The sequence below is a fragment of the Niallia sp. Marseille-Q9988 genome, assembly GCF_976954375.1.
On sequence record NZ_CDRJSZ010000004.1, the window covers coordinates 461,372 to 576,714 of the forward strand.

Annotated in this window: 112 protein-coding genes, 22 tRNA genes, 3 rRNA genes, 2 pseudogenes and 1 riboswitch (2 of these 140 running past the window's edge); of the genes and pseudogenes, 90 read left to right on the forward strand and 49 right to left on the reverse strand. The window is 35.7% G+C overall.

What is annotated here, in order from left to right; translation table 11 throughout:
- The 4 genes and pseudogenes from ACWNMZ_RS09145 to ACWNMZ_RS09160 form a co-directional block, all read right to left on the reverse strand.
- Nucleotides 1-258: the start of a tyrosine-type recombinase/integrase gene (locus ACWNMZ_RS09145; RefSeq protein WP_031536327.1), read on the reverse strand. The gene continues 900 nt to the left of window position 1, outside the view; the window shows 258 of its 1,158 coding nt (coding positions 1-258); its start codon is at nt 256-258; the stop codon falls past the left edge of the window.
- A 16-nt stretch (nt 259-274) separates the two neighbouring features.
- Nucleotides 275-505: a hypothetical protein gene (locus tag ACWNMZ_RS09150; protein ID WP_031536326.1), complete on the reverse strand. Its 231-nt coding sequence runs from the start codon at nt 503-505 to the stop codon at nt 275-277.
- Between the two features lie 35 nt (nt 506-540).
- Nucleotides 541-891 (reverse strand): annotated as a pseudogene (locus ACWNMZ_RS09155) (urocanate hydratase); the annotation flags it as partial.
- A 214-nt stretch (nt 892-1,105) separates the two neighbouring features.
- Entirely contained in the window at nt 1,106-1,993 is an 888-nt protein-coding gene (locus ACWNMZ_RS09160) for a LysR family transcriptional regulator (RefSeq protein ID WP_449598597.1), read from the reverse strand.
- A gap of 322 nt (nt 1,994-2,315) precedes the next feature.
- On the opposite strand from ACWNMZ_RS09160, the gene ACWNMZ_RS09165 reads away from it, so the two are divergent.
- The 5 genes from ACWNMZ_RS09165 to ACWNMZ_RS09185 all read left to right on the forward strand — a co-directional run bounded on the left by ACWNMZ_RS09165 (nt 2,316) and on the right by ACWNMZ_RS09185 (nt 5,544).
- Nucleotides 2,316-2,630 carry an arginase family protein gene (locus tag ACWNMZ_RS09165; protein ID WP_449598598.1) on the forward strand — a complete coding sequence of 105 codons (315 nt, stop codon included), beginning with the start codon at nt 2,316-2,318 and terminating at the stop codon, nt 2,628-2,630.
- A gap of 76 nt (nt 2,631-2,706) precedes the next feature.
- Nucleotides 2,707-3,093 carry an arginase family protein gene (locus ACWNMZ_RS09170; RefSeq protein WP_331280220.1) on the forward strand — a complete coding sequence of 129 codons (387 nt, stop codon included), beginning with the start codon at nt 2,707-2,709 and terminating at the stop codon, nt 3,091-3,093.
- A gap of 8 nt (nt 3,094-3,101) precedes the next feature.
- The gene (locus ACWNMZ_RS09175; RefSeq protein ID WP_331280221.1) at nt 3,102-3,170 is read left to right on the forward strand and encodes a hypothetical protein; all 69 of its coding nucleotides are present in this window, start codon (nt 3,102-3,104) and stop codon (nt 3,168-3,170) included.
- A gap of 159 nt (nt 3,171-3,329) precedes the next feature.
- Nucleotides 3,330-3,992: a flavin reductase family protein gene (locus ACWNMZ_RS09180; protein WP_031536322.1), complete on the forward strand. Its 663-nt coding sequence runs from the start codon at nt 3,330-3,332 to the stop codon at nt 3,990-3,992.
- A gap of 202 nt (nt 3,993-4,194) precedes the next feature.
- A complete protein-coding gene (locus tag ACWNMZ_RS09185) occupies nt 4,195-5,544 on the forward strand; it encodes a YjiH family protein (protein ID WP_449598599.1) in 1,350 nt (449 codons plus the stop codon).
- A 70-nt stretch (nt 5,545-5,614) separates the two neighbouring features.
- Here the strand turns inward: ACWNMZ_RS09185 and ACWNMZ_RS09190 are convergent, their stop codons facing one another.
- Nucleotides 5,615-6,037: a helix-turn-helix domain-containing protein gene (locus ACWNMZ_RS09190; protein ID WP_081836569.1), complete on the reverse strand. Its 423-nt coding sequence runs from the start codon at nt 6,035-6,037 to the stop codon at nt 5,615-5,617.
- A gap of 112 nt (nt 6,038-6,149) precedes the next feature.
- On the opposite strand from ACWNMZ_RS09190, the gene ACWNMZ_RS09195 reads away from it, so the two are divergent.
- The 9 genes from ACWNMZ_RS09195 (at nt 6,150) to ACWNMZ_RS09235 (ending at nt 14,725) form a co-directional block, all read left to right on the forward strand.
- On the forward strand, nt 6,150-6,908 hold the full coding sequence (locus tag ACWNMZ_RS09195) for an IclR family transcriptional regulator (RefSeq protein ID WP_031536319.1): 759 nt from the start codon (nt 6,150-6,152) through the stop codon (nt 6,906-6,908).
- 123 nt (nt 6,909-7,031) lie between these two features.
- The gene (locus ACWNMZ_RS09200) at nt 7,032-7,679 is read left to right on the forward strand and encodes a bifunctional 4-hydroxy-2-oxoglutarate aldolase/2-dehydro-3-deoxy-phosphogluconate aldolase (RefSeq protein WP_031536318.1); all 648 of its coding nucleotides are present in this window, start codon (nt 7,032-7,034) and stop codon (nt 7,677-7,679) included.
- A gap of 2 nt (nt 7,680-7,681) precedes the next feature.
- Nucleotides 7,682-8,686: a sugar kinase gene (locus tag ACWNMZ_RS09205; protein ID WP_031536317.1), complete on the forward strand. Its 1,005-nt coding sequence runs from the start codon at nt 7,682-7,684 to the stop codon at nt 8,684-8,686.
- Between the two features lie 22 nt (nt 8,687-8,708).
- Complete coding sequence (kduI, locus tag ACWNMZ_RS09210; RefSeq protein ID WP_449598613.1) at nt 8,709-9,539, forward strand: 5-dehydro-4-deoxy-D-glucuronate isomerase; 831 nt, start codon at nt 8,709-8,711, stop codon at nt 9,537-9,539.
- A gap of 16 nt (nt 9,540-9,555) precedes the next feature.
- Nucleotides 9,556-10,359 (forward strand): gluconate 5-dehydrogenase, encoded by an 804-nt coding sequence (locus tag ACWNMZ_RS09215; RefSeq protein WP_031536314.1) that lies wholly within the window; start codon nt 9,556-9,558, stop codon nt 10,357-10,359.
- 401 nt (nt 10,360-10,760) lie between these two features.
- Entirely contained in the window at nt 10,761-11,606 is an 846-nt protein-coding gene (locus tag ACWNMZ_RS09220) for a DUF72 domain-containing protein (protein ID WP_031536313.1), read from the forward strand.
- Nucleotides 11,607-11,695: 89 nt separating this feature from the next.
- Nucleotides 11,696-13,054: a bifunctional metallophosphatase/5'-nucleotidase gene (locus tag ACWNMZ_RS09225; protein ID WP_449598600.1), complete on the forward strand. Its 1,359-nt coding sequence runs from the start codon at nt 11,696-11,698 to the stop codon at nt 13,052-13,054.
- A 110-nt stretch (nt 13,055-13,164) separates the two neighbouring features.
- A complete protein-coding gene (locus tag ACWNMZ_RS09230) occupies nt 13,165-13,467 on the forward strand; it encodes a YunC family protein (protein WP_251628063.1) in 303 nt (100 codons plus the stop codon).
- A gap of 163 nt (nt 13,468-13,630) precedes the next feature.
- Complete coding sequence (locus ACWNMZ_RS09235; RefSeq protein WP_349205076.1) at nt 13,631-14,725, forward strand: HD-GYP domain-containing protein; 1,095 nt, start codon at nt 13,631-13,633, stop codon at nt 14,723-14,725.
- 66 nt (nt 14,726-14,791) lie between these two features.
- On the opposite strand, the gene ACWNMZ_RS09240 is transcribed toward ACWNMZ_RS09235, so the two are convergent.
- Entirely contained in the window at nt 14,792-15,772 is a 981-nt protein-coding gene (locus tag ACWNMZ_RS09240; RefSeq protein WP_435406675.1) for a peptidoglycan DD-metalloendopeptidase family protein, read from the reverse strand.
- Between the two features lie 256 nt (nt 15,773-16,028).
- Between ACWNMZ_RS09240 and lipA the strand changes: the two genes are divergently transcribed.
- The 5 genes from lipA (at nt 16,029) to ACWNMZ_RS09265 (ending at nt 20,423) form a co-directional block, all read left to right on the forward strand.
- The gene (lipA, locus tag ACWNMZ_RS09245) at nt 16,029-16,946 is read left to right on the forward strand and encodes a lipoyl synthase (protein ID WP_031536308.1); all 918 of its coding nucleotides are present in this window, start codon (nt 16,029-16,031) and stop codon (nt 16,944-16,946) included.
- A gap of 281 nt (nt 16,947-17,227) precedes the next feature.
- Entirely contained in the window at nt 17,228-17,500 is a 273-nt protein-coding gene (locus tag ACWNMZ_RS09250; protein WP_031536307.1) for a YutD family protein, read from the forward strand.
- A 346-nt stretch (nt 17,501-17,846) separates the two neighbouring features.
- Nucleotides 17,847-19,145 carry an EAL domain-containing protein gene (locus tag ACWNMZ_RS09255; RefSeq protein ID WP_449598601.1) on the forward strand — a complete coding sequence of 433 codons (1,299 nt, stop codon included), beginning with the start codon at nt 17,847-17,849 and terminating at the stop codon, nt 19,143-19,145.
- Between the two features lie 24 nt (nt 19,146-19,169).
- Nucleotides 19,170-19,607, forward strand: coding sequence for a DUF86 domain-containing protein (locus ACWNMZ_RS09260; protein ID WP_031536304.1), 438 nt, complete (start codon nt 19,170-19,172; stop codon nt 19,605-19,607).
- A gap of 39 nt (nt 19,608-19,646) precedes the next feature.
- The gene (locus tag ACWNMZ_RS09265; RefSeq protein ID WP_031536303.1) at nt 19,647-20,423 is read left to right on the forward strand and encodes a TIGR01457 family HAD-type hydrolase; all 777 of its coding nucleotides are present in this window, start codon (nt 19,647-19,649) and stop codon (nt 20,421-20,423) included.
- An 84-nt stretch (nt 20,424-20,507) separates the two neighbouring features.
- Here ACWNMZ_RS09265 and ACWNMZ_RS09270 read toward each other — a convergent pair whose 3' ends face one another.
- Nucleotides 20,508-20,999 carry a phosphatidylglycerophosphatase A family protein gene (locus tag ACWNMZ_RS09270; protein WP_031536302.1) on the reverse strand — a complete coding sequence of 164 codons (492 nt, stop codon included), beginning with the start codon at nt 20,997-20,999 and terminating at the stop codon, nt 20,508-20,510.
- A 191-nt stretch (nt 21,000-21,190) separates the two neighbouring features.
- On the opposite strand from ACWNMZ_RS09270, the gene yutH reads away from it, so the two are divergent.
- The 4 genes from yutH to thrB all read left to right on the forward strand — a co-directional run bounded on the left by yutH (nt 21,191) and on the right by thrB (nt 26,146).
- Nucleotides 21,191-22,192 (forward strand): spore coat putative kinase YutH, encoded by a 1,002-nt coding sequence (gene yutH / locus ACWNMZ_RS09275; protein WP_251628056.1) that lies wholly within the window; start codon nt 21,191-21,193, stop codon nt 22,190-22,192.
- A 683-nt stretch (nt 22,193-22,875) separates the two neighbouring features.
- A complete protein-coding gene (locus tag ACWNMZ_RS09280; protein WP_048718488.1) occupies nt 22,876-24,171 on the forward strand; it encodes a homoserine dehydrogenase in 1,296 nt (431 codons plus the stop codon).
- Nucleotides 24,171-25,232: a threonine synthase gene (gene thrC / locus ACWNMZ_RS09285; protein ID WP_048718486.1), complete on the forward strand. Its 1,062-nt coding sequence runs from the start codon at nt 24,171-24,173 to the stop codon at nt 25,230-25,232. Before ACWNMZ_RS09280 ends, thrC begins: the two co-directional genes overlap by 1 nt.
- Nucleotides 25,229-26,146, forward strand: a complete 918-nt coding sequence (thrB, locus tag ACWNMZ_RS09290; protein ID WP_048718484.1) for a homoserine kinase — start codon at nt 25,229-25,231, stop codon at nt 26,144-26,146. Before thrC ends, thrB begins: the two co-directional genes overlap by 4 nt.
- Before the next feature lie 73 nt (nt 26,147-26,219).
- Here the strand turns inward: thrB and ACWNMZ_RS09295 are convergent, their stop codons facing one another.
- Entirely contained in the window at nt 26,220-26,456 is a 237-nt protein-coding gene (locus ACWNMZ_RS09295; protein WP_048718482.1) for a NifU family protein, read from the reverse strand.
- A 151-nt stretch (nt 26,457-26,607) separates the two neighbouring features.
- Between ACWNMZ_RS09295 and ACWNMZ_RS09300 the strand changes: the two genes are divergently transcribed.
- Nucleotides 26,608-26,931: a DUF1462 family protein gene (locus ACWNMZ_RS09300; protein WP_048718480.1), complete on the forward strand. Its 324-nt coding sequence runs from the start codon at nt 26,608-26,610 to the stop codon at nt 26,929-26,931.
- 81 nt (nt 26,932-27,012) lie between these two features.
- On the opposite strand, the gene ACWNMZ_RS09305 is transcribed toward ACWNMZ_RS09300, so the two are convergent.
- Nucleotides 27,013-28,077, reverse strand: a complete 1,065-nt coding sequence (locus ACWNMZ_RS09305; RefSeq protein WP_031536913.1) for an NAD(P)/FAD-dependent oxidoreductase — start codon at nt 28,075-28,077, stop codon at nt 27,013-27,015.
- A gap of 254 nt (nt 28,078-28,331) precedes the next feature.
- Here ACWNMZ_RS09305 and ACWNMZ_RS09310 point away from each other — a divergent pair, with 254 nt between their 5' ends.
- Complete coding sequence (locus tag ACWNMZ_RS09310; RefSeq protein WP_441994027.1) at nt 28,332-28,571, forward strand: DUF1450 domain-containing protein; 240 nt, start codon at nt 28,332-28,334, stop codon at nt 28,569-28,571.
- A 50-nt stretch (nt 28,572-28,621) separates the two neighbouring features.
- Here ACWNMZ_RS09310 and ACWNMZ_RS09315 read toward each other — a convergent pair whose 3' ends face one another.
- Nucleotides 28,622-29,308, reverse strand: coding sequence for a DUF2225 domain-containing protein (locus ACWNMZ_RS09315; protein WP_449598602.1), 687 nt, complete (start codon nt 29,306-29,308; stop codon nt 28,622-28,624).
- Between the two features lie 245 nt (nt 29,309-29,553).
- On the opposite strand from ACWNMZ_RS09315, the gene ACWNMZ_RS09320 reads away from it, so the two are divergent.
- The gene (locus tag ACWNMZ_RS09320) at nt 29,554-29,919 is read left to right on the forward strand and encodes a HesB/IscA family protein (protein WP_031536916.1); all 366 of its coding nucleotides are present in this window, start codon (nt 29,554-29,556) and stop codon (nt 29,917-29,919) included.
- 171 nt (nt 29,920-30,090) lie between these two features.
- Here the strand turns inward: ACWNMZ_RS09320 and ACWNMZ_RS09325 are convergent, their stop codons facing one another.
- Nucleotides 30,091-31,083 carry an NAD(P)/FAD-dependent oxidoreductase gene (locus ACWNMZ_RS09325; RefSeq protein ID WP_031536917.1) on the reverse strand — a complete coding sequence of 331 codons (993 nt, stop codon included), beginning with the start codon at nt 31,081-31,083 and terminating at the stop codon, nt 30,091-30,093.
- 337 nt (nt 31,084-31,420) lie between these two features.
- On the opposite strand from ACWNMZ_RS09325, the gene ACWNMZ_RS09330 reads away from it, so the two are divergent.
- Nucleotides 31,421-32,134 (forward strand): 3D domain-containing protein, encoded by a 714-nt coding sequence (locus tag ACWNMZ_RS09330; RefSeq protein WP_031536918.1) that lies wholly within the window; start codon nt 31,421-31,423, stop codon nt 32,132-32,134.
- A 132-nt stretch (nt 32,135-32,266) separates the two neighbouring features.
- Here the strand turns inward: ACWNMZ_RS09330 and ACWNMZ_RS09335 are convergent, their stop codons facing one another.
- On the reverse strand, nt 32,267-32,743 hold the full coding sequence (locus tag ACWNMZ_RS09335; protein ID WP_031536919.1) for a divergent PAP2 family protein: 477 nt from the start codon (nt 32,741-32,743) through the stop codon (nt 32,267-32,269).
- 405 nt (nt 32,744-33,148) lie between these two features.
- On the opposite strand from ACWNMZ_RS09335, the gene ACWNMZ_RS09340 reads away from it, so the two are divergent.
- Nucleotides 33,149-34,651, forward strand: coding sequence for a leucyl aminopeptidase (locus tag ACWNMZ_RS09340; protein WP_449598603.1), 1,503 nt, complete (start codon nt 33,149-33,151; stop codon nt 34,649-34,651).
- 70 nt (nt 34,652-34,721) lie between these two features.
- On the opposite strand, the gene ACWNMZ_RS09345 is transcribed toward ACWNMZ_RS09340, so the two are convergent.
- The 3 genes from ACWNMZ_RS09345 to ACWNMZ_RS09355 are packed head-to-tail and all read right to left on the reverse strand — an operon-like array spanning nt 34,722 to nt 37,051.
- Nucleotides 34,722-35,735, reverse strand: a complete 1,014-nt coding sequence (locus ACWNMZ_RS09345) for an alpha/beta fold hydrolase (protein ID WP_031536921.1) — start codon at nt 35,733-35,735, stop codon at nt 34,722-34,724.
- Between the two features lie 2 nt (nt 35,736-35,737).
- Entirely contained in the window at nt 35,738-36,235 is a 498-nt protein-coding gene (locus tag ACWNMZ_RS09350) for a hypothetical protein (protein WP_031536922.1), read from the reverse strand.
- Nucleotides 36,236-36,283: 48 nt separating this feature from the next.
- On the reverse strand, nt 36,284-37,051 hold the full coding sequence (locus ACWNMZ_RS09355) for a glucose 1-dehydrogenase (protein ID WP_284561404.1): 768 nt from the start codon (nt 37,049-37,051) through the stop codon (nt 36,284-36,286).
- Between the two features lie 74 nt (nt 37,052-37,125).
- Between ACWNMZ_RS09355 and ACWNMZ_RS09360 the strand changes: the two genes are divergently transcribed.
- Nucleotides 37,126-37,317 (forward strand): hypothetical protein, encoded by a 192-nt coding sequence (locus tag ACWNMZ_RS09360; RefSeq protein ID WP_031536924.1) that lies wholly within the window; start codon nt 37,126-37,128, stop codon nt 37,315-37,317.
- Nucleotides 37,314-37,511: a hypothetical protein gene (locus tag ACWNMZ_RS09365; protein ID WP_031536925.1), complete on the forward strand. Its 198-nt coding sequence runs from the start codon at nt 37,314-37,316 to the stop codon at nt 37,509-37,511. Before ACWNMZ_RS09360 ends, ACWNMZ_RS09365 begins: the two co-directional genes overlap by 4 nt.
- A 115-nt stretch (nt 37,512-37,626) precedes the next feature.
- On the opposite strand, the gene ACWNMZ_RS09370 is transcribed toward ACWNMZ_RS09365, so the two are convergent.
- The 9 genes from ACWNMZ_RS09370 to ACWNMZ_RS09410 all read right to left on the reverse strand — a co-directional run bounded on the left by ACWNMZ_RS09370 (nt 37,627) and on the right by ACWNMZ_RS09410 (nt 44,295).
- Nucleotides 37,627-38,007 carry a hypothetical protein gene (locus ACWNMZ_RS09370; protein WP_048718477.1) on the reverse strand — a complete coding sequence of 127 codons (381 nt, stop codon included), beginning with the start codon at nt 38,005-38,007 and terminating at the stop codon, nt 37,627-37,629.
- 274 nt (nt 38,008-38,281) lie between these two features.
- On the reverse strand, nt 38,282-38,464 hold the full coding sequence (locus ACWNMZ_RS09375; protein ID WP_031536927.1) for a hypothetical protein: 183 nt from the start codon (nt 38,462-38,464) through the stop codon (nt 38,282-38,284).
- Nucleotides 38,465-38,577: 113 nt separating this feature from the next.
- Nucleotides 38,578-38,940 (reverse strand): monovalent cation/H(+) antiporter subunit G, encoded by a 363-nt coding sequence (gene mnhG / locus ACWNMZ_RS09380; RefSeq protein ID WP_031536928.1) that lies wholly within the window; start codon nt 38,938-38,940, stop codon nt 38,578-38,580.
- Complete coding sequence (locus tag ACWNMZ_RS09385; RefSeq protein ID WP_031536929.1) at nt 38,921-39,208, reverse strand: Na(+)/H(+) antiporter subunit F1; 288 nt, start codon at nt 39,206-39,208, stop codon at nt 38,921-38,923. Before ACWNMZ_RS09385 ends, mnhG begins: the two co-directional genes overlap by 20 nt.
- Nucleotides 39,208-39,684 (reverse strand): Na+/H+ antiporter subunit E, encoded by a 477-nt coding sequence (locus tag ACWNMZ_RS09390; RefSeq protein ID WP_031536930.1) that lies wholly within the window; start codon nt 39,682-39,684, stop codon nt 39,208-39,210. The genes ACWNMZ_RS09385 and ACWNMZ_RS09390 overlap by 1 nt, the downstream gene beginning before the upstream one ends.
- Before the next feature lie 5 nt (nt 39,685-39,689).
- Entirely contained in the window at nt 39,690-41,162 is a 1,473-nt protein-coding gene (locus tag ACWNMZ_RS09395) for a Na+/H+ antiporter subunit D (protein ID WP_031536931.1), read from the reverse strand.
- On the reverse strand, nt 41,155-41,493 hold the full coding sequence (locus tag ACWNMZ_RS09400; RefSeq protein ID WP_031536932.1) for a Na(+)/H(+) antiporter subunit C: 339 nt from the start codon (nt 41,491-41,493) through the stop codon (nt 41,155-41,157). Before ACWNMZ_RS09400 ends, ACWNMZ_RS09395 begins: the two co-directional genes overlap by 8 nt.
- A complete protein-coding gene (locus ACWNMZ_RS09405) occupies nt 41,493-41,918 on the reverse strand; it encodes a Na(+)/H(+) antiporter subunit B (RefSeq protein WP_031536933.1) in 426 nt (141 codons plus the stop codon). The genes ACWNMZ_RS09400 and ACWNMZ_RS09405 overlap by 1 nt, the downstream gene beginning before the upstream one ends.
- Nucleotides 41,905-44,295 (reverse strand): Na+/H+ antiporter subunit A, encoded by a 2,391-nt coding sequence (locus tag ACWNMZ_RS09410; protein ID WP_031536934.1) that lies wholly within the window; start codon nt 44,293-44,295, stop codon nt 41,905-41,907. The genes ACWNMZ_RS09405 and ACWNMZ_RS09410 overlap by 14 nt, the downstream gene beginning before the upstream one ends.
- Nucleotides 44,296-44,527: 232 nt before the next feature.
- Between ACWNMZ_RS09410 and ACWNMZ_RS09415 the strand changes: the two genes are divergently transcribed.
- A complete protein-coding gene (locus tag ACWNMZ_RS09415) occupies nt 44,528-44,734 on the forward strand; it encodes a hypothetical protein (protein ID WP_031536935.1) in 207 nt (68 codons plus the stop codon).
- 331 nt (nt 44,735-45,065) lie between these two features.
- On the forward strand, nt 45,066-45,683 hold the full coding sequence (gene kapD, locus ACWNMZ_RS09420; protein ID WP_031536936.1) for a 3'-5' exonuclease KapD: 618 nt from the start codon (nt 45,066-45,068) through the stop codon (nt 45,681-45,683).
- Nucleotides 45,684-45,738: 55 nt separating this feature from the next.
- Here kapD and ACWNMZ_RS09425 read toward each other — a convergent pair whose 3' ends face one another.
- Nucleotides 45,739-46,128 (reverse strand): kinase-associated lipoprotein B, encoded by a 390-nt coding sequence (locus ACWNMZ_RS09425; protein WP_031536937.1) that lies wholly within the window; start codon nt 46,126-46,128, stop codon nt 45,739-45,741.
- 129 nt (nt 46,129-46,257) lie between these two features.
- Between ACWNMZ_RS09425 and ACWNMZ_RS09430 the strand changes: the two genes are divergently transcribed.
- On the forward strand, nt 46,258-46,773 hold the full coding sequence (locus tag ACWNMZ_RS09430; RefSeq protein WP_031536939.1) for a superoxide dismutase family protein: 516 nt from the start codon (nt 46,258-46,260) through the stop codon (nt 46,771-46,773).
- A 779-nt stretch (nt 46,774-47,552) separates the two neighbouring features.
- On the opposite strand, the gene ACWNMZ_RS09435 is transcribed toward ACWNMZ_RS09430, so the two are convergent.
- The 5 genes from ACWNMZ_RS09435 to ACWNMZ_RS09455 all read right to left on the reverse strand — a co-directional run bounded on the left by ACWNMZ_RS09435 (nt 47,553) and on the right by ACWNMZ_RS09455 (nt 52,495).
- A complete protein-coding gene (locus tag ACWNMZ_RS09435) occupies nt 47,553-48,827 on the reverse strand; it encodes an Nramp family divalent metal transporter (RefSeq protein ID WP_031536940.1) in 1,275 nt (424 codons plus the stop codon).
- Between the two features lie 239 nt (nt 48,828-49,066).
- Complete coding sequence (locus tag ACWNMZ_RS09440; protein ID WP_031536941.1) at nt 49,067-49,606, reverse strand: polymer-forming cytoskeletal protein; 540 nt, start codon at nt 49,604-49,606, stop codon at nt 49,067-49,069.
- Nucleotides 49,607-49,965: 359 nt separating this feature from the next.
- The gene (locus ACWNMZ_RS09445; RefSeq protein ID WP_031536942.1) at nt 49,966-50,787 is read right to left on the reverse strand and encodes a MetQ/NlpA family ABC transporter substrate-binding protein; all 822 of its coding nucleotides are present in this window, start codon (nt 50,785-50,787) and stop codon (nt 49,966-49,968) included.
- A 27-nt stretch (nt 50,788-50,814) separates the two neighbouring features.
- Nucleotides 50,815-51,492 carry a methionine ABC transporter permease gene (locus tag ACWNMZ_RS09450; RefSeq protein WP_031536943.1) on the reverse strand — a complete coding sequence of 226 codons (678 nt, stop codon included), beginning with the start codon at nt 51,490-51,492 and terminating at the stop codon, nt 50,815-50,817.
- Entirely contained in the window at nt 51,482-52,495 is a 1,014-nt protein-coding gene (locus ACWNMZ_RS09455; RefSeq protein ID WP_031536944.1) for a methionine ABC transporter ATP-binding protein, read from the reverse strand. Before ACWNMZ_RS09455 ends, ACWNMZ_RS09450 begins: the two co-directional genes overlap by 11 nt.
- A gap of 117 nt (nt 52,496-52,612) precedes the next feature.
- Nucleotides 52,613-52,719, reverse strand: a riboswitch (SAM riboswitch).
- A 171-nt stretch (nt 52,720-52,890) separates the two neighbouring features.
- Between ACWNMZ_RS09455 and ACWNMZ_RS09460 the strand changes: the two genes are divergently transcribed.
- The 8 genes and pseudogenes from ACWNMZ_RS09460 to ACWNMZ_RS09495 all read left to right on the forward strand — a co-directional run bounded on the left by ACWNMZ_RS09460 (nt 52,891) and on the right by ACWNMZ_RS09495 (nt 60,688).
- Nucleotides 52,891-53,151, forward strand: coding sequence for a DUF1871 family protein (locus ACWNMZ_RS09460; RefSeq protein WP_031536945.1), 261 nt, complete (start codon nt 52,891-52,893; stop codon nt 53,149-53,151).
- Nucleotides 53,152-53,390: 239 nt separating this feature from the next.
- Complete coding sequence (locus ACWNMZ_RS09465) at nt 53,391-53,891, forward strand: Lrp/AsnC family transcriptional regulator (RefSeq protein WP_031536946.1); 501 nt, start codon at nt 53,391-53,393, stop codon at nt 53,889-53,891.
- Nucleotides 53,891-55,063 carry an aminotransferase gene (locus ACWNMZ_RS09470; protein ID WP_031536947.1) on the forward strand — a complete coding sequence of 391 codons (1,173 nt, stop codon included), beginning with the start codon at nt 53,891-53,893 and terminating at the stop codon, nt 55,061-55,063. The genes ACWNMZ_RS09465 and ACWNMZ_RS09470 overlap by 1 nt, the downstream gene beginning before the upstream one ends.
- Before the next feature lie 277 nt (nt 55,064-55,340).
- A complete protein-coding gene (yugI, locus tag ACWNMZ_RS09475) occupies nt 55,341-55,748 on the forward strand; it encodes a S1 domain-containing post-transcriptional regulator GSP13 (RefSeq protein WP_031536948.1) in 408 nt (135 codons plus the stop codon).
- Between the two features lie 243 nt (nt 55,749-55,991).
- Nucleotides 55,992-57,202: pseudogene (locus ACWNMZ_RS09480) on the forward strand (ornithine--oxo-acid transaminase).
- Nucleotides 57,203-57,455: 253 nt separating this feature from the next.
- The gene (locus tag ACWNMZ_RS09485) at nt 57,456-58,619 is read left to right on the forward strand and encodes an iron-containing alcohol dehydrogenase (RefSeq protein ID WP_031536950.1); all 1,164 of its coding nucleotides are present in this window, start codon (nt 57,456-57,458) and stop codon (nt 58,617-58,619) included.
- Between the two features lie 239 nt (nt 58,620-58,858).
- Nucleotides 58,859-60,205 (forward strand): glucose-6-phosphate isomerase, encoded by a 1,347-nt coding sequence (locus tag ACWNMZ_RS09490; protein WP_031536951.1) that lies wholly within the window; start codon nt 58,859-58,861, stop codon nt 60,203-60,205.
- 150 nt (nt 60,206-60,355) lie between these two features.
- On the forward strand, nt 60,356-60,688 hold the full coding sequence (locus ACWNMZ_RS09495) for a four-helix bundle copper-binding protein (RefSeq protein ID WP_031536952.1): 333 nt from the start codon (nt 60,356-60,358) through the stop codon (nt 60,686-60,688).
- Nucleotides 60,689-60,843: 155 nt separating this feature from the next.
- On the opposite strand, the gene ACWNMZ_RS09500 is transcribed toward ACWNMZ_RS09495, so the two are convergent.
- Both ACWNMZ_RS09500 and ACWNMZ_RS09505 read right to left on the reverse strand, forming a co-directional pair.
- On the reverse strand, nt 60,844-61,842 hold the full coding sequence (locus tag ACWNMZ_RS09500; RefSeq protein WP_331280225.1) for a potassium channel family protein: 999 nt from the start codon (nt 61,840-61,842) through the stop codon (nt 60,844-60,846).
- Nucleotides 61,843-61,923: 81 nt separating this feature from the next.
- The gene (locus ACWNMZ_RS09505) at nt 61,924-62,799 is read right to left on the reverse strand and encodes a TetR/AcrR family transcriptional regulator (RefSeq protein ID WP_031536954.1); all 876 of its coding nucleotides are present in this window, start codon (nt 62,797-62,799) and stop codon (nt 61,924-61,926) included.
- A gap of 437 nt (nt 62,800-63,236) precedes the next feature.
- On the opposite strand from ACWNMZ_RS09505, the gene ACWNMZ_RS09510 reads away from it, so the two are divergent.
- From ACWNMZ_RS09510 to ACWNMZ_RS09520, 3 genes are read left to right on the forward strand one after another with little or no spacing between them, the layout of a single operon-like run.
- The gene (locus tag ACWNMZ_RS09510; protein WP_031536955.1) at nt 63,237-63,974 is read left to right on the forward strand and encodes a GTP cyclohydrolase II; all 738 of its coding nucleotides are present in this window, start codon (nt 63,237-63,239) and stop codon (nt 63,972-63,974) included.
- Between the two features lie 11 nt (nt 63,975-63,985).
- The gene (ribD, locus tag ACWNMZ_RS09515; protein WP_031536956.1) at nt 63,986-65,086 is read left to right on the forward strand and encodes a bifunctional diaminohydroxyphosphoribosylaminopyrimidine deaminase/5-amino-6-(5-phosphoribosylamino)uracil reductase RibD; all 1,101 of its coding nucleotides are present in this window, start codon (nt 63,986-63,988) and stop codon (nt 65,084-65,086) included.
- Between the two features lie 20 nt (nt 65,087-65,106).
- Nucleotides 65,107-65,664: a 5' nucleotidase, NT5C type gene (locus ACWNMZ_RS09520; protein ID WP_031536957.1), complete on the forward strand. Its 558-nt coding sequence runs from the start codon at nt 65,107-65,109 to the stop codon at nt 65,662-65,664.
- Between the two features lie 126 nt (nt 65,665-65,790).
- On the opposite strand, the gene ACWNMZ_RS09525 is transcribed toward ACWNMZ_RS09520, so the two are convergent.
- From ACWNMZ_RS09525 to ACWNMZ_RS09535, 3 genes are read right to left on the reverse strand one after another with little or no spacing between them, the layout of a single operon-like run.
- A complete protein-coding gene (locus tag ACWNMZ_RS09525) occupies nt 65,791-66,267 on the reverse strand; it encodes an Lrp/AsnC family transcriptional regulator (RefSeq protein ID WP_031536958.1) in 477 nt (158 codons plus the stop codon).
- A 46-nt stretch (nt 66,268-66,313) separates the two neighbouring features.
- On the reverse strand, nt 66,314-66,853 hold the full coding sequence (locus ACWNMZ_RS09530) for a chromate transporter (protein WP_031536959.1): 540 nt from the start codon (nt 66,851-66,853) through the stop codon (nt 66,314-66,316).
- Between the two features lie 2 nt (nt 66,854-66,855).
- Complete coding sequence (locus ACWNMZ_RS09535; RefSeq protein ID WP_031536960.1) at nt 66,856-67,422, reverse strand: chromate transporter; 567 nt, start codon at nt 67,420-67,422, stop codon at nt 66,856-66,858.
- A 409-nt stretch (nt 67,423-67,831) separates the two neighbouring features.
- Between ACWNMZ_RS09535 and ade the strand changes: the two genes are divergently transcribed.
- On the forward strand, nt 67,832-69,565 hold the full coding sequence (ade, locus tag ACWNMZ_RS09540; RefSeq protein ID WP_031536961.1) for an adenine deaminase: 1,734 nt from the start codon (nt 67,832-67,834) through the stop codon (nt 69,563-69,565).
- A gap of 544 nt (nt 69,566-70,109) precedes the next feature.
- Here the strand turns inward: ade and ACWNMZ_RS09545 are convergent.
- From ACWNMZ_RS09545 to ACWNMZ_RS09555, 3 genes are all read right to left on the reverse strand, one after another.
- Entirely contained in the window at nt 70,110-70,430 is a 321-nt protein-coding gene (locus ACWNMZ_RS09545; protein WP_031536962.1) for a hypothetical protein, read from the reverse strand.
- The gene (locus ACWNMZ_RS09550) at nt 70,427-71,350 is read right to left on the reverse strand and encodes an HD domain-containing phosphohydrolase (RefSeq protein WP_031536963.1); all 924 of its coding nucleotides are present in this window, start codon (nt 71,348-71,350) and stop codon (nt 70,427-70,429) included. The genes ACWNMZ_RS09545 and ACWNMZ_RS09550 overlap by 4 nt, the downstream gene beginning before the upstream one ends.
- A gap of 505 nt (nt 71,351-71,855) precedes the next feature.
- Nucleotides 71,856-72,110, reverse strand: a complete 255-nt coding sequence (locus ACWNMZ_RS09555; RefSeq protein ID WP_031536964.1) for a con-10 family general stress protein — start codon at nt 72,108-72,110, stop codon at nt 71,856-71,858.
- Nucleotides 72,111-72,235: 125 nt separating this feature from the next.
- Between ACWNMZ_RS09555 and ACWNMZ_RS09560 the strand changes: the two genes are divergently transcribed.
- The 3 genes from ACWNMZ_RS09560 to ACWNMZ_RS09570 all read left to right on the forward strand — a co-directional run bounded on the left by ACWNMZ_RS09560 (nt 72,236) and on the right by ACWNMZ_RS09570 (nt 74,706).
- The gene (locus tag ACWNMZ_RS09560) at nt 72,236-72,604 is read left to right on the forward strand and encodes a hypothetical protein (protein WP_235251704.1); all 369 of its coding nucleotides are present in this window, start codon (nt 72,236-72,238) and stop codon (nt 72,602-72,604) included.
- A 190-nt stretch (nt 72,605-72,794) separates the two neighbouring features.
- A complete protein-coding gene (locus tag ACWNMZ_RS09565) occupies nt 72,795-73,466 on the forward strand; it encodes a response regulator transcription factor (protein WP_031536966.1) in 672 nt (223 codons plus the stop codon).
- Nucleotides 73,467-73,482: 16 nt separating this feature from the next.
- A complete protein-coding gene (locus tag ACWNMZ_RS09570) occupies nt 73,483-74,706 on the forward strand; it encodes a sensor histidine kinase (RefSeq protein ID WP_031536967.1) in 1,224 nt (407 codons plus the stop codon).
- 59 nt (nt 74,707-74,765) lie between these two features.
- On the opposite strand, the gene ACWNMZ_RS09575 is transcribed toward ACWNMZ_RS09570, so the two are convergent.
- On the reverse strand, nt 74,766-75,509 hold the full coding sequence (locus ACWNMZ_RS09575) for an NADPH-dependent oxidoreductase (protein WP_031536968.1): 744 nt from the start codon (nt 75,507-75,509) through the stop codon (nt 74,766-74,768).
- Nucleotides 75,510-75,992: 483 nt separating this feature from the next.
- The gene (locus ACWNMZ_RS09580) at nt 75,993-76,775 is read right to left on the reverse strand and encodes an SDR family oxidoreductase (RefSeq protein WP_031536969.1); all 783 of its coding nucleotides are present in this window, start codon (nt 76,773-76,775) and stop codon (nt 75,993-75,995) included.
- Between the two features lie 188 nt (nt 76,776-76,963).
- Here ACWNMZ_RS09580 and ACWNMZ_RS09585 point away from each other — a divergent pair, with 188 nt between their 5' ends.
- From ACWNMZ_RS09585 to ACWNMZ_RS09600, 4 genes are all read left to right on the forward strand, one after another.
- Nucleotides 76,964-77,959, forward strand: a complete 996-nt coding sequence (locus tag ACWNMZ_RS09585; RefSeq protein WP_031536970.1) for a zinc-dependent alcohol dehydrogenase family protein — start codon at nt 76,964-76,966, stop codon at nt 77,957-77,959.
- A gap of 76 nt (nt 77,960-78,035) precedes the next feature.
- The gene (tlp, locus tag ACWNMZ_RS09590) at nt 78,036-78,275 is read left to right on the forward strand and encodes a small acid-soluble spore protein Tlp (protein ID WP_192840957.1); all 240 of its coding nucleotides are present in this window, start codon (nt 78,036-78,038) and stop codon (nt 78,273-78,275) included.
- Between the two features lie 246 nt (nt 78,276-78,521).
- Nucleotides 78,522-79,694 (forward strand): beta-ketoacyl synthase N-terminal-like domain-containing protein, encoded by a 1,173-nt coding sequence (locus ACWNMZ_RS09595; RefSeq protein ID WP_449598604.1) that lies wholly within the window; start codon nt 78,522-78,524, stop codon nt 79,692-79,694.
- Nucleotide 79,695: 1 nt separating this feature from the next.
- On the forward strand, nt 79,696-81,417 hold the full coding sequence (locus tag ACWNMZ_RS09600; RefSeq protein ID WP_449598605.1) for an ATP-binding protein: 1,722 nt from the start codon (nt 79,696-79,698) through the stop codon (nt 81,415-81,417).
- 200 nt (nt 81,418-81,617) lie between these two features.
- Here ACWNMZ_RS09600 and nspC read toward each other — a convergent pair whose 3' ends face one another.
- The 4 genes from nspC to ACWNMZ_RS09620 form a co-directional block, all read right to left on the reverse strand.
- On the reverse strand, nt 81,618-82,757 hold the full coding sequence (nspC, locus tag ACWNMZ_RS09605) for a carboxynorspermidine decarboxylase (RefSeq protein WP_031536975.1): 1,140 nt from the start codon (nt 82,755-82,757) through the stop codon (nt 81,618-81,620).
- 10 nt (nt 82,758-82,767) lie between these two features.
- Entirely contained in the window at nt 82,768-83,967 is a 1,200-nt protein-coding gene (locus ACWNMZ_RS09610) for a saccharopine dehydrogenase family protein (RefSeq protein ID WP_031536976.1), read from the reverse strand.
- A gap of 282 nt (nt 83,968-84,249) precedes the next feature.
- Nucleotides 84,250-84,325 (reverse strand) — tRNA-Ala (locus ACWNMZ_RS09615).
- Between the two features lie 655 nt (nt 84,326-84,980).
- Complete coding sequence (locus ACWNMZ_RS09620; RefSeq protein WP_031536977.1) at nt 84,981-85,673, reverse strand: MgtC/SapB family protein; 693 nt, start codon at nt 85,671-85,673, stop codon at nt 84,981-84,983.
- Between the two features lie 565 nt (nt 85,674-86,238).
- Between ACWNMZ_RS09620 and ACWNMZ_RS09625 the strand changes: the two genes are divergently transcribed.
- The 24 genes from ACWNMZ_RS09625 (at nt 86,239) to ACWNMZ_RS09740 (ending at nt 93,400) form a co-directional block, all read left to right on the forward strand.
- Nucleotides 86,239-87,786: ribosomal RNA gene (locus ACWNMZ_RS09625) — 16S ribosomal RNA — on the forward strand.
- A gap of 474 nt (nt 87,787-88,260) precedes the next feature.
- A 23S ribosomal RNA gene (locus ACWNMZ_RS09630) occupies nt 88,261-91,195 on the forward strand.
- A gap of 161 nt (nt 91,196-91,356) precedes the next feature.
- Nucleotides 91,357-91,474: ribosomal RNA gene (gene rrf, locus ACWNMZ_RS09635) — 5S ribosomal RNA — on the forward strand.
- The 16S, 23S and 5S rRNA genes sit together here with 21 tRNA genes alongside, the layout of an rRNA operon.
- 9 nt (nt 91,475-91,483) lie before the next feature.
- Nucleotides 91,484-91,559 (forward strand) — tRNA-Val (locus ACWNMZ_RS09640).
- Between the two features lie 22 nt (nt 91,560-91,581).
- A tRNA-Thr gene (locus tag ACWNMZ_RS09645) sits at nt 91,582-91,657 on the forward strand.
- 8 nt (nt 91,658-91,665) lie between these two features.
- Nucleotides 91,666-91,741: transfer RNA gene (locus tag ACWNMZ_RS09650), tRNA-Lys, on the forward strand.
- 24 nt (nt 91,742-91,765) lie between these two features.
- Nucleotides 91,766-91,850, forward strand: a tRNA-Leu gene (locus tag ACWNMZ_RS09655).
- Nucleotides 91,851-91,866: 16 nt separating this feature from the next.
- Nucleotides 91,867-91,941: transfer RNA gene (locus ACWNMZ_RS09660), tRNA-Gly, on the forward strand.
- Nucleotides 91,942-91,949: 8 nt separating this feature from the next.
- Nucleotides 91,950-92,038 (forward strand) — tRNA-Leu (locus ACWNMZ_RS09665).
- A gap of 16 nt (nt 92,039-92,054) precedes the next feature.
- Nucleotides 92,055-92,131: transfer RNA gene (locus tag ACWNMZ_RS09670), tRNA-Arg, on the forward strand.
- Nucleotides 92,132-92,139: 8 nt separating this feature from the next.
- Nucleotides 92,140-92,216, forward strand: a tRNA-Pro gene (locus tag ACWNMZ_RS09675).
- Nucleotides 92,217-92,227: 11 nt separating this feature from the next.
- Nucleotides 92,228-92,303, forward strand: a tRNA-Ala gene (locus ACWNMZ_RS09680).
- 23 nt (nt 92,304-92,326) lie between these two features.
- Nucleotides 92,327-92,403: transfer RNA gene (locus ACWNMZ_RS09685), tRNA-Met, on the forward strand.
- Nucleotides 92,404-92,413: 10 nt separating this feature from the next.
- Nucleotides 92,414-92,490: transfer RNA gene (locus tag ACWNMZ_RS09690), tRNA-Ile, on the forward strand.
- Between the two features lie 9 nt (nt 92,491-92,499).
- Nucleotides 92,500-92,592, forward strand: a tRNA-Ser gene (locus ACWNMZ_RS09695).
- A 22-nt stretch (nt 92,593-92,614) separates the two neighbouring features.
- Nucleotides 92,615-92,688, forward strand: a tRNA-Met gene (locus tag ACWNMZ_RS09700).
- Nucleotides 92,689-92,691: 3 nt separating this feature from the next.
- Nucleotides 92,692-92,768 (forward strand) — tRNA-Asp (locus ACWNMZ_RS09705).
- Between the two features lie 8 nt (nt 92,769-92,776).
- Nucleotides 92,777-92,852, forward strand: a tRNA-Phe gene (locus ACWNMZ_RS09710).
- Between the two features lie 35 nt (nt 92,853-92,887).
- Nucleotides 92,888-92,963, forward strand: a tRNA-His gene (locus ACWNMZ_RS09715).
- Nucleotides 92,964-92,980: 17 nt separating this feature from the next.
- Nucleotides 92,981-93,054, forward strand: a tRNA-Gly gene (locus ACWNMZ_RS09720).
- Between the two features lie 6 nt (nt 93,055-93,060).
- Nucleotides 93,061-93,137: transfer RNA gene (locus ACWNMZ_RS09725), tRNA-Ile, on the forward strand.
- Between the two features lie 12 nt (nt 93,138-93,149).
- Nucleotides 93,150-93,224: transfer RNA gene (locus ACWNMZ_RS09730), tRNA-Asn, on the forward strand.
- Between the two features lie 8 nt (nt 93,225-93,232).
- Nucleotides 93,233-93,323 (forward strand) — tRNA-Ser (locus ACWNMZ_RS09735).
- Nucleotides 93,324-93,328: 5 nt separating this feature from the next.
- Nucleotides 93,329-93,400 (forward strand) — tRNA-Glu (locus ACWNMZ_RS09740).
- Between the two features lie 98 nt (nt 93,401-93,498).
- Here ACWNMZ_RS09740 and ACWNMZ_RS09745 read toward each other — a convergent pair.
- The gene (locus tag ACWNMZ_RS09745) at nt 93,499-93,711 is read right to left on the reverse strand and encodes a hypothetical protein (protein ID WP_235252696.1); all 213 of its coding nucleotides are present in this window, start codon (nt 93,709-93,711) and stop codon (nt 93,499-93,501) included.
- A 301-nt stretch (nt 93,712-94,012) separates the two neighbouring features.
- Here ACWNMZ_RS09745 and glgB point away from each other — a divergent pair, with 301 nt between their 5' ends.
- Genes glgB through ACWNMZ_RS09770 form a run of 5 tightly spaced genes read left to right on the forward strand, consistent with a single transcriptional unit; the run spans nt 94,013 to nt 101,940 of the window.
- Entirely contained in the window at nt 94,013-95,953 is a 1,941-nt protein-coding gene (gene glgB, locus ACWNMZ_RS09750; RefSeq protein WP_235252695.1) for a 1,4-alpha-glucan branching protein GlgB, read from the forward strand.
- Nucleotides 95,901-97,046, forward strand: a complete 1,146-nt coding sequence (locus tag ACWNMZ_RS09755; protein WP_031539012.1) for a glucose-1-phosphate adenylyltransferase — start codon at nt 95,901-95,903, stop codon at nt 97,044-97,046. The genes glgB and ACWNMZ_RS09755 overlap by 53 nt, the downstream gene beginning before the upstream one ends.
- A gap of 22 nt (nt 97,047-97,068) precedes the next feature.
- A complete protein-coding gene (locus tag ACWNMZ_RS09760; RefSeq protein ID WP_235252694.1) occupies nt 97,069-98,097 on the forward strand; it encodes a GlgC family sugar phosphate nucleotidyltransferase in 1,029 nt (342 codons plus the stop codon).
- On the forward strand, nt 98,094-99,548 hold the full coding sequence (gene glgA, locus ACWNMZ_RS09765) for a glycogen synthase GlgA (RefSeq protein WP_235252693.1): 1,455 nt from the start codon (nt 98,094-98,096) through the stop codon (nt 99,546-99,548). The genes ACWNMZ_RS09760 and glgA overlap by 4 nt, the downstream gene beginning before the upstream one ends.
- Nucleotides 99,538-101,940 carry a glycogen/starch/alpha-glucan phosphorylase gene (locus tag ACWNMZ_RS09770; protein ID WP_235252692.1) on the forward strand — a complete coding sequence of 801 codons (2,403 nt, stop codon included), beginning with the start codon at nt 99,538-99,540 and terminating at the stop codon, nt 101,938-101,940. Before glgA ends, ACWNMZ_RS09770 begins: the two co-directional genes overlap by 11 nt.
- Nucleotides 101,941-102,007: 67 nt before the next feature.
- On the opposite strand, the gene ACWNMZ_RS09775 is transcribed toward ACWNMZ_RS09770, so the two are convergent.
- A complete protein-coding gene (locus ACWNMZ_RS09775) occupies nt 102,008-102,760 on the reverse strand; it encodes a TraR/DksA C4-type zinc finger protein (RefSeq protein ID WP_449598614.1) in 753 nt (250 codons plus the stop codon).
- Nucleotides 102,761-103,067: 307 nt separating this feature from the next.
- Here ACWNMZ_RS09775 and ACWNMZ_RS09780 point away from each other — a divergent pair, with 307 nt between their 5' ends.
- The 6 genes from ACWNMZ_RS09780 (at nt 103,068) to ACWNMZ_RS09805 (ending at nt 110,731) form a co-directional block, all read left to right on the forward strand.
- Complete coding sequence (locus tag ACWNMZ_RS09780) at nt 103,068-104,447, forward strand: isochorismate synthase (RefSeq protein ID WP_449598606.1); 1,380 nt, start codon at nt 103,068-103,070, stop codon at nt 104,445-104,447.
- Between the two features lies 1 nt (nt 104,448).
- Complete coding sequence (gene menD / locus ACWNMZ_RS09785) at nt 104,449-106,182, forward strand: 2-succinyl-5-enolpyruvyl-6-hydroxy-3-cyclohexene-1-carboxylic-acid synthase (RefSeq protein WP_449598607.1); 1,734 nt, start codon at nt 104,449-104,451, stop codon at nt 106,180-106,182.
- A gap of 12 nt (nt 106,183-106,194) precedes the next feature.
- Nucleotides 106,195-107,001 carry a 2-succinyl-6-hydroxy-2,4-cyclohexadiene-1-carboxylate synthase gene (gene menH, locus ACWNMZ_RS09790; RefSeq protein WP_449598608.1) on the forward strand — a complete coding sequence of 269 codons (807 nt, stop codon included), beginning with the start codon at nt 106,195-106,197 and terminating at the stop codon, nt 106,999-107,001.
- Between the two features lie 37 nt (nt 107,002-107,038).
- Nucleotides 107,039-107,857 (forward strand): 1,4-dihydroxy-2-naphthoyl-CoA synthase, encoded by an 819-nt coding sequence (gene menB, locus ACWNMZ_RS09795; RefSeq protein ID WP_031539022.1) that lies wholly within the window; start codon nt 107,039-107,041, stop codon nt 107,855-107,857.
- A gap of 167 nt (nt 107,858-108,024) precedes the next feature.
- Complete coding sequence (locus ACWNMZ_RS09800; protein ID WP_449598609.1) at nt 108,025-109,497, forward strand: o-succinylbenzoate--CoA ligase; 1,473 nt, start codon at nt 108,025-108,027, stop codon at nt 109,495-109,497.
- A gap of 31 nt (nt 109,498-109,528) precedes the next feature.
- Nucleotides 109,529-110,731 (forward strand): NAD(P)/FAD-dependent oxidoreductase, encoded by a 1,203-nt coding sequence (locus ACWNMZ_RS09805; protein ID WP_031539024.1) that lies wholly within the window; start codon nt 109,529-109,531, stop codon nt 110,729-110,731.
- Nucleotides 110,732-110,792: 61 nt separating this feature from the next.
- Here ACWNMZ_RS09805 and ACWNMZ_RS09810 read toward each other — a convergent pair whose 3' ends face one another.
- Complete coding sequence (locus ACWNMZ_RS09810; RefSeq protein WP_065429131.1) at nt 110,793-110,957, reverse strand: DUF1540 domain-containing protein; 165 nt, start codon at nt 110,955-110,957, stop codon at nt 110,793-110,795.
- Between the two features lie 277 nt (nt 110,958-111,234).
- On the opposite strand from ACWNMZ_RS09810, the gene ACWNMZ_RS09815 reads away from it, so the two are divergent.
- A complete protein-coding gene (locus ACWNMZ_RS09815) occupies nt 111,235-111,792 on the forward strand; it encodes a beta-class carbonic anhydrase (RefSeq protein ID WP_031539025.1) in 558 nt (185 codons plus the stop codon).
- On the opposite strand, the gene yidD is transcribed toward ACWNMZ_RS09815, so the two are convergent.
- Nucleotides 111,789-112,046: a membrane protein insertion efficiency factor YidD gene (gene yidD / locus ACWNMZ_RS09820; RefSeq protein ID WP_031539026.1), complete on the reverse strand. Its 258-nt coding sequence runs from the start codon at nt 112,044-112,046 to the stop codon at nt 111,789-111,791. The two genes, ACWNMZ_RS09815 and yidD, sit on opposite strands and share 4 nt — an antisense overlap.
- A gap of 192 nt (nt 112,047-112,238) precedes the next feature.
- Here yidD and ACWNMZ_RS09825 point away from each other — a divergent pair, with 192 nt between their 5' ends.
- Complete coding sequence (locus tag ACWNMZ_RS09825) at nt 112,239-112,712, forward strand: S-ribosylhomocysteine lyase (RefSeq protein WP_031539027.1); 474 nt, start codon at nt 112,239-112,241, stop codon at nt 112,710-112,712.
- A 134-nt stretch (nt 112,713-112,846) separates the two neighbouring features.
- Here the strand turns inward: ACWNMZ_RS09825 and cls are convergent, their stop codons facing one another.
- Nucleotides 112,847-114,301: a cardiolipin synthase gene (gene cls, locus ACWNMZ_RS09830; protein ID WP_031539028.1), complete on the reverse strand. Its 1,455-nt coding sequence runs from the start codon at nt 114,299-114,301 to the stop codon at nt 112,847-112,849.
- 369 nt (nt 114,302-114,670) lie between these two features.
- On the opposite strand from cls, the gene ACWNMZ_RS09835 reads away from it, so the two are divergent.
- Nucleotides 114,671-115,343: the 5' portion of a sulfite exporter TauE/SafE family protein gene (locus tag ACWNMZ_RS09835; RefSeq protein ID WP_031539029.1), read on the forward strand. Its footprint extends 98 nt past the window's final position; 673 of the gene's 771 nt are visible here — the first part of the coding sequence; its start codon is at nt 114,671-114,673; the stop codon falls past the right edge of the window.

Sequence of the window (115,343 nt, forward strand, 5' to 3'; positions counted from 1 at the left end):
CCTTATAACTACTTCAATTTGTGTATATGTTGATTCCTTTACATTAGCTTTTTTATGTTCAAGCCAATCTTTCACAACCTCATCAAAAAGCATATTTCGATCATTTATTGTTTGCCCATAATATTTTCTTTCTTCAACTTTTGCTGCTTCAATTTCTGCTTCCTTTTTTGTTCTGAATGTGCCAAGGCTTACTAATTTTCCATCCTTGTGAACCCGTGCCTGCCATTTTCCACTAGGAAGCTTTCTAAAGTTTGCCATGCTGCTTTTTCCCCTTTCAATCCTTTAAAACAATTTCGATAAGGCTTTTTATTTTTGATTTTTCTTCTGTTGTCAGAAGCCTGTCCTGAAAAAATATATGAAGATCGGAAGTTAATAAAGAATCGAGTTCAAATTGTTCTTCATCATTTTCTTCATCATTTTTTCGTAATACACCATTTTCAAAGTATTCTTGTCTTATGTCTGAAAACCCATTTACTTTTATAGATATATATCCTGCAGCTTTCATTAAATCAATAGATGGAATATTTAGCCCTGCTGCAATTTTTTCAAACTATAAAAATGCTCCCAATTTGCCCAAGCAGGGACAAGATTTGAATTTGCTATTAACACTCGAGGGGCATTTTCGTGAGTACGAAAAACAGCCACTGGTTTAACAGATTGGACGAGTAAAGTCTCATCATTCTCCAATTCTTTTAAACTAGCAATAATTTGGTCATAGCTTTCCCATTTACGTGCTGCTTTTCCTATTCCTCCATATACAACTAACTCATCCGGATTTTCAGCTACCTCCGAATCAAGATTATTCATAAGCATGCGTAGCGCAGCTTCTTGTGTCCAGCCCTTACAAGTTAATTCATTTCCCCTAGGCGCTCTTATCATCGTTTTATTCATTGTTAATCTCCCCTTTTAGATGAAGTAAAGTAATAAAAAGGTATGCACCCATCCAAATGGCTTTCCCTCTTATCCATATTGTAATCTTCATAACCTATGTAAAATATAGAAAAATCAGGAATGAGATAGAAATTATATTTATAGTTTTGTTCAAATTTACTTGTGAAAAAGGAAAAATATATAAATCTTAATTTTTATTGATTAAAAATTTCATTCATCTTGTGTTGAAAAATGCTTGTACTTGATTGATAAATTTTATAACTAACGGTGGCAAATACCGGTTTTTATCATACGCCAAATATACAATTCTTGATATGTTTGGGGCATAGATATTTCTTATAATGCAATTATTTCTACTAGAATGCGTGACATAATTTTCCGGGACAACTGTTATTCCAAGACCTGCTTCAACTAAATTGTATGCAGTTTCGAAACGTTCAATTTCAAATTGTATGTTTGGCTTTATTGCTGATTTTTTAAAAGCAATTAAAATATCATTACGGGTTTGAAATCCTTCCTTACATACTATAAAGCTTTCCTCAGCCATGTCATCCATTTCTATTATTTCTTTTTGTACCAAATGATGATTTGGTGGTAAGAGAGCAACTAATTTCTCGTTATAAATAGGAACAGTTTCAATCGTTTCATGTTCAATAAATTGATTCGTAATGGCTAGGTGAATGTCTAAATTTTGAATGGCTTCTATTACATCGTTCAAACTTAATTTCTCCAATATTGTTACGCGTACATCCGTATGTTCTTTCTTATATGTCGCCAAAACCTTTGGTATCCAAAACATGGTTGATTCAATCAGACCAATTGATAATTCGAGTGGACCCTGAATCTTCATTCGAGTCATTTCGTTCGATATATGTTCAAAATGAAATAATAACTTTTTTGCCTCGTGATATAAAACTTTTCCTTCTTTCGTAATACACATATCCCTTGTATTTCTCTCGAATAATATTAATCCTAGTTGTTTTTCCAACTTTTTAATAGCCATACTTAATGATGGTTGAGAGACATGGAGCAATTCAGCTGCTCGAGTATAGCTTTTTTCATCGACTATGGTAACGAAATAGCGTAATTGACGTAAATCCACTTTTTAACACCCCATGATTAATAATAGGAAATAGGAAGATAGCAAAAAAATATTTTTTGACTTGTATAGTTCTTTTACAACCAAATCGAGTAAGATCATTTATAAACAGAACTTATAAAAACATAAGAAAAATATATTTGTAATTATATATTATGTTAATTAAACTAGTATTGTAAATGTTAGATAAAATATTTATTTTCTGAAATTACAAACATGAACAGACTGGAGGTGTTTCGCCATTTATAAATTAGTAGATAAAGAACTTTGGACTGGGCGTATTGACAGTGAATTAGACCAAGCAAGTTTTCGATTTCACTAGTGTGTGAATTATAAACATATTGACGATATCGAACAATATAACCAGGCTTTCGCGATTATTGGTTTCGCCTGTGATGAAGGGGTGCGGCGAAATAAGGGAAGACTCGGTGCAAGATTGGCACCTCCTGCAATTCGATCACTGTTAGCAAAATTGCCATATCATCTTCCAAAAGATGTAGAAACCATTGATATAGGCGATGTTTCTTGTGAAAGTGGTGATTTGGAGAAAGCCCATGAAGAATTAAGTCAAGTGGTAAGCATGCTCTATGAAAAAAATAAAACTCCAATTATTTTAGGAGCGGGGCATGAAACATTATAAGGTCATTATTTAGGAGCTAAACAATTTATTGGCCATGATAAAACATTAGGGATTATCAATTGATGCTCATTTTGATATGAGGGATGACGAAATACCATCTTCCGGCACTATGTTCCGGCAAAAATTGGAACAGGACGATAAAGCAAGTTATTTGTGTTTAGGAATTCAGGAATTTGGTAACACAAAATCACTGTTTCAAACAGCTGAGAAATTGGGATGTCACTATATCCTAGAGAAAGATTTAACAAAAGATGACTTTCAACACACATTCAAAACGATTGATGAATTTTTGAATAACAATGATCATGTCATTGTCACCTTGTGTACAGATTCCATTCAATCATCTGCAGCGCCAGGAGTCAGTGCTCCATCACCTTTTGGGATTGAGCCAAATACAGCAAGAACTATTCTAAACTATATTGTTTCGAAAGAAAATGTGCTTAGTTTGATATATCAGAGGTAAATCCGCTATTGGATGAGGATGAAAAAACGGTAAGATTAGCAGCTTACTTGGTTGCTGAGGTTATGAGTAGTTTTTAAATAATTGTAAACGATTTACCGAATTCGTGTATTATATTTCAATTGTACAAATGATGTTGAAAGTGTGGATGTAAGTCAGTAGAGTAAATTGTAATAAACTAGTTTACTATTTTAATTCATTTATAAAAATATATTGTTTACATATAGGGGGAATTAAACATGCATTATTCACCAAAGAAAGGTCAAAGTCACGGCTTACCATATGATCCTTTTAAAAGTAGTTGTATACCACGCCCAATTGGATGGCTTTCAACCAGATCTAAAGATGGAGTAGATAATCTTGCTCCATACAGCCAATATCAAAATCTAACTTGGGATCCACCTATGGTCATGTTTGCTGCCAACCAATCAGTACTAGATGGCGGTAGAAAAGACACAGTTCGAAATGTTGAGGAAACTGGTTGGTTTGTTTGGAACATGGCTACATGGGATTTACGTGAAGCCGTAAATATTTCAGCGAAGGCTTTAACTGCAGATGTCGATGAATTTGAGGCTGCGGGTGTAACGAAGAAGAGCTGTATCGAAGCTCCTGTATCACGTGTGGCTGAGTCACCGGTCCAATTCGAATGTGAGTATGTTCAGACTATTAGAATACCAACTGGTAATAAAACTTCCACTGTAGATTTAGTTATTGGACGGGTAGCTCATGTACATGTTTCAGATGACATCATTCTGCCGAGTGGAAAACTTGATATCTTGAAGATAAAACCTATTGCCCGCTTAGGTTATTATGATTATACAGTTGTCAACGAAATATTTGAGATGAAGGCACCAGCTGCTACAGCAGAAGAGCTGGCTGGCCTTGAAGGGAAAACCGTTTAACCTTTTCAAATATTCATCCTCTACTTAAATAAGTGGGAGATGAATGTAAAAATGATATGTTATAAAAAATTACTACATTTTGTGTAATGGAGTCAAGGGCCATCATCTAACTGAAGCTGGCTTAACGGTTTCTTTTTATTAAAACATTTTTCTGAATATTTTGTAAAAAAATAAAAGTGTTTATAAAAAAGGAGGTTTTTGTATGTTACATTCTCAACAAACGAATATGGAAGTAAATCCTACACCTCAAGGACAAACATTGACAAGTATCCCCAATATCTTAAAATTTGTATGTTTTAGTTTAATTGGTATTTTTGTGTTTTTTGTACCAATAACTGTTAACGGTACTTCATCTATCCCTCTTGATCATATCGTAACTTGGTTAAACACAACATTTCCATCTTTGACACCAATATACGCTTTGCTTATCATCTTAGGGGGAGCTATCTATCCATTTGTAACAAAAACTTGGAATCAAGGCCTTTTTAATATCGTTTTCTCCATATTAAAGATAATGGGGTTAGTGGTTGGGATTATAATCTATTTAAAAGCAGGTCCCGATTGGTTAATGAATGAACATGTAGGTCTATTTTTATTTGATACACTTGTCGTACCTGTTGGGATTATGGTGCCGCTGGGTGGTGTATTTTTATCATTACTGGTTGGCTATGGTTTATTTGAATTTATGGGAGTTTTTTGTCAGCGAATCATGAAGCCAATATTTAAAAGTCCTGGGCGTTCTGCAGTAAGCGCACTAGCGTCATTTGTTGCAAGTTTTGCTGTTGGATTGCTAATTACGAACAAAGAGTTTAAAGATGGTAAATATACCGTAAAACAGGCTGCTATTATCGCAACTGGTTTTTCAACTGTAACAGTTGCATTTATGATTATAGTTGCAAAGACATTAGATCTTATGAGTATGTGGAATTTGTATTTTTTCGTTACAGCATTTGTAACGTTTGTTGTAACAGCTATTACAGTAAGAATTTGGCCAATTAATAAAATGAGTGATGAATACTATAATGGAATGGAAGGCAAGCCTGAAGAAATCGTAAAAGAAAAGTATATACAGAATGCTTGGAAACAAGCAATGGAAGCTTCGAACAATGCGCCAAGCATAGGAAAGAATTTATGGGTTAATTTACGTGATGGTATGGTCATGACAATGAGTATTTTACCTAGTATTCTATCGGTTGGATTAATCGGTATTCTCCTTGCCGAATATACAAATCTTTTTGATATCTTAGGTTATATTTTCTATCCATTTACTACATTATTACAACTGCCAGATGCATTCTTAATAGCTAAGGCGGCAGCGCTTGGAATTACTGAAATGTTTCTACCAGCTTTATTAGTTGTTGAAGCGACACTTGTCACAAAATTTGTTATTGCAGTTGTTTGTGTTTCTTCTATCCTCTTTTTATCAGCAAGTATTCCAAGTGTATTAAGTACAGATATTCCAATTAGTTTTCCTAAACTTCTTGTCATTTGGTTAGAACGTACGATTCTAAGTTTAATTATTGTTACACCTATAGCTTATTTATTGTTATAGATATTTCATTAGAAAAAGAAGTAAACCTAGCAAATGCTATAGGTTTACTTCTTTTTTATAGATTAAAGATTCATAGGAACGGCTTTGCAGCTTCCTCGTTCCTATATAATTTTTGGTATCGGTATGGGGAGAGATTTGTGTGTAATTTAAAAACTTTAGAAAAGTAATTAGGGTCTTCAAAACCATTCATTTGCACAACCTCATTAATCGTGAAGTCTGTTTTTAACAACATTTTTTGAGCTTTTTGTATTCGATATTGTTGTAAATATTTATTTAAGGGTACACCATGATGCTTGCTAAAGATAATACTTAAATAGTTCGGAGTAATGCCAATGATATTGGCGACATCCGTAAGTGATAGTTTTGTATTACGATATTCCTGTCCGATTACATCGGCCGCTAATTCGGCATAGTTTGCCTTCAGTTCGTATTCCTTCAGTTCGTATTTTGTATCTGTCACATTCTTCATTAAAGTTTGGATAAAAAGAATCATTTCTTGTGCTAGGATGTTGAAGAGGCAACGGAATTATAAATATTTGGTTCAGACCACTTTAATTTTATCCTCTTTTCCTATATAATTTCTTTATTGGAAAAGAGGGTGTATGATGGAGAAAACAAAACCTTATGGGACAGTCCTATTAAGGGCTGCAAAAATTATGGATTATCTTTCAGAAAATCCAAATCAAACTTTGCAAAGTATTGCTCAAAACACAGAAATGACCACTTCTACTACTTTAAAAATATTGGACACTTTATTGTTAATTGGCTTTGTTAGCAGGGATAAAAATAAAAATTATCGATTAGGATCCAAACTTATTCGCTATGCCAATCAAGGTGTGGATCAACTGGATTTAGTAGAGTTAACTTTACCTTATTTAGAAAAACTGCAAAAGTTAATTGATGAAACCATTCATTTAGGTGTACTCGCAGACAATGAAATTTTATATGTAAACAAATTAGAGGCTAAACATCAGACAATAAGAATGTCATCAAGGGTAGGGATAACAAGACCTTTATACAGTTCAGCAATGGGAAAAGCCGTTCTGGCAGAATTTGATGAAGAGGATTATTCACAATATATAAAAGAAACTCCATTAGTTCCATTTACAGAGCATACAATAACGAACTCTTTAAAACTGGCTTCCGAGCTACAGAAAGTGAGAGAGACTGGTATTGCCTTTGATGATGAAGAAATGGAGAAGGATATTTTCTGTATTGGAGCTTCCTTAAAAAAAGATGGGGAAATCATTGGGGCTTTTAGTGTAAGTATGCCGAAATATAGGCTCACCGAAGACTTTAAAAGGCAAATAATTAAGGCAATCGTCGAAACGAAAAATGAGGTAATTCAAGCTGTGGCTCATTAAATCGTTTCGGCGATTTTTTATATTTTATGACTAGCGTTTACATTTTTCGAAAAAGTATGTATAATCAAATTGAGGTTTCTTAATAATAAATTTAAATTTCTAAATAAGAAAAGAGTGAGCGGAATGAAAAGAGTGGAAACATTACAACGCTTAAAAAATGCTGGGGTAATTGCGGTAGTTAGAGGTAATAGCAAGGAAGAGGCTGTGCAGGCAAGCAGCGCAGTAGTTCAGGGTGGCATGAAGGGAATCGAATTAACTTTTACTGTTCCTAATGCAGATAAAGCGATTAGTGAATTAGTAGAGTTGTATAAGGATAATTCTGACATTGTCATTGGTGCAGGGACTGTATTGGACTTAGTAACTGCTCGTTTAGCTATCATGGCTGGAGCAGAATATATTGTTAGCCCAAACTTTGATAAAGAAACTGCAGAATTATGTAATCTTTATCAAACACCATATCTTCCAGGGTGTTTAACCATTACAGAAATGAAAGAGGCATTAAAAGCAGGAGTAGATATTATCAAGCTATTCCCAGGTAGCGCTTACGGTCCAAGTATTGTATCCGCATTTAAAGCGCCGATGCCGCAAGTTAATATTATGCCAACAGGTGGAGTAAGCTTGGAAAACATGGAAGAGTGGTTTAAAGCAGGGGTAGTAGCAGTTGGAGTTGGAGGAAATCTATTAGCACCTGTGGCAAATGGAGAATTTGACAAAGTTACAGAGATTGCTAGTCAATATATGGATAAATTTCATCAAATTAAAGGAGCATAAAGATGGGAAAAGTAGTCACATTAGGTGAAATCATGCTTCGTCTTTCAACGAATTCTGGAGTTCGCATTGCTCAGGCTGATAGTCTTCATGCTCACTATGGCGGAGGAGAAGCAAATGTCGCAATTTCACTTGCCAATTTTGGTCACGATGTCTATTTTGCTAGTAAAACTCCAGAAAATGGCTTAGGAGAAGGAGTAGAAAAGCATTTAAATCGCTATAGAGTACATACTGATTTTCTTTTAAAAGGAGGATCTCGGTTAGGTACTTATTATGTAGAAGCTGGAATTGGTGAAAGAGCGGCAAATGTCATTTATGACCGCGCAGGGTCAAGTTTTGCTGAAATGACGGAAAGTGAGTGGCAAATGGAAGAGCTATTTAGCAATGTTGATATCTTTCATATCTCAGGAATTACCCCTGCATTATCCTCTGATTGGAAAAAAATAACAATAACCCTTATTAAAGCGGCAAAAGACGCTGGCTGCAAAATCAGCTTTGATATAAACTATCGTGGGAAATTATGGTCCCAAAAAGAAGCAGGAGAGACGATTTCAGAAATTTTGCCACATGTAGATTATTGTTCCGCAGGCAAGCTTGATGCAATCTATCTTTTGGGAATCACTGAATACACTGGCGATGAGAATGAATTAGCCTACTACTATCAAGAGATACAGAAGAAGTTTCCGAATATTTCTATTTTATATTCTACGAAAAGAAACGTGCTTTCCGCTAGTAGCAATGAATTAATAGGAACACTATGGAAGAACGATAGCTACTATGAATCTCAAAAACATCTAATTAATCCCATTGTTGATAGAGTAGGCGGAGGAGATGCTTTTGCGGGAGGCGTTCTTCATGGAATATTAGTCCAAAACGCTCCTCAGGAGATTATTAATTTTGCTACAGCTGCATCTGCTTTAAAACATACTATTTATGGTGATTGTAATCAATTTAGCGAACCAGAAGTCAACAGCTTTTTACTAGCTGACTCTGGAAAAATAAATCGATAGGAGCGACTTTAAAATGCAAAATATGGAAACGCGTTATACACATAGCCCAGAGGATATTCGTCATTACTCTACAGAACAATTGAGAAAAGAATTTTTAGTAGAAAAAGTATTTATACCTGGAGAAATCAGTTTAACTTATACACATAATGACCGCATGATTTTCGGTGGAGTTACGCCAACTGAAACGTCATTGGAAATTAGTTTAGATAAACAATTAGGTGTAGATTATTTCTTGGAACGCCGTGAATTAGGAGTCATTAATATTGTAGGCCCTGGTTATATCGAAATCGATGGTGAAAAAGAAGAAATGAAAAAACAGGATGGCTATTATATCGGCAAAGAAACACGTCATGTAGTCTTTTCTTCTGAAAATCCCAACAATCCAGCTAAATTTTATATTAGTTCCGTACCAGCACACCACAAATATCCAAATGTAAAAATTAGCATTGATAATATTAAACCGATGGAAACGGGTGAGCCATTAACATTAAATCAACGAAAAATCTATCAATACATACATCCAAATGTATGTGAAAGCTGTCAATTGCAAATGGGCTATACCATTTTAGAGCCAGGTAGTGCTTGGAATACAATGCCTTCCCATACACATGAAAGAAGAATGGAAGCATATGTGTATTTCGATATGGAAGAGGATACGCGTATTTTCCACATGATGGGCAAGCCAGATGAAACAAAGCATCTAGTTATGAGCAGTGAACAAGCAGCGATTTCGCCGAGCTGGTCCATTCATTCTGGAGTTGGTACAAGTAATTATTCCTTTATCTGGGCGATGTGTGGGGAAAATATTACCTATACAGATATGGATATGATTCCAATGGATAAATTGAAATAAGAGGAGGGAGAAAACGATGACATTCAGTATGGATAAATTCCGCATTGATGGGAAAGTAGCATTAGTGACGGGAGCGATTTATGGAATTGGCTTTGAAATTGCAAGCGCATTAGCAAAAGCAGGAGCGAAAATCGTATTTAACTCCTTAAATCAAGAATCCGTTGAAAAAGCGCTTGAAGCTTATGAAGAAGCTGGAATGGAAGCGAGAGGCTATGTTTTTGATGTAACGGATGAAGGCGCCGTACAAGCAGCGATTGCACAGATAAAAGAAGAGGTTGGTCCGATTGATATTCTAGTGAACAATGCTGGAATTATCAAACGTATTCCAATGATTGAAATGTCTGCTGAAGAGTTCCGTCAAGTTGTTGATGTAGATTTGAATGGACCGTTTATCGTTTCAAAAGCAGTTATTCCAGATATGATTCAAAATGGTGGCGGTAAAATTATTAACATTTGCTCCATGATGAGCGAGCTAGGTCGTGAAACGGTTAGTGCTTATGCTGCTGCTAAAGGCGGTCTTAAAATGCTCACAAAGAATATTGCTTCTGAATATGGAGAATACAATATTCAATGTAATGGTATTGGACCAGGTTATATTGCGACACCACAAACAGCGCCATTACGGGAAAAGCAAGCCGATGGGTCGCGGCATCCATTTGATCAGTTTATTATCGGTAAAACACCTGCAGCTCGCTGGGGGAACCCTGAGGATCTAGCTGGTTCAGCGGTGTTTTTAGCATCGGAAGCGTCAAACTTTGTTAATGGTCATATTCTCTATGTGGATGGGGGAATATTGGCGTATATCGGTAAACAGCCTTAAGGACAAAAAGAATAAATGGAGATTATAAGTTTAGAATTGAAGCATTGAAATATGCCATTACAAAATCCTGGTGAAAGGTATTCGCCAGGATTTTTTCACATATAACAGAATTCCTCTAATCAAGACATGTATTCGGATTGATATTCAAAAAGATGCTACCATGCAAAAATGATTATTTATAAATGATGATTAATGGTTAGATGTTCATTATACGTATGAAGTGAAACAGAGTTTTTCCTCCATTTCTTTTAACTTAGTTATTTATGGTGATTATGATATGATATCTAGTGTAGAGAAATAAAACATGTTAGAGTTATTGATTCATTTTTTGAAAGATGCACTTATTGTCTAATCGATGTGAATGCTATATCGAGTAAGACTATATTATAGAGGTGATTTAATTGATTCATATTGGTTTAACTGGCTGGGGAGACCATACTAGTCTTTATGGAAAAAATACTTCATCACAAAATAAATTAGTGGAGTATGCCGGTTATTTTCCAACTGTGGAAGTGGATGCTTCTTTTTATGCCGTACAACCAGTGCGAAATGCGGAAACTTGGGTAAGGAAAACTCCAGACTCGTTTCAATTCATAGTAAAGGCATATCAAGGCATGACAGGTCATAGCCGAGGCGAAATTCCATTTTCCTCCCATGAAGAAATGTTTTTTGCATTTATTGACTCGTTGGTTCCATATATTAAAGCAGGGAAGCTGGCAATGGTCTTATTCCAATTTCCGCCTTGGTTTGATTGTACAAAGGCAAATGTTGACTATTTAAGAGTATGTAGAAAAAGGATGGGAGTTATTCCCTGTGCCCTTGAGTTTCGCCATCAATCATGGTTTGAGCCAAAGTATCGGGAAAGTACGCTACAGTTTATGCGAGAAGAAAATTGGATTCATGGCATTTGTGATGAACCACAAGTGACGCCAGGATCTGTTCCTACTGTGCTTGATGCTGTGGATGAAAAAAAGGTGCTGATTCGTCTTCATGGAAGAAATTATTATGGTTGGCAACAAAATAACAATCCAAATTGGCGAGAAGTTCGCTATTTATACCGCTACAATACAGTTGAACTAAAAGAGTGGGTCGAAAATATCCGCCAGCTTGAAAAGGAATGTAAAAATATTTATGTCCTTTTTAATAATAATTCTGGTGGAGATGCTGCCGACAATGGGAAAGAGCTAATAGAATTACTAAATATAGAATATACGGATTTAGCTCCAAGACAATTAGATTTATTTTAAAATAGTTAAGAAATAAGAAGAAGGATAATATCCTTGGTAAATAATTACCTTTAAAATAGAGAAAATACAAACACAAGGAAGGCGAGAAGATGGAGGTCATCCACATATATCATACCAATGATTTACATAGCCATTTTGAAAATTGGCCAAGAATTTATGAATTGCTGCGTGAAAGGAAAAAATGGCATAACGAGGCTGGCGAAGCTGTTTATTTATTTGATATAGGCGACCATTTGGATCTGTCTCATCCTTATACAGAAGCGACTAAAGGTAGAATTAACACAAAGCTGTTAAATAAAGAACACTATGATGCAGTAACTATAGGGAACAATGAAGGAATAACCCTGCCATATGAAGCACTGGACCATCTGTATGATGATGCCTCATTCGATGTGATTGTTGCTAATCTTTATAAGAAAAATGGAGAACGTCCTACTTGGGCTATTCCTCATCAAACATATGAAACAGCAAAAGGAACAAAAATTGGTGTAATCGGCATCACCGCCTATTTTGCACAGTTATATGAGCTTTTAGGCTGGAAATTGACAGAGCCGATGCAAGAATTATCTAAGCAAATAGAAGAACTTCGTGGACAGGTAGATATTATTGTATTGTTATCCCATTTAGGAATAAATGATGATGAGATGATTGCAACTAACTATCCAGAAATAGATGTTATATTAGGGGCACATACGCATCATATTTTTCATCAAGGAAAAATAATCAATAATAATCTTCAAGGTGCTGCTGGAAAGTATGGCTATTATGTTGGACATATTGAATTAAAGGTTGATAATTTAAAGAACGTGATGGATAAAAAAGCGATATTATATGAAACAAGTAAATTGCCGATTGCGAATGAGGAAGAAGCAACGATAGAAAATTATTACTTGCAAGGTAAAGAGGCCTTATCAGAAAAAGCAGTTACCATTGATGAATACTATTCTCGAGAGGTTTTAGCACAATTGCTTTGTGAAAAATTAGTTTCTTGGTGTCATTCTGATTGTGCCATTCTTAATGAAGGATTAATACTAAATGGATTACAAGAAGGGGATGTCACTTTCTTTGACCTGTTATCAATTTGTCCACATCCGATTAATCCGTGCAATGTTACGCTGACAGGTGCTGAATTAAAGGAAATCTTACAAGATATGAAAGCCGAGAAGTGGGAGAAACTGCAGGTTAAGGGTCTTGGGTTCCGAGGAACTTTAATGGGGAAAATGATTTCAGCAGGCATCCTATTAGAGAAAAGTGGAGAAAGAGATAAATATTATATCCACTCGAAAGAAATACAACCAGATCAGAATTATGTGGTAACAGTACCTGATATGCTTACGTTCGGTAATTTTTTTCCATCTATTTACCGTGCAACAAAGAAAGAGTATTTTCTGCCTGAATTTATGCGGAATATTCTTGCAGACACTTTGCAAAATAGGATTAAAGCCTAAGTTCGTTTTTTCTTATTTTTGTACAGTAATACACAAGAAATAAACACAGTTTCCTCCTCCTCTGAATATAATTACCATGAAGGTAAAGAGAGGAGTGAGCACAAAGTATTATGATTGATGTGTATCCTGTTGATATCAATGGACATACTTTTATTGCGGTCTCAGTACTATTGCCTAAAACTACCTTGCTTGCAGTGAAAAATGATAAGGGGTATATCATGTGTGGTGCGCTAGATATAGGATTGTTAAATGATAAGCTAAAGGACAGAAAGATAATTGCTGGAAGAGCAGTTGGAGTTAGAACGATTGAGCAATTACTAGAGGCGCCTTTGGAATCAGTTACAGTAGAAGCGGAGACTTATGGAATTCATAAAGGCATGATAGGCAAAGAAGCATTACTGAAAATGGTTTAATAATATAAGTGTACAGAAAGCTTAACGAATGGGGAATTTTATTTTCGTTAAGCTTTCTTTCTATAAGGAATAATTTTCTTTTTATTTTCAATAGGTCTAAAGAAACAAGAGGAATTGTACGATATAATAATTATATACAAAAATAATTAGGAGCCATTAAAGCATGAAATTAGTTGGGACGAAAAATATACAAGAAGGTGCTATCTTAGCAAAGCCCATTTTAAATGATCGTGGAAAGGTGTTAGTAAATAGTGGGGTGCGACTAGAGGATAGAATTATTAAAAGGCTGGTTGATTTTGGCGTCAGCTACGTATATTTGGAGGATAAGCATACCAAGGATATAGAAGTAAATGCTGCAATTTCAGAGCAGGTTAAGATGGAAGCGATGAAAACGATTGAGAAAAGTTTTCATGCAATTAAACAGACAGATTCTTCCAATATATCAATGGTGATGAAAAAAAACACTCCTATTTTTAAAAAGCTAGTTGGAAAAGTACTAGCAGAGTTAAAGAATCATGATGATCTTTATTCTATTATGTCAGATGTATATTTGTATGATAATTATATTTTTTCACATAGCTTAAATGTTACCATTTATACATTGGCATTAGGTTTAGAATTAAAACTTTCTCCTAAGCAGATGGAAATTATCGGATTAGGGGCTATTTTGCATGATATTGGTAAAATGAGCATTCCTTTAGAGATTCTAATGAAACCAGGAAAATTGACAGAAGAAGAATATGAAATAGTAAAGAGCCATGCAGAAGCAGGATTTGAAATCCTAAGAAATGTCCAGTCTCTACCGTTATTAGTTGCTCATTGTGCTTATCAGCATCATGAGCGTTTGAATGGATCTGGTTATCCTAGGGGGTTGATAGAAGAAGACATACACTTATTCGGAAAAATAATTGCTGTTGCGGATGTATTTGATGCAATAACATCAAATCGTGTTTATCATGATGCCCTATTACCACATGAAGCACTAGAAATTTTATATACTGGCTCGAGTCAACTGTATGACGCGAAAATTGTCGAAGCTTTTAGAAGGGCAATTGTTCTTTATCCAAATGGATTAAGTGTAAAGCTAAGTAATGGAGAAAAAGGAATTGTCTGCAAACAAAATAAAGGAATGAATGAAAGACCGATTATTCGAATAATTGAACATGATGGTAAAGAAATCACTCCTTACGATTTAGATTTAAAAGAAGATTTTTCTATTCTCATAACGGAATGTGATACGATTCATCATCCATTATAGAATGCACCAATAATGGCGATAAGAATGAGCAAATTCATCTTATCGCCAGCGAACTTAATGAAATTTTTATTTTTTATTTCGTGCTCTTATCTGTTCTTGTCTTTCCCATAATCGTAAGTGAGCATACGGATCAAAAGACCATTCTGTATATCCATTATCTTTATAGATTCCATAATGCAGATGTGGCGGGAATTTTCCTGACGTTCCTGGTGGTCCATATCCTGAACTCCCAACCCCTCCGATGAGCATACCTGGTTCGACTATCATACCTGCTTTTATATCTTTAGAAAATCCACTTAAATGGGCAAAATAATGATAGTTATTGTTAATATCTCTTATGCCAATTCGCCATCCACCAAAATTATTCCAACCTTTCATTTCGACAATTCCATAGGAAGTCGCTTTCACAGGGACACCATAGTCTGCAAAAATGTCGGTTCCTTCATGGATGCGTTTTCCTCCCCAGCCGCGTGCATCCCCCCAAGTACTAATATAGCTATGATTACTTCTTAACGGAAGAGGGAAGGCGTGATCATCCAAATTTAATCTTCCAAAATGTTTATATATTGCAGCTTTTCCCATTATGATACTTACTGTTTTATCTCTTTTATAGTAATTCCATAGACCGATTCTAAAGTTTTCCTCATCCACTCCGTATTGGCTTATATAATTAGAGAATGCGGAGAGGATATCTTCATCATTAAATCGATCTGCCTTTCCATCTCCATTACCATCTGCTCCCAGTCCTCCAAATAAAGGAATGGTTAAAGGATTGGTATCATCGGAATTTGGATTGATAATGCCTGCCCATTTTTCTTTTGTAAAATAAATCCCAGTAAGACCTTCTGCTTTTGGGATATCTGTTCTTGCGGAGCGAATATTTCTCTCATATTGATCGACAGCCGCTATATAATACCAAGGTATTTGATACAATGCTTCGACTTTGTTATACAGTTCCATTCGTTTCGTGTAAGGATCATTCGTTTTTTCAGTCGCGTATGTGACAGTGTTAGGTAGTAAAAACATAAGTATAATGATTAAAAACATGAACCTGTGCAAAAGATAATCCCTCCCTTCATATTCTGTCGTTATATTTTGTGAAGTAATAGGAAAAAAATAATTATCAATTAATGGTAATCTTTTTAATCAATAACTTGTAGAGGTATTTGCATTATGTTAAAGTGACAAATGAAGTGGAGAATTCCTTCTATTGTGTGTAACATTACAAATTTTTCTGATTGGATATTGTTATACAATACTGTTTTTAGGTAAATGATGAAAATTATTTTACTAGGAGATGAATATGGTGTCAGAGAAAAAACAAGAATATTTACGCAAGCCTGAATGGTTGAAAATTAAGTTGAATACGAATGAAAATTATACAGGTTTGAAAAAAATGATGAAGGAAAAACAACTACATACAGTTTGTGAGGAAGCAAAATGTCCAAATATTCATGAATGTTGGGCTGTAAGAAGAACAGCGACATTTATGATTCTAGGAGATACTTGCACAAGAGCTTGTCGTTTTTGTGCAGTAAAAACAGGCTTACCGACAGAACTAGATTGGCAAGAGCCTGAAAGAGTTGCTGATTCTGTTTTTGCGATGAATTTAAAGCATGTCGTCATTACTGCTGTTGCAAGAGATGATTTAAAAGACGGCGGTGCAGCTGTTTTTGCAGAAACGGTTCGCGCCATTCGCAGAAAAAATCCATTCACCAGCATTGAAGTACTACCTTCCGATATGGGAGGCGTAGAAGAAAACCTACGTATGTTAATGGATGCTAAACCTGATATCTTGAACCATAATATTGAAACAGTAGAAAGATTAACCCCTAGAGTACGTGCAAGAGCAAAATACCATCGTTCCCTTGAATTTTTACGCAGAGCAAAGGAAATGCAGCCTACTATACCGACTAAATCTAGTATTATGATCGGTTTAGGAGAAACAAAAGAAGAAATTGTTGCAACGATGGATGATCTCAGAGAAAATAACGTTGATATTATGACAATAGGGCAGTATTTACAACCAACTTCCAAGCATTTAAAAGTGCAAAAATATTATCATCCAGATGAATTTAAAGAATTGAAAGAAATTGCATTAAGTAAAGGCTTTAGCCATTGTGAAGCAGGACCATTAGTTCGTTCTTCCTATCATGCAGATGAGCAAGTGAATGAAGCGAAAAAGAATCAACAAATGGCTGAACATGCAAAAGAAGCTTAAAAAGATCCCTTCTGGGGGTCTTTTTTTGTTGTCTAAGTGGAAAAAATTTTTGAGTTTTTCATGGATCCTAAGTGTTCCCCTATATGTTTAATGGAATTATATTACATAAATCACGATTCGCCAAAATGATTAAAACATAAAAAATAAAAAATTCTGTTTTTTAATAGGAAGAAATTATTGCTTTTGCTATGTAAATATCCTTCCTAAGGTTATAATGAAAGTGGGTAATATTATGATTAGACTATATATATGAAATCCATATAGGTTTTGAGGTGATACGATTGGTTTGTATTAATAACAATTGTTATGAACTGATTGAAGAAAGAAAATCAGGTTTTAATGAAGAAGCATTTAAAAATAGATTTAGTGATATATTATCAAAATACGACTATATTGTCGGAGATTGGGGCTATGGACAATTAAGACTACGTGGTTTCTTTGATGACAATAATCAAAAATCAAGCTTTGACACAAAAATAAGTACATTAACAGAGTATTTGTATGAATATTGTAATTTTGGCTGTGCATATTTTGTAGTGAAAAAAACGAAATAGTATTCAGCGATCCTTCCGATTATGCTTGAAGAAGGAGCTTCCATTCTGAAAAAAATGAGAAATGGGTCTGTTTTGAAGCGGTGTTTAAATAGGATATAGCTTTTATTTTGTAACTTGGCATAAGCTACTTGAATTTTTTAAATAAATCTATATCTATAAGCCGTTTCTTACAAGTAAGGTAAACCTTTAATGTTTTTCTACTCTACATTTAAAAAATTCCTAAGTGCTGCTTTTTGCAAGTAATTGCTTGAATTGCAAGCACAAAAAGTAAAGGAAAAGTCCATCGCAAGAGATGTAAAATGCTTATTTGTAACAGGAAAAGTTGGCTTTTGAGAGGAATGGAGCTATGAAATATCAAGAAAATATATATTCAAGGTTATTCAATTGGGGGAAATTATTGTTACCAGCAAAATGTATAAAGTATTTTCCACCCTCATTTGTTTTACGAGACCCTATTATTCATCAAGTAGAGAAAGCAATGAAGAATGGATATGAGGTGACCGTTGTTGTAATTGATATAATAAATTTACATAGAATCAAGCAACAATTAGAAGTGCGGGATTTTTTAGAGTATATTCGGTTTCTAAAAAAGTCTTTTCGTGCAACGATTCAATCATTGGATGTTTCAAATGAATTTATGGCTATTCATGATTTCAGCCCAAATAGCCTGACAATATTTATTAAATGGAAGCAAGGAACGGAATGCCTCCCACTCCTGGATGATCTAATAAAAAGTATTATACATAATGTTGAAAGAGTTTTTCGAGAAACAGGGAGGGTTCAACCTGTATTTAATTCTGGGTATATGTTTATCGAGAAAAAATATACTTATCTTCAGGATGCCATTCAAACGGCTTATGAATTAGCGCTTGCAATGGCACATAAAAGATCTGATACAGAATTCAATAAATTAGTCCATGAATTAAGCGATATTGTCGCCCATAAGCGTATTTGTTTATTAGCCCAGCCAATTATGGATGTAGAAACAAATAAAATTCATGCCTGTGAAATGCTGACAAGAGGACCAAAAGGAACCGCATTAGAAAATCCTCTTCAGTTGTTCTCCTTAGCAAGGCAAACAAAATTCTTGTATGATCTTGAAATGATTGTACTGGAAAAAGCTTTTGAACAAATTCAGCATACAAAATGGAAGCACAATATCTTTATTAACTTTACACCTGTTACAATAGGCAATCCAAGATTTATTAAAGATATTAAAAATGTTATCCGTCGATTTAAAGGGATTTCCCCCCAAAAAATAACGATTGAGATTACGGAGAGAGATTCATTTGAAGGTTTAGAGCATTTTTCTAATAATCTGAAAGTGTTAAGAATGATTGGTTTTTTAATCGCGGTAGATGATACAGGAGCAGGCTATGCAAGCCTTCATTCTATAAGTGAAATTATGCCAGATATTATAAAAATTGACCGGTCTGTTATCCAGAATATTGATAAAAATTCAGTGAAAGAATCAATGCTAAAAGGGCTGCTTCTCATCGCTAAAGAAGTAGGTTCAGTTGTTGTTGCAGAAGGCATCGAAAGTGCAGAAGAAGCCTCTGTTTTATCAAAGAATAAAGTTGATTTAGCTCAAGGATATTTCTATGCCAAGCCAACTAGCTTAAGTGATCACTTACAAATCTCATAAGGCACGGAAGGAGAAGTCGCAATTATGTATTTTGTGGACCGAGAAAAAATAGATGAACAATTACGCTATTATCAGGAACTTATCCGTCAATTTGAAAATCAGGATACTTGGAATACTTTTTTGGAAAAAGTGGCATTGGAAAGAATTACACATTTGATGATTGAAGTAATTTTGGATGTGGGAAATAGTATGATTGACGGTTTTATTATGAGAGACCCTGGAAGCTATGATGACATTGTAGATATATTAACAGATGAAAGAGTAATTACTACAGGAATAGCAGAAGACATGAAAGAGCTTATTCTGTGGAGAAAACAGCTTGTACATCATTATACAGATATCGATCATCAGAAATTGGCTTCTGCATTTGCACAAAATATGAATTCGATAAAATCACTTATCCCGTCTGTGAAGGATTACTTAATTCATGAACTCGGTCCTGTGTCTGCATTTAAAAATTAATGTATATGAAAATGTATCATTAGAAAGGATTTTGGATAAATGAAAGCTTATAAAGGATATTTAATCGATTTAGATGGCACGATGTATCGTGGTACAGAAGTGATTACAGAAGCTGCTGAATTTGTCAAACGATTAATTGCCGCAAGAATTCCTTATTTATATGTCACAAACAATTCAACAAAAACTCCAGAACAGGTAGCACAGAAGCTACGGGAATTCGATATACCTGCAAAAGCAAGTGAGGTATTTACCTCTGCAATGGCATCAGCAAATTATATCGCGGAAAGAGCTTCAGAAGCCAGCGTATTTATGATTGGTGAAGTAGGGCTTCAACAAGCTTTAATTGAAAAAGGCTTAAAGCTTGTTGAGACTTCTGAAAATGTCGATTATGTAGTTGCTGGACTTGACCAGAAGATTACCTATGAAAAACTGACGATAGCTTGTCTGGCTGTACGCAATGGAGCAAAATTTGTGTGCACAAATGGTGACACTGCTTTGCCAACTGAACGGGGATTATTGCCAGGTAATGGTGCTGTTACATCTGTAATTACAGTGAGTACACAACAACAGCCAATCGTGATAGGAAAGCCAGAATCCATTATAATTGACCAAGCAATCAAATTACTGAACATGCCTAAAGAAGATGTTTTGATGGTAGGAGATAATTATCAAACAGATATAATGGCAGGAATGAATGCAAATATGGATACACTTTTAGTCCATACAGGTGTAACTACCAAAGAACAATTGGGTGACTACTCCATCCAGCCAACTTATACGGTAGATAGCTTAATGGATTGGGATGTAAAAAAATAATTAAGTTAAAAAGAGGACGCTTCGCAAACAAAGTATACTTATTGTTTACTTGTTTCGAAATGTCCTTATTCAGCTGTTTTAGACTTATTCTTCCCCTTTTGCACGGTGAGCTAGTCTGCTGGAAGCTGCTGCTGCAATGGCACCTACAATGTCATCTAAGAAAGTATGACACTCTCCAGTGCTCTTATCATTAAGCCTTTGTAATATACCTGGCTTTAATTTATCGACATATCCATAATTCGTAAATCCGATCGAGCCATACACATTAACAATAGAAAATGCAAGTACCTCATCCACTCCATAAAGTCCTTCATCTGTTTCTACAATTTCTTGAAGTGGAGATTCTAATAGCTTTTTTTCTGCTAACACATCTAATTGTATCCCTGTAATTATAGCGTTTTGCACCTCGCGTTTTGACAGGACACGTTCCACATTATGAATACAGTCATCCATTTTTAAATCATTATGATATTTCTCTTGTAATATATATACAAGCTTCGCAATATCCTCTATGTTAACTCCACGTTCATGTAACCACTTTCTTGCTGTTTTTTCTGTTAGGTCTTTTAATGACATGAACTTCACCTTTTCTTTTGTTTATTCACTATGTAGTCACAGTGTTTATTATTATATGCATGAAAGTCGATAAATGTTCCTATACTCCCTTATTGTTTCCTTAAAGTGTGATATTCATTAATTTAATCGACTTAACAAGTTTTTACATACAACATCATATACTCCTAAAAGAGAGGATAGGAGGGGGAAGCATGATTCGTAATATTTTATCTGCAAAATATGGGATTGAAGTAGAAGAAGAAACGAGAATTGGGCATTATGAAGCCTGTATTAATGAAGGAAAGTTATTTACACTCGTTCCAGTTGGAAGGGTAGAGGAAGATGAGCTGGCAGAAAGAGACCAAATAGCGGCACATATATACCAAACTGGAGACCATCATGTTAGCATGATTTTAGAGTCAAAAGAAGGAGAGAAATATACAGAAATAGATGAACAGCATTATTGTGTGATAATGAATAATCGGTTGCGGCCTTTTCGTTCGCGTCAGTTGGGAAGAAAGCTCGGAAAGTTTCATTTTAGAGGAAGAACAGTGCAATTTGGTGTGCAAAAAATAAGCAGGATGGGCCAATGGAAGAGCATGTGGGAACAAAGAATGGATCAGATGGAAGGTTTTTGGAACGGTATGTTATATAAAGAACCGGAAAGTGAATTCGATAAGTTATTTCGAGAATCTTTTCCATATTATATGGGAATTGCTGAGAATGCAATTCAGTATCTTGTCGATACAGAGCTAGATGATGATCCCAATGCAGTGGATAGTGGAACGATTTGCTATAATCGTTTTACAAAGGATACGTGGGCAGGGGAGTATTATATTAAAAATCCATTTGATTGGGTTTTTGATCATTGTGGAAGAGATCTTGCGGAATGGACAAGAGACCGTTATTTTAGAAATATTAAAACATATCATAGAGAAGTAAAAACATTTTATGAGGAATATCAAAGTGTTATGCCGCTAAGCTCTTTTGCATGGAGACTAATTTATGCAAGATTGTTATTTCCCATTCATTATGTAGAATGTGTGGAAAATTACTATTCTGCTACACATGAAGCAGATCGATTGTTTCTAGAAGAAAGGCTAAAGAAAATGCTCAATCAATCAAGAGACTTAGAAATATTTCTCAAGGAATTTTATCAAAACACAGAAGTTCCTGTAAAAACAATGAAGATACCGATTGTTACTTGGTTATAAACAGACAATGTGATAATAAGACCTTGTTAACGTGGCTGTACACCACATTTTGGAGGGCACTGAAAAAGTATAGTATCTCCAAATTAAATAAGAATTTATTTATTTGAAAGCGAATATTAAGTTGGTTTGGAGAGGTGACCGCTTGACTCCTATGGGAACAGCGAGAAAGTCCGAGACCCTGCAGGAGCGTGAGCTGTGAAGCGGCTCGGCGCTCGCCCCAATGAGTCATGTGGGCACCTCGGAAAACAATTTACACATCTAAGTTTATAAGGCAGTTACGGCCAATCATCAATAGCTATCAGTTTTTCAGTGCCCTCACATTTAATGAGGTCTTTTTTTACTATCGAGAAAACAGTAGCTATGTGCAAACGTTGCCTGAATAGGAAGAGCAAACGTTACAGAGGAATACATCGAAAATGTAATCTTCTGCTGAAATCTAAAAATACACAAGATTTATAATTTTCCTTTTAGTATTACATAAAATTCCTTTATAATAGATTAAATAAGTAAACGAGCGGTTGTTTCCTTTTTAGGGAGAAAATTTAGTTAATCATTCTTATAAAAAAAAATAAATTTTCAAAAGAATGTTAAACACCCCTTGTAAAAAAAGGAATCAAACACTATAATGTCTACTATACAAAGACAGTTGTTCTCGTAAAAAGAACATCAACGGGAGGAAGCAGATGGAGACAATCTCAATTGGACTACTCGGATTAGGAACTGTTGGATCGGGCGTTGTGAAAATTATCGAAAATCATCAGGATAAAATTATGCATCAGGTTGGCTGTCCGGTGAAAGTAAAAAAAATTCTAGTCAAAAATATCAATAAGGAGAGAGATGTAGAGGTAAAAGACATCCTCCTAACAGTGGAAGCAAATGATATTTTGGATGATCCTGAAATAGATGTGGTAATTGAAGTAATGGGTGGGATAGAAGATACAAGGAACATCTTGCTCAAGGCACTAAAAAATAAAAAGCAAGTAGTCACAGCAAATAAAGATTTAATGGCTGTACATGGAGCAGCGCTTTTGCAGGCAGCTTCCCAGAATAATTGTGACTTATTTTATGAAGCCAGTGTTGCTGGGGGAATTCCTATACTAAGGGGATTAGTTGATGGATTAGCTTCTGATCGAATCATCAAAATGATGGGAATCGTGAACGGTACAACTAATTTTATTCTAACGAAAATGAGTCAACAGCAAAGACCATATAGTGATGTCTTATTAGAAGCACAAAAATTAGGTTTCGCAGAAAGTGATCCAACCTCAGATGTAGAAGGATTGGACGCTGCTAGAAAAATGACGATTTTAGCTACACTAGGCTTTTCCATGAATATAGGATTAGAAGATGTGAAGGTAGAAGGAATTACCAATGTAACAGATGAAGATATTCAGTATGGAAAGCAGCTGGGATACACAATGAAGCTCATTGGTATCGCTCAAAGGCAGGAAGAAAAAGTCGAGGTAAGTGTACAGCCGACCTTTATCGTAGACAGTCACCCATTAGCATCTGTTAATAATGAATATAACGCTGTATATGTTTATGGAGAAGCTGTAGGAGAAACGATGTTTTATGGTCCAGGTGCTGGAAGCTTACCTACTGCAACAGCAGTTGTGTCGGATTTAGTTAATGTCTTAAAAAATATGAGATTGGGTGTAAACGGAAAGGGAGCAATTGCTCCACAATTTAAAAAGAAGTTAAAAGATCCAGATGAAAGATTTTCAAAGTATTTCTTGCGTCTGCAAGTAGAGGATGAGGTTGGTGTATTTGCAGAAATTACCTCCATCTTCTCTCAACATGGAGTCAGTTTTGAGAAGATTCTCCAATTACCAGTGAAGGAAAAAGGGCTGGCGGAAATCGTCCTAGTTACACATCATGCTTCTTTATTAAACTATGAAAATATATTATTAGAATTAAGGGATTTAAGATCTGTCCGAACAGTCAAAAGTTCATACCGAGTTGAGGGAGGTACAAAGTAATGAGATGGAAAGGCCTTTTAGAAGAATATAAAGAATATTTGCCAATAAATGAATCAACACCGATGTTAACATTAAATGAAGGAAATACGCCATTAATTAAGCTAGATAAGTTGTCGGAAGAGTGGGGCGTAGAGCTTTATGTTAAAACAGAAGGAACGAATCCTACTGGGTCTTTTAAAGACAGAGGAATGGTAATGGCTGTTGCAAAGGCTAAAGAAGAAGGTAACTCAACAGTAATCTGTGCTTCTACTGGTAATACATCGGCAGCAGCTGCAGCATATGCTACTCGTGCAGGAATGCGTTGTATCGTAGTTATTCCTGAAGGGAAAATCGCGATGGGTAAACTTGCGCAAGCGGTAATGTATGGTGCAGAAATTATCGCTATTGAAGGGAATTTTGACCAAGCCTTACAAATGGTTCGAAAAATTAGTGAAACAGAGCCGGTTGCACTAGTGAATTCTGTTAATCCATATCGTTTAGAAGGTCAAAAAACGGCAGCCTTTGAAGTGTGTGATCAATTGGGAGGAGCTCCAGACATATTGGCAATCCCAGTTGGAAACGCAGGGAATATTAGTGCATATTGGAAAGGATTTAAAGAATATCATCAAGTAAAGCAAACAGGGCTTCCGAAAATTCATGGCTTCGAGGCAGCAGGAGCGGCCGCGATTGTTCATAACCGTGTTTTTGAAAATCCAGAAACAATTGCTACCGCGATTCGCATTGGTAATCCGGCAAGCTGGAAGTTAGCTGTTCAAGCACAGCAAGAATCAAAGGGGATTATTGATGAAGTAACAGATGAAGAAATAGTAGCTGCTTATCGTACAATAGCAGCTAAAGAAGGTGTGTTTGCTGAGCCAGGTTCCTGTGCATCCATTGCTGGTGTGTATAAGCATATTCAAAGTGGAAAAATTCCAAAAGGAAGTAAAATTGTCGCTATTCTTACAGGAAATGGCTTAAAGGATCCAAATACAGCTATTGATGTTAGTCCAATAAAACCAGTAGTTCTACCAAATGATGAGAAGGCTGTTGCGAACCATATCAAAGGAGTCGTTCATATATGAACGAAGGCGAAATGCTATTTATTAAAGTGCCAGCAAGTACGGCTAACTTAGGCCCAGGCTTTGATAGTATTGGCTTAGCGTTAAATTTATATCTAACATTAGAAGTAGTCCGAAGTGATTGTTGGGAGGTTATTCCGTTAACGGATGAACTAAAGGAATTTCCTCAAGATGAAAGAAATTTCATTGTTAAAACAGCTATCGAGGTTGCAGAATCATTTCAAACTATTCTTTCACCCTGCGAGATTAAAGTTGCTAGTAATATCCCTCTAGCAAGGGGCTTAGGATCGAGCGCATCGGCCATTGTAGCGGGAATTGAACTTGCGGATCAAGTTGGAGACTTACGCTTGACGAAACAAGAAAAGTTTGAAATTGCATCTAAAATGGAAGGACATCCAGATAATGTAGGAGCAAGCCTTTTTGGTGGTTTAGTAATAGGGTGTCAATTAGGGGAAGAAGTAGATGCAGAAACGATCCACTCCATCGATTTGGAAGTGTTGGCGGTTATTCCAGAGGAAGAACTGTTAACAAAATCTTCACGGGGCGTATTGCCGAGTACTCTATCTTTCGGCGAAGCTGTTTCTGCAGGTGCAATATCTAATTTACTAGTTGCAGCCCTGTTGTCAGGTAATCTAGAGCTTGCAGGGAAGATGATGAAGAAGGACAAGTACCATCAGCCTTATAGAAAAGAACTTGTTCCACATTTGCAAATATTGGAGGAGCAAGCCTATGAGCTTGGTGCTTATGGTGTTGCTCTAAGCGGTGCAGGGCCGACTGTGCTATGCTTTGTAAGACCTGGAGAAATGAATGCTTTAATTGAGGGTTTAACCCCGTTATTACCTGAAATGTGCTTTCTGCCATTGGAAATAGACAAGGAAGGCAGTCTTTGTACCGGGGCTATTGTAACAGATGCTTAATAAAATAATGTAAGCAAAAGAAAAGAGGATGCAGCTTACTGCATCCTCTTGCTACTTCTCCATATTGTAAAGATTAAAATACTTGCTCTACTTCATAAATTCCTGGAACTTCTTCTAATAAAGCACGTTCAATACCAGCCTTTAAAGTAATGGTAGAGCTTGGGCAGCTTCCGCATGCGCCAAGTAAGCGCAGTTTAACAATGCCGTCCTCTACATCAACTAATTCACAGTCTCCGCCATCTCTTAAAAGGAATGGACGTAATTTATCGAGTACTTCTTGTACTTGTTCTTTCATTTCTAATTCTTGCATACATATCGACTCCTTTCCTATTATTTATTATAATCACATTAGGATGAAAAATCTATAATCAAGAAACATGAATTGATAAACAAAAAATGGATTTATTTAAAACAATACGATAACAGTAAAAGAAGAAATAGACAGTTAGGGAGGGAATCTTTTGAAAAAAGAGATTGAAGTAAGTATTTATGGGGCAGATCAAATTTGTGCGAGCTGTGTTAATCTGCCATCTTCAAAAGACACGTATGAGTGGCTTCAAGCAGCATTGAGCAGAAAGTTTCCAGAACAAACCTTTCAAATTAATTATTATGATATATTTCAAGCAAATTATGAAGAAGAAAAAAATGAATTTTGTCGGAAGATAATAGAGGAAGACTTATTTTATCCAGTCGTCGTCGTCGAGGGAGAAATAGTTGGAGAAGGAAATCCTAAGTTAAAGATAATTTATGCAGAATTTGAGAAATATGGATATACGAGCATATAGACGAAAGGGAAGGAGAGTCGTTTTTGAAATGTGATAATGAATAGAGTGTATCAATCAAAAACAGCTCTCCTTTATAATCGGCTATTTTGCTTTTTTTATTTTATCCTTCCAAAGGACACCACGCTTTATTAAACGTGGAATTCTTCCAGTTAGTGCGGTTTTGGCGATAAGTCCAAAGCCGTCTTTTTTTCCTAAAGAGCCTAGTACACCTTTTAGCTTGATAGGAGGCATATGATACGGAAGCAATTTACCTTGCCATTTAGAAATGAGAACAAAGGCAATTTGCTCTGCCTGTCCTCGAGCAAGCTGTGCACTAGGAGGATGATTTAAACTAGCACAATCTCCTACAACAAATACATGTTCATTACTTGGAAGGTGATGATATTTGGAGAGAAAAATTCTTCCTTTCTTATCCTTTTCTACGTCTAACGCACGTACAATTTTATTTGGCTGGATTCCTGCAGTCCATACGATACAGTCAAAAGGCATGGGGCTTCCGTGATTATAAACAATATTCTCTTCGATGCGAGTAATTTCACTGTTTTTATAAACGCTAACTTTTTTTGTCTCAAACCATCGTTCAACATAATTTCTTACCTTTTTTGGATAGGCGGATAAAATGGCATTTCCTCGATCAAATAATGCTATTTGTAGCTTTTTGCTTTCTGCTAGCTCGGCAGCTAATTCAACACCACTTAGCCCACCGCCGATAATTGCCACTTTTCCATTATCGGGCAAGCCTTGAAGATGTTTATGTGTATGTTTAGACTTGCTAATTGTTTGAATACTATGTGTGTATTTATCTGCTCCCTCCACTTGATGATAATCGTCTTCACAGCCAAGCCCAATAATTAGATCATTATATGCAATTGGATTTCCATCAGATAACCATACCTTATTTTTTTCCAAATCAATTTTTTCAACTTCTGCTTGTATAATACTGACTTGAGGGTGTTTAGGAAAAGGAATTTGTAGGCTTTGATCTTGAACAGTTCCAGCAGCAATAGCGTAATATTCCGTTTTAAGAAAATGAAAAGGAACTTTATCTATTAATATGACCATTAGATTATATGGTAAATGGGGTATTATGGAGGATAAAAGTTGCATTCCACCATACCCACCGCCTAATATTACTAATTTTTTCATTCTTTCCCCCCTTAACCATTATCGGTATCTATTGTATGAAATAGTTCATTAAAGTCGGAGCTGTCTCCTTATATAGTATATTAAAGGGTTAGGACGGTTTATTCATATTTACAGAAGGAAAATGACTTTTCCCTTTGCAGTTCATCATGTTTGCAGCACTATATTTCAAAAATTTTTTTCTTATTGGATAATTGGACATTCTTTGCTTTAGCTACACGAAAACCTAGTATAATTGTAAGAAAGAGGTGAGCTAAATGTTTAAACCACTAATTGAATTCTGCCTCAGCAACCTTGCATCTGGGGCAATGGAAGCAAAGGAAATTCTTGAGCAGGATGATTCTTTAGATGTAATTAATTATGGCTGCTTAGGTTACTGTGGACATTGCGGGGAGTCATGCTTTGCTTTGGTAGATGGAGAAATAATAAAAGGGGAAGATTCACAAGATCTTGTGAAAAAGGTATATCAGTATTTAGCGGAGCACCCATTTGCATAAAAAATCTATCAGTGAGTAAGTGGTAACAGATTCCACTGATAGATATGATTTCATATGAAGGTTTTTTGGCTGTCACGCATTTCCTGCCAGCTCTCTTTAGCTAGCTTCACAATTTGTGTTTCAACGGTCCTATTCTGCTGTTCGATTACTTTCGAATAAAACTTAGTAGCTTTCTCTAAATTATTTGTACGCTTTGAAAGATCTGCTATTAAATAAATAGACCTTAGTTCAGATACTTTGGTACCTTGGTAATCACCAATGGAATAGGAAGTTTCATATTCTGATAATGCAAGGTTAATAAAACGGATTTCCTGTTCTGTATTATTTAGCATGCGATAATGCCATGCAATGCGGAGATATAGACCAGCGACGGTAATATGTTTTTCCTTTCGTACAGAAGCACAATAAGCAGCTAATTTATATGTTTTAATACTATCCTCTATACTCCGTTCCTTATCAAATGAATGTGGAATCCAGTGGGAACTAACTTTTTCAATAAGTGCCATCTTGCTTTCTTGTGCAAAATAACGACTGGAGTCATCACTGTAAGAGAAACCACAAGCTGGGCACACATTTATGTAATAAAGGAGTGGATTATGCTCATCATAGATAGGAAAGAAATCTGAATCCATTTTATTCAATTTAACAAATCTTGTACGCAATTTCTTTGTAGTAAACTTAGTTTGGCAAAGTAAACAAGTGCATTGTTTGTCAAATAATGGTTTGATCTTATTCAAGCGTCTCCCTCCTTTATTGATAGGTATAATTTCATGTTGTATATATCCTAATTATACATCTGTTTAAGTATTTTTTCCTATATAAATATTATAAATAGGTACATAGTCCCTGTTTGTGTGTGAAGGAAAGCAAATAAAGGAGAAAAGATATTATTACCAATCTTTTACTCCGTTTCATTCAGTTGAGTAGTTTTAAATGGAGGTATATAATAGAAAATAATAAAAGGACGAAAGGAGAATGTACAGTGACAGAAGAAATCGTACACATTACAGAAGCCGCTGCTCTTCAAATAAAAGAAATGATGAAGGAAAATGAGGAAGAAAATTCTTATTTAAGAGTAGCAGTAAAAGGTGGAGGCTGCAGTGGATTATCTTATGGAATGGGCTTCTCACCGGAAAAAGAAGAAAATGACCAATTGTTTGAGCAATTTGGTATTCGTGTATTAGTAGATCAAAATGATGGTCCAATCTTAAAGGGTACAAAAATCGATTACAAGCAATCCCTGATGGGTGGAGGCTTCACCATCGACAATCCTAATGCGATTGCCTCATGTGGTTGTGGGTCATCTTTCCGTACAGCGAAAGTGGCTGGGACACCTGAGGAATGCTAATATAAAATAAAAAAACATCACTATATCAGGATTGAAACCAACAGTTAGAGGGATCATGAATGATTAGTGGTGTTTTTTTAATTTCTAGATAGATAAATAAAAGACTGAGTGTAATCACATTCCTTTTCAGAAAGGGAACGATTATCATCAGTCTTTAAATAATTCTTCTTTTTACTTAAATAATGAAGTACTATGAAGCGGCTGTACTCGTGCCTTTGGATCCATATATGTTTTCGCATTATTGACAGCTGTAGGTGCTTCGCCAAATCCAGTAGCGATCAATTTAACTTTTCCATCATATGTGCAGATGTCACCAGCTGCATAAATCCCTGGAATATTTGTTTCCATTTTGCTGTTAACAACAATAGAGTTCTTTTGAATGTCAAAGCCCCATTCTTTAATTGGACCTAAAGAAGAAACAAATCCGTAGTTTACGATGACTGCATCTACATCAATAATTTCTTTTTCTTGTGTAGTTACATTCTCAAGAATAACTTGTTTAATCTCCTCATCTCCAACTAATTCAGACGGAATATAAGGTGTTTTAATGTTAACTTTTGAATTTTTAAGATTTTCTACACTATGCTCATGTGCACGGAATTTATCACGTCTATGTGCTAAATAAACTGTATCAGCAATGGGCTCTAGCATTAATGCCCAATCTACAGCAGAATCTCCACCGCCAAATACCATTACTTTTTTACCTGCAAATTGATTTAAGTCATTGATGAAGTAATAAAGGTTTTTTCCTTCAAAATCTTTCGCTTGCTCCAATTCTAATTTACGAGGCTGAAATGCTCCATTTCCAGCAGTAATAATAATGGTTTTGGAATAATGGACTTCCTTATCTGTAGTGATTTTGAATACACCATCCCCTTGCTTTTCAACCGTTTGAACAGCTTGTTCCAACACAATGGACTGCTCAAATTTTTTCATTTGCTCTTCTAAATTATCTACTAACTCTTGGGCGCGAATTTTTGGGAAGCCCGCAATATCGTATATATATTTTTCAGGATAGAGCGCTGTCAGCTGGCCGCCAAGTGTAGGGAGACTTTCGATAATCTTAACGGTTGCTTGTCTCATCCCTCCATAGAAAGCAGTGAACATTCCAACTGGCCCACCACCAATAACTGTTATATCATAAATGGTTTGGTTTTCTTCCAATTTTCTAAAACCCTCCTACAAAAAGATTCAATCTACAAGCTATCATATCATAATGATTATGATTTCTCACTTTTTTAAACTTAGATTTTTTAGTAATCTAGGTCCATACTTTTCCTTTTTATTAATAGAAAAATTACTATAATTTTTTTATTCCGTTATGCTCTATTCATTTTGATTAGTGGTACAAATATAAAAAATTTTAGTGTTTAAGAGAGTTAAGCACCTAGTTTTTTAGCTTTTTTTGGTATTTTACTAGGAGAAAAGTTACTCTTTTTAACTATTTATGAATAAATTCTTTGAATATGGGAAATGAATAGTTTTGGGAGGAGTGAAAAATATGAATTTTTATAAAAGGTTTTTTAGAAGAGTAGGAATGGTGCTACTTTTTATGGCAGCTCTACTAACTACATTTCAGTCAATATCAGGTGTTAAGGCAAGTGCGATAAATTTTAGTAATAATAATTATGAACAATCAGAGGCAAGCGAGACGAACGGTCAGTTTGATCATACAATTAAGCAAATTGGGGTAGCATTAAAGAGTTTTAAAAAAGCATTGGTGGAGAAAACACAAATCTCCTCCAGTAAAGAGGTTGCGGGGAAGCCACCATTGTTGGAAAATATGAAAGATTGGTCACAATATCCAACAAGGCGAGTTGTAGCGACTGGTTATACGGCTGGATATGAATCAACTGGGAAGAACCCAGGTCACCCCCAATTTGGGATTACGTATTCAGGTGTAAAAGTAAAAAGAGATTTATATAGTACCATTGCAGCAGATACAAGTGTATTTCCGATTGGGACAATTCTTTTCATCCCTGATTATGGATTTGGAGTAGTTGCTGATACTGGTTCAGCAATTAATGGAAATAAAGTAGATTTATACTATGAAACAGTACAAGATGTCTATAGCCAATGGGGAAAGAAAACACTAGATGTATACATAGTAGAAATGGGTAAAGGTAAATTAACAGAAGAGACATTAAGTGCATTGAATGAAGAAGAATCGATGCAAGTATTCCGTCAACAGTATACGAAGGCAGAAAATAAATAAGCAAAATACATCACACATAATCCAAAAGGATGTCCTAAAAAGACAGTATTCCAAGCAAATGTACATAACTTGTTTGGAATACTGCCTCTAAGGCATCCTTTTTTATATAATTACTTTTATAAGTAGGAGCTGTTAATAAATAAGCATATGTAATAGCAGCGTTAATAAGATGCCCGTTATTCCTCCGAAAAACACCTCTATAGGTTTATGTCCCAATAATTCTTTTAATTCTTTTCTTTTCTCTTGTTCTGGTTTGTTTTGCCATCCCTTTGCATCATTTAAAAATTTATTAAAATCGTTTACTAAGCGATTTAAAACGATTGCTTGTTCCCCTGCTTGCCTTCTTACACCAGTAGCATCAAACATGGTGATAATGGCAAAAATCGCTGCAACAGCAAAAATCGGTGAATCCAATCCTGTTTGAAGAGCAATAGCAGTTGAAAGGGCAGTTACAGCAGCTGAATGAGAGCTTGGCATGCCTCCAGTACTAGTTAACAGAGACCAATCAATTTTTTTGGTAACAAAAAAAGTAATCGGTACTTTGACAAATTGTGCGAAAAAAATTGCAATTAGGCTCGCAAATAAAGGGAAGTTAGCTAGTAATTCCATAAATAACACCTCATCATTTCTGTTGTAGAATCTGTACTTTTAGTATGTATACCTTATTTAACGCATTACTAATCTTTCATATAAGGAATATTAATGGAAATAAGGAGGTAGACAGTGGAGCATAGAAAATAGAGAGTGGAATGATTTTTTTCTGTTTTTTCTGAGCGATTGAGAGAAGAAAATGCAATTCCATTTTTAAAATTATTGAGGACAGCATTATCCTTGCTTCTAAGGAATGTTTCCACTTATCTTATTATAACATAACCAAATATCGTGCTTTCTACTTAAAATTGAAAAAAACCCGTTAATATTTTAAAGATTGGATGGAAGAAAAGTAATTAGGTATACGAAATGTTGTATAAATTCGTTATAATAAAGGAAGAAATAGAATGGAGGAATGGAAATATGTTTTCTTATCACAAAGAATGGGATTTTCAAAATAATCATGAAAGTATTATTGTCGGCCTGTTTGACAAATCTATTAAATTAGAAGGAAAGCTTCAGCAATTAGATGATTTTTTTGATGGAGAGTTAACCAATCTAGTAAAAGATGGAGATCTTTCAGCAAAGAAAAAATCCATTACTGTTATACATACTTTTGGAAAAATTGGAGCAAAACGAATTGTTTTTGTTGGATTAGGAAAAGAAAAAGAGCTTTCTTTTGACGAACTTAAAGAAATATTTGGGGCAACATTTAAACGTATTACAAAAGAAAAATGGGTGGAAACGGCCATTTATTTAGATTCCTTTGTTACGGAAGAAAATGAAGCAGAGGATGTTGCTCATGCATCTAGTGAGGCATTTGGTCTAGCAACCTATGAATTTGTCGGCTATAAGCAAAAGTCAAATGAGCCAGAAAAGAAGATAGAGGAAATAACGGTATATAGCAACGCGGAAGAAGAGGCGGTTTCGGCAGCACTTACAGTAGGGTATGTGTATGGACAGGCGACAAACTCAGCACGTACACTCGTTAATCTACCAGGCAATATGTTAAAAGCTACAGATTTAGCTAATTATGCATTAGAATTAGCAGGAAAATATGGATTTGAAGCAGAAATTTTAGAAAAAGAAGATATGCTAAAGCTTGGTATGGGTGCACTCCTTGCAGTTAACCAAGGTTCAACAGAGCCACCTAAAATGATTGTGCTGAAATACCAGGGAAAAGAAAAGTGGGAAGATGTAATAGGCTTAGTAGGAAAAGGAATCACTTTTGATACAGGCGGCTATTCTATCAAGACAAAAACAGGTATTGTCGGTATGAAAACAGATATGGGTGGAGCAGCAGCTGTCCTTGGTGCAATGGAAGTTATTGGTGAACTAAGACCAGAACAAAATGTTGTTGCAGTAATTCCATCGACTGATAATATGATAAGCGGCCATGCGTTTAAACCAGATGATGTCATTACATCGATGAGTGGAAAAACGATAGAAGTATTAAATACAGATGCAGAAGGACGCTTAGTTTTAGCAGATGCAGTAACCTATGCGAAACATCATGGCGCTAATTATCTTGTTGATGTTGCAACCCTCACTGGTGGTGTAATTACGGCACTAGGTATGGAAACAACAGGGGCAATGACGAACAATGAATCTTTATTTGAAAAAGTGTTAGAAGCTTCTTATGAAGCTGGAGAGCAAATGTGGAGACTACCTATATTTGAAAGCCATAAAAAATTGGTACGTAATAGTCCAATAGCTGATTTAAATAATTCACCAGGAGGTGCTGGCCATGCGATTATGGGTGGCGCATTTATTGGCGAATTTGCAGAAGAAACTCCATGGGTACATTTAGATATTGCTGGAACTTCTACACAAAGTAAAGCAACAGATTTAGGCCAGCCAGGTGCAACTGGTGCAATGACAAGAACCCTTGCGCTATTTGTAGAAAGATTTGAAAGTACGAAATAACAATAGCAAAATAAAAATAAGCAGCAAAAGAACCCCGTCCATTTTTAGTGAGGGGGTTCTTGGCTTATAATTAAATGGGAGTACTATGAATTCTAAGCCAATTTTCCATTGGTTCTGGCATATGTGAATGTGCAACGAGACCTGCATGACCTCCTTCAAATAAAACAAAGGATTTATCTTTGCTTGAGACAAGATTCATGATTGGTTCACAGAGGGAACTTGGAACAAGGGGATCATTCTTTGTTGAAAATACGAGAAGATTGGATTCGATTTTTGATAAATTAACTTCTTCTCCATGAATGGTTAATCCACCCTCAATCATTTTATTGTCCCTTACAAAGTCGTTCATAAGTTGCTTAAGTGTTGCTCCGGCAACTGGAATGTGATCCAGTGTCCATTTATTCATCCTTGCCCATTTTTCCGTGTAGTTTTTCTCCCCAGAGCGATTTAGAAGAGCTAAATAATGACTAAAGGACACAGGTGCCACAAGCAGCCTAGTCCCGTATTTTACCGATTCTGGAGGAATAACTCCCATTTTATCAATAAGTTTATCAAAGTGTAATTCCTCTTCGCGAAGTGCTTTTAGCCAATTATCGTAATCTGGAAAAGCAGAAAAATCGATTGGAGAAACGGCAAGGACGAGATTTTTTATATTAGCATTATCTAATGCGGAGAATATAGTAGCAAGTGTACCTCCTAGACAAAAGCCAATGACGGTGAAGGAATCTGAGTCTGCATGTCGCATTGCCCGATTGAATCCTGGTTGAATATACTTTGTTATATAATCATCAATTGTTAGATGGCGATCTTCATATGCTGGTATCCCAAAATCGATTAAATATGCATCATATCCTGCATTATTAAATGCCTCAATTAAACTCATGGAAGGGCCTAAGTCGAGAATATATGGTTTATTGACAATAGAATAAATAAGATAGATAGATTCTTTGAATTTTCTTTTTTTGGAAGGGTAGTACCATAATGTCGCTTTATTTTTTTTCCATATTGCATACCTTTCTGTTTGTCCAACAACTGGGTCATATGATAATGTATGAATAAAATTTGCTAGATTTTTTTTTGCCATAATTATATCGCCTGATTAGGAAAAGTGGAGTGGCTGATTTCATCTTTTTGTAATTCTAATTGTTGTTTTGCTTGTGATAATTCATATTGCAGTGTGGAAATTCTTTGTTCTTGTTCTGTCATTTTATTTGATAACTGTAAGGAATAATCATCGGATGGACTAAAGCTTAATTGCTCTATTAATTGCTTTACTTCTCTCATCATATTAGTCAATTCATACAATTGATCATCAAGATTATCAATTTTCTCTTCTGATTGAATAATTAATTGGGTAGCATTTGCTAAATCTGTTTTGGTAGGAAGATTGATATAATTACTTAATTGTTCTGAGTAGTTTTGAATCTGATCAAGCTTGTTTGTTAATGGGTTTGTTTTTGTACTTGTAAAATCAATGATAGACATTTGATTTAAACTATTTTTGATTCGGTTATTTATCCGATATTGCAGTAGGTTTCCACCTTTTTTTAATAACTCATAAAAGTCGATTGTAACATGAGCCATTTTCTTATCCCTCTTTCTTTTCTTTTTTTGAACATCTACAGAAGCTTTTTACAGTATGGAAGAAAGTCCACCATCAATAGCGATAATTTGTCCAGTGATATAATTAGATGCTTCTCCTGATAAAAGAAGAATGATTCCGTCTAAATCATTTAGTTTACCTAAACGTCCTGCTGGAATTTTTGCACTAATTTGCTTTTTATGATTTTCGAATACTGTCGTTATTTTTGTTGGAAAAAATCCTGGGGCAATCGCATTTACTTGAATATTGTATGGTGCTAATTTAATTGCTAATTCTTTTGTTAACGTAATAAGAGCCCCTTTACTAGTGTTATATGCTATCGCGTCTAATAGCTGTGGTGGTGTCCCGCTAAATGCCGTAACAGAGGAAATATTAATGATTTTTCCGTGGTTTTGTTCTGCCATTTTTTTAGCGACTGCCTGTGAAAATAAAAAAGTCCCTTTAACATTTACATCGAGTACATTGTCCCATTTGTCCTCAGGGTAATCTAAAAAAGGCGCAATCCAAGAAGTGCCACTGTTATTAACTAAGATATCAATTGTTCCGAATTTCTCGATTGTTTTACTAATAACCTGTTCAATATCCTCTTTTTGGGAAACATCGCAAGACAGGGCTAACACATTAATTCCTTTATCCTGTAATTTAGCAGCTGTTTTTGCACATTGCTCTACATTTCTAGAACAAATGACGATATTTGCCCCTGCATTTCCTAATGTGTCTGCCATTTGTTCTCCTAACCCACGACTACCTCCAGTAATGATTGCTGTTTGATTCATTAAATCAAATAGTGAATTCATTTTATTTACCATTCCTCCTGCTACATCTATTCCATATAGTATAGACAAGCAATGTCCTAAGGGTGAATAAATTGATGGATTTACCTATGCCTAACCTGTATCTCACTTTAAATGTTCGTCTACATGATTTAGTTAAATTAGAGAGAATTCATGTTAGAAGAAATTTAGCTGTTAAAGGCAATAGCCCAGTCCAAAAAGGGGACATTCGCATAGAAAATAGAGTAGAGAGAAAAAAGTATAAAGAGAGTGGAGGTAATTGCGAATGATGCACGGTTATCCATATCGATATCAATATCCGCAACAAGATTCAAGAGTTTGGTTTGCAGCACCATTTGTGGGTGGCTTATTAGGAGGAGTTCTAGGAGGAGCTTTAGTAAGACCTAGACCGTTCTATGGTCCAGTACCATATGGACCTGTTCCGTATGGACCAGTGCCTTATGGACCGTATCCTTATTACTAAAAAGCAAATTTGAAATTTTATACATGTTTGTAAAGACGATTTAGTGTGACCTGGTTTTTGATTCTTTCAGTCTGCACCTATAAGCAGTCTGAAAGAATCCATTAGCAAAAATTTTTTACCGCCATCTTAATTGAACAGATAAAAAGCAGCAATTGGGAGGATTATTTTTGTGATCAAAGTTTAATGTTAAGCCATCTGGATTATAGGAAATTTTAGGTGTTTCCTTCATACCAATAGATTTAAATAATTGTTCCATTGTATCTGTTTTAGATAATTGGGCTGCACTCATTATGTTTTTAGAGAATTCGTAGGAATTAGCTAACTGCTTTATACAGGCTTCGGCATCGGATAAAAGATTTAATGTGTCTTTAGCAGAATCAATAAACTTAGCAGGATTTACTTCAGGAAATTCACGAAAATAGATAGGATAATGAAGATATGGATGGAATGCTGCAGGAGTATACGTATTGCGGTGATAAAAAAGGGCTTGGTACATACTGGACATTCCTTTCGTACAGAATAATCAATCATTTCACTTCTTAAAGCCTATTCTTAATAGAAGTAAAATATGTATCGAGAGAAAAATAAAGACTTGAGATCATTTACAGGTTAAAATAACCGTTCATGATTTCAAGTCTTTATATAGTCTTTTCTTATATTCATGGGAATCATGGTATAATTAAATGCCTGTTCCCTATGGATAAGTCAATCATGGATTAAGCCTTGCTTCCTGTATCTTAGGAAAGCTAATTCCACGCCATACGTCTTACTTAAAAGTTGTGGCGGTGTTCGATTAGGTCAATTGTTCCGAGCACGATGTGGGCTAGTCCAAAACCGAACACTGTATTGGAGATCATCGAATCAATTTTTCGATTTTGCTTCATTACCATTCCGGCTGTTGTAACAGCTGTTCCAAGGACAGTAGGGATTAATCCTTCACGAATATGCGTCATTTTGTGGCACTCCTCTAATGGATTTGGTCCTAAGAAAGGACTTGATTATTATTCGCTATTAGTTCATTGTTTACCCTATCCTAAGCAACAGTTAGTAATGGGAAATGATGGACTCATTTTTCCCTTGCGGCTGCCTCTTTTGCCTGTTTTAAATCATCTCTAATTGTTACATCCGCCATTGGTATTTTACTATTATATGCAGCACGAATAATAAGCTGTCCTGCAACTGGAGAAGTTAAGAAAATAAAAGCAATCGCAAGAATTAAGCGAGAATTAAAAATTTGTTCTGCCTGAAAAAAATAAAGACATACACCAAGAAGGATACACATTACCCCTAGAGTTGCTGATTTGGACGCTGCATGGCTTCTTGTGTAAACATCTGGAAGGCGCAATACTCCAATGCTTGCAACAAGGCTTAACAGGGCTCCAAGGAGAATAAGAACAGCGATAATAATGTTAATGATTGTCTCGGTCATTTTCGATAATTTCTCCTTTCTCTAGATACTTAGAAAAAGCTACTGTCCCGATAAAAGCTAAAATACCTATGAGAAGAATAACTTCCAAAAAGGCTGACGTTTTTAATACTACTGATAAAATAGCAGTAATAGCTACTAGGTTTATTCCGATTGCATCAAGAGCAACCACTCTATCAGGAGTGGTTGGTCCCTTTACAACCCGATAAATAAATAAAATGGTTGAGATAGAGACGATAAATAAGGATATGTTCATGATAGTTTGGAACATTAAATACTCACCTCTTGTATGGCTTTTTCAAAGTTATGTTTGATACTACTAATCGTTGCCTCTTTATCACTAATATCCATGGCATGAATATAGAGAATTTTATTATCCTCTGAAATATCCACTACAAGTGTTCCAGGTGTTAGGGTAATTAGATTACAAAGTACAGTTATTTCCCAATCCTTCGTTAATTCCGTTTCCAATGCAAAAATTCCCGGTGTTACCTTCAGCTTTGGCTGTAGAATAACCTTTAATACTTCAATATTAGAAAGGATTAGCTCTCTCAAGAAGATACCTAAAAGCTTTAAAATGGAGACAACCCGGTATAAATAAAACTTATCTGAGAAAAATCTTCTTGTAATATAGATAAGAATCAAGCCAATTATGAACCCGATTAGAAACGTATCTGGAGCGAAGGAGCCTTTCAGAAACATCCAAATAAAACTGATAAGAAAATTTAATAATAATTGAAATGCCATCGTTATCACTCCTTTAATACAGCATGTATATAGTTTTCAGGCTGAAGCAGATTCTCAGCAGCTAAAGAAATATAGGGTGAAAGCACCTCTGCCCCAATTCCGATAAAGACAGAAAGAAGAACTAGTATACAGCCGGGTAATAAAAGTGTTCTTACAGGCTTTTTCATCACATTATCTGATTCTTCTCCCCAAAACCCTTTTACAAATATTTTAATGACAGAAAGTAATACAAAGAGACTTGATAGAACGACAATAAAGCTTCCAATATAATTACTTGCTTCAAATGCTCCTTGTATAATAAGTAATTTTCCGACAAAGCCACTTAGTGGTGGAATCCCTGCTAGACCTAGTGCTGCAAGGAAAAAGGTCCAAGCTAGGAGAGGATATTTTTTCATTAACCCGCCCATGTACTTTAAATTGCTAGTACCAGTAATATAAATCATGACGCCAATTAATAAGAAGAGAGCTCCTTTTATAATCATGTCATGTAAAAGATAAAAAATGGATCCGGTAAGGGAAACAGCATTAAAGGTGGAGAATCCAAACAAGATTACCCCAATTGCAGTAACGATATTATAGATAATTATTTTTTTTACGTCGTTATAAGCAATAGATCCAATAGCCCCTAAAATTATGGTTATAAGGGAAAGAATGCCTAATAGCGAAAAGACGTAAGAATCTTCGTAAAAGAATAAGGAGTAAGTTCGGACAATGGAATAGACTCCTACCTTTGTTAATAATGCTCCAAATAATGCAAGAATAGGAATTGGCGCTGCATTATAAGAGCCGGGAAGCCAGAAAAATAATGGAAAAATAGCTCCTTTTAATCCGAATACGATTAGAAAAAGGACAGCAATTACTGTTAATATTCCAGCTCCTCCTATTTCGCTAATGCGCTCTGAGATAAAAGCCATATTTAATGTACCCACGACAGAATAAAGGTAGGCAACAGCTATAACAAAGAGTGCAGATGCAACAACATTTACAATTATATATTTTACTGTTTCTCTTAACTGGACTTTTGTGTTTCCAAGAACGAGTAGTACATAGGAAGCCATTAACATTACTTCAAAGAATACAAATAGATTAAAGATATCGCCAGTTGAGAACGCACCAATAACGCCAACTAAAAGAAATTGAATAATGGAGTAATAAAAGTAAGATTCCCTTTCTCTCTCCATTCCTTTAAAGGAATAAATGATGCAACAAAATGCAATAATGTTTGTAGTTAGCACAAGTAGTGCAGATACCATATCTGAAACAATGGTTATTCCAAAAGGAGCATCCCAATTACTCAAATTTACTGTTTGAATTCCAGCATTTTTAATTTGTTCAATCATAGATAATGTAACAATAATGGAAACACTAATGCTTAATAAGGAAAAAATGCGTTGTAAAATGATTTTCTTATAGAAGAAAATCAAAATAATTCCCGTTAATAAAGGAATTAAAATTGGAAATAGAATTAAATTACTCATACTTTTTCCCTCTCAATTTCTCCATATTATCTGTCCCTAATTCTTGATAAGTTCTGTAAGCAAGCACTAATAAGAAAGAAGTAACACCAAAGCTAATAACTATGGCTGTTAATATTAACGCTTGAGGTAAGGGATCAGCATAACTTTCTGCGTGCTGTCCCAATAGAGGGGCAGCACCCTTTTTAAGTCCACCCATTGTTAATAATAATAAATGAACCCCATGACTAAGAAGTCCTGTTCCAATAATAATGCGCAATAGGCTCTTAGAAAGAATTAAATAAGTCGCACACATAAACAAAATTCCGATTATAAATGCCATTAAGAATTCCATTAGTCATCCTCTCCAATCGTTTGAATAATGGTCATTGTAACGCCTACTACTACTAAAAAAACACCGAGATCAAATAACGCAGCAGTATGAAGAGACGTTTCTCCTAATAAAGGCAAATGCGCATGTTTATTAAAAAAATGCGTTAAAAATGGTTTGTTAAATAATACGGCAATCATACCTGTTAAGGTACTTATTAACAGGCCAATTGCAGTAACATAGATAAAATTTATCGGGAAGATTTTCTTCACAAATTTTATATCATAAGTAATAAGTAATAGAACGATTGCTCCACTTGCCATTAATCCACCTATAAATCCTCCACCTGGTGTATAATGCCCAGCAAAAAAGAGATCAACAGAGTATAGGAGTATCAGAAAAACAATGACTTTTGTGATGGTTTGTAAAACTAAATTATTTATTTTCATTTTTCTTTCCCCCCATTCTCAAGGTTATCATGGAATAAATACCAATTGCAGCAATGGAAAGCACCGCTATTTCAAAGAGCGTATCAAATCCCCTGAAATCAACTAAGATTACATTTACCATATTTTCTCCTGCCGCTTTTAAATACGTATTTTCCACATAATATTGAGAAATGGAATCGAATAGTTTTGTGCTATAGGAAGCAATTGCAATAAGCATAATAACGAGTCCTACTAACACAGAAATTACTGCATTGGACAATTTAAAAGGAATACTTTCTTTTTTTCGTGCGTTCCGTGGTAAATGATAAAAACATAGTAAAAATAAGGCGACTGATACTGTTTCAATTACCAATTGTGTCAATGCAAGATCTGGTGCCCGAAATACTACATAGAATAAAGAAACCGTATATCCGACTGCACCTAAAAGAATAATGGAAGTTAACCGTGATTTAGAGAACAAAATAGAAATAGCTGAAACAACAAGAACAAGTGACAAAACTACTTCATAGCCTCCAATTGGCGCAAGTCGAAGCGTATCAATTGTAAATCCATCCTTTGCAAATAAAGTATAGGATAGGATAAGGATAAAAAAGGTGAAGATATAAAATAAATAGGTTCGAAGGGAACCAGTCATATATCTGTTTGTCATCCTACTAAATAGATTTTCTGTTTCCCCAAATAATTTATCATATATCGAATTCCATATAACAGGAATAGATTGATAAATAACAGCCCATTTTCTAACAGTTAAATAAAGGATTGTCCCAAATACAATGACACCAATCGTCATAAATAGTTCTGGTTCGAAACCATGCCAATGATAGATATGAAGATCATATACGCCTCCGCCATAAATGGAAGTTATAGCAGGAGATAGAATGGTATTTGCTAGTAACCCTGGGAACAGTCCGAATACTAGAACAAGAGATACTAATACAATTGGTGAAATTAGCATACCCATTGGTGCTTCATGTGGCTTAGTAGATAATTTTTCCGGTTGATATCTCCCTGTAAAGGTTTTAAAGACTAGAATCATACTATACACGAATGTAAAGATGCTACCGATCCATGCGATAATGGGTAACAGAACTCCCCAAGTATCTAATTGAAACATATTGAATTCACGAATGTTCAACATGCTCGCAAAAAACATCTCCTTGCTTAGAAATCCGTTAAATGGAGGAATTCCAGCCATGGATAACGAGCCAATCAAAGCAATGGCAAATGTGATTGGCATTATTTTCATTAGTCCACCTAAACGACGAATATCTCTTGTCCCGGTTTCATGATCAACAATACCAACCATCATAAACAAACTACCTTTAAATGTGGCATGGTTGACAAGATGGAAGACTGCCGCTGCCGTTGCAACATAATAAACACTATCATTATTATAATGTGCTCCAGCAGCACCAATTCCTAATAAAGACATAATCATACCAAGCTGACTAATTGTTGAATAGGCAAGAAGTCCTTTTAAGTCCACTTGCTTTACAGCAAAGAATGAACCGTACAAAAGGGTGATAATCCCGACAAGTGATACAATCCAAATCCAATAACCAGAAACTGCAAATACAGGGCTTAAGCGTGCTACAAGATATATCCCAGCCTTTACCATCGTAGCGGAGTGCAAGTAGCTGCTGACTGGAGTTGGAGCTTCCATGGCGTCTGGTAGCCAAATGTGGAATGGGAATTGTGCAGATTTTGTAAAAGCACCAAGTAAGATACAAATCATAGCCAATATGAATAACGGATGGGAAATGATAGATTCTTGTTGGACGATAGTAATAATTTCTGAAATGGTAAATGACCCGGTCATAATATAAAGCAGGATTATTCCAGCTAATAAAGAAAGTCCTCCAAATACCGTAATTGCCATTGATTTAATAGCCCCATAACGAGAATTACTTCGATTATTCCAAAAACCGATTAGAAGAAAAGAAGAAATACTTGTAATTTCCCAGAACATATACAGAGCAATTAAATTATCTGATAATACAACTCCAAGCATAGCCCCCATAAATAAGAGAAGATACACGTAGAATTGATTAATCTTTTCTTTGTTTTTATCCAAATAATAGATGGAATAAAGAATGACAAGTGCGCCAATTCCAGATATTAAAAGAGAAAATAGCATTCCAAGACCATCTAATTTTACTGAAAAGTCAATACCTAATGATGGAATCCATGCAATCGATTCTGTTTTTGCCTGTAAATTGGACGTCGCTCCAATATTGCTACAGAAATAAATAAACAGTAGAATGGGCAGTGGTAATATAAACCATCCCGTATGTACTTTTTTCATCAATTTATATGCAATAGGAATCAATAGAGTGTATAAAAATGGTGAAAGTACAACCCAGTGAAGAATAGACAAATTAAACCCTCCTTAAACAAAATCTAAATAAAATGACTTTGAAAATGAATGAACATGATAAAGTATAACGCAAAAAAAACCGCTATGCACATAGGAAACTTGAAAATTATTGGACAATTAACTTTGCTATTAAATAGGAAGAAACAGGTCTAAAACTGCAAAAAAATTTTTTTGTTTTTTTGTGTAAAACACCCACCTTTTTGCTCAAACTAATGGAGAGGTGGTTAAATAGATGAATATAAAACCAAAAATATGTATTTCCATTTGTATATTTTCTTTTTGCCTCTTAGTAGGGATTTTCTTGAATAGCTTTCAAAAAAGAGAATTTTATTCATTAGATGAGCTCTTACTTCTAGAAGATGAAGACTCCCTTTTTCTAGAAGAAACGATGGTTCCCTTTCAACCAAGAGAATATATACGCAAAATAGCAGTAGAATAAAGCTTTAAATAAGAGGGACAGCCTTAATATCAGGGGTGTCCCTCTTTTATGTTTTACATTGCCTAAAAAAATATGTGTAGGAAGAAGATTTTTTAATGGGTCATTCGCGAGGAAATAATTGCTGAGTGAACTGGTATAAAAAGTCTTGAAAAAAACTCCCGAAAAAATACAGAAAATTAAAAAGGTTAAGTGATATTCTGTTATAATAATAAGTAGATAAATATCGGAATCAGCTTAAGGATAAACAAAAAATGGAGATATTCTTCAAAAAGGAAGAACTGCTAAAGACGCACGATTCATGTGAAATATCGATGAAAAAGAAGGTGAAAGAATGGAAAAGCAACAGTATTTATTTATTGACTTTGAATTCACCATGCCAGAGAAAAGTATTAAGTTTAAGGGGTTTTATCCTGAAATTATTGAGGTTGGTATCGTAGCCGTTGTAGATGATTCAATAAGGGAACAGTTTTCTTCTTATGTAGCACCCCGTAAGTTTTCAACACTCTCAAGGAGATGCAAATCTTTTCTACATATTTCACAAGAACAAGTAAATAATGGGATGTCATTCAATGGTTTAATGAAAAAACTGGAGAAAGTTTGCGCAGGATATCAAAATACCATTGTTACATGGGGAAATATGGATATGAAAGTGCTGAAGGATAATTGTCAGAAAGCACACATTCCATTTACGCTTCATTGTAAGGAAGTAGATTTGTCCATGGAATATAAGCGCTTTTTTGGAGATAAAAACCAAACGGGCTTATGGAAAGCAGTTAGGGAGTATGGGAGGGAAGGAACAGGAAAACATCATCGTGCGCTAGATGATGCATTAACCACATACCATATTTTCAAACTTGTGGAACAAGATAAAAAATATATGGGGAAGTCCAATCCACCAACAATAGGAGATTTAATTGACATGTCCAAATTACTTAATAAGTTTGCTTAAAAAAGACGAAGATATCATTCCTCGTCTTTTTTTATTTGAACTTCTATTGTAATGCTTAAGATAACTTATAAAATTCTGCATTAAGTATTTCTAAGTTTTTCAAGCTTAGCGCAGCAAATTCTGAATCGTCTTTTTGAAGCTCTTGACGCATTTTTTCTAAAGCTACTTGCAAGGATTGGTTATAAGCGGGGATTGTTTCCTCCGAATATAGCTTAACCATCTTTTTGGGAGCATTCATTTGTTCCCGATAGGAAAGTGCTTTTCGTTCATGAAAAATCTCTACCATTGCTTCTTTCGGATGATGTAAATCTCCCTGCATTGGATGTTTTAATACAGCAAGTACACGCACTAAATAACTTTGTGGTCGTATATCTGTTATTTCCCCTATATATTTTCCCGTTTTATAAAAGGCGGTCACGATAGAACCGATAGGTAGTTCTGACAAGAAAATCCCTCCATCTGCTATTTCCTTTTATAGTATCATAAATAATCTTTTTTTGATAAACGAGAATAAACTGCATATTAGTGAAGTTTTTTCAAATACTAATACCAAACCGTCTATGGAGGAAGAAAGATGAAAAAACTGTGTTTATTGGCGATTATTCCCCTTTTCCTATCCGGTTGTGCGGCAGGTGAAGTTACAAAAGTAAAAGTAGTCATGTATAATGATGTGGGCGATTCTTTAGGAACAATCGAGCTACAAGAACAATCGGCAGGAGTGAAGTTAGCACTTGATTTAAAAGGCCTAACTCCAGGGATTCATGGTATTCATATTCATGAGACAAATAAATGTGATGCCCCTGATTTTAAATCTGCAGGAAATCATTTTAATCCAGACAATAAAGAGCATGGATTGCTACATCCAGAAGGTGCCCATGCAGGTGATTTACCTAATATTTTGGTGAAAGAAGATGGCACAGTAAAAGCAGAGCTTATGGCGCCACAAGTAACACTTAGAGATGGTAAAACATCATTGTTTTCAAAGGAAGGAACTTCTATTGTTATTACAGAACAACAGGATGATGGAATGACACAACCAGCCGGTGATTCTGGTGAAAGAATTGCATGTGGTGCTATAAAGAAGAAATAGAAAAAAGACGAGGCTGAGACAAAACTAAATAACTAATCTTTAAAGACGAACAATCTCTAATTCAGCTCTTAAATATAGTCAAGTGTAAAACTAAGTCGTTCCATTGCGCTACAGACACTCGATGCGCCGGGGAGGAAGCTGAGCCTCCTCGCTGCGAGGGCACTGAAAAAGTCTGGTTCTCCACATAAAATGAGGTTTTATTTATTTGAAAGCGAATAATAAGTTGGTTTGGAGAGGCGTCCGCTCGACTCCTACGGGAGATGTGAGAAAGTCCGAGACCCTACAGGAGCGTGAGCTGTGAAGCGGCTCGGCGCTCGCCCCAATGAGTCATGTGGGCACCTCGGAAAACAATTTACACATCTAAGTTTAAAAGGCAGTTACGGCCAATCATCAATAGCTATCAGTTTTTCAGTGCCCTCCCTTGCTGCACTGCGGGGTCTCAGCCTTTCCTCTATTTCCCGCAGGAGTCGAGTGTCTTCCGCTCCATTCCACTTCATTTTTTAAACTTTATTCCAAACCAACAAACACGAACTTTTATGTATATTAACTACATGAAAGTTCGTGTTTTTTATTAGTTGAAATGCTTATGTCACAGCTTCGTCTTTTTACTTGGAATAAGCTTTTTATCCCAATCTTAAACTTCAGTAAGACTAGCCCCTCTCGACTTAGAAGAACTCGAGATAGTGTTAGTCTTACGTCCGTAAAGTAAGGATGGTTCAACTAACCAACAGCAGGGAAATGTAGACAACTCACTGATGGAAGTTTGAGTTTATCCTTACCTATTGAAATGTTTGTATAAGAATAAAGATATTTAATGAAACAATTAAAATAGCCATTATCCACGATATTACCGTAATCCATTTTGTGTTTACTAGACTTCCCATAATGCGTTTTGTACTAGTAAACATTATTAACGGAATAAGAGCAAAGCCGATTCCGAAAGATAAGATTACTTGGCTTGCAACAAGTGCAGTAGTTGGATTAATGCCAAGTGCAATGATGGCAATAGGTGGGACCATCGTAATGACCCTTCTTACATAAAGCGGAATACGAAAATGGATGAATCCCTGCATAATGACATCTCCGGACATTGTACCAACAGATGAGCTAGATAGTCCTGCGATTAATAATCCTAAACCAAATAAAGTGGCTGAAATAGGACTAACTAATTCTCCAAAATAATGAAAGGCTATATCTAAATCTTCCACAAATAATCCATTTTTATGGAACAATGCACTGGAGACGATGAGCATTGCCCCATTAATAAACCCTGCAATCAACATGGCAATAAGAATATCGATGAATTCAAAACGAAAAATTTGTTTTTTCTCTCTATCTGTTTCACCAACAATCCTTTTCTGTGTTAATGCAGAATGTAAATAAATAGCATGTGGCATCACGGTTGCACCTAGTATCCCTGCTGCTAAAATAACGCTATCTATCCCATCGAATTGAGGGGTAAATAACCCGTGGAATAAAGATGAAACATCTGGCTTTGCGAAGAACATTTGAACGATAAAAGAAAGGACCACAATGAATAGCATGGCGGTAATGCCTGCTTCTAAGGAACGATACCCCCGTCGTTGTAATTCAAGAATAGCAAAAGAGCCGACTGCAGCAATAAGACTTGCTTCTAATAAAGGGATACCAAAAAGAAGATATATACCGAGTGCTGCACCGATAAACTCTGCTAAATCAGTTGCCATAATGACAAGTTCGCCCTGTATCCATAATCCGATAGAAACTGGTTTTGGAAACTCTTCTCTTGCGACTTCAGCTAAGTTTTTTCCTGTAGCAATCCCCAATTTTGCTGACAATGATTGAATAATTAATGCCATGATGTTGGAGAAAAGAATAACCCATAATAATAGATACCCATATTTCGAGCCTGCAGCAATATTTGTTGCAAAATTTCCAGGATCAATATAGGCAATCGCAGCAATAAAAGCTGGACCTAAAAACGGGAGTATTCTTTTTAAGCCTTTAACATCTTCGCCTAATATACTTTTGGCAGATTTAGAATGAATATTTTCTATTGATTGATATTTTCGCATTTTTTCACCTGATTTTACTTTGGTTTAAAAAGTTTCATCAACGCAACTTTTATATAAAAGATATTCTTAAATTAGAAAATTGTCAATCTATTTATATAATTTATTATAGGTAATTTTTTGGAAATAATGAGAGGGGATTATTGGAAGCCTTTGTAAAGCGCTTTTTCTTTCATAGCGGTTAGATAGGAAGGATAAAAAAATCCTAGCTGAATAGTCAGCTAGGATACCTAAAAAGCATATTATTGTACTTCTTGAGCACCGGTTACTTCTCCATCAATTACAGCAGATGCTTTGAATTCATCACTCTTGTAATAAACATTACCATCTACTTTTGCAGTAGCATCAACAGTGAAACCATTAGCTTCTACATAAACATCTCCTGCAAATGTACCACCTTGAATTTTGAAGTTTTCACTTTGCACTGTCATTTTAGGAGCAGTTAATGTGAAAGAATCAATGATGTTATGATCGTCATCTTGTGTATAAAGGGCAAGTTTACGGTAAATGTCTTTAGCAGCATCCCCTTTATCGTGGAATTCTCCTGCTACAACAATGTCACTGTCTACTGTTAAATCTTGAAGTGTTGCAACAATCCAAGTTCCATTTTCACTTAATGCACTTGTTAATGCATCGGCTTCATTTACGATAGATGCAGTTGTAACTACATCAGCTGACTCTTCAGCCTTTTCTTCTTTTGGTTCTGACTCTGTATTCCCACAAGCTGTTAAAAGTGCTCCTGCTAAAATAGAAGCAAGTAAAACTTTTGGTGTAATTTTCATGATTGGTTCCCCCTATATTGTCTTGGTTTATGTGAATGGATTCACAATACAACATTATATTAACACATACACTGTAGTTATAGAGAGGGGAGGTGTGTCCAATTTGTGAAAGAAATAAGGTGAAAATGTGACTTTATTTTAATAGTCTGAAAATTACATCACCACTTAAACGGCAACAAAACGCAGCCACAAACTTAGGAGAATATGAGTAATATTTGTGTGTGTTCAACTGTCTGTATAGATATGCATGGTTCGTTTCTTAAAATCTGTTTGGAAAGAACAAAAAAATCAAGCGAGCTACGATATAATGGAAAATATCCAGTGTAGCCCGCTTGATCTTTATTTATTTATTTATTTATTTATTTCATCCATTCAGGCTTTCCGAAGCCTTCAAATTCTTCATCAATAACTTTTTCGAATTCAGGTGATTCAACAGCTGCTTTAATATCTTTAGCAAATGTAGCATCTAAATCTTTTGTATTAACAACTACACGGTTACGATATTGATCCAGCATATTTTCTAGTTGTAGTGCATTCAATAAATCCATTTTAGCTGCTAGTGCGAAGTTACCAGGAACAGCTGATAAGTCTACACTGTCAACAGCGCGAGGTAGCTGTGCTGCTTCAATCGTTTCGAATTTCAGATTTTTAACATTATTTGTCACATCTTTATCAGACACAGTTAATGGGTCTGCATCTTCATCAATTTCAATTAGACCAGCATCTTTTAAAATTAAGAAAGCACGAGCTGCGTTGGTAGGATCATTTGGAATAGCAATTGTTGCACCATCTGTAATGTCTTCCAAACTGTCAAATTTATTCGAATAAATGCCCATTGGAGCAGTTGGCACAGAAATTAACTCAGATATCTCTATGTTATTTTGTTCGGCAAAAGATTCCATGTAAATTTTATGTTGAAACAGATTTGCATCAATGCTTCCTTCTGCTAACGCATTATTAGGCTGTACATAGTCTGTGAATTCTGTAACTTCTACTTTATACCCTTTATCTTCTAGAATTGGTTTTATTGCTTTTTCCACCATATCTGCATAAGGACCAGATGTTGCACCTATATTAATCTCTTTTTTATCACCACTGTCGGCATTGTCTTTCTCTTCTCCACATGCACTTAGTACACTAAATGATAATAGTAATAGAATTCCTAAAAGTAATTTTTTCATTGTCTTTTCCTCCTAAGGTATATATGTTTAACGCTTATCCAGTGCTTTTGACAGTTTATCTCCGAAAAATTGGATGATTTGGACTAAGCAGATGAGAACAACAACAGTTGTAATCATTACAGTATTATCATAACGATAATAGCCATACTGAATGGCAAGGTCACCAACTCCGCCGCCGCCGACAATTCCTGCCATGGCTGAATAAGCAATTAAATTTATAATCGTAATGGTAATACCTTGAATGATTCCTGGTCTTGCTTCAGGTATCAATACTTGCCAAATAATCATCCAGGGCGATGCCCCAATAGCTACAGAAGCTTCAATTACCCCTTTATCAATCTCTCGAAAAGCTTGTTCCACTATTCTTGCAAAAAAAGGAATGGCAGCAACGGATAAAGAAACCGAAGCAGCAGTAGGTCCAATGGTTGTGTTTGTAATCCATTTTGCTAAAGGTAATAGTGCAATTAATAGGATGATAAATGGAATGGAGCGGACCATATTTACAACAAACCCTACAATATTTTTAATAATGGGATTTTCTAGAAATAATCCTTTATCTGTAACAAATAGAAGAATTCCTATCGGTAAACCCACAATAATAGCCACAACAATAGAAATACCAACCATATATAATGTTTCAAAAAAAGCAGAATTTAAATCAGGAAGTAATTCTATAATATAATGCCAATCAATACTAAGAGGCATGGTGGATCACCTCCACGTTTTTAGTACGACCTTTAATATACGCAATCGCTTTTGTAATTTCATCATCAGCACCTGTTAATTCCATAATAAAAATTCCAAGTGGGTTGTTTTGAATGTATTCAATCTTTCCATGAAGAATATTTCCTTTAACTGAATATTGTTGGAAAGCATCCGATATAATTCCTTCTTCTGCAATAACTCCTTGGAAGGTAACCTTAATAATTTTTCCTGTTCGTTCTTCTAATAGATGGCTTGGTAATTCAAATTGAAGAATGCTATTTACAAAACTTTTTGTAAGTTCTTGTCTTGGGTTAGCGAACATATCGTATACAGGCCCTTCTTCAATTACCTTTCCAGCTTCCATAACAGCCATGCGATCACAAATATCTTTTACAACTTCCATTTCATGGGTGATTAAAACGATGGTTAAGCCAAGTTCCTTATTAATTTTTTTTAACAATGCTAGAATTGATTTCGTTGTACTTGGATCCAGAGCAGAAGTTGCCTCATCACAAAGGAGAACGGTTGGGTTATTGGCAAGTGCCCTTGCAATCCCTACCCTTTGTTTTTGCCCACCACTTAATTGGGCAGGAAAGACGTCTTTTTTATCGGTTAATCCTACCATATCGAGTAGCTCTAAAACCCGGGTATGGATTTTTTTTGATGGTAAATTTGCCGCTTTAAGAGCGAAAGCGATATTTTCATATACGGTTTTACTACTAACAAGATAGAAGTGTTGGAAGATCATTCCTATTTTTAATCGAGCAGCTCTTAATTGTCTTTGATTCAATTTTGTTAAAGATATATTATCGATAATGATTTCGCCACTAGTAGGCTTTTCCAATAGATTAAGACAACGAAGAAGCGAGCTTTTTCCAGCACCGCTATAGCCTACGATTCCAAAGATTTCTCCTTTTTGTATGGATAAGGAAACATGGTCTACACCTATAACTTGTTCTTTCTTTGTGTTATATACCTTCACCAAATCGTTAATTTGTATCATTAGAAACTTCAAATCCCCCTTTACATGAACATTTTTCGACTATACTAGAATGTTAAAACCTCCTATAACATAAAAAAACTTCTTTCATTTGAAAGAAGTATCGTATGCATATAGCCGATCTTATCTTTCAGAATAAGTAATTCTGCAGGAGTTAGCACCTTCCTTTAGGAAAGGAGGTTGCTGGATGTCATCGGGCCTGTTCCCTCAATCTCTCTTGATAAGTAAATATGAAATTTTCACTAAATGAATAATAAAACTAAAATACTGAATTGTCAATATAAATTTACAATTTGCAACACACTAAAAGCTTGATTGGATCCCACTTTTTGAACTATGTTCTTTAAGTAGATATATGATAGAATGGTTTTTAGCAAAATGGAACAAAGGGTGACAGAATGAATAGTCAAGAAATGAATTTAGAATTTGTGCGTCTGTTAAATGAATGGGATCCCTTTTCAATAGGGGAAGGGAATTATGATACCGAAATTGCTGATATTCTACAAGCAATCCACGATTTAGATAAGGAAGAAGAGTTAGCAAATGCTATCCAAGCAATTTATGAATTTTCTTTTGAAGAAACGATTCCTTTGGAGAAGTGCTTCACAATCTCGAAAAAACTTATGACCATAAAACGTAGCGGCATCTGTTCACTATAAGGACAGGAAGATGTGTTTAAACAATCTTTATCTGGTCTGAATTCATTCTGTTGGCAAAGTTTAAACTTCGCCTTCGGGTGGATTCCTATCATTAATCCAATGGAAAATGTTCTTTACGCTACCTCTTTTAGAAGCAATGGAGATTAACTAAAAACGAAAGCCCAAAATTAAAAATGTACGAAAAGTTTAGGGATAATTTGATATAATGAGAATATTTCAAGGCGAGCAGGAGGATGAACATGAAATTAACAGAAAAAGAAATTGAGATTGCTGAAATTCTGGAAAAAGATGCAAGGGTATCGGACGAAGATATAGCAAAAATGATAGGTGTAGAGTTAGAAAAAACAAAAGAAATGATTACTAAATTAGAGACAGAAAGTATAGTTGTGCGCTATACGTCCATTGTTGATTGGTCAAAAGTGGAAGGTCATGAAGGGGTTACCGCCATGATTGACGTCAAGGTTACTCCTAAAAGAGGTGTTGGCTTTGATGATGTTGCACAAAGAATTTATCGATTCAAGGAAGTTAAGTCTCTCTATTTAATGTCTGGGGCATATGATTTATCGGTAATTATTGAAGGGAAATCCATGAATGAAGTGGCAAGATTTGTTTCCGAAAAGCTATCAACTCTTGATTCTGTAATTTCGACCACTACTCACTTTATTTTGAAACAATATAAGCATGATGGAACAATATTTGAACCTTCAGATGATGATAAAAGAATTGTGGTGTCACCATAATGAAGCAAACAAAAAGCTATATTGCACAGAAAGTAGAGGAAATGAAGCCATCTGGAATACGCAGATTTTTTGATCTAGCATCCAGTATGGAAGGAGTTGTTTCTCTCGGTGTAGGAGAACCAGACTTTGTTACTTCTTGGTCAACAAGAGAGGCAGCAATTTTATCACTGGAACAAGGATATACCTCTTATACTGCCAATCCAGGGCTATTAGAGCTTCGCGAGGAAATTAGTCATTATATGAAAAAAAGATTTTTGGTTTCCTATGAACCGACTTCTGAAATAATCGTTACTGTTGGTGCTAGTCAGGCAATAGACATCGCTTTACGGGCTATACTTAACCAGGGAGAAGAAGTTATTGTTGTAGAACCGTGCTTTGTTTCTTATGCACCATTAGTAACCCTAGCTGGGGGAGTGCCAATTCCTGTTCAAAGCTTAAAAGAGAATGATTTCAAAATCAAGCCACATCAGTTAGAAGAGGTAATAACCGACCGTACAAAAGCAATAATGATTTGTTCGCCGAATAATCCTACAGGAACAACCCTTTCAAAAGCTGAGTTAGTAAACATCGTGGAAGTTGCAGAAAAACATGATTTGCTTATTCTTTCTGATGAAATATATGCAGAGCTTTGCTATGATGAAGAATATACAAGTACAGCAGCAATAAATAGCGCGTGGGAGCGTACCATTCTTCTATCTGGTTTTTCGAAGGGGTTTGCAATGACTGGTTGGAGATTAGGGTTTGTGTGTGGACCAGAGGAATTAATCCAAGCGATGCTGAAAATCCATCAGTACAGTTTAATGTGCGCGCCGACAATGGCACAATATGCTGGACTTGAAGCATTAAGAAGTGGTCAAAATGATGTCGAAGAAATGAAGAAAAGTTATCGACGCAGAAGGAATTTTATTGTGCAATCTTTAAATGACATGGGGCTAAATTGCCATTTGCCTGGAGGAGCTTTTTATGCGTTTCCTGATATAACCGCAACAAAGATGACATCTGAAACATTTGCTGAAAAGCTATTGATAGAAGAGAAGGTAGCGGTTGTACCAGGTAGTGTTTTCGGAGAAAGTGGAGAAGGGCATGTTCGGTGTTCATATGCTTCCTCGTTACAACAATTGCAGGAAGCAATGAAAAGAATGAATCGTTTTGTAGAGAAACATACGCATTAAGCTAAAAAGAGGTGTTTTAAAAGAAAATCTTCACCATACATTATGTTGTGGATTTTCTTTTATGACACCTTTTTTTATATGAAACGTGTAGTTCAGTCATCATTGATAGTATGACCTAATGGGGTTTACTCGTACATTCAAGACAATAGATTACACAAATTATATAAGGGAATTATATTAGTGAAAATAAATCCTTTTGTATAAATGTCAGATATGTGATATAATCTTATAATGCGTATAAAAGGAAATATTAATATAAACAATTAGGAGTGTTCTCATGTCAGATAAAATCGAAGTTGGAAGTGTTATTAAAGGAAAGGTTACAGGTATTCAGCCTTACGGAGCGTTTGTTTCTTTGGATGAAAATACACAAGGTTTAGTTCATATCTCTGAAGTAACACATGGTTACGTAAAAGATATCAATGAGTTTTTAAAAGTTGGAGATGAAGTGAACGTTAAAGTTCTTTCCATTGATGAAAATGCTGGTAAAATTGGTCTTTCTATCCGCGCTACAGAAGAAGCACCTGCACAACCAGAAGCTGCTAAAGCAAAAAAACCTCGTCCTAAACGTCAAACAGCTGCTTCTGTAGCTGAAACAGAAAACGTACAAGGCTTCAATACATTAAAAGATAAATTACAAGAATGGATTGAACAATCTAATCGTAATGATTTAATTAAAAAATAATTAGTTTTATAAAAAAAGACTGTTGAAAAGGCTAATGCTTCATTTGATTTCATTTGAGGGCTGCTGCTTTGGGGCAGTCTTTTTTTTGTCGTTTTTGCTATTATTAAGCAGGTTATTGACACATAATAAAAGCATAAAATGAATTTTTAGAAAATAGCGCTAATAAAATCTATCCTTCTTTAATAAAATCAGCTAAAGTTAATGTAAAGGTCTTTACATATATAAATGGGGAAGGATGATTGGATGGTTCAAGAATTTAAATCTACTTCATTAATAGAACAGTCAGAGAAATATGGAGCGAAAAATTATAATCCATTGCCAATAGTGATTTCCGAAGCAGAAGGTGTTTGGATAACTGATCCAGAAGGAAATAAATATATGGATATGTTAAGTGCTTATTCTGCTTTAAATCAAGGTCATCGTCATCCGAAAATAATTGAAGCCTTGAAGAGACAGGCAGATCGTGTTACTTTAACATCACGGGCTTTTCACCATGATCAATTAGGTCCTTGGTATGAAAAAATAAGTACACTAACGAACAAAGAAATGGTTCTACCGATGAATACTGGAGCAGAAGCGGTAGAAACGGCTATTAAAGCTGCAAGAAGATGGGCTTATGATTGTAAAGGTGTAGAAAAAGATAAAGCAGAATTAATTGTGTGTGAGGGGAATTTTCACGGAAGAACAATGGGAGCTGTATCCCTTTCCTCTGATGAGGAGTATAAGCGGGGATTTGGACCGATGCTACCAGGTATAAAGATAATCCCCTATGGTGATATAAATCGATTGAAAGAAGCTATTACAGAGCATACGGCGGCATTCATTGTTGAACCAATTCAAGGAGAAGCTGGAATCATCATTCCTCCCGAAGGTTTCATGGAAGCGGCATATCAATTATGTAAGGAAAACAATGTCCTCTTTATTGCCGATGAAATTCAACAGGTCTATCGAGAACAGGTAAATTATTTGCAAGTGAATGGTATGGGATTGAACCAGATATGTATATATTAGGTAAAGCACTGGGAGCTGGTGGATTTCCTAACTCATGTGTGGTTGCAGATAAGAACATATTAGGAGTATTTAATCCAGGTTCCCACGGATCAACATTTGGAGGCAATCCAATGGCATGCGCTGTATCCATTGCTGCATTAGATGTAATCGTAGAAGAGAATTTAACAGACCGTTCTGCAAACTTAGGAAATTATTTCCTGGAAAAATTAGCTGAAATTAACAATCCGATTATTAAAGATATTAGAGGAAGAGGATTATTTATAGGGGTAGAATTAACGGTTGAAGCTAGACCCTATTGTGAAAAGCTAAAAGAAGTAGGTTTATTATGTAAAGAAACACATGAAACGGTCATCCGTTTTGCACCTCCATTAACGATTACCATTGAAGAGTTAGATTGGGCTTTAGAGCGAATTAAGCAAGTATTAAATGTAAACAATCAATAAAATAAAAATATATAGTTAAAAGCTGGCTGGAAGGTCAGCTTTATTAAGTTAGATGGATAAAGTGATAGATACCTAATAAAGAAACTTCTCCTTACTTGGGGCTTACTATAGGATAAGTGATCAAGAGGATACATATACTATTTGTCGGCTGCATAAGCTTAATCTTTTGATTTTCATAGAAGTTTGTTTAATAATAAGTCATACACTAGGTTTTACATTATTAATTCTTAAAAAATGGAATGGAGGCATTTATTTGGAAAACTTTATTTTTTATAATCCGACAAAACTTATTTTTGGTAAAGGTCAATTAGAACAATTAAAAGATCAATTAGCCTCATATGGGAAGAAGATTCTCTTCGTTTACGGTGGGGGAAGTATTAAGAAAAATGGTCTATACGATAAAGTAATGACTATTTTAAATGAAAATGGCAAAGAAGTATTTGAATTATCTGGTGTAGAGCCAAATCCCCGATTAACTACTGTACAGCGTGGAGTTGATATTTGTAAAACAGAAGGAATCGATTTTATATTAGCCGTCGGTGGAGGAAGTGTTATTGACTGTACAAAGGCCATTGCTGCAGGTGCAAAATTTGATGGCAACCCATGGGAGTTTATTACAAAAAAAGCAGCTCCAAAAGCAGCTTTACCGTTTGGAACAGTTCTAACACTAGCTGCAACTGGGTCAGAAATGAATGCAGGCTCTGTTATTACAAATTGGGAAACGCAAGAAAAAGTTGGCTGGGGAAGTCCATTTACATTCCCTGTGTTTTCTATTCTAGATCCGGAAAATACTTATACAGTTCCTAAAGATCAAACGATTTATGGAATCGTGGATATGATGTCACATGTTTTTGAACATTATTTCCACCTAGAAGAGCATACAGAACTTCAAGATTATATGTGCGAATCTGTATTGAAAACGGTCATAGAGTTTGGTCCGAAGCTTGTTAATGACTTAGACAATTATGAATATCGAGCTGCAATTTTATATTGTGGAACGATGGCTCTTAATGGAATGCTTAATATGGGGTACCGTGGAGACTGGGCTTCACATAACATTGAGCATGCTGTTTCTGCCGTATATGATATACCTCATGGTGGTGGCCTTGCAATCCTATTTCCTAATTGGATGAAACATAACTTATCTGTAAAACCGGAACGCTTTAAACAATTAGCTGTTAGAGTGTTTGGGGTGGATCCTGAAGGGAAAACAGCGGAAGAAGCTGGACTTGAGGGAATTGAGAAGCTTCGTGCTTTTTGGAATGACTTAGGGGCACCTTCTCGTTTGGCTGATTACGATATTGATGATAGTAAGCTTGATTTAATGGTCCAAAAAGCAATGGTAAATGGTGGATTTGGTAATTTTAAAGTGTTGAACGACAAAGATGTTTTAGCGATTTATAAAGCATCTTTATAAAAGAATAAATGAAAAAACATACAAACAATTTATGCTAATTGTTTGTATGTTTTTTCGCTGGAATAATCGTATTCCCTTTCTTATGGGGATAATAGAGAATTAAAAATGAAAAATTGGTGAAAAATGAAAAAAAAAGAAGTTGTATCCGTTTTCATAATGAGTTCTATCTTGATTCCTTTTTCTACTTCCGATAAAGTGGAAGAGGAGTATAAATAAATATTATAATTGGAGGATCATTTATGACACACGTTCGTTTTGATTACTCAAAGGCATTAAGTTTCTTTGGAGAGCACGAAATTACATATTTAGAAGATGCAGTGAAAGTTGCCCATCATTCCTTACATGAAAAAACTGGACAAGGAAGCGATTTTCTTGGATGGATAGATCTTCCTGTTGATTATGATAAAGAAGAATTTGCTCGCATTCAAAAAGCGGCAGAAAAAATTAAAAGTGACTCAGAAGTTTTGCTTGTAATTGGTATCGGCGGTTCTTACCTTGGAGCTCGCGCTGCGATTGAAATGCTAAATCACAGTTTCTATAATTCTTTATCAAAAGAAAAAAGAAACACACCACAAATTATCTTTATTGGAAAAGATATTAGCTCTACATATATGAGTGATGTCATTGATTTCCTTGGGGATAAAGATTTCTCTATTAATGTTATTTCTAAATCTGGAACAACTACAGAACCAGCTATTGCATTCCGTATTTTCCGTAAATTATTAGAACAAAAATATGGAGTAGAAGAAGCAAGAACAAGAATTTATGCTACTACTGATAAAGCAAGAGGTGCATTAAAAACGCTTGCTACAGAAGAAGGATATGAATCATTTATTATTCCTGATGATGTTGGTGGACGTTATTCTGTTTTAACACCAGTTGGTTTATTACCAATCGCTGTTAGTGGCGCTGATATTACAGCAATGATGGAAGGTGCAGCAGCAGCTAGAACTGATTTCGGTACATCAGAATTGAAAAACAACATTGCCTATCAATACGCAGCAGTTCGTAATGTTCTTTATAACAAAGGAAAAACAATTGAAATGTTGATTAACTACGAACCAGGATTACAATATTTCTCCGAATGGTGGAAGCAATTGTTTGGCGAAAGTGAAGGAAAAGACCAAAAAGGTATTTATCCTTCTTCTGCAAACTTCTCAACTGACCTACATTCATTAGGACAATATGTTCAAGAAGGTCGTCGTGATATTTTTGAAACAATTGTAAAAGTGGACAAGCCTCGTCATGAGCTTGTTATTGAAGCAGAAGAAAATGATTTAGATGGATTAAATTATCTTGCTGGTCAAACTATTGACTTTGTTAACAATAAAGCGTTTGAAGGAACACTTCTAGCACATACAGATGGAGGAGTACCAAACCTAATTGTTAGCATTCCGGAAATGAATGAGTATACGTTTGGATATCTAGTATACTTCTTTGAAAAAGCTTGTGCGATTAGTGGTTATTTATTAGGTGTGAACCCATTTGATCAACCAGGAGTTGAAGCATACAAAGTTAATATGTTTGCTTTACTTGGTAAACCAGGATTTGAAGAGAAAAAGGCTGAACTAGAAAGTCGTTTATAAGTCATATTAAAAGAGCTATCGATAACTCAGAAATTCTAAGTTATCGATAGCTTTTTTTATTCCATTACCTTCTATTTGTGGTCCCATATGTTTAAAGAATTCTTATAAGGTTAAATAAATAGAAATGGTTAATAGAAGGAGGAATTAGAAATGCTAGTTGAAAAAGAACAGGTAGTTATTAAATCATTACAGGAATGTATGATTGTATGTAATCATTGCTTAAATGAATGTTTAGCTGAAGATAATGTGTCGGCAATGGTTGATTGTATTCATTTAAATAGAGAATGTATCCAGTTCTGCAGTTATCTTGAACAAGCTATTATTAGAAAGTCACCGTATGCCAAAGAGTTCGCAGAAATTTGTCTATCTGTTTGTGAGGATTGTGCTACTGAATGCAAAAAACATGATCATCGTCATTGCCAATATTGTGCGCAAATTTGTATGGAGTGTGTAGATGCTTGTAAATCATTTCTAGAATCTTAAAATATTGTATGGAAGGAATGCTACGAGCTAATGAAAGCAAAGCCCTAGTTTCTTCATGCAGTGAGTTATAGAATACATTCAATTTTTTCATATTCTGATGCATACTGCTTTTTGTTGGCAAAGCAGTATGCATTGGAAAACTGACATCTCTGGCACTAAGTAATAATAATTAATTCATCCTTTTCTTCCAATACAAAGGAAGAGTTGGGATTTAGATAACTAGTTCCCCCTCTTTTCACTCCTAACAATAACTTCCCATTTGCTAATAAATAATGATTTAATGTCAAATAATCCACTAATTCTTCATTAATATTTTTTAGAGGAATAAATTGAAGTTTTTTATCTTTTAGTTGATTTAAAAGCTCTAGAAATGCAATCATCGTGTCTTGTGAATTTAAGCTATTATGCATAACGAAACTTGTTAGACTATTTGTTTCAATAATTTCATCTGCTCCAGCTCTTTTAGCATTCTGTACTTGTTCTGTAGTAAGTATTTCAACAATACATGGTAAATTTGCATTCAGCCCTTTTATCGCGAGTAAGGTTAAAATCGAATGCATATCTGCTTGCAGTTCTTCTTTGTTTTGGTCTGCAGTTATTATAACCTTATGAGCAGTCAGTATATTAGCCTTTAGTAAAACATAATCTAAATTAGAATTTCCTTTTACAAAATGTATTTTTTCAGGTACTGGATTAGTAGCTAAGGACTCGTCGATTAATGTAACAGGAATATTTTCTCGATCTTTAATAATGGAATGAATCATTAGCTTTGACCGCTCATTCCAACCAATGATAATCAAATGATTTTGTCCTCTATAGGTTGATTTTCCTTCTAAATAGGCATTTTGTTTAGCTACAGCTGCAGTAGCCAATGTCACTAAATAGGTAGAAAGGAACCCTACGCCTGTTAATATTAATGCAATGCCCGTTAATCTTCCAAGAATCGTTATAGGAGCATAGTCACCATAGCCAACTGTGGAGGTTGTTATAATTGCCCACCAAATTCCTTCAAATAAAGTGGGAAATGTTTCTGGCTCAATCCAGGTGATAAAGAACCCAAATAGGATAATAATAGTTAAAGAAATCGTTAATACACGTATACTCAACGGCAATCTTAAAAATCTTGAGAGCATGGAATTAGGCAAAGTAGACACCTCTTAAAGTTGTTATCCTTTGCATTATTGACCAATAAAAAAGCTTTCATAATCATATGAAAGCTTTTTTATCCAGTATTCTTAAAGTGCTATATGATAAAAATTAGCAATTGTTTGTTGTTCTTCTCTCAGAATTTCATAATTATTCAAGTTAGACAGCATTCCTTTGATAATAGGAATCCTTGGCTTATCGGCATCAATTTCTGTCATTAACACTTCCATTGTTACTTCGATCTCTTGTTTAGTTGAAAGGTGCTCGACTTTACTTAGAATCGAGTTAACAGCATTGATAATTTGCTGGTGGCTATCTTCTAGAAAGTTTATCTTAGGTTTCTTTATAATATATTTTATAAAATCATTAGATATTAGTGGTGGCTCGTTATTTGCATCCATATCCGATATAATAGAATCTAATCTTTTCAAAAGATAATTGGAAATATCTTTTGTTGAAACATTGCTTGATTCTAGAATTACAATTTTTAAAAAAGAATGGACAAGGCCTTCCTGAATTATTAGAAGGTCTAGAAGGTATTTTTTCTTCTCTTCACCATAAATAGCATGGAGACCTTTGAGATGATAATTTTGCATTTCTGATTGCATGCGTAATAATAAATCTTTAATAGAGCTATTTAATGGGATTGCCTGTTCTTTTGACTGCATGATGATAAATTCTTTATGCTTTAAGGCGTGGCTAAACATAAAAGTAAGCTGATCCATGTATTTTTCTCTAGCAGGGATTGATTTTAGGCTGATTTCTTCAAAAATATTAATTAGTTCATCATAATAATATTGCAAAATTTTATAAAGAAGAGATTCCTTTGATTTAAAATATAAATAAAAGGCGCCTTTTGATATCCCACAATCACTTGCAATTTCTTGTACAGATGTTGAAGAAAATCCCTTTTGTGCAAAAAATTTTATTGCTGAATCAATAATTATTTTTTCTTTTTCTTTCACGTATTTTCCTCCTACGCTTATAGGAAATAATTAAATGACTAGTTGGTCAAATTGTCCCGAATTCATGACTAAGTAGTCAAATTATATAGTATATAACAAAAGAAAGCAAATGAATAGGATTTTCTAAGTCATGCTTGTATGAATATAAAGGAGCTTTTTACATTGTACGAATGAAGGATTTGCTATATGATAATAGTTATCACTAGGCTGACGAGTGGAAACGTCGAGTAATCCAATTGGTTAAATTAATTATTTATATGCTATTTACTTGACGCTCTATCCTTATGATTATAAACTTACTTACATATAGTAAGTATCATGAGGCTTACTGATTTTCACGTCCAATACGGATGATTAGTGGAAGAAAATTCTACATGATATATTTATATTGCTAATACAAAATAAAGAATACAACAGACAATAAAGGAGATTTTCGGATGGATCAAAATATTATCGATCTTCTTCAAAATAAAATGGAAATAATCGCATTTAATGAAGAGCAGAATTTAAGTTTAGTTGGACCAGTAAAACTGCCAGTACAACTGGGCGACCAAGTAGAAGTTTTTCAATGGTATACATGGTTACCAATCAATAAAAACCAAACGAAAGAAGAAGTCTTACGTTCATTACCGAATTTAAGCTTAGCTGAATATCAGCAATCATCTGTTTTAGTATATGGTGACTTCGCTAATGATGAAAATGCTTTAATACGTATGCATAGTATTTGTCATACTGGTGATATTTTTGGAAGTAAGAGATGTGATTGTGGATATCAATTAAAAGAATCAATGCGCATGATAGTGGAGAATGGGAATGGTGCCCTTTTCTATTTGGCAAATCATGAAGGCAGGGGGATTGGTTTATTTACAAAATCTCTCGCTTATATTTTACAAGAAAATGGGTTAGATACCGTTGAGGCAAATCTTGCACTTGATTTTCCAGATGATATGAGAAGTTATGAAGCACCGATAAAAGTACTTCAAGCTCTTCGACAAAAACCAGTGAAGTTAATTACAAATAACCCCAAAAAATTAGAGGCTCTAAAGAAACTTGGGCTTACAGCAGAGGAAAATGTTCCGTTATGGGGGGATGTTTCACCCTTTAATGAGAATTATTTAAAGACGAAAGTAAATAAATCTGGTCATATTCCTTTGAAAAATACAGTTACCATTTAAGGAGCATAGGTATGAAGCATGATCAAGAGTATATGAAGTTAGCATTGGAGCTTGCAGAATCTGCATTAGGTAAGACAAATCCCAATCCAGTAGTAGGTGCTGTGATTGTAAAGGATGGGGTAATTGTCGGCACAGGTCTTCATCGTAAAGCTGGGGAACCACATGCTGAGGTTCACGCTTTTAATATGGCAGGAGACCATGCAATGGATGCAACACTATATGTAACCTTGGAGCCTTGCTCGCATTATGGAAAAACACCTCCATGTGCATTGCTGGTTAAAAATTCAGGGGTAAAGAGAGTGGTTGTTGCAACAGAAGATCCTAATCCTCAAGTTGCTGGTCGAGGTATTAGCATCATAAGAGAAGCAGGAATTGAAGTGGAAGTTGGGATTTTAAAAAAAGAGGCACAGCAATTAAATGAGCGTTTTATTCATAATATGATACACGAAATGCCCTTTGTTATTTCAAAAGTTGCCATGACCTTGGATGGTAAAATTGCCACACATACTGGACATAGTCAATGGATTACTGGAGAAACAGCAAGAAAAGAAGTGCATCTTTTAAGAAACAAAGTAGATGGTATATTAATTGGTGTTGGGACAGTATTAGCAGATAATCCAAAATTGACAACCCGATTAGATGGACCTTCAAAGAACCCGATTCGAATTATCTTGGACACGAATTTACGAACACCCTTAAATGCTAATATAACAGATTGTAAAGAGGCACAAACGATCATTGTTACGGCTGCAAATATTGATTCAGAGAAAGCAATGGCATTGAAAGGAAAGGGAGTTGATTTGCTAGCTGTCTCTTCTATTAATGGAAAATTAGATTTAAAAAATGCATTACAACAATTATACAAAATCGGAATAACGGATATCCTTCTTGAAGGTGGAAGTGAAGTAAATGCAAGCTTTATGCGCGAGGGACTAATTCAAAAGTATTTAGTATATATTGCTCCTAAAATAGCAGGGGGGGCTAATTCCTATACGCCATTTAGAGGGGAAGATATCGAAAAAGTCGATGAGGCGGTTCCATTACGTTTTGAAAAGACGGAATGGATAGGAGAAGATATTAAAATAACTGCTTATCCGATAAGGAATGCATAGAATCTATGTGGAGGAAATAAATGAAGTTCGGATTTGATATAGATGATACGCTGATCAATTTAAGACAGCATGCCTTTAATATTTATAATAAAAAGCTTAAAAAGAATATTCCATTAGCAAGCTTTCATGCATTGAAAACGGTAGAAATTCACGAACCATTTGGATTGAATGCTATCGAAGGAAAGCAACTATGGGATTCACTTCGAGAAGAAATATATTTTACAGATTGTTCGCCTTTTCCTGGAGCTGTTGAAGCTTTAAATGAACTTGTTCATAATGGCCATCAAGTTTATTATATTACAGCGCGAAATAAACAATTTGCAACAAAAACAAAGGAGTGGATGAAGGAGATAGGTTTTCCTGTTGTGGATCATCACTTTTATTGCGGAATGGAAGATCATGAGAAAATAACGATTATTCAAAATCTCAAATTAGATTATTATTTTGACGATAAGCCAGCTGTTCTGGAAACGCTCATAGATCATTCTACACAGCTTTATGTGAAAGACCATCTTTATAATGAGCATCTTGAATGGAATCGAATAAAGGATTGGAAAGAGCTAAAGCAATTATATTAGTTTCTTACTCCAAAAATAAATGAGGCTGGGGTATAAGCATCTCAACTAATAATAAACACGAACTATAATGTGATTAATGTTATTTAGTTTTGTCCCAGCCCCATTTATTCTTATTTTATCGGAGTCTTATAGCTTCATTCCGATTCTGCTTTTATATCGTTTGATAAGGATTTGGCAGTCTACACTTGCAACGCCTTTTGTTGCATAAAGCTTATTTGTTAAAAATGTCTCCATCTCTTGGTTATCGTAAAATATGCCGTGCATATGTAATTTACTTGGACCAGTCATATGATATAGGCTGGTGACAGCAGGATCCTCTGCCAGTGTTCTTGCAACTTCCTCTAAATAGGATGGTTCCACATCTACATTAAAAAAAGCTGACACTGTTTTCCCAACTTTAGCAGGATTAATGACCGTTGTGAATTGCTCAATAATTCCTTTTTCAAAAAGCGTATTCACTCTTGTTTGAACAGCTACTCGTGAAATACCGATTTCTTTGCCGATATCAGTATAAGAAATGCGGCTGTTCTCGTGTAGTAGCGACAATATCTGTCTATCTATTTTATCTAGCTTGATATTAGGCACATAAAAATTTTTATCCATAAAAAAATCCTCCAACAAAAGATTCATCTACTTTCCAAATCTAAGTTTAGCTCAAGTGAGGAACAACAAGCCCTCCATAAAGAAAGGCAAGAACAATAACTATTGCTGGGTGTACTTTCCATTTTTGTAACAATAAAAAAGCGATTAATGCAATCGCTGCAGATTGAATGATCCCGATGGAATGGTAGGAATCTTGAAACATCTCAAACGTCAATACAAGCATTAAAGCAGTAATAACTGGTTGTACAAGCAGGGTCATCCCTTTTACAATCATTGAGTCCTTATGTTTCCTCATTAGTTTTAATAAAAAGATAAGCCCTATAGCAGAAGGTAGAATCGTTGCTATTAACGCAACAGCAAATCCTCCCCATCCACCTACTCCATAGCCTACATAGGCAGCGATCTTTGTAGCAACTGGTCCTGGTAACGCATTAGCAAAAGCCAACATATTGGAGAATTCGGTGTTAGATAGCCAATTGTATCGATTAACTATTTCTTCATACATTAAGGGGATAGAAGCTGGGCCACCACCATATCCTAATAAATTAGCTACTAGGAAACTGAGAAAAATACTCACAAAAATCATATTTACATTCCTCTTTCTTTTTTATGTAAGAATTTCTGTTTTAATTTAAAATGGAAGGCTCCATAGGTTAGAAAAATGAGTACGACAATACCAGGGTGTATCGAAAATGTTTGTAATAAGAGGAGACAGACAATTGTTAAGCCGATACCAACATAGATTCCTAGTCCTTTCACTGCTTTTTCTCCAAATTCATATGCCATTAAGCCAAGCATTACCGAAATTACAGGTACAACTGCCGAGACCATACTTGTTATTATTGGCGAATGACTAAGAATAGATATAAATGAAAATAAGAATACCATAGCTAAACAAGTCGGCAAGATGTGAGCGAAGACGCTAACAATTGCTCCAACGGTCCCTTTTTGACGATAGCCTAAATAGGCGGCAATTTTCGTTGCAATTGGTCCAGGAAGAGTGTTCGCAATGGCTAACACATCCCCAAACTCCTCATTATCCATCCACTTATACTTAGTCACCGCTTCGTGACGAAATAATGGGATTACGGAAGGGCCTCCACCAAATCCAAAAATACCTGAACGTAGCATCGCTAGAATTAAATCTTTATACATATAATTATTTCTCCTTTCTTTACAATTGAAACGACAGAGGGGAATCATCATTACGATACGTAATTATAATATCACTTATTTCGATAATATGTTTAAATAATATGTAAAAACAATACTAATGGGAAGTAAAGTTGCAGTAGTATGTGCGTTGAAAAATAAATCAACATATAATAAAATGATAAAAATATATTTAAAATTAGAGTTATCTTTCTCTAGCTTTCGTAAATAACCATTCATTATACCATTCCTATGCACGATGAATTAAATATTAGTATAGTTGGTGTTGATTTTATTGCAGAATGATCTGTTTACAAGAAACAATTTATACGAAAGTAGCCTTCCTTAAGTAGGTTTGTTGTAGCACTTTGTAAAATGTGAATATTCGGAATTAACGAGGAGGGATTTGTTCTTGAGAGATAAATTGGAAAAAAGAATTAGAGTTTCTGCGAAAAAAGAACTTGCTGATTTAGTAATTACCAATGCAAAAATTGTCAATGTTTTTACTGGTGAAATAATGACAGGAGACGTTGCGATCGCGGATGATACAATCGCTGGAATTGGTAGTTATAAAGGCAAAAGTATGGTTGATGCGAAAGGAAAGTATTTAATTCCTGGTCTTATTGATGGTCATGTACATATTGAAAGTAGTATGCTCACACCTCAGGAATTTGCGAAAATACTATTGTTGCATGGTGTAACCACAGTAATAACGGATCCACATGAAATTGCAAATGTTGCAGGTGCAGATGGCATTCAGTATATGTTAGATAAATCCGAAAATCTTCCATTGGATATTCGTGTGATGCTGCCATCTTGTGTACCTGCTGTTCCAGAAGATTCCAATGGTGCAACCTTATATGCAAAAGATTTAGAGGCTTTTTATTCCCACGAAAGAGTATTGGGATTGGCAGAAGTAATGGATTTTCCATCTGTATATGAGACGAACTTGAATATGATTGATAAGTTGGTGCTGACCAAAAAAAATAATCGCTTAATCGATGGTCACGCGGCAGGTATTGAAAGAGAAAAATTAAATGTTTATAGTGCTGCAGAAATCAGGAATGATCATGAAGCGACAACGTTACAAGAAGCAAAAGATCGTTTAGATTTAGGAATGTATCTAATGATAAGAGAGGGTACTGTTGCCAAAGATTTGAAAGCTTTATTGCCTGCTGTAACAACGAGAAATTCACGAAGATGTTTATTGGTAACAGACGATAAATTAGTAGATGATTTAATAGAAGAAGGTAGTGTAGATCATAGTGTGCGCATAGCGATAGAGCAAGGGCTAGACCCTATTATTGCCATTCAAATGGTGACAATTAATGCGGCTGAATGTTTTCGTTTAGAATCAATTGGAGCAGTATCTCCAGGCTATCAAGCTGATTTTCTGCTTGTCGATAATCTTGAAGAATTAACCATTCACAGTGTATTTAAAAAGGGTGAATGTGTGGTAGAAGATGGGAAACTACTAGAAGAGAAGCTAATTGAACATTCCTATTTGGCTACTAATTTACCGCCGATAAATTGTGCAAAAGTAACCTTAGATGATTTAAAACTTCCCTTAGCATCTGATTTATGTCATATTATCGAAATTATTCCGAATAGTATTGTTACAAATGAAGTAATTGAAAAAGTAGAAGTGGAGAATGGGAATTTTAAATCTTCTTTGAAGAAAGATCAACTGAAACTAGTTGTTGCTGAGCGACATCGCGAAACTGGAAATGTGGGAAAAGCAATAGTAAAAGGATTTGGATTTAAAAATGGTGCAATCGCCACAACTATTTCTCATGATTCCCATAATATCGTAGCAGTTGGAACAAGTGATGAAGACATATTGTTGGCAATTAATGAGTTGCAAAATATAAATGGGGGAATAGTGGTAGTATCTGAAGGATTAGTAGTTGCCACGCTCCCGTTACCGATTGCTGGGTTGATTTCAGATCAAGATTATTTAACCCTGTATGAACAGCTAAAGTCATTAAATCAAAAAGTAAAAATTCTGCAAGGAAATGATACGTTTAATCCTTTTCTAACCTTATCTTTTCTATCATTAACTGTAATTCCTACCTTAAAGCTTACAGACAAAGGATTATTTGACTTTCATTCTTTTACTTATAAAGATGTAGCAGTTACTAAATAATAGATTTTTTTCTTTTTTAATCTTTTGTTCGTTATTTGTTCATAATTATTCGATATTCTATAAATAGGTTAAGAGTTTCCCCTCTTAAAATATATTTGACCCGAAAGAGATTTCGGGTTTTTTCTTTTTTAGCCCATGATTATCTTGATAATGTAGAGTTCTATATTGAATAATGGAAATTGAATGTTTAAAGTCGCCAAAAAAAGTGAATACTTTTATAAGAGTATACAAATTAATCCATATAGACATATAATTTATCATTAATTTAGTAATAATGAAAGCGTTTTCTGATATAATGAATGTATAGATCATCTACTTACTAATGAGGAGTGGATAATGATGGAAGAACAAGCAAATTTTTTTAATGGGCTAAAATGGGGAGTAATTATTAGTATACCTTTGTGGATTTCGTTTTTTGGCTGGATAAAGCTAATTATTAATATGGCATAGAGAATTCTTTAAAAGATTAAAATAATGACATAAAAAAAGTGCATGCCCAAGAATATTACTTAGTCATGCACTTTTTTTAGTTACTCTGACGTACTTACATTTGTGGAAGTGGGGGATCAATTCCAAGCACTTTTTCACCGTCAACTGTTAACCAAATATAGTAATGATCAATTTCTTTACCTATAATCTTTTCAATTTTTGCAATTAATTTTTCTTGAACATCAAAAGACAGATTTGCAGTTTGTTCACCTAATGGCACATTTTTAAGACCAAGACTATCTGCAATTTGTCTTGCTTGATCATAAGATACCTCAATGTATTTGTCATACTCTGGTAAGTAAGCAGCTTCTGCTGGCTTTACTTGAAATGACACTATTAATACTACTGCTAATAAACTCCATACTAATTTTTTCATAAGTTCTCTCCCTTTTCATAATTTAATATTTCTTCTTTTAGTGCTATAAAAGTATCGACCACTAAGGGGTGATACATAGTACCCCGGTTATTTAGAATATCTTCAAATGCTTCTTCTTTTGATTTTCCTTTTTTATAGACTCTATCTGTTGTCATAGCATCGAATGAATCAACTACTGAGATAATTGCAGCTTCTATAGATATTTCATCTTCTTTAAGGGCTTTTGGATATCCTTTCCCATCGTATCTCTCGTGATGTTGTTCAACTATTAATCCAACTTCACATAAAACAGGTATTTTTGTTTCTTCCAATAAGTCCCTACCGAATGTAGTATGTTTTTTCATAACTTCAAACTCTGATTCTGTTAATTTACTTGGTTTTAATAGAATTTCAAGCGGAACTTTAACTTTTCCTAGATCATGAAAAAATGAAGCGAGGTTTAATCGAGTTATTTGCTTTCTATTTAAATTTAAAGCTTCTCCTACTAACAGAGAATATTTTTTAATTCTTTCACAATGATCAACTGTATAGCCATCTTTTTCTTCAATAGCAATTGCAAGATCCATTAAATCTTTTGAACATTTACTATAATAATGGAATACTGGTTGACTTGTTACGTAAATAAATTCAGTAATTTCATCTGAATGGAATATACTATATTTTTTTATAGGATTTTCAAAAAAAGATTGTCCAGCATTTAATTCGATAACTTCATCATCGGTGTGGTAATGCATTTTTCCTTTAAGGATATAAAAGTATTCAAAGCCATCCCACCCCTCTTCAGGAGTCATTGCCCAACTAGATCCAGGCATCATCTTATGATATATAATTTCTGTTCCATCGCCAGCAGCTATTAGTGAAAGTTGTAAGCCTCTAATATTTACTGTTTCTATAAATTCTCCCGTATTAATAATGGCCACAATTTACTCCCTCTCTTTATACAATAAAAATAGATTAGTATAATCTATATAATTTCAATTATAGTTATTTTAAATCATTAATAATTTAATTTTAATAGGTATTATTGATTATATTATACTATATTCTTAAAAGGGAGGATATTATCGAAATATGTAAAACTTAACAAAAATATTGTATCAAAAGTTGGATGGAAATAATAGCTCTAATTGTAAATACTGTTAATTAAGAAAAAATTACTAGATAATAGAATGATAGACAAGTAACTCCCAATCATTATAAATATTGGTAATCAAAATCAAACCTTTGAATAACGTCTGCTGATATTGTATGATAGAAAGTAACTATTAATAGGTAAAAAGGGACTAACCGTTGCAAAGTGTCACTTTTTGCAACGGTTAGTCCCTTAATCGCTATAGTTTTTAATTTTTTTTGTTCCTTTTTGGTGGAATATCTACCGGGATATTTAACATAAGTTAAATTAGATAATGGATATGTCGGTATCCATTAATCATTGTCGTTACGAGAATTTCCGCCTTTTCGGCCAATTTCTTGGTAGAATTCTTTATCGTGGTTATCAGAAGTTGCCTGTCCACCTTTTTTACCGATTTCTTGGTAAAATTCCTTGTCGTGGTTGTCAGAGGTAGCTTCTCCACCTTTTTGTCCAATTTCTTGGTAAAAATCCTTATCGTGATTTTTAGAAGTAGCTTCTCCGCCTTTTCTTCCTGCTTCTTCTCTGCTCATTTTGTTGTTGTCTGCCATTTCTATCACTCCCATAAAAGATTTTTAATTAACGTTACATAGGTTATATAGCCGATTCTGAAGAGTATAAACGTAAACATATTGTTTTTAAGTATAGTAAATATTGGTAAAGGGGGAATTAAGGTATGATGATTTCAAGAGAAAGATTTATGAAAGTAGTTAGTTTTGCTGAGGAATTAGGATGTAAAGTTGTATATGATTCAACGAAAAAAATAAGTTTTAATACGAAAATGTATATTACCATTCCTTATCATTTTTCTTTAGAAAACACTTATGCACTAGCACATGAAATTGGTCATGTTATTGATTTTGTGAATGGAGAATTAAATCATGATAAATGGTTACATGACTGGTCATATCGTGTAAATGCGGAGATGAGTGCATGGGTCCACGCATATAAATTATTGGAGAACCTCGACATTCCATTACATAATTGGCAAACACATGTTAATGCGAAGCTAGCTAATTATTTTATTCTTCCAGAAGTAATATAAGGGATGCAAGCTAGCTCCTAAAGCGTTTATAATAATAGGCAGTGATTCATTTGTTAAAAATGGATTACTGCCTATTTTGATAAGTAAATAAAAAATATAGATATTAAGGATAAGTTAAGACGTTGCTATTAAAATAGAAAGAAGGTAAGTTTTAGATACAGACTGGGATAAAAGGTAAGGAGAACATTAAATGAAAATATTAATCGTAGAAGATAACAAACTGTTACTCGATTCTTTAAAAACAATTCTGGAAACAGAATACACCGTAGATATTGCAGATAACGGCGAAGATGGTATGTTCTTTGCAGGGCAGAATATATATGACCTGATTATCTTGGATGTGATGCTTCCACATGTGAATGGTTTTGATATTGTTAAACATATTAGAAAAGAGAAAATTAAAACACCAGTATTATTTTTAACTGCGAAGGATTCACTTGAAGATAGAGTAAAAGGCTTGGAATTTGGAGGAGATGATTATCTCGTTAAGCCATTTCAAACACCGGAACTTCAAGCAAGAATTAAAGCATTGTTAAGAAGAAGTGGAGCTCTTGATTTAGATGAGGGCATCAAGTATAAGGGAATCATACTAACAGGGAAAGAAAATGATATTTTAGTAAACGATAATCCAATCAAGTTAACCATAAAGCAGTATGAATTATTGGAATATCTTATTCAAAATAATGGAAAAATAGTAACGAAGGAACAAATTTTTGATCGGATTTGGGGGTTTGATTCAGATACAACGATTGCCATTGTGGAAGTCTTTATTCATCAGATTCGAAAGAAATTAGAACCATTTGATTATCATAAAGATATTCAAACTGTCCGAGGTGTCGGTTATATTTTGAAGGATTACTAAGGGGTAAAGTATATACATGTTTCGTAAAACAAGAATTAATCTAACCATTTTAAATTCGATTGTCTTTATTCTGCTAATGGCTATTATAGGTTATACCATATATCTATTTACGGAAAAGCAAACCTATCGTGAGGTCAATATGTCTCTTTATAATGGTATTGAAGATCTGAAGCGAATGGGTGAAAGAGATGGACGTGGTCCTATTCCAATGGTAGGTCCTAAATTAATGCTTATCCAGTGGAATAGTACCGGAGAAATTGAAGGAATCTCGGAAAACTCAATTATAGATTATACGGAGGAAGAGAAATATTTAAAACCGAATTCCATCAATATTTTAGAAAAGAAAACGTCGTCAGAAGGATTACAGTTTCAAACTATTTCTACTAATATAGAGATTAATGGAGAAACAAAGACAATTCAAATAATCAGGAATATTGATTCTGAGGAGAGTATGTTAGAACAGCTAATAATCATCATGACTGTTGGCATAAGTATTGGTAGCATATTTGCTGTAATTGCTGGTTATTTTTTGGCAGGGAGAGCTTTAATCCCTATCCAGCGATCATGGGAGGCCCAGCAACAATTTGTGTCTGATGCTTCACATGAATTAAGGACACCTTTAGCTGTTATCCAGTCACGTGCAGATGTGCTTTTTCAAAAACCGGAAGCAACTATTCAGGAAAGAGCATTGGATATCTCTGTTATTTCAAAAGAAACAAGAAGATTGAGTAAACTTGTAACAAATTTACTCACTTTGGCTCGATCGGATTCAAATCAAGTAGAAATAGTGAAAACGCAATTTGCTTTAGAGGAAGTAATCCATGATGTTGTTAATCAATATGCAGATATCGCTGATTTTCAAGGAAAAAAAATTTATGCCACTGTAAAAAACAAGATTTCGTTTATTGGTGATAAGGAACGAATACATCAATTGCTTGTTATTCTTGTGGATAATAGTATGAAGTATACGATGGAAGGTGGAGAGATTCAACTACTTGCGATGGAAAAGGCTAATTCGGTTATAATTCAAGTAAAGGATACGGGGATTGGTATTCCTAAAGAAGAAACTTCGAAAATCTTTAACCGTTTTTATCAAGTAGAACAATCAAGAACGAATCGAGAAGGGACAGGTTTAGGTCTTTCCATTGCAAAATGGATTGTTGAAAAACATGATGGTACGATAAAGGTAGATAGTACATTAGAAGTTGGGACGACGTTTGAAATTAATTTTCCTAAATAAAACTGGCTTGTTTCAAAGCATCTTTGGAACAAGCCAGTTTTTATGTTGCGTTATTATTTTCATTCTTTCATATCTTTAGAAAGAAAGCCCTGTTGTTTGATCATTTTTGCGTTACTAGGGTAATAGGGTTTGTCGTAGAAATTAGCAATTCGATTTGTCCATCCTACTGGTGCTTCTCCTCTATCTTTTAAATATTCTTTATAAGTAGCATTATATTCTTCAATAATAGCTTGTTGCTTTTTATTGTATTTTTCTTCATGAAGAACACTTTGTAATGGTAATCTAGGTTTTAGGCCTGGATCACCATCTGGATAACCGACGCAAAGTCCTGCGATGGGAATGACATAGGTAGGAAGCTCTAAAAATTCAATTACCTCTAAAGCGTTTCGACGAATACCGCCTATTGGAACAGTGCCTAAGCCAAGTGATTCAGCAGCCGTAATGGCATTTTGCATGGCAAGCCCCACATCAGTAGCACCAATTAAAATGGTGTCCACATCTTCAATTGCTTTAAATTCCTTTCCCTCCATTTCACTTGCTAATTTAGCTCGGTAGAAATCGGCACAAAAAACAAGGAAGGCAGGAGCATTTTCTACATGTTTTTGATTCCCGCATAACGCTGCTAATTTTTTCTTTCTCTCTACATCACGAACAAGGATAGCTGTAACATGCTGTCCATTTGTCCAAGAAGGAGCACTTTGAGCTGTTTCCATGATCAATTGTAGTGTTTCTAAAGTCACTTCCTTATCTTGATACGTACGATAAGAACGATGATTTTTTAAAAGTTGTATAGTTTCATTCATTTCTTGATACTCCTTTTGCAATATTTTCTTCCTATTTTAGCATAGGATAAAGAAGGAATCTCTTCTAGACAACTCTATGATAATAAAAGAGAAAAGGGTGAAGCCAAATTACCTATTATACGAAGAGACTGGGAAATAAGCATTTCAACCAACAACAAACACAAATTTTTATGCAAATAATTCGCATAAAAATTTGTGTTTGTTGTTTTAAAAAAAGGTTTAAGAAACGAAGTGTATGGAGCGAAGGACGCTCGACTCCGGCGGGAAATAGAGGCGCTTTAGACCCCGCAGCGTATGCGAGTAGACTCAGCTTCCTCCCCGGCGCATCAGCGTCTGTAGCGCAATGGAACGACTTAGTTTTTACACTTGACTATATATAAAAACATGGATACCATCATGAGAAAGTAGCTATTATTTAATAGCTGAATTAGAGATTGTTCATCTTTAAAGATTAGTTATTTAGTTTTGTCCCAGCCTCATTTCCTATAAAAGAGACTCTGCACCATCAATATAAATTTCTGTGCCTGTAATATGGTTAGATAAATCAGAGCTTAAAAAATATACTAAATCGGCCACTTGCTGTGCACTGCCTGATTCATTGGATAGTGGTTGATTCCCTTCAGGATATTCAACAGGTATCGTTATTTCTGTTAAGTGTTTCTCATCTTTAAATGTATTTTTTTCAATATTTGTATCTATTGCGCCAGGGCAAATCATATTTACTCGAATTTTAAATTGTGCTAATTCAAGTGCAGCCATTTTTCCGAATGCGACTTGGCCAGCTTTTGAGGTACTGTAAGCAGACATTCCAAAGTTCTTAAAAATACGATTTCCATTTATACTACTTGTAATAATAATACTTCCGCCATTTGTTTTCATATAAGGAATACTATATTTAACCGTTAAAAAGGTGCTTTTCAGATTTGTGTCTATCGTGTTATCCCATTCGGATGGTGTAAGATCTTCGATGGATGAAACGGCGCCATTAATACCAGCATTAATAAAAACGGTATCTAATTTATCCCATTTCTTAACCGTTTCATCAATAGCTCGTTGAATAGAAGTAGGATCAGCCACATTTGCTTCGATGGATATAGCTTCTTGCCCTTTATCATTAATGGAATTTTTCACTTCTTCTAAATCGTCAGCATTTAAGTCAACTAAAGCTACTTTCATCCCTTTATTTGCAAGTGAGAGTGCTGCTGCTTTTCCAATGCCTGAAGCTGCTCCCGTAATAAGTGCTACTTTATTTTTGAGGTCTGTCATTTTTGTATCCTCCTTGATAAATATCAATTACGATATTGTTTAGTATGATAGCGATAAGATACTAATATCCATTTTTTCCAAAGTAGAAACTTTTTTACTGCCAGTAGTAGAAAAAAGTGGATGGCAATCCTATATTTTCGAATTAATGCAACAAATTAGGTAATATGGATATAAAGGAGATGATTTTGATGAAGGCAATGGTAATAGAAAAATTTGGGGAGTCATCAGTATTTAAATTAAAGGAAATAGATACAAAAAGACTATTTCCTGGCCAAGTACGAATAAAAGTAAAGGCAACAAGTGTGAATCCCATTGATATTAAAGTTCGAATTGGTGCTGTACCAGGCGTTTCTCCATCCTTTCCAGCAGTATTGCATGGGGATGTTGCTGGGGTCATTGAGGAAGTAGGAGAGGGAGTAGAGTCCTTTCAAGTAGGGGACGAAGTATATGGATGTGCAGGTGGCTTCAAGGGGCTAGATGGAGCATTGGTAGAGTATATGATTGCTGATTCATCCGTTTTAGCACATAAACCACAAAATATTACTATGGAAGAAGCTGCAGCACTCCCTCTTGTTGGAATTACGGCATGGGAGTCATTATTTACAAAAGGTGATTTAAAAAAAGGAGATACTATCCTTATCCATGGTGGTGCAGGAGGCGTTGGCCATATTGCAATCCAGTTAGCTAAGTGGATGGGAGCAACTGTTTTTACAACTGCTTCATCCATTGAAAAACAAACAGTCGCAAAAGAATTAGGAGCTGATTATATCATTCCTTATCGAGAAGTGTCTGTAAAAGAGTATGTTGAAAAGTACACAGATGGGAAAGGATTTTCATTAGTTTTTGATACAGTAGGTGGTGATAATCTCGATCGTTCTTTTGAGGCAGCTTCCTTAAATGGTACAGTATTAACTATCGCTGCCAGGTCTACACATGATTTGACTCCTTTACATTCGAAATCACTTTCCCTACATGTTATCTTTATGCTTCTGAAACTCCTTGATGAGGAGAAGCGTTTTGAACATGGAGATATCCTGCGAAATATCACTAAAGTGATAGAAGAAAATCGTTTAAAGCCACTACTTGATAAAAAGACCTTTTCTTTCGAGGAAGTAGGAGAAGCACATGAATATTTAGAGTCGGGGAAGGCAGTAGGAAAAGTAGTTCTTGTAAATAAATGGTAGTGTGTATTGAGGGGTAGCTTCGTATAAAAAACCAGATAGACATCCAAAATACAAACGAAGCATATAGGAAGGAGGAATAAAGGTGAGCTTTCAAAAGCCAAACCCCGATAATCGTTCTGATAATGTAGAAAAATTGCAGGACATGGTACAAAACACAATGGATAATATTAATAAAGCGGAAGAAACAATGGTTAATGCAAGTCCAGACGAGAAAGAAATGATTCAACAGAAAAATAAACGAAGAGAAGCTGCTGTAGAATCCTTCAAAGAAGAGATACAAGATGAAGCATCAAATAGAGAAAATGGCTATCAGTAAGTAAAACAATATGTTTTGTTAAAAGCAGGCTACACAAGGTTCTGACGATAAAAGCAAAGTGTTAGAAAAATTCTTGTTAATAAATGGGGATTGCTAATCATTAGCTTTGTTAGTTAGAAATACTTTGATGTAGCCATTTTTATTTGTATTTGTGGCAATTTGTACATTTTCGTTTATTTTACTGATGTAAATCGATTTTCATAGTAAAATACAAATGTAAGGAATATTATTTAGGAGAACATGAAGATGAAATCGGTTATTACTGGGATGGGGATAATAGGAGCGGGTTTTTCCAATATAAAAGAGTATACCACTGTACTTAAAAATAATAAAAGTATGTTAAAGCAGGAAGAATATGAAGGGAAATACATATATACTGGTAGGGTGCATGAAGAACAATTAATTAAGTTAAGTAGAAAGCAAGAAAAAATGTCTAAACCTGTACGTATGCTTCTACAAGCATGTAACGAAGCAATAGAGCAATCAAAAATTAATGTTAGGGATTATCGAACAGCAGTAATCGTTGGTTCTTCAGCAGGGGGCTTAGCAGATATTAGTAAAGCTGCTATTTCTTCAGAAAAAGGAAAAAGGCTTTCTCCTTATACAATTGGAAACATGAATGCTAATTCTTTATCCTCAAGCATTAGTGCTTATTTGGAAATAAACGGTTTATCATTATCGTTGGCAAATAGTTGTACATCGGGTATAGATGCTTTAAATTTAGCGAGAATATTAATTGAATCCAATCAAATAGATGTTTTTATAGTTGGTGCTAGTGATGAGTCTGTTTGTGACACTGTTATAAAAGGGTTTCTACCCCAGCGTGTTTTACAATCTGAAGAACATCCTCAACCCCTATTTGGACCATTTTCAGGAGGAAAAGGATTTTCAATCTCAGAAGGTGCTGGCGTGTTAATTGTGGAAAATGAACAAATTGCCATACAAAGAAATGCCTCTATATTAGGGAAAGTAGATGCTACTTGTGTAACACAGGATGCCGTTTCGCCCTATCAATCAGATTCAACAGGTTTGCTCATGCAAAAGGCAGTTGCTGAATGTCTTCAAGAGAATATGCCAACGTATATAAATAGTCAAGCTTTAGGTATATTGGAAAATGACCATATTGAAATAGGAGTTTATCAACGTTTTTTTGAAACGAATCAGATTCCGATTACATCTATTAAAGGAACAGTTGGCCATGCAATGGGAGCTTCTCCACTCTTTCAAATAATTGCATCATTAATAAGCATAAGTAATCGGTTTATACCAGCAACTATTAGCGCAGAAATAGATGCATATTATTGGAATTACCCAATAAATACAATGTTATTAGAACAAGAGATTGATCGGGTTTTAATAACAGCACACGGTTACGGAGGTAATAATGGGTGCGCTATGATAGCGAAAGGAGGAGCATAGTGTGGAAGCTATATTATTATTGATGGTTTCGTTAGTTCCACTCATTATTTCTGTGACGATAATTTTTTATTCACAGTCTCAGTTAACAAAGGCCTTATCGCTATTTTTATGTATGTTAGCTTTCTGGCAAATGGATATTGCTGTATTATATGCAGTAGATTTTTTGAAGCAGGAAACAATTGAACTTTTATTTAAAATATTTAGACTTGGAACTATCTGCATAATGCCAGTCATGTATTATTTTTCTTATTATTTAGTAAGCGAAAATAAAGAATTTAAACGATTTAGATTTGTGTTTAATAAGCCGTTTTTATACGTAATAATCATCTACAGTTTATTTGCATATTTTATTAATTTTACCAGCCTTGGCATTAAAGATTTTGTAGTAATAGAGGGTAATTGGCTTTCCTCCGAATATGTTCTTCCGATTTATGGGGAATGGAATATACTATTTATAATTAATATTGTCTTATTATATTTAAATACGATTATTTTATTGATCATTTCTTTTAAAATTAGAGATCCAATCTATAAAAGTTTTTATATAAAGTTTGTGATTGCTGTATTAATTATCTATATAAATGGTGTTTTTAGTGGTTATATTTTTATACCGCTGTTTTTTTCTAGTTTTAACTCATTAATTGCAGCAGTTATTTTATTCTTAAGTTTTTTCCGGATGCAATCAACACATATGAATATTATGAATATGGAGCTGTCGAGGCAAAGTGAATTATTAGAAGCGATTATGGATATAAACCCTAATTATCTATTAGTTAAGAATGGGAAAGATCAGATAGTCAAAATGAATCCTTCTTTCTTACATCTACTTTCATTAGAAAACAAGGTTTGGTTAGGTCAACCATTTTCTTATATTACAGATCGCATTAACATGGAAACAGAGAAACCTTATCGCTTTGTAGACAGTAGAGGGAAAAACTACTTTCTGATTTGGGGAAAAAAAGAACTTATACATAGTACTGGGGAAGAATATCATATTTATTTTGGTAATGACATTACGGATCAAAAGCATAATGAACAACTGATGATCTCTTCTGAGAAATTAAAAGTGGTAGGCGAGATGGCAGCAAGTGTCGCGCATGAAATCCGAAATCCTTTGACGACCATCAGAGGTTTTATTCAGCTACTCAAGGAGAAGAATGATGCTTCTGGTTATGAAACGATTTTAATTGAAGAAATTGATCGAATTAATGAAGTCTTAAAGGAATTGCTTATACTAAGTAAGCCAGAGGCGAAAGAAAATGAAAATAATATTCTGCCATTAACGAAAGTCTTTATGGAATTGAAAAATATTAAAGTTTTATTTCAAGCCCTGGCTAATGAACAAAATAAAGAGATTATTGTAGAAACTAGGAAGGATCAAGAATTAATAGCATCAATTGATAATTCCCAGTTTAAACAAGTAATGCTGAATATATTGAAAAATAGTATGGAGGCGATTTCGCCACAAACAGGTAAAGTAAAAGTTATTCTTGATCAGAAAAAGGATAATTGTCGAATTAGAATAATTGATAATGGTGATGGAATAAGTAAAGAAAGGCTAGCAAGAATAGGAGAACCTTACTATACAAGTAAAGAAAAAGGAACTGGTATAGGTTTAACAATTTGTTTAAAACTTCTTAAACAAAATAATGGAGATATGGTAGTGAAGAGTAAAGAGGGATGGGGTACAGTCGTAACCATTATGTTACCGTGTCATCATTAAACGATTATCCAGGGAAGGCAAGAAGTGAAAATGGGTTTTTTCTTTAATATTGTTTCTTTTCAAATTATTGATTACAAGATGGAATGATGCTTCAGACTGCAGTATTTCAAAACTCGTTAGCTTTACTAGAAGAATAAATAGCATAAAAAAGAGGATATTTGAAGGGGAAAGCCCCTTTAAATATCCTCTTTTACAATTATTTAAGATAATCGATTACTATAATCTTCAAAGACAAATTGGCGAACAACTTTTATTCCTTCTTCTTCATTATAGGAAGCTATAGAAGGTAAATTAACACCGTTAAACATATGGTTTTTTACCATAGTGTAGTGAGCCATGTCGCAGAAGACAATTTTATCGCCAGGCTTTAATGGCTTTTTGAAAGAATAATCGCCAATGACATCTCCAGCTAAACACGTCATTCCGCCGAGTCTATAGGTATATTCATTTTCACCAGGCGTTCCAGCATCAATAATATTCGGTCGATATGGCATTTCAAGCACATCTGGCATATGACATGTTGCTGATGTATCAAGAATAGCAATATCCATTCCATTATGAACAATATCAAGGACAGTGGATACTAAGTAACCTGTATTCAAAGCAATAGCTTCACCTGGTTCTAAATAAACATCTACATTATATTTTTCTTTTATAAATAATATAGATTCTACTAAGGTTTCAATATCATAATCTGGTCGTGTAATATGATGTCCTCCGCCAAAGTTGATCCATTTCATTTTCTTTATATGTTCACCGAACTTCTCATCAACTACTTTTATCGTACGCTTTAAAGTGTCAGAATTTTGTTCACACATTGTATGAAAATGAAGCCCGTCTATTCCATCTAATTCTTCTGGATTAAAGTTATCCATAGTTATGCCAAAGCGAGAGTAAGGAGCACAAGGATTATAAAGCTGTGTTTCTATCTCTGAGTATTCAGGATTAATTCGAAGACCTACATCAATTTTCTTTCCAGCGTTTTGAACCTTATCTTTAAATCGATTCCATTGGCTGTGTGAATTAAAAACGATATGGTCTGTATATTGAAGTAATTCATCGAACTCACTCTCAGCATATGCAGGTGCATACGCATGCACTTCTTTGCCCATTTTTTCATACCCAAGTCTAGCTTCAAATAATGAACTTGATGTTACCCCTGCTAAGTATTTTCCTACTAGAGGAAATACAGAGTGCATGGAAAAACCTTTTAATGCAAGCAGAATTTTTGCACCTGTTCGCTCTTGTACAGACTGTAAAATTTCTAAATTTCTCGTTAAAAGACGCTCGTCCACTACATAACTTGGGGATGGAGCTTGTGTAAAGTCAATCTTTTTCATTTCATTCCTCTCAATCTATAAGAGTTGGAGAGAAGTTCTCCTGCCATGGTAATCCATATTTATTTAATGCATCCATGAATGGATCTGGATCAAATTCCTCAACATTGTATACTCCTGGGCGCTTCCATTGGCCTTTCATAATCAGCATTGCCCCAATCATTGCTGGAACACCAGTAGTATAAGAAATTGCTTGAGATCCTACTTCACGATAACACTCTTGGTGATCGCAAATATTATATACATAATAAGTTTTTGGCTTTCCATCTTTTGTACCTTGAATGATACAGCCGATATTTGTTTTCCCTTTTGTTCTAGGTCCAAGAGAAGCTGGATCTGGAAGGATTTCTTTTAAGAACTGAAGCGGGATAATTTCTTTACCTTCATAATTAATTGGTTCAATAGATGTCATTCCAACATTTTCAAGAACCTTTAAGTGGTTTAGATAATTATCAGAGAAAGTCATCCAGAAACGGATTCTCTTAAGTCCCTTAATGTTTACAGCTAATGATTCTAATTCTTCATGATATAAAAGATAAATGTTTTTTGGACCAATTTGATCTAAATCATATTCTCTTTTTTCAGAAAGAGGTGGTGTCTCAACCCACTTGCCTTTTTCCCAATATCTTCCGTTCGCTGTGATTTCGCGAATGTTGATTTCTGGATTAAAGTTGGTAGCGAATGGATAGCCGTGATCTCCACCATTCGCATCGACAATATCAATATAATTAATCTCATCGAAATGATGCTTTTGTGCATAAGCAGTGAAAACACCTGTTACCCCTGGATCAAATCCACTTCCAAGTAAGGCAGTTAGACCAGCTTCTTCAAACTTTTGTTTATATTCCCATTGCCATTTATATTCAAATTTAGCTGTTTCAGGTGGTTCATAGTTTGCAGTATCTAAGTAATGTACACCAGTAGCAAGACAAGCATCCATTATAGTCAAGTCTTGATATGGTAATGCAACATTGATTACTATTTCTGGATTAAAGCTATTGATTAACTCAATCACTTCTTGTGTATTATCAGCATCGACTTGAGCAACTGAAACCTTTGTTTTGCCACCGTCAATTTTATCTTTAATTGCTTCACACTTAGAAAGTGTTCTGCTTGCAATACAAATTTCTTCGAATACATCCGGTACTTGACAGCATTTATGTGCAACAACACTAGCTACTCCACCAGCACCAATAATTAATGCTTTTCCCAACATGAATTACCTCCTTTAATACTACCTAAAAAAATTCAATAAGGCTGATTATACATAATGTGCGTAAAATAATCTATATAATCCAGTAAAATATAAAAAAATTTTAATGAAATTTAATTGATAGGAAATACAATTGTAAAAATAGGGAAGATTAGGAGGTTGAAATCTTAAATCAATTGATCAATTTGGAGGAAGAAGAGAAAGTGAAATTCAATTAATTAAGCTAACTATTGATAATAGACACAAAAAAACGACTATGATAGTCGTGTGTTTAAAACAGAATGGTGGAGACTATCGGGATCGAACCGACGACCTCTTGCATGCCATGCAAGCGCTCTCCCAGCTGAGCTAAGCCCCCAATTATAATGTTAATCTACATATATTATACAAAAATAGGCAGAAACTTCAAGTCTAAAAATTGAACTTAATCTATCTTTTTGATAAAGCTACACACTTCGGTAGATGGAATAAACAAAAACGGTAGGAATTACTAAAATAAGTGAATTCTTGTAAATTTAATTAAAAAGGGCAAATGCTGCAAATCTAAAAGGAACATATTATAGATAATACATGGGTTAAAACTATAAATGAAAATATAGATATTTGTTTTAATAGCTCACTTGGCATCCCCTTTTTCTGACTTTAGAGTAGGATAATATAACATTTAGTTAATTCCTTTAAATAAATAGCATTCATTTAAAGAAAAAAATTCCGAGAAAACAACAAATTTTTTTCACTCGAAGAATAAATAAGTCTTATAGCTTAGTACTAGATGCCGAGTATCTTGTTTTATCTTCACATTATAGCCTCCTATTAGATTTATTACCGTAAGGCTCTTCTGTGAATTTCACCGTACATTTCCTAATAAAAGGTTTTGAACATCTTTAAAAAATCCCAAACAATTATACGAACCTCCTATTCATTGGCATCTTCGTATAATTATTTGGGATTATTGTATGCTGGAATATTTTTGTCCAAGCAACTTTCTTTTTTTAGTATTAAGGAATATGAAATTAATTTAAACTTTCAATTTCAATTTCTTTTACACCATTAATTTCGGAAATCTCTTTATATACTTCGGTCACTTCTCTTTTTTGATTAACAATTAATATAAGGTAGATAGAATGCTCACCAGTTTCTAAATCTTTTATCCTTAAATGCTTTATTCCTGTTTTTAAACTTTGAATTGCTTTTATAATAGTAGTTACATTTTCTTTTTGATGGGCTTTTAATTTCACTTTAATTTCTTTTTCTCTTAGTTGGCGAGGACCAATCGTGCTCATAAAGATGGGTACGAATTTTACGCTGATTAATAGAAGTGTCACTCCAATAAGAGCTTCTATATAATATCCTGCTCCAACCGCGATTCCAATTCCACCTGCTCCCCAAATCAAAGCAGCGGTCGTTAAACCGGAAATACTATCATTTCCTCTTCTTAGAATAACCCCTGCACCTAAAAATCCAATACCGGAAACTATTTGAGCTGGCAAGCGCAAAGGATCCATTTGGATATTAACCTGATCGCTCCCTGGGAATTTATAAGCTGCTTCGATTGAGATAATAGTTAATAAGCAGCTCACAATACTTATTACAAGACTTGTCTTTAGACCAACTGGTTTCCGTTTGATTTCTCTTTCTAAGCCAATGATTAATCCAAGACCGGCAGAAATGCCTATTTTTAATAAAAAATCAATATTGATATCCATAACGTTCCATCTCCTGCTATTAGTTAGTATGGTAAGCTCTCCTTATTACCGAATAAGTAAATGGATGAAATTTTTTAAAGGAAACAGGAAATAAAACAAAGTGTATTCTTTTAATGAATTATAGTGGTGAAATCTATTAGAAAAAATCCTAACGTATAATATCCTTAAAACGTAATTAGTAAACACCCAATAATACTAATTAAGTGTATGTTAGAAAGGGAAAAAAATTCTTTGTAATGGAGGATAATCCGTCTTTTTTTAGTAACTTATAAAAAAAGTTTAAAAAAGTATTGACCTCAATATTAGAATGGTGTTATATTTATATCCGTCGCTGAAACAACAAGAAATGTTGAAGTTAACGGCGGGAAAAGTTTTTTGAAAAAAAACTATTGACATTGAATGTTGATAGGTGGTATATTAGGAAAGTCGCTTCTTGAGTGGCTAACTAAATTGCTCTTTGAAAACTGAACGAACAAACGTCAATAATAATCATTTTATAATGAACATTATAGAATGACAACAAGTAATAAAAAGCTAGAGTTTAGCATTTGAGCTAATCAACTCTTTATTGGAGAGTTTGATCCTGGCTCAGGACGAACGCTGGCGGCGTGCCTAATACATGCAAGTCGAGCGGACTTTAAAAGCTTGCTTTTAAAGTTAGCGGCGGACGGGTGAGTAACACGTGGGCAACCTGCCTGTAAGACTGGGATAACTTCGGGAAACCGGAGCTAATACCGGATAATCCTTTTCTACACATGTAGAAAAGCTGAAAGACGGTTTACGCTGTCACTTACAGATGGGCCCGCGGCGCATTAGCTAGTTGGTGAGGTAACGGCTCACCAAGGCAACGATGCGTAGCCGACCTGAGAGGGTGATCGGCCACACTGGGACTGAGACACGGCCCAGACTCCTACGGGAGGCAGCAGTAGGGAATCTTCCGCAATGGACGAAAGTCTGACGGAGCAACGCCGCGTGAGTGATGAAGGTTTTCGGATCGTAAAACTCTGTTGTTAGGGAAGAACAAGTACAAGAGTAACTGCTTGTACCTTGACGGTACCTAACCAGAAAGCCACGGCTAACTACGTGCCAGCAGCCGCGGTAATACGTAGGTGGCAAGCGTTGTCCGGAATTATTGGGCGTAAAGCGCGCGCAGGCGGTCCTTTAAGTCTGATGTGAAAGCCCACGGCTCAACCGTGGAGGGTCATTGGAAACTGGGGGACTTGAGTGCAGAAGAGAAGAGTGGAATTCCACGTGTAGCGGTGAAATGCGTAGAGATGTGGAGGAACACCAGTGGCGAAGGCGACTCTTTGGTCTGTAACTGACGCTGAGGCGCGAAAGCGTGGGGAGCAAACAGGATTAGATACCCTGGTAGTCCACGCCGTAAACGATGAGTGCTAAGTGTTAGAGGGTTTCCGCCCTTTAGTGCTGCAGCAAACGCATTAAGCACTCCGCCTGGGGAGTACGGCCGCAAGGCTGAAACTCAAAGGAATTGACGGGGGCCCGCACAAGCGGTGGAGCATGTGGTTTAATTCGAAGCAACGCGAAGAACCTTACCAGGTCTTGACATCCTCTGACACTCCTAGAGATAGGACGTTCCCCTTCGGGGGACAGAGTGACAGGTGGTGCATGGTTGTCGTCAGCTCGTGTCGTGAGATGTTGGGTTAAGTCCCGCAACGAGCGCAACCCTTGATCTTAGTTGCCAGCATTTAGTTGGGCACTCTAAGGTGACTGCCGGTGACAAACCGGAGGAAGGTGGGGATGACGTCAAATCATCATGCCCCTTATGACCTGGGCTACACACGTGCTACAATGGATGGTACAAAGGGCAGCAAAGCGGTGACGCCTAGCAAATCCCATAAAACCATTCTCAGTTCGGATTGTAGGCTGCAACTCGCCTACATGAAGCTGGAATCGCTAGTAATCGCGGATCAGCATGCCGCGGTGAATACGTTCCCGGGCCTTGTACACACCGCCCGTCACACCACGAGAGTTTGTAACACCCGAAGTCGGTGGGGTAACCTTTTGGAGCCAGCCGCCTAAGGTGGGATAGATGATTGGGGTGAAGTCGTAACAAGGTAGCCGTATCGGAAGGTGCGGCTGGATCACCTCCTTTCTAAGGAAAATGGAATTCACATTCCATCAAAGATTGTTGACGATTTGTTGTTCAGTTTTGAGGGAGCAATTCCTCAAAAACAGTAATAAGTTTGAGGGTAAAGAGAAACGAGTAGATCAAGGAAGCAAACGCGCGAGCACCGGAGCGTACAACAGTACGTGAGGAGCAGAGCGAAGAAGCTGACGAAGAGATGCGAAGTTTATCTTTAGCCGAAATTGTTCCTTGAAAACTAGATTATGAATAGTAAAAACAAGAAAGAAACCGAGTAATCGCCATCTTAGATTCTCTATTTTAGAGAATTATTTCTTTGAAAAGTAATCGTATCAATCGAATACTCTTTCAAAGATTTGAGAGCAAAGAGAAGCAAGTAGGTCAAGGAAGCGACCGAGCGAGCACCGGAGCGTACGCTAGTACGTGAGGAGCAGAGTAAGGAAGCTGACGAAGAGATACGCCGCTTATCTTTGGTCGAAACTAAGTTAAGTTAGAAAGGGCGCACGGTGGATGCCTTGGCACTAGGAGCCGATGAAGGACGGGATTAACACCGATATGCTTTGGGGAGCTGTAAGTAAGCTTTGATCCAGAGATTTCCGAATGGGGAAACCCTCTATCCGTAATGGGATAGAATCTTTACCTGAATACATAGGGTACTGAAGGCAGACCCGGGGAACTGAAACATCTAAGTACCCGGAGGAAGAGAAAGCAAACGCGATTCCCTGAGTAGCGGCGAGCGAAACGGGATTAGCCCAAACCAAGAGGCTTGCCTCTTGGGGTTGTAGGACACTCTATATGGAGTTACAAAGGAACGGGGTAGACGAATCGATCTGGAAAGGTCAGTCGTAGAAGGTAAAAACCCTGTAGTCGAAACTTCGTTCCCTCCAGAGTGTATCCTGAGTACGGCGGGACACGAGAAATCCCGTCGGAAGCAGGGAGGACCATCTCCCAAGGCTAAATACTCCCTAGTGACCGATAGTGAACCAGTACCGTGAGGGAAAGGTGAAAAGCACCCCGGAAGGGGAGTGAAATAGATCCTGAAACCGTGTGCCTACAAGTAGTTAGAGCCCATTTATGGGTGATAGCGTGCCTTTTGTAGAATGAACCGGCGAGTTACGATTACATGCGAGGTTAAGTTGATAAGACGGAGCCGCAGCGAAAGCGAGTCTGAATAGGGCGAAATAGTATGTGGTTGTAGACCCGAAACCAGGTGATCTACCCATGTCCAGGGTGAAGTCCAGGTAACACTGGATGGAGGCCCGAACCCACGCACGTTGAAAAGTGCGGGGATGAGGTGTGGGTAGCGGAGAAATTCCAATCGAACTTGGAGATAGCTGGTTCTCTCCGAAATAGCTTTAGGGCTAGCCTCAAGATTTAGAGTATTGGAGGTAGAGCACTGTTTGGACTAGGGGCCCCCATCGGGTTACCGAATTCAGACAAACTCCGAATGCCAAATACTTATTCTTGGGAGTCAGACTACGAGTGATAAGATCCGTGGTCAAGAGGGAAACAGCCCAGACCACCAGCTAAGGTCCCAAAGTATACGTTAAGTGGAAAAGGATGTGGAGTTGCTTAGACAACCAGGATGTTGGCTTAGAAGCAGCCACCATTTAAAGAGTGCGTAATAGCTCACTGGTCGAGTGACTCTGCGCCGAAAATGTACCGGGGCTAAACGTATCACCGAAGCTGTGGATTGACATCTAATGATGTCAGTGGTAGGAGAGCGTTCTAAGGGCGTTGAAGCTAGACCGTAAGGACTGGTGGAGCGCTTAGAAGTGAGAATGCCGGTATGAGTAGCGAAAGATGAGTGAGAATCTCATCCACCGAATGCCTAAGGTTTCCTGAGGAAGGCTCGTCCGCTCAGGGTTAGTCGGGACCTAAGCCGAGGCTGAAAAGCGTAGGCGATGGACAACAGGTTGATATTCCTGTACCACCTTTCAATCATTTGAGCAATGGGGGGACGCAGGAGGATAGGGTAAGCGTGCTGTTGGATTAGCACGTCCAAGCAGTTAGGCCGGTAATGAGGCAAATCCCATTACCACATAAGCGGAGCTGTGACGGCGAGGGAAATATAGTACCGAAGTTCCTGATTCCACACTGCCAAGAAAAGCCTCTAGCGAGATTGATGGTGCCCGTACCGCAAACCGACACAGGTAGGCGAGGAGAGAATCCTAAGGTGAGCGAGAGAACTCTCGTTAAGGAACTCGGCAAAATGACCCCGTAACTTCGGGAGAAGGGGTGCTCTTGCGGGTGCAAGCCTGCGAGAGCCGCAGTGAATAGGCCCAGGCGACTGTTTAGCAAAAACACAGGTCTCTGCGAAGCCGCAAGGCGAAGTATAGGGGCTGACACCTGCCCGGTGCTGGAAGGTTAAGAGGAGGGGTTAGCGTTCGCGCGAAGCTCTGAATTGAAGCCCCAGTAAACGGCGGCCGTAACTATAACGGTCCTAAGGTAGCGAAATTCCTTGTCGGGTAAGTTCCGACCCGCACGAAAGGTGTAACGATCTGGGCACTGTCTCAACGAGAGACTCGGTGAAATTATAGTACCTGTGAAGATGCAGGTTACCCGCGACAGGACGGAAAGACCCCGTGGAGCTTTACTGCAGCCTGATATTGAATTTTGGTACAGCTTGTACAGGATAGGTAGGAGCCTTGGAAGCCGGAGCGCTAGCTTCGGTGGAGGCATTGGTGGGATACTACCCTGGCTGTATTGACATTCTAACCCGCACCCCTTATCGGGGTGGGAGACAGTGTCAGGTGGGCAGTTTGACTGGGGCGGTCGCCTCCTAAAAAGTAACGGAGGCGCCCAAAGGTTCCCTCAGAATGGTTGGAAATCATTCGTAGAGTGTAAAGGCACAAGGGAGCTTGACTGCGAGACCTACAAGTCGAGCAGGGACGAAAGTCGGGCTTAGTGATCCGGTGGTTCCGCATGGAAGGGCCATCGCTCAACGGATAAAAGCTACCCCGGGGATAACAGGCTTATCTCCCCCAAGAGTCCACATCGACGGGGAGGTTTGGCACCTCGATGTCGGCTCATCGCATCCTGGGGCTGTAGTCGGTCCCAAGGGTTGGGCTGTTCGCCCATTAAAGCGGTACGCGAGCTGGGTTCAGAACGTCGTGAGACAGTTCGGTCCCTATCCGTCGTGGGCGTAGGAAATTTGAGAGGAGCTGTCCTTAGTACGAGAGGACCGGGATGGACGCACCGCTGGTGTACCAGTTGTCTTGCCAAAGGCATCGCTGGGTAGCTATGTGCGGAAGGGATAAGTGCTGAAAGCATCTAAGCATGAAGCCCCCCTCAAGATGAGATTTCCCATAGCGTAAGCTAGTAAGATCCCTGAAAGATGATCAGGTTGATAGGTCAGAGGTGGAAGCGTGGCGACATGTGGAGCTGACTGATACTAATAGATCGAGGACTTAACTAAAACGAAAAGCGGAAACGCCTGTTTATCGGCGTTGTAGCTGGACAATAATGATTACTCATTTCTTTCTTTACTTCATAATCTAGTTTTCAGGGAATAATTTTCTAAAATTATCCTTGAAAAAATCTCAAAAACATGTATAATAAAATATGTCTTGAGAAAAGTCTGGTGGCGATAGCGAGAAGGTCACACCCGTTCCCATACCGAACACGGAAGTTAAGCTTCTAAAGCGCCGATGGTAGTTGGGGGTTCTCCCCCTGTGAGAGTAGGACGTCGCCAGGCATTATATATGGAGGATTAGCTCAGCTGGGAGAGCATCTGCCTTACAAGCAGAGGGTCGGCGGTTCGATCCCGTCATCCTCCACCATTATTATGGACAGACTATACACGCCGGTTTAGCTCAATTGGTAGAGCAACTGACTTGTAATCAGTAGGTTGGGGGTTCAAGTCCTCTAGCCGGCACCACTTTTTTTGAGCCATTAGCTCAGTCGGTAGAGCATCTGACTTTTAATCAGAGGGTCGGAGGTTCGAATCCTCCATGGCTCACCATATAGTAAATATTGGTTTTATTAAGCGGGTGTGGCGGAATTGGCAGACGCACTAGACTTAGGATCTAGCGCCGCAAGGCGTGGGGGTTCGACTCCCTTCACCCGCACCAATTAATTAAATATTATGCGGAAGTAGTTCAGTGGTAGAACACCACCTTGCCAAGGTGGGGGTCGCGGGTTCGAATCCCGTCTTCCGCTCCAAAAACAATGCCGGGGTGGCGGAACTGGCAGACGCACAGGACTTAAAATCCTGCGGTAGGTGACTACCGTACCGGTTCGATTCCGGTCCTCGGCACCATTGTTTTTAAATTAATGCGCCCGTAGCTCAATTGGATAGAGCGTCTGACTACGGATCAGAAGGTTATGGGTTCGACTCCTTTCGGGCGCGCCATTATATTTCGGGAAGTAGCTCAGCTTGGTAGAGCACTTGGTTTGGGACCAAGGGGTCGCAGGTTCGAATCCTGTCTTCCCGACCAGCGAAACATATGGGGCCTTAGCTCAGCTGGGAGAGCGCCTGCCTTGCACGCAGGAGGTCAGCGGTTCGATCCCGCTAGGCTCCACCAATATTTACATTTATTAATATGATGGCGGCGTAGCTCAGCTGGCTAGAGCGTACGGTTCATACCCGTGAGGTCGGGGGTTCGATCCCCTCTGCCGCTACCATAAAAAATCTGGACCTTTAGCTCAGTTGGTTAGAGCAGACGGCTCATAACCGTCCGGTCGTAGGTTCGAGTCCTACAAGGTCCACCATATCATTGAGGAGGAATACCCAAGTCCGGCTGAAGGGATCGGTCTTGAAAACCGACAGGCGGGTCAAACCGCGCGGGGGTTCGAATCCCCCTTCCTCCTCCATTTGATTTACTTATATTATTGTCGCGGGGTGGAGCAGTCTGGTAGCTCGTCGGGCTCATAACCCGAAGGTCGCAGGTTCAAATCCTGTCCCCGCAATCTGGTCCGGTAGTTCAGTTGGTTAGAATGCCTGCCTGTCACGCAGGAGGTCGCGGGTTCGAGTCCCGTCCGGACCGCCATTTAAGATGGCTCAGTAGCTCAGTCGGTAGAGCAAAGGACTGAAAATCCTTGTGTCGGCGGTTCGATTCCGTCCTGAGCCACCATTTAGTTTTTTCTAAAATGAAGGTATAAAACGATGGCGGCTATGGCGAAGTGGTGAACGCATCGGATTGTGGCTCCGACACTCGTGGGTTCGATTCCCACTAGTCGCCCCATTATAAAAAATTAATATGCGGGTGTAGTTTAATGGTAAAACCTCAGCCTTCCAAGCTGATGTCGTGGGTTCGATTCCCATCACCCGCTCCATATTTAGGGCCTATAGCTCAGCTGGTTAGAGCGCACGCCTGATAAGCGTGAGGTCGATGGTTCGAGTCCATTTAGGCCCACCATAAAATGAATATTCCGCAGTAGCTCAGTGGTAGAGCATTCGGCTGTTAACCGAACGGTCGTAGGTTCGAGTCCTACCTGCGGAGCCATTTTTTTTGGGGAAGTACTCAAGAGGCTGAAGAGGCGCCCCTGCTAAGGGTGTAGGTCGCGTAAGCGGCGCGAGGGTTCAAATCCCTCCTTCTCCGCCATTATTGGCCCGTTGGTCAAGCGGTTAAGACACCGCCCTTTCACGGCGGTAACACGGGTTCGAATCCCGTACGGGTCATAAAAAACTGATAGCATATGCTATCAGTTTTTTTATTGATTTAAGAAAGTTAGACGTTGGATCATTAAAGTGATTAGAATAAGAAATTTTAGATGTTATTAAAATTTTCCCTGTTTTAAATTTTCTTCCCATTTATCCTCACTTGTAAATAATTTGTTACCTGGATTATTTAAATCAAAATCGGAAAGAAATCCAGTATATGGTCCTCTAAACATGTCAACAGCAAGTATTTTTTGGTCCGGTGCTTCAAAGAATGGATTATAATTTTTTGGTTTCTGTTCATTCAGATATTCTTCTTCACTTTTACTCATAATAAGTTACCTTCCTTATTTTTAGAGATCCTTCTTAGTATTCCTAATCATTCAAAATCTATGATAAAAATTCACAATCTAAATTAGTCAATTAAACATAAAAAGTTTTAGAGTAACATAAAATTTTAAAAACAAAAAAGGATTTACACTTTATTGATAGAATATTAAAATTAATCGAATTTAATTCTATGTTCAATTTGTAATGAATGTCGTAATTTGTTTTAGAAATTGATAAAAAGGGAATTAGCATGTACAAAGTGTAAAGTTTAGTCACTTAATATTATATGTAATAGAAAGTAGGATGACAGTGGAGACAGTATATCCAACAGAATTTCAACTACATTTATTTCACGAAGGTAACTTGTTTGAGGGCTATAGATTATTTGGATCCCATGTTCATCATAAAAATGGAGAGGTTTACACCAGTTTTTGTGTATGGGCTCCAAATGCTCTATCTGTTCAATTGGTTGGGGATTTTAATAATTGGAATGGGGAAGGTTTTTCACTGGAACGAATTAATAAAGAAGGTGTGTGGCTTCTAAATGTTAATAAGGATTTAACAGGTGCGATGTATAAGTATAAATTAACATCTCCTGATGGAAATGTGCTTCTTAAGGCTGACCCATATGCTTTTTTCTCCGAATTAAGACCCCATACAGCTTCTATTGTTTATTCATTGGAAGGCTATAAATGGAAAGATTCAAAATGGAAACAAAAAAAGACAAAAAAGAATTCCCTAAATGAGCCATTAGCTATATATGAAGTTCATTTAGGATCTTGGAGAATGCATGAGAATGGAGATCTTTATTCTTATAGAGAACTTGCTGATGAATTAATTCCTTATGTAATAGAGCAAGGATTTACACATATTGAGCTACTGCCTTTAGTTGAACATCCCCTTGATATATCTTGGGGATACCAAGGAACAGGCTATTACTCTGCAACGAGCAGATTTGGGGAGCCTAAGGATTTAATGTATTTTATCGACAAGTGTCATCAGCACGGACTAGGAGTTATTTTTGACTGGGTGCCAGGTCATTTCTGTAAGGATGCGCACGGATTATATCAATTTGACGGAACGAGTCAATTTGATTATGGTAATCCATTAGATCGCGAGAATTACGTTTGGGGAACAGCAAATTTTGATTTAGGAAAAAAAGAAGTTCAGAGCTTCCTTATTTCAAACGCTATTTTTTGGATGGAGTATTTTCATGTCGATGGATTTAGAGTAGATGCTGTTTCTAATATAATTTATTGGCCAAATTCCAATGAAAACAGTGTGAATCAGTACGGAATCGATTTCCTCCAAAAATTAAATCAAACAGTATGTCAATATGATCCGTCAGTCTTGATGTTTGCTGAGGATTCTACTGACTGGCCCCAAGTAACTGCTCCAGTCCATTATGGCGGTATTGGATTCCATTATAAATGGAATATGGGGTGGATGAATGATATTTTAACCTATATGGAAACTGATTCAGTTAATAGAAAGCATATACATGATAAAGTCTCCTTTTCTCTGCATTATGCATTTTCCGAGAATTTTGTTCTGCCCTTCTCACATGATGAAGTTGTTCATGGAAAAAAATCGTTAGTAGATAAGATGCCAGGAGATTATTGGCAAAAATTTGCTCAATTTCGTCTTCTTTTAGGATATATGATTGCCCATCCAGGAAAAAAATTATTATTTATGGGAAATGAATTTGCACACTTTGCAGAATGGAAAGATAAAGAACAGTTAGATTGGATGTTGCTAGATTATGAGATGCACCAAAAAGCAAATGAGTATATGAAAGAATTACTAAAAATCTATAAAAGATCTAAGCCTTTGTATCAACTGGATCATGTTAATGAAGGCTTTGAATGGATTGATGTAAATAATAGAAACCAATCGATATTCTCCTTTATACGTAAAGCTGAAAAAGAAGAGGATTATTTAGTCGTAATTTGTAATTTTACCTATCATACATATGAAAATTATAGGATAGGTGTGCCTCTAAATAACTCTTTCCGAGAAATATTAAATAGTGACACTGATAGATTTGGTGGAGCTAATTATATAAATAAAAAAGTAATAAAAGCAGAAAATGTAGAATTTCATGGTAGACCTTTTTCTGTTCAGCTAACAATACCAGCTTTCAGTATGATAGTTTTACGTCCAGTTCAACATCGGAAGGGGAGAAAAGGAAATGGGAAAGAAACGGTGCGTCGCAATGCTTCTAGCAGGAGGAAAGGGGAGTAGGCTATATTCATTAACCAAGAGTCTAGCAAAGCCTGCTATTCCTTTTGGAGGAAAATATCGAATTATTGACTTCACCTTAAGTAATTGCTCCAATTCTGGAATAGAAACAGTTGGTGTTTTAACACAATATCAGCCGCTAGTTTTAAACTCTTACATTGGAATAGGAAGTGCGTGGGACTTAGATCGTGTTAATGGAGGAGTAACTGTTTTGCCTCCATATAGTGAATCTTCCGAAGTGAAATGGTATACGGGAACAGCCAGTGCCATATTTCAAAATCAGAACTACTTGTCTCAATATGATCCTGAATATGTTCTTATTTTATCTGGAGATCATATTTATAAAATGAATTATGAGGAGATGCTAGAATATCATATCTCAAAGCAAGCAGATGCCTCTATCTCTGTCATTCAAGTAGGATGGGAAGATGCTAGTAGATTTGGAATTATGAATACAAATAAAGATATGCACATCATTGAATTTGAGGAGAAGCCAAAGCATCCAAAGAATAATTTAGCCTCTATGGGTATTTATATATTTAAATGGAAGGTATTAAAAGAATTACTAGAAGAAGATAATTTAAACAAAAATTCATCACATGATTTTGGGAAAGATATCATTCCTTTATTAATAGAAAAACAGAAAAAGGTTGTTGCCTACCCATTTAAAGGATATTGGAAAGATGTTGGAACTGTGCAAAGCCTTTGGGAAGCAAATATGGATTTATTGGATGAGACTAGTAATTTAAATATATCTGATTATAATTGGAGAATTTATACCGTAAATCCAAATCATCCACCACAATATATTTCTAATGATGCACTGGTTAAGGAGTCCATGGTAAATGAAGGATGTATTATTAGTGGGAATTTAGAAAAATCAATAGTCTTTCAAGGGGTTACTGTAGGAAAAGGGACAATCATTCGTAGTTCTGTAATAATGCCTGATGCTAAGATTGGCAACAATGTTTATATTGAGAAGGCTATTGTCCCTTCTGACATTACAATACCAGATGGAATGGTCATTAAACCAAATAAAGACGTAGATGAAGTAGTCCTAGTAACAGAAGAAATGGTTAATGAAATGATTTCCTAACAAACTAGAAGGAGGGATTAAGATGATAAGATCAATGCTGGGCATAATTGATGCAACAACACATATGGAAGATTTAGAAGAGTTAACTGCTCATCGTACACTAGCTGCACTTCCAATTGGTGGACGATATCGTTTAATTGATTTTGTTCTTTCCAATATGGTGAACTCTGGAATAGGAAGTGTTGCTATTTTTCCAAAGTATCAGTACCGCTCTTTAATGGATCACTTGGGATCGGGGAAAAACTGGGACTTAGATAGAAAAAGAGATGGTTTATTTTTCTTTCCTGCATCAATGGATGATGCCAATACTAGTGGTATAGGTTCTTTTAATCATTTTTCAGCAAATATGGATTATTTTCAGAGAAGCAAGCAAGAATATGCATTAGTTGCGAATTGCTTTACCGTTTTTAATATGAATTTTACTCCTGTACTAGAACGTCATCTCGATTCTGGCTGTGATATAACGGAGATTACCAATAATGGAAGTTCCCTAGAAATATATCTAATCAAGAAATCAAAGCTAATTGAATTAATACATTCAAGGGATGATAAGGGTTATACATGTATGAAAGATGTAGTAATAGATATTAATAACCAGTTAAAAATATGTGAATATGAATATAACGGCTATGCCGAAAAAATAAATTCTATATCTAGTTATTATCATGTAAGCAAGGATATTTTAAAATCTAAAGTATGGAATCAGCTTTTTATAAAAGAGAGACCAATATTTACTAAGGTGAAAGATGAGCCACCTACTCGCTATACAAGTACGGGTGAAGTAAAAAACTCAATGATAGCAAATGGATGTGTTATTGAAGGCGATATTACCAACAGTATTATTTCTAGAGCTGTGAAAGTTGGAAAAGGTTCTAGTTTAAAGAATTGTATTATTATGCAAAAATGCACAATTGGAGAAAATTGTCATTTGGACTCAGTGATTCTAGATAAGGATGTTACAGTTGAAAGTGGTACAGTGATGACAGGTACTGCTACTTCTCCTTTTGTAGTAAGAAAAGGAACCGTGCAAGGAGCGTTGATGAATTCGTGAGAGTATTATTTGCAGTTTCAGAATGTGTACCATTTATAAAATCAGGAGGACTGGCAGATGTAGCTGGTTCTCTTCCAAAGGAATTAAAAAAACAAGGAACAGATGTAGCAGTAATTATGCCAAAATATCAAGATATCCCTGCCCATTTACTTGCCAACATAGAGAAGAAAAGATATTTCTATGTGCCAGTAGGCTGGCGAAATCAGTATTGTGGAATAGAAGAATTAGAAGTAGACGGTATCACTTTTTATTTTATTGATAATGAGTGGTATTTTAAGAGAAGTGGCTTATATGGCTATGGGGATGATGGGGAGCGTTATGCATTCTTTAATCGAGCTGTATTAGAAAGTTTACCATTTTTAGCCGATTTTCCAGATATCATTCATTGCCACGATTGGCATACAGCAATGATTCCTTTCTTATTGAATGTGGACTATAAATGGAGAAAAGAGTATAGCGATATTAAGACTGTTTTTACCATACATAATCTTCAGTTTCAAGGAATATTACCAAGAGAGGTACTTGGTGATTTATTTAATGTAAATGATTATTATTTTACAACAGAAAATCTAGAATTCTATGGAAACGTAAATTTAATGAAGGGAGGACTTATCTCTGCCGATAAGATTACAACAGTAAGTCCTACATATAAAAACGAAATACAAACAGAATATTATGGAGAGAAGCTGAATAATGTATTAAAGCAGAGAGAGTCAGATTTATACGGTATTATTAATGGTATTGATGAAGAAACATACAATCCGGAAACAGATTCTATGATAGCTGCTAACTATACCGTTACTTCTTTAGAGAAAAAACAAGAAAACAAAAGATTTATTCAGCAAAAATTTGGATTAAAAGAAAATCCGGATATTCCAATTATTTGTATGATATCAAGATTAACCAGTCAAAAGGGACTAGAACTAGTTAGACATGTATTTCACGAAATGATGGAAGAAGAAGTACAGTTTTTAGTTTTAGGAACAGGCGATCCGGAGTTTGAGAATTTCTTTCGTGAAATGGAAGATATGTATTCAGACAAATGTAAAGCATATATTGGATTTGATGAAAACTTAGCTCATCAAATATATGCAGGTGCAGATTTATTTCTAATGCCCTCTAAGTTCGAACCTTGTGGCTTAGGTCAGTTAATAGCTTTGAGATATGGTAATATCCCAATTGTTAGAGAGACAGGTGGACTTAATGACACAGTGTTCTCTTATAATGAAGTGGCTAAAGAGGGGAATGGATTTAGTTTCTCCAATTTTAATGCACATGATATGCTTTATACAATTAGAAGAGGTATTCATTTTTATAAAGAAGATAAAGAAGTATGGCATAAACTAATGAAAAATGCAATGTCAATGGATAATAGCTGGGCTCAATCTGCATTTAAATATAATCAATTATATGCAGAGCTTATCTCGAGGAGTGAATCCCATGTTTTCTAATAAGGAACGATTTAAAAAGTATTTTTTACAAAGGCTTGAAATGACTTATGGAAAAACCTTTGAAGATACAACAAGTAGTGATCATTTTCAAACATTAGGTCACATGATTAGAGAGTATGTGAGCTCGAATTGGATTCAGACAAATGAGCAAAGTCGGAAAAGTGGCGGGAAAGAGGTTTATTATCTTTCGATTGAGTTTTTATTAGGACGATTACTTCATAATAATTTAGTTAATTTAGGTATTGATCAAGTAGTAATAGACGGATTGGCGGAACTTGGGATTGATTTTTTTGAAGTGGAAGATATTGAACATGATGCAGGTCTTGGAAATGGAGGGCTAGGAAGACTTGCTGCTTGTTTCTTGGATTCTCTTGCTACATTGAACTTACCAGGACATGGCTGTGGTATCCGATATAAGCATGGATTATTCGAACAGCGAATTGTCGATGGATATCAAATTGAGTTGCCAGAACAATGGCTAAAGCAAGGACAGGTATGGGAAGTTAGAAAGGAAGATTTAGCAGTAGATATTTATTTCTGGGGAAATATTGATATGTATAGGAAGGATGGAAAGTTACAGTTTCGACATTTAAATGCCGAAACTGTAACAGCAGTTCCACATGATGTACCAGTAATAGGCTACCATACAACAACGGTAAATACCTTGAGGCTTTGGAATGCAGAACCGTCTTCCTTAATTGCAAAAGATGTTAAAGACATTATGCGATATAAACGGGAAACAGAATCGATATCGGGTTTTTTATATCCAGATGATTCCAATGATGAAGGGAAAATTTTGCGATTAAAGCAACAATATTTTCTAGTATCTGCAAGCCTTCAATCCATTGTTCGTAATTATAAGCAGCATCATAAAAATATTCGTGAAATACATAACTATATAAGTATTCATGTAAATGATACTCATCCAGTATTAGCAATCCCAGAGTTAATGAGAATATTAATGGATCAAGAGGGATTAGGATGGGATGAAGCGTGGAATATAACTACAAAAACTATCTCTTACACTAATCATACCACATTATCTGAAGCATTAGAGCAATGGCCAATCTATATTTTTCAGCCCTTATTACCAAGGATTTATATGATAATTGATGAAATAAATGAGCGTTTTTGCAAAGATTTATGGGATAAGTACACTGGTGATTTTCCGAAAATTGAGAAAATGGCAATAATTGCAGATGGCATGATTAAGATGGCACATTTAGCATTAGTCGGCAGTCATAGCGTTAATGGAGTGGCAGAAATTCACACAGAAATTTTAAAGAAACGAGAAATGGCTAATTTCTATGCATTTTATCCAGAAAAATTTAATAATAAAACGAATGGAATCACACATAGAAGATGGTTAATAAAAGCCAATCCCAAGCTTGCCAACTTAATTTCTCAAACAATTGGTGATAAATGGATTGACGAGCCAGCACAATTAAGAGAATTACTGTCTTATCAAGAGGATGGAAATTTCAAAGAAAATCTTGCAGCAATAAAGCAAACTAATAAGGAGATACTTGCGAAGATAATTAAGGACAAAAATGGTATTCTTGTAGATCCTTCGTCTATTTTCGATGTTCAAGTAAAAAGATTGCATGCATATAAGAGGCAATTACTAAATATTCTGCACATCATGTCTCTATATAACAAGCTGAGGGAAGATCCATCTATTGAGATGGAGCCGAGAACATTTATATTTGGAGCAAAAGCTTCACCTGGTTATTATTATGCAAAAAAAATAATCAAGTTAATTAACTCTGTTGCCCAAAAGGTTAATAATGATAAAAGAATTCAAAATAAATTAAAGGTTGTTTTTTTGGAGAATTATCGGGTTTCTTTAGCCGAACACATTTTTCCTGCTGCAGATATTAGTGAACAAATTTCAACAGCGAGTAAAGAAGCTTCTGGCACCGGAAATATGAAATTTATGATGAATGGTGCGCTAACTGTTGGCACGCTAGATGGAGCAAATATTGAAATGCATGATTTAGTAGGAGACGATAATATATTTATCTTTGGAATGAATTCCGATCAAGTGTTAGAATTATATCAAAATGGTGGCTATAGCTCTCGGGAGTACTATTATCATGACGATAGAATCCATGCAGTGGTCAATCAATTGAAAAATGGTTTCTATGATCATCCATCTAATGAATTTGATCCGATTTTTGATTCTTTGCTTATAGAGAATGATCAGTTTTTTGTATTAAAAGATTTTCATTCTTATGCAAAAGTTCATGAAGAGGTCAATCAAGCATTTAAGAATAAGCAAGACTGGCTGCAAAAAAGTATTGTGAATATAGCGATGTCAGGGCATTTTTCAAGTGATCGAACAATAAAACAATATGCAGATGAAATTTGGAATATAAAACCATATTCGTAATGTATAAAGGAGATTCTTCTGAATCTCCTTTATACTCTCTGCTTGAATACAGGAAAGAGGAAAAGGACTATTCCTCTTCTTCCTCCTTATCTTCTGTGTATCCATCTGTCTCGTGGTAGGGAACATCGCCAAAAGGAGCTTCAATTCCTTCCTTATCTAATGCTTGTTCATATTTTTCGTGTGCTTTAGAACGATAAACAGTCCGTTCCGATCCATCGATATTTGTTCCTACAAATGTTTCATAGTCCTCTGTAAAACCTTCGTCATCACTTTTTCGATCGTAAAGACTATCATAATCTTCAAAATCTCCTCTTAAATCAGAAGGTGTCTCAGAAGTGCCATAACGAGCAACTTCCTGAAAACTATCTTCATAGTCTCTGACAGCACCAGTATCATAGTGACGATACTGATTTCCATGAGCAAATTCAAGCATATCCTCCTCGACTGGGCGATCAGAAGCAATAAATTGTTCGTCGCTATATTCCTTAAGAGTTAGTGCAGTTGGAATTGCTTCTAATCTTTCATAAGGAATTTCTTTCCCTGATACTGTACAAATTCCATATGATCCATCTTCCATTGCCTTTAAAGCATTATTTATTTTATCTAATTCAGATTGATCATGCTGTTCTAGAGCTAAATCCTTCTCTCTTTCATATAACTCAGTTCCCATATCTCCCGGATGGTTATCGTAATTAGATAATTCGCCAACAGATTCTCGTGCACTATCCCCACTTACATTATCATCAATTCGGTTTAAAATCTCCGCTTTTCTTTCTTCAAGATTTTGTTTCAAGTGATTTATTTGTTCTTTTGATAACAAGTTAAACACATCCTTATCCATGCAATTGTAATAACAGTAGTATAAGCGAATGGAGCATGATTAAAACGGTAAGATGTTGTTCATAAATTTCCCTATTTTATCGATATCAAACCTATCTAAAAAGAATATGCCTCTTTTCTATAAATAATTAAAATTTGGAAATGGCATTAAGAATTCACTATGATTGACATAATATAAAGGACAGGTGTATCGTAAAATATGCTAAAATAATGAATGAGCGTATATCTTTGAACCAATATAAGCAAGAAGCTAATTCTTGATTTGTTTTAGGGGGATTCACAAAGGGATGAATGATAGAAGAGGAACAATGGTACAAACAGAAATAAGGGATAGTGTTTCTCCTACGATATTAGTAAGTGAAGTAAAAATGGTAGAAGAAAAAATGAATATTCTCGATTTTTTTTCTAAATACCATGCTTATAAAGGAAAACGTTTTTTTTGGAAGGACCCTTCTGGAAAAAACATAATTGTAGGAATTGGCATTTGTGAAAAGATTGAAAGTTCTTTAGGGGAAAGCTCCTATTCTCATGTAGAGAAGAGATGGAAGAGTCTCCTAGAAAAAGCAATAGTGTATAATGAATTCAATCATATTGGAATCGGTCCAGTGCTTTTAGGAGGCTTTGCCTTTGATCCATTAAAAGAAAAAACAGAACTATGGGATGGCTTCTCAGAAGCTCATTTTTATGTGCCACAGTTTATGTTAAGTGAAATTGATGGAAATCAATTTATTACAATTAATATATTGATTCATTCAGATAAAATAGAATATGCAAAAGAAGTATTGAGGAAACAATCTTTTGCGTTGCCAAAAAGAATAGAGGAATATACTCCCGTTTCTTTACCTTCCATACAGAAAGTAATGGAAGTTGATCGTGAAAAATGGAAAGTAACGGTTGATAAGGTAATTAGAAAGTTAGACGGGAATCTAAAAAAAGTAGTATTAGCTCGAGCTAGTAAAGTGAATTTTACAAAAGATATAGTGACAGAATCCGTTCTAAGAAATTTAATACAACAGCAAAGCAACGGATATATTTTTGCTTTAGAAGCTCATGATAAATGCTTTACTGGGGCATCACCTGAACGATTGGTTAAAAAAGCAGGAGATACCGTATTTTCAACATGTCTGGCTGGTTCTATTTCTAGAGGCAATAATGAAGTAGAAGATAGTGCATTGGCTGAAGAGCTGCTATCTGATTCGAAAAATAGAGAAGAACATAATTATGTTGTTAAAATGATTAAGAATGCCATGGAGGAAGTTTGTACGACTGTAGAAATCCCGGCAAATCCGCAAATCATGAAAATGAGAGATATTCAACATCTTTATACGCCCGTTAGTGGCAAAGTAAAGGAAACAGAATCTTTAATTTCATTAATTCGATTATTGCATCCTACTCCAGCTCTCGGTGGTTTTCCACGTGATGAAGCTTTAGAGGTTATAAGAGAAGTGGAGGGATTGGATAGAGGGCTTTACGGTGCTCCGATAGGCTGGCTTGATTATGAGGGAAATGGTGAGTTTGCTGTCAGTATCCGTTCTGGATTATTACATGGAAACAGTGCTACAATCTTTGCTGGATGTGGTATTGTTGCTGACTCTGATCCTGAATTAGAGTATACGGAAACAGCTATCAAATTTAAGCCAATGCTTACAGCGTTAGGAGGAAAATAAAATGAATCATCAACAACAATTAACAGCCTATTTGCATGCACTAATAGCTGAATTAGGAAAGAGTGGTGTAGAACATGCTGTAATAAGCCCTGGTTCTAGATCTACACCAATTAGTCTGTTGCTTGCAGAACAGGAAGATATAAATCTGCATATTCATGTTGATGAACGATCAGCTGCTTTTTTTGCATTAGGAATAGCGAAAGCATCCAAAAAACCAACTGTATTAGTATGTACATCGGGAACAGCTGCGGCTAATTATTTTCCTGCTATCGTAGAGGCGAAAATATCTCGAATTCCGTTAATAGTACTTACGGCAGATCGTCCGCATGAGTTAAGAGATGTAGGTGCACCTCAAGCGATTGATCAGCTAGACCTTTATGGGAAGCATGTAAAATGGTTTATGGAAATGTCCACACCTGATAATAGTCCAGGAATGATTCGATATGCTAAAACAGTAGGAGCTAGAGCAGTTTCGATGGCAAAACAACAACCAAGTGGTCCAGTACATGTAAATATACCATTACGGGAGCCGTTAATTCCTGACTTAGATAATTTAGACAGTTATCAATTAAACGAAAAAGAAAAGCCTGCTATTCGAATGGATATAGGTGACTTTAGAATGAATGATGCTTATTTTCTGGAATTAGCAGCTAGTCTTGATGGGAAAGGGATTATAATATGCGGAGAGATAGATAAAGAAGATTTTTCAGCAAAGGTAATACAATTGGCTGAAAAGACTGGTTTCCCAATCATTGCTGATCCTCTCTCTCAACTGCGGAGTAATAGTGCAGGAACGAATAGCATTATTGACACATATGATACTTTTTTAAGAAATGAAAAGGTAAAATCTCTACTAAAGCCAGATGTGATAATACGCTTTGGCAGTATGCCTATCTCAAAGCCATTAACTATTTTCTTACGCGAAAATGAAAAAGCAAAACAGATAGTTGTAGATGGTGGCATCGGCTATCGAGATCCTAATCAACTGACAACAGATATGGTTTATTGTGAAGAAGGGTATTTTTGTGAAAAGCTTGCATCATTTATATCTCATTGCTCAATAAATCACTATTTAAATATATGGATAGATATTAATGAACTCACAAAAAAGGAATTAATGCAAACAGCGGAAATTCAAGAAATAAGTGAAGCAAAACTCTTTCATAGCTTGGGTGAAATGATTCCGAATGATGCGGTGTTATTTGTTGGAAATAGTATGCCTATTCGAGATTTAGATACTTTTTTTCATAAACAAAATAAAAAAGTTACTATTATCGCAAATAGAGGAGCTAATGGAATCGATGGGACAATTTCTACAGCTCTTGGAGTTGGAGTCATTAAACAACCATTATTTTTAATTGTTGGGGACTTAACATTTTTCCATGATTTAAATGGTTTAGTATTATCTCATTTGTATAAGCTCCCGATAACTGTGCTATTGATAAATAATAATGGAGGCGGAATCTTTTCGTTTTTGCCACAGATAAATCTTCCAAGACATTTTGAACTGCTTTTTGGGACTCCTTTAGGTATTGATTTTAAGCATGCTGTTGAAATGTATAAGGGACAGTATAAACTTATTGAAAGTTGGCAAGGGTTAGAGACACAATTTCAGCATAGTAATTTTGAAGAAGGTATGAGAGTTTGGGAGCTGCGGACAAATCGAGAGAAAAATCTAATAGAGCATCGGCAAATGACAGATAGGATTCAAAAGATTTTAAATCAGCTGGGCTAAAAGGTGAAGTATATGTTTATCCAAATAAAGAATATAAACTATCATATAACTATTGAGGGAGATGGAGAACCTCTATTATTATTACATGGATTTACTGGAGATAGCGGAACATGGTTCCCATTTATTCCGTTATGGAAGAAAAGCTACAAGGTAATAGCAGTAGATATTATTGGTCATGGAAAAACCGATTCACCGGAAGAAGGAGAAAAGTATGCAATGAAGGAAAGTGTTGCACATATAAAAGCTGTGATTGATTATCTTCGTCTAGCTCCTGTTCATATATTAGGCTATTCCATGGGTGGACGGTTGGCACTTGCGTATTGCAGCGAATATCCTGAAACCATAAAAAAGCTTATTCTTGAAAGCGCCTCTCCTGGCTTACAAACGGAATTGGAGAGAAAACAAAGACGAATACAGGATGAAAAACTAGGAGACTCTATCCTTGAACAGGGGATTATCCATTTCGTAAATAAATGGGAGAAGATTCCTTTGTTTAAAAGTCAGGAGCGACTAGATCCAACTATTAAGCGGGCTATAAGAAATCAACGGCTTGCTAATAATCCCATTGGATTAGCGAATAGTTTAAAAGGAATGGGGACAGGAGCACAAAGCTCTTATTGGTCCAGAATTTCTAGGCTTTCGATTGATACACTTTTAATAACAGGAGAACTAGATCGAAAGTTTTATCAAATTGCGGAAGAAATGGTCAAAAAAAATAAGAATATACGCCATTTGAATGTAAATAATGCAGGACATGCAATTCATGTGGAGAAACCTGAGATTTTTGGTACAATAGTAATGGAGTTTTTAAGGAGCTGACATAAAGGTTCAGCCCTGTGAAAAGGAGGAAAAAATGATGGCGGTAGAATGGGTAGCTGGCAGACAATATGAAGAAATCATTTATGAAACATATAATGGGATTGCCAAAATTACGATTAATAGACCACATGTACATAATGCTTTCACACCAAGAACGGTAAGTGAATTAATTGACGCGTTTGCAATGGCAAGAGATGACAGCAATGTTGGTGTAATTATTTTAACAGGAGCAGGTGATAAAGCTTTCTGTTCTGGTGGAGACCAAAAGGTAAGAGGACATGGCGGATATGTAGGTGAGGATCAAATTCCACGTTTAAACGTCCTTGACTTACAGCGTCTAATTAGAGTCATTCCAAAGCCTGTAATTGCAATGGTAAAAGGCTATGCGATTGGTGGAGGCCATGTGCTTCATATTGTTTGTGACTTAACAATTGCTGCGGATAACGCAATTTTTGGACAGACTGGTCCGAAGGTAGGAAGCTTTGATGCTGGTTATGGGTCTGGCTATTTAGCAAGAATTGTTGGTCATAAAAAGGCAAGAGAAATTTGGTTCTTATGTCGTCAATATAATGCACAAGAGGCATTAGATATGGGATTGGTAAATACAGTTGTACCGTTAGAAAAAGTAGAGGAAGAAACGATTCAATGGTGTGAAGAGATTTTAGAAAAGAGTCCCACTGCACTTCGTTTCTTAAAAGCTGCCTTTAACGCGGATACAGATGGTTTAGCTGGTATTCAGCAATTTGCAGGAGATGCAACCCTTCTATACTATACAACAGATGAAGCAAAAGAAGGACGTGACTCCTTCAAGGAAAAACGCAATCCTGATTTTGGACAATTCCCACGTTTTCCTTAATAGGAAAGAGTTAATTAATAACGTAAAATCAAAAATGGAAATAGTTGTTGATTTACAATCTATTTAAATAATATCAAAGGGTGACACTCGTATTTAGCAAATGTGATTTTAGGGACATGCTAATGATGTGTCACCTTTGTTGTATAGAAAAGAGGATTAATAGGGTCATGACAGAAATACTTCCTAATTTTATTAAAAATAGAGCACTTTTAACCCCAGATAGAGAGGCGATTGTTTTTAATAAGGAAAGTCTAACGTTTAAAGAATTATATGAGAAGGCCTATTACCGTGCAGGGTTACTGACAGCCTTTGGAGTAAAAGACACAGATTATGTAGGATTTCTTATAAAAAGTGATTTAGAAACCGTCCTTCACTTATTTGCCATGCAAATTATTGGAGCAAAGGCAGTTCTTCTTAACAATCGCTTAACAGCAAATGAAATGACTTTTCAATTAAGTGATGCTAATGCCACCTTTTTAATAACAGAAGATCATTTTCAAGAGACTGCGCGACAATTAGCAGAAGAGCTGAAAATCTCTGTTTATTACAAAGAGGGAATAGAAGATCGTTCATACATAGAACCAATTGAAAAAGAGCAGTTTTCATTAGCTGATACATGCACAATCATGTATACATCAGGAACAACTGGTCTCCCAAAAGGAGTGATACAATCTTACGGCAATCATTGGTGGAGTGCAATAGGAAATACGTTGAATGCTGGTTTATATGAAAAGGAAACTTGGTTATGTGCCGTTCCTTTATTCCATATTAGCGGATTTTCTATTTTAATGAGAAGTGTTATTTATGGAATGAAAATTGTTTTGCACGATGGATTTAATGAACACAAAGTCCTGCAAGATATACGGGAAGAAAGAGTTACCATCGTGTCTGTAGTAACAACAATGCTAGAGCGAATAGAACAAGCTACTAATGAAAAGTTTCCAGCTTATTTCCGCTATATGCTTTTAGGTGGAGGACCTGCCACTGTTGAATTGATTACAAGATGTATTAATAAAGGAATACGCGTCTATTACTCCTATGGCATGACGGAAACTTCTTCCCAAATTGTCACTTTATCACCTGAGGACAGTATTAGAAAAATAGGCTCCGCTGGAAAAGCGCTATTCCCTGCTCAATTAAAGATTGTAAACGACCTAGGAGAAGTATTAGGACCAAATGAGGTAGGAGAAATAAAAGTATGTGGGCCAAATGTATCACAAGGCTATTTAAACAAAGAAAATCATTTAAAAGATGGCTGGTTTTTTACAGGTGATATTGGGTATATAGATTCTGAAGGATTTCTCTATGTGTTAGATAGAAGATCTGACTTAATTATTTCTGGTGGAGAAAATGTGTATCCTGCAGAAGTAGAAGCGGTATTGTCTGAAATGGAAGGAATTAAAGAGGCTGCAGTAATTGGCATTCCAGATAATCAATGGGGGCAGGTTCCTGTTGCTTTTGTTGTAGTAGATGGAAGTGTTCTTTCCGAGAAATCCATAATGAAAAACTGCGAGAAATCATTAGCAAAATATAAAATTCCGAAAAGAGTTTTTTTTGTTTCAGAACTTCCACGAAATGCATCCGGAAAAATTGTTCGAAGGAACTTAAGAGAATGGGTAGAAGAGCAAAAGGATTTCTAATTGAAAAATAGAAAGAAAGAAGTGTTGGTTTGTGAGCTTATACCATGGATCATTATATTGGCCGACAACTTTGGGGAATAAACCAGTTTATCCAAAGCTGAGTGAAGACATGTCATGTGATGTTCTAATTATTGGGGCAGGTATGTCAGGTGCTTTGTTAACATATAAACTAGCGAAGGAACCACTTAAAGTTATTCTAGTGGAGAAAGATCAAGTAGGGGATGGCAGTTCTGCTGCTAACACTGGCTTATTACAATACTGTAATGATAAAATGCTACATTCCTTTGCTGAAAACATAGGGGAGAAAGATGCAGTTCGCTTTTACCGATTGTGCTTGAAGGGAATGGAGGAATTGAAAGAAATAGCGTCATCCCTAAAGGCTGACATTCAATTTGAGAATAGGCAAAGCTTATATTATGCAAGTACAGAAGCTGATGTCCAATCCATTAAAAACGAATATGAAATGCTCAAGAAATATGATTTTCCTGTAGAATTTTTAGATGCGGAAATGATTTATAAAACGTATGGGTTTAGAAAACATGTAGCAATTCGCACAAGTGGGGACGCAGAAGTAAATCCTCATAGGCTTGTTGTATCTTTAGTAAAAGAGGCTTCGAAATGTAATAATATTCAAGTGTTCGAAAATACTGAAGTCGAAAAGGTACATTTTCAAGATGGCTACTGGCTGTATAAAAGTGAAACCGCAAATATTCGGGCAAAGCATGTTGTTTATGCAACAGGTTATGAATTGGATAATTATACACGAAATATGGCAACGGAATTAAATAGAACTTATGTAACGGTTACGAATCCAATTCCCTCGTTTCATCAATGGGAGGATAGGTGCCTTATTTGGGAAACGAAGCGTCCCTATTTCTATATGAGAACGACTTTTGATGGAAGAATTGTTGCTGGTGGTTTAGATGAAGAAACAATGGAGGCACCGAGTGATCCGAAGATATTAGAGGCATATGGTCATAAATTATTGGCTCGTATTAAGGAACATTTTCCACAAATCCAACTAAAAGCTGACTATACTTATGGTGCTACGTTTGGAGAATCAAAGGATGGAATCCCTTTTATTGGAGAAGTACCCAATAGTAAAAACGTCTATTATTGTTTAGGATTCGGTGGAAATGGCACGGTTTACAGTTCCTTTGGTTCTACGATAATAAAGGATTTAATCACAAAAGGGGTACACCAAGATGCAGATTTAGTACGATTGGATAGATAAAAAAGAATCCCGAAAAAGTGATAAAACTTCTACGGGATTCTTTTTTGCGTTTTTTAACTATTTAGCTTAAGCTTGTTTCAGGCTCAAAAGTTTTACAGTCTGTTTCATAACTTGTATCCGCGTGTTTCCCAACATTACTTACTACATAAATTTGATCAGCACCACAATGATTTCCTTTTTCCCAATAAGTACAGTTACTTACTTCACAAAGTACATCTTTTGCCATAGGGTATCACTCCTTATTAATAAGTTTTTTTCACAAGGATTTCATTCCTATCAATGAGACAGATTAAGATCTCATTACATATTAGTATTAGAAGGAGGGAGGAGATACATACCTAGAACAATTTTTAAGAAAAGCCAGAATTTGAAGGAACAAAGATTTCAAATTTGTATATTATATGAATTTTCATTACTATTAATAGGGAGAATATTTTTCCTATTTTGAAAAAGTAGCTGTTTTTATTTTTTATAATGAATGATTTTTTTAAGGAGTGCTTAAAGTGAGTTTATTAGAAAATATTTTAGTGTATAACGAGGAGTTTGTTAGGGAACAAAAATATGAAAAATTTATAACGGGCAAATTTCCAAATAAAAAAATGGTAATCTTAACTTGTATGGACACAAGACTTTTAGAGCTATTACCACAAGCATTAAATCTTTCTAATGGGGATGTAAAAATTATCAAAAATGCAGGTGCTGTAGTTGTTCATCCATTTGGTAGCATCATGCGCAGTATTTTAGTTGCAGTGTATGAGTTACAAGCGGATGAAGTAGTGGTGATAGGACACCATGATTGTGGAATGAGTGCACTACACGCTGACAGTATGATGGAAAAAATGAAAGAAAGAGGCATTGCGGATGATACATTCGCTACATTGCAGCATTCTGGAATAAACCTTGAAAAATGGTTAACCGGATTTGATTCAGTAGAGGATAGTGTTTCACATAGTGTAGATATGATAAAAAAACATCCTTTACTACCAAATGGAGTTCCAGTACACGGATTAGTTATTGATCCAAAAACGGGAAAATTAGATTTAATTGTTGATGGATATTAATTATTTTCTTTTGGTGGATGGGTATGATTTTTGCACTTCCATTCATCAGGCACTGGATCTACCCCACCAGGATGAAAGGGATGGCATTTAAGAATTCGTTTGATTGTTAAGTACCCTCCTTTAAAAGCGCCAAATTTTTGTATGGCTTCTAAACCATAGGAAGAGCATGTTGGATAGAAACGGCAGGTTGGTGGCTTTAATGGAGAAATTACTTTTCTATAAAAGCGGATAATAAATAAAAAAACATGTTTCATTAGCTTATTTCCCTCTCCTTCTTTGCAAGTAGTATACCATGGAGTGGAACACGAATAAAGTATTCACTTTTAGCCATCATTTTGGAGAAATAGCACTAATTTCTACTGGAAAAATATTATATATATTAAGTTGATGAAATTACTCGGTTTTTTAGGTATAATAGAGATACATGAATAAAAGGAGATGTTTATATGCCTTCAGTTGAAAGCTTTGAATTAGATCATAATGCAGTAAAAGCTCCCTATGTGAGACATTGTGGCGTACACAAAGTAGGTAGTGATGGAGTTGTAAATAAATATGATATTCGCTTTTGTCAGCCGAATAAGCAAGCTATGAAGCCTGACGTTATTCATACTTTAGAGCATTTATTAGCATTTAATTTACGTGCCCATGTGGATAAATATAATCATTTTGATATCATTGATATCTCCCCCATGGGTTGCCAGACTGGCTATTACCTAGTTGTTAGTGGGGAACCTACGGTGGATGAAATTATCGATTTATTAGAGGCAACCATGAAGACAGCTATAGAAATTACTGAGATTCCTGCAGCTAATGAAAAACAATGTGGTCAAGCGAAACTTCATGATCTTGAAGGGGCGAAAAGACTGATGAATTTTTGGTTAAGCAAAGATAAAGAGGAATTAAAACAAGTATTTGCATAAGTAGGAAAAGAGAGGCATCTGTCTCTCTTTCAGATTGTAGACAAATGCCTCCGAGAATGGACACATTCTCGAGGCATTTTGTCTTTTTTAATATATTGTAGGCATTTTCATGCAAAATTGATTCTTTTGATTCCTTATAAAAGAGGGCTAAGGAGTCGTGAAAAGGATTCTTTGAAACGAATCCATAATGATCTTTTAGAATATTGTTCTGCTGTTAAATGGGTAGAAAACTCCATGTCTTCTAGGAAGTCATCTGTTAATTCATTAGCGATTTGTTCACTATAAATAAAAGCATTCACTTCAAAATTAAGTCTAAAGCTTCTCATATCAATATTGGCAGTTCCAACAGAAGCGATTTTTCGATCAACTAAAATCGTTTTAGCATGGATAAATCCATTTTCGTATATATAAATTTTCGCTCCAGCTTTTAGCATTTCACCGATATAAGAATAGGTTGCCCAATAGACAAACATATGATCTGGTTTGTTAGGAATCATTATTTTTACGTCGATTCCAGAGAGTGCAGCAATTCTTAATGTATCCAGTAAGCTTGCATCGGGAATAAAATAAGGTGTTTGAATATAAACACTTTCTTTTGCGGAAGTAATCATCTTAATATAGCCATTCTTTATCTGCTCCCATTCTGAATCAGGACCGCTTGATACAATTTGCATGCCGATATTCCCGATAATCTCCTCAATTTTTCCTGGAAAATAGTCAGGTGAATAATTAATTGCATGTAAATGTGAGGCTTGATTCCAGTCGAGAATAAATCTTGTTTGAATGGCATATACAGCTGTACCCACTATGCGTAAGTGAGTATCTCTCCAATAGCCAAATTTCGGATGAAGCCCTAAATATTCATCTCCAACATTAAATCCACCGATATAGCCAATTTTTCCATCAATAATTCCCAGTTTTCTATGATTTCGATAATTTAGGCGTAAATTGACTAAATGAAATTTACTTGGGAAAAATACTTCAACAAATCCACCTGCTGCCCGCAATTCTTTGAAAACCTTTTTACGCAATGTTCTGGAGCCGAGCTCATCATATAATAAACGAACTTCTACTCCTTCTTTTGCCTTTTCAACGAGTAGGCTAATAAGATCTGAGCCAATACCATCATTTTTAAGAATATAGTACTGTAAATGGATCGACTTTTTTGCATTTTTGATATCTGTAAATAATTGTTTGAATTTCTGGTTCCCATCTGTAAAGATTTCTACAGCATTGTTTTCTGTGAGAACGGCATCGTTGTTAAATAAATTCATATAAATTAAATCTTGATTTTTTCGAATTACTTCATTCGTAGTGCGCAATTGGTTAGAGCTTATTTGTAAAAGTTGGGAAGCTAAAATGGGCTCTATTCCGAGTTTTTTTCGCTCATCCCACTGAAATAACTTTCTATTTCGTAAATTTTGGCCGAAAAGTAAATATAAAATAAATCCAAGGATAGGGATAAAGGTAAGTACCATTAACCATGCCCATGTAGCAATAGGATCTTTTCTTTCAAAGAAGATAACAAGAAAAGCAAAAATAATGTTAAGTAAAATAATGACACTTAAGATAATGGAATAAATGTGCATCGAATTCTTTTCCTTTCTCGCTAAAACTGCAGCTATATGCGATACATAAAAAATCTTCGTAATACCAGTAAGACTAAATATTTGTGCATGTTCCTAAAGAAATATCCTGTACTATTATAGGGGATAAGGATAAAACTTGGTACTATTTTGATTTCTTTTTAAAAAGAAGAATACTCCTTTTTCCTTTATTGTGATAAAGTAGACTAGGAAAGCTTGTTAAATATTATAAGGGTTATAACAAAGCTGTTTTCGAAATTTGGTTATTGCTTGTACTAAATAGACCATGACTAATATGTTATGGTAGGAATTAGTCTATCGGTCAATCATTACCTAAATTGGAAATAGACGTTCAGGTAAGGAGTATTTTTTATGGAAGAATTACATCTTGGAATGCTACTTTTTTTAATTGGAGCCGGATTTATTGCTGCATTTATTGATTCAGTTGTTGGTGGCGGCGGATTAATATCATTACCTGCTCTTTTATTTACCGGATTGCCACCACAAATTGCGTTAGGTACAAATAAGCTAGCTTCGACCATGGGATCATTAACTAGTTCGATTTCTTTTATAAGGCATGGAAAAACGGATAAGAAATTGATAGTAAAACTCTTGCCTCTTTCCATTATTGGTTCCGCAATCGGAGTTTATGTTGTACAAAAAATACCATCCGAATCACTTAAGCCGTTAATCCTTGTTGTTTTAATCGTAGTAACTATTTATACACTTACGAAAAAAGAATGGGGAATAAACTCTACATATAATGGAATGACGAAAAAGAAGCTTCTCTTTGCTCTTTTCATTGTACCATTAATCGGTTTCTACGATGGTTTTTTAGGGGGAGGGACGGGTTCGTTCTTTTTATTTTCCTTTCTTTTAATGGGTTTTGATTTTGTGGAATCCGCTGGCAATGCCAAGGTTCTTAATTTCGGAAGTAATTTGACAGCACTTATCGTTTTTTTATGTTATGATTCAGTGTACTATTTATATGGTTTCGTGATGGGAATTGCTATGATTTTAGGAGCTTACATTGGTTCTCGCGTTG

Bases quoted from the DNA above. Each gene is read 5' to 3' on its own strand.
- kduI (WP_449598613.1), top strand. From the start codon at position 8,709: ATGGAAACGCGTTATACACATAGCCCAGAGGATATTCGTCATTACTCT.
- ACWNMZ_RS09800 (WP_449598609.1), top strand. From the start codon at position 108,025: ATGACAGAAATACTTCCTAATTTTATTAAAAATAGAGCACTTTTAACC.
- ACWNMZ_RS09415 (WP_031536935.1), top strand. From the start codon at position 44,528: ATGAATATAAAACCAAAAATATGTATTTCCATTTGTATATTTTCTTTT.
- ACWNMZ_RS09385 (WP_031536929.1), bottom strand. From the start codon at position 39,208: ATGTTCCAAACTATCATGAACATATCCTTATTTATCGTCTCTATCTCA.
- ACWNMZ_RS09395 (WP_031536931.1), bottom strand. From the start codon at position 41,162: ATGAGTAATTTAATTCTATTTCCAATTTTAATTCCTTTATTAACGGGA.
- ACWNMZ_RS09470 (WP_031536947.1), top strand. From the start codon at position 53,891: ATGAAGCAAACAAAAAGCTATATTGCACAGAAAGTAGAGGAAATGAAG.
- ACWNMZ_RS09205 (WP_031536317.1), top strand. From the start codon at position 7,682: ATGGGAAAAGTAGTCACATTAGGTGAAATCATGCTTCGTCTTTCAACG.
- yidD (WP_031539026.1), bottom strand. From the start codon at position 112,046: ATGAAACATGTTTTTTTATTTATTATCCGCTTTTATAGAAAAGTAATT.
- ribD (WP_031536956.1), top strand. From the start codon at position 63,986: ATGAAGCATGATCAAGAGTATATGAAGTTAGCATTGGAGCTTGCAGAA.
- ACWNMZ_RS09340 (WP_449598603.1), top strand. From the start codon at position 33,149: ATGTTTTCTTATCACAAAGAATGGGATTTTCAAAATAATCATGAAAGT.
- lipA (WP_031536308.1), top strand. From the start codon at position 16,029: ATGGTGTCAGAGAAAAAACAAGAATATTTACGCAAGCCTGAATGGTTG.
- ACWNMZ_RS09745 (WP_235252696.1), bottom strand. From the start codon at position 93,711: ATGAGTAAAAGTGAAGAAGAATATCTGAATGAACAGAAACCAAAAAAT.
- ACWNMZ_RS09510 (WP_031536955.1), top strand. From the start codon at position 63,237: ATGGATCAAAATATTATCGATCTTCTTCAAAATAAAATGGAAATAATC.
- ACWNMZ_RS09335 (WP_031536919.1), bottom strand. From the start codon at position 32,743: ATGGAATTACTAGCTAACTTCCCTTTATTTGCGAGCCTAATTGCAATT.
- ACWNMZ_RS09435 (WP_031536940.1), bottom strand. From the start codon at position 48,827: ATGCGAAAATATCAATCAATAGAAAATATTCATTCTAAATCTGCCAAA.
- ACWNMZ_RS09200 (WP_031536318.1), top strand. From the start codon at position 7,032: ATGAAAAGAGTGGAAACATTACAACGCTTAAAAAATGCTGGGGTAATT.
- ACWNMZ_RS09265 (WP_031536303.1), top strand. From the start codon at position 19,647: ATGAAAGCTTATAAAGGATATTTAATCGATTTAGATGGCACGATGTAT.
- ACWNMZ_RS09360 (WP_031536924.1), top strand. From the start codon at position 37,126: ATGGATTTACCTATGCCTAACCTGTATCTCACTTTAAATGTTCGTCTA.
- ACWNMZ_RS09355 (WP_284561404.1), bottom strand. From the start codon at position 37,051: ATGAATTCACTATTTGATTTAATGAATCAAACAGCAATCATTACTGGA.
- ACWNMZ_RS09310 (WP_441994027.1), top strand. From the start codon at position 28,332: ATGTTTAAACCACTAATTGAATTCTGCCTCAGCAACCTTGCATCTGGG.
- ACWNMZ_RS09195 (WP_031536319.1), top strand. From the start codon at position 6,150: ATGGAGAAAACAAAACCTTATGGGACAGTCCTATTAAGGGCTGCAAAA.
- mnhG (WP_031536928.1), bottom strand. From the start codon at position 38,940: ATGACCGAGACAATCATTAACATTATTATCGCTGTTCTTATTCTCCTT.
- ACWNMZ_RS09580 (WP_031536969.1), bottom strand. From the start codon at position 76,775: ATGACAGACCTCAAAAATAAAGTAGCACTTATTACGGGAGCAGCTTCA.
- ACWNMZ_RS09575 (WP_031536968.1), bottom strand. From the start codon at position 75,509: ATGAATGAAACTATACAACTTTTAAAAAATCATCGTTCTTATCGTACG.
- ACWNMZ_RS09585 (WP_031536970.1), top strand. From the start codon at position 76,964: ATGAAGGCAATGGTAATAGAAAAATTTGGGGAGTCATCAGTATTTAAA.
- ACWNMZ_RS09295 (WP_048718482.1), bottom strand. From the start codon at position 26,456: ATGCAAGAATTAGAAATGAAAGAACAAGTACAAGAAGTACTCGATAAA.
- ACWNMZ_RS09520 (WP_031536957.1), top strand. From the start codon at position 65,107: ATGAAGTTCGGATTTGATATAGATGATACGCTGATCAATTTAAGACAG.
- ACWNMZ_RS09490 (WP_031536951.1), top strand. From the start codon at position 58,859: ATGACACACGTTCGTTTTGATTACTCAAAGGCATTAAGTTTCTTTGGA.
- ACWNMZ_RS09465 (WP_031536946.1), top strand. From the start codon at position 53,391: ATGAAATTAACAGAAAAAGAAATTGAGATTGCTGAAATTCTGGAAAAA.
- kapD (WP_031536936.1), top strand. From the start codon at position 45,066: ATGGAAAAGCAACAGTATTTATTTATTGACTTTGAATTCACCATGCCA.
- menD (WP_449598607.1), top strand. From the start codon at position 104,449: ATGAATCATCAACAACAATTAACAGCCTATTTGCATGCACTAATAGCT.
- thrB (WP_048718484.1), top strand. From the start codon at position 25,229: ATGAACGAAGGCGAAATGCTATTTATTAAAGTGCCAGCAAGTACGGCT.
- yutH (WP_251628056.1), top strand. From the start codon at position 21,191: ATGATTCGTAATATTTTATCTGCAAAATATGGGATTGAAGTAGAAGAA.
- menH (WP_449598608.1), top strand. From the start codon at position 106,195: ATGTTTATCCAAATAAAGAATATAAACTATCATATAACTATTGAGGGA.
- ACWNMZ_RS09455 (WP_031536944.1), bottom strand. From the start codon at position 52,495: ATGATACAAATTAACGATTTGGTGAAGGTATATAACACAAAGAAAGAA.
- ACWNMZ_RS09450 (WP_031536943.1), bottom strand. From the start codon at position 51,492: ATGCCTCTTAGTATTGATTGGCATTATATTATAGAATTACTTCCTGAT.
- cls (WP_031539028.1), bottom strand. From the start codon at position 114,301: ATGCACATTTATTCCATTATCTTAAGTGTCATTATTTTACTTAACATT.
- ACWNMZ_RS09560 (WP_235251704.1), top strand. From the start codon at position 72,236: ATGATGATTTCAAGAGAAAGATTTATGAAAGTAGTTAGTTTTGCTGAG.
- ACWNMZ_RS09225 (WP_449598600.1), top strand. From the start codon at position 11,696: ATGGAGGTCATCCACATATATCATACCAATGATTTACATAGCCATTTT.
- ACWNMZ_RS09235 (WP_349205076.1), top strand. From the start codon at position 13,631: ATGAAATTAGTTGGGACGAAAAATATACAAGAAGGTGCTATCTTAGCA.
- ACWNMZ_RS09170 (WP_331280220.1), top strand. From the start codon at position 2,707: ATGAGGGATGACGAAATACCATCTTCCGGCACTATGTTCCGGCAAAAA.
- ACWNMZ_RS09780 (WP_449598606.1), top strand. From the start codon at position 103,068: ATGAATGATAGAAGAGGAACAATGGTACAAACAGAAATAAGGGATAGT.
- ACWNMZ_RS09755 (WP_031539012.1), top strand. From the start codon at position 95,901: ATGGGAAAGAAACGGTGCGTCGCAATGCTTCTAGCAGGAGGAAAGGGG.
- ACWNMZ_RS09440 (WP_031536941.1), bottom strand. From the start codon at position 49,606: ATGAAAATTACACCAAAAGTTTTACTTGCTTCTATTTTAGCAGGAGCA.
- ACWNMZ_RS09345 (WP_031536921.1), bottom strand. From the start codon at position 35,735: ATGGCAAAAAAAAATCTAGCAAATTTTATTCATACATTATCATATGAC.
- ACWNMZ_RS09770 (WP_235252692.1), top strand. From the start codon at position 99,538: ATGTTTTCTAATAAGGAACGATTTAAAAAGTATTTTTTACAAAGGCTT.
- ACWNMZ_RS09595 (WP_449598604.1), top strand. From the start codon at position 78,522: ATGAAATCGGTTATTACTGGGATGGGGATAATAGGAGCGGGTTTTTCC.
- thrC (WP_048718486.1), top strand. From the start codon at position 24,171: ATGAGATGGAAAGGCCTTTTAGAAGAATATAAAGAATATTTGCCAATA.
- ACWNMZ_RS09810 (WP_065429131.1), bottom strand. From the start codon at position 110,957: ATGGCAAAAGATGTACTTTGTGAAGTAAGTAACTGTACTTATTGGGAA.
- ACWNMZ_RS09190 (WP_081836569.1), bottom strand. From the start codon at position 6,037: ATGATTCTTTTTATCCAAACTTTAATGAAGAATGTGACAGATACAAAA.
- ACWNMZ_RS09760 (WP_235252694.1), top strand. From the start codon at position 97,069: ATGATAAGATCAATGCTGGGCATAATTGATGCAACAACACATATGGAA.
- ACWNMZ_RS09390 (WP_031536930.1), bottom strand. From the start codon at position 39,684: ATGGCATTTCAATTATTATTAAATTTTCTTATCAGTTTTATTTGGATG.
- glgB (WP_235252695.1), top strand. From the start codon at position 94,013: ATGACAGTGGAGACAGTATATCCAACAGAATTTCAACTACATTTATTT.
- ACWNMZ_RS09535 (WP_031536960.1), bottom strand. From the start codon at position 67,422: ATGTATAAAGATTTAATTCTAGCGATGCTACGTTCAGGTATTTTTGGA.
- ACWNMZ_RS09260 (WP_031536304.1), top strand. From the start codon at position 19,170: ATGTATTTTGTGGACCGAGAAAAAATAGATGAACAATTACGCTATTAT.
- ACWNMZ_RS09375 (WP_031536927.1), bottom strand. From the start codon at position 38,464: ATGACGCATATTCGTGAAGGATTAATCCCTACTGTCCTTGGAACAGCT.
- ACWNMZ_RS09280 (WP_048718488.1), top strand. From the start codon at position 22,876: ATGGAGACAATCTCAATTGGACTACTCGGATTAGGAACTGTTGGATCG.
- ACWNMZ_RS09305 (WP_031536913.1), bottom strand. From the start codon at position 28,077: ATGAAAAAATTAGTAATATTAGGCGGTGGGTATGGTGGAATGCAACTT.
- ACWNMZ_RS09495 (WP_031536952.1), top strand. From the start codon at position 60,356: ATGCTAGTTGAAAAAGAACAGGTAGTTATTAAATCATTACAGGAATGT.
- ACWNMZ_RS09350 (WP_031536922.1), bottom strand. From the start codon at position 36,235: ATGGCTCATGTTACAATCGACTTTTATGAGTTATTAAAAAAAGGTGGA.
- ACWNMZ_RS09330 (WP_031536918.1), top strand. From the start codon at position 31,421: ATGAATTTTTATAAAAGGTTTTTTAGAAGAGTAGGAATGGTGCTACTT.
- ACWNMZ_RS09230 (WP_251628063.1), top strand. From the start codon at position 13,165: ATGATTGATGTGTATCCTGTTGATATCAATGGACATACTTTTATTGCG.
- nspC (WP_031536975.1), bottom strand. From the start codon at position 82,757: ATGAAAAAGATTGACTTTACACAAGCTCCATCCCCAAGTTATGTAGTG.
- ACWNMZ_RS09445 (WP_031536942.1), bottom strand. From the start codon at position 50,787: ATGAAAAAATTACTTTTAGGAATTCTATTACTATTATCATTTAGTGTA.
- ACWNMZ_RS09215 (WP_031536314.1), top strand. From the start codon at position 9,556: ATGACATTCAGTATGGATAAATTCCGCATTGATGGGAAAGTAGCATTA.
- ACWNMZ_RS09430 (WP_031536939.1), top strand. From the start codon at position 46,258: ATGAAAAAACTGTGTTTATTGGCGATTATTCCCCTTTTCCTATCCGGT.
- ACWNMZ_RS09240 (WP_435406675.1), bottom strand. From the start codon at position 15,772: ATGTTTTTAATCATTATACTTATGTTTTTACTACCTAACACTGTCACA.
- ACWNMZ_RS09565 (WP_031536966.1), top strand. From the start codon at position 72,795: ATGAAAATATTAATCGTAGAAGATAACAAACTGTTACTCGATTCTTTA.
- ACWNMZ_RS09570 (WP_031536967.1), top strand. From the start codon at position 73,483: ATGTTTCGTAAAACAAGAATTAATCTAACCATTTTAAATTCGATTGTC.
- ACWNMZ_RS09545 (WP_031536962.1), bottom strand. From the start codon at position 70,430: ATGAAAAAATTAGTATGGAGTTTATTAGCAGTAGTATTAATAGTGTCA.
- ACWNMZ_RS09400 (WP_031536932.1), bottom strand. From the start codon at position 41,493: ATGGAATTCTTAATGGCATTTATAATCGGAATTTTGTTTATGTGTGCG.
- ACWNMZ_RS09365 (WP_031536925.1), top strand. From the start codon at position 37,314: ATGATGCACGGTTATCCATATCGATATCAATATCCGCAACAAGATTCA.
- ACWNMZ_RS09255 (WP_449598601.1), top strand. From the start codon at position 17,847: ATGAAATATCAAGAAAATATATATTCAAGGTTATTCAATTGGGGGAAA.
- ACWNMZ_RS09370 (WP_048718477.1), bottom strand. From the start codon at position 38,007: ATGTACCAAGCCCTTTTTTATCACCGCAATACGTATACTCCTGCAGCA.
- ACWNMZ_RS09620 (WP_031536977.1), bottom strand. From the start codon at position 85,673: ATGGATATCAATATTGATTTTTTATTAAAAATAGGCATTTCTGCCGGT.
- ACWNMZ_RS09555 (WP_031536964.1), bottom strand. From the start codon at position 72,110: ATGGCAGACAACAACAAAATGAGCAGAGAAGAAGCAGGAAGAAAAGGC.
- ACWNMZ_RS09270 (WP_031536302.1), bottom strand. From the start codon at position 20,999: ATGTCATTAAAAGACCTAACAGAAAAAACAGCAAGAAAGTGGTTACAT.
- ACWNMZ_RS09180 (WP_031536322.1), top strand. From the start codon at position 3,330: ATGCATTATTCACCAAAGAAAGGTCAAAGTCACGGCTTACCATATGAT.
- ACWNMZ_RS09150 (WP_031536326.1), bottom strand. From the start codon at position 505: ATGAAAGCTGCAGGATATATATCTATAAAAGTAAATGGGTTTTCAGAC.
- ACWNMZ_RS09530 (WP_031536959.1), bottom strand. From the start codon at position 66,853: ATGATTTTTGTGAGTATTTTTCTCAGTTTCCTAGTAGCTAATTTATTA.
- yugI (WP_031536948.1), top strand. From the start codon at position 55,341: ATGTCAGATAAAATCGAAGTTGGAAGTGTTATTAAAGGAAAGGTTACA.
- ACWNMZ_RS09825 (WP_031539027.1), top strand. From the start codon at position 112,239: ATGCCTTCAGTTGAAAGCTTTGAATTAGATCATAATGCAGTAAAAGCT.
- ACWNMZ_RS09525 (WP_031536958.1), bottom strand. From the start codon at position 66,267: ATGGATAAAAATTTTTATGTGCCTAATATCAAGCTAGATAAAATAGAT.
- ACWNMZ_RS09460 (WP_031536945.1), top strand. From the start codon at position 52,891: ATGAATAGTCAAGAAATGAATTTAGAATTTGTGCGTCTGTTAAATGAA.
- menB (WP_031539022.1), top strand. From the start codon at position 107,039: ATGGCGGTAGAATGGGTAGCTGGCAGACAATATGAAGAAATCATTTAT.
- ACWNMZ_RS09185 (WP_449598599.1), top strand. From the start codon at position 4,195: ATGTTACATTCTCAACAAACGAATATGGAAGTAAATCCTACACCTCAA.
- ACWNMZ_RS09405 (WP_031536933.1), bottom strand. From the start codon at position 41,918: ATGAAAATAAATAATTTAGTTTTACAAACCATCACAAAAGTCATTGTT.